The organism is Tateyamaria sp. GN1-10 (assembly GCF_055693845.1).
In genome coordinates this window covers 2,634,758-2,748,237 of record NZ_JBVFUR010000004.1, presented here as the reverse complement: position 1 = coordinate 2,748,237, position 113,480 = coordinate 2,634,758, and the positions used below count along the sequence as shown (strand labels likewise).

Genomic DNA, 113,480 nt, shown 5'->3' with positions numbered 1-113,480 from the left:
CTTGGGGCGCATTTCGTGGATCACGACTTGGACGCCCATGTTTGCCGCCTGCCAAGCAGCTTCGGACCCGGCCATGCCGCCGCCCACGATATGAAGGATTTTTGTCATGGGCGGGATGTAGGGCATGCGTGTCGGTCGCGCAATCCATGCTCAGTCCGCTTTGGCAATTGATAAGGATCAATGTGGCCGGTGTTGGCGGCCTCTATGCAGGGATCACAATTGTACAGGACAGGACTATGACACTACTCAGACTCGCTTTCGTGGTTTCAGCACTCTTCGCCTTGCAGGCGTGCGAGGAACCGGACCGTTATCCGATCAGCGGAGAGCCATGCAGCCCCGAGGATCCGGTGATTGTTGCGCCTCCTGGTGATTGCGGGCCGGTTACATAGGTAACGCACCCGTTCGCGGGCCCAGAAATTGTTCGATTTTGAAGGGAAATTTTTGGGGTCGCCGCTGCGGGGATGGTCGGTCAGAGAGAGGCTGACCTGGAGGGACCTTCCGCACTCGGCGACCCAAAAATGTCATTGGTTTGTTAACCCTGTCCAATTTGTGCCTCATTTGTGCCCAAATTGCTAGTGGTATATCGGAAATAGTCGGTCCACGATTTGGAAACAACCAAAACTCTTACGGGATTTTATCCGCTTTTGCCGGGTTATTGTGACCAGTTTGGTGGGCGTTTTTCTATAAACGCGTCAATGCCCTCGACCGTATCCGGATTCATCATATTCGCGACCATAACCTCTCCTGTATAAGTGTAGGCTTGGGCGATGGGCATCTGAAGCTGTTCATAGAATGCCTGCTTGCCGATCTTGACCGCGCTGCCCAGCTTGTCAGCGATCCGGTTGGCAAGGTCGCGGGCCGTTGCATCCAACTCTTCCATCGGCACGGCATGGTTAACAAGGCCCAGCTCAACCGCACGTGCTGCCTCGATAAACTCGCCCGTGGTCAACATTTCAAAGGCCTGTTTGCGTGGGATATTGCGGCTCAGCGCCACCATCGGCGTTGAGCAGAACAGGCCGATGTTTACACCATTGACCCCAAACCGTGTCCCATGTGCCGCGACAGCAAGGTCGCAGGTTGCTACCAGTTGGCACCCCGCGGCCGTCGCGATGCCGTGCACTTGTGCAATGACGGGTTGGGGCAGGGACTGAATGCGCGCCATCATTGCGGCGCAACGGTCGAACAAGTCTTTGAAATACGCTGTGCCGCCATCGGCTGATTGTCGTCCTGCCGTCATCTGTTTCAGGTCATGGCCCGCGCAAAAAGCCTTGCCCGCACCCGACAGCACCACGGCGCGCACAGAACTGTCATTCGCAACATCATCCAAAGCACCATGCAATTCGGCGATCATTTCACCCGATAGCGCGTTCAGGCGATCAGGTGAGTTCATGCGCAGATGAGCAACTGCCCCTGTGACCTCACGTTCCAGAATTGTCATCTTGCCCTCCAACATATTTGCGGCTCACCCTATGGCAGGGACAAGGGAAGGAAAAGCATGGCTGTTGTAATGACCGCGCCCGAGATGAACGCATTTCTACAAAAGGTGTTCTTGGAAGTTGCGGGTGAGTTCCATGTCGAGGAGGTGACGGAAGAGGGGGTTGTTCTGCGGCTTCTCGTGCAGGACCGGCATTTGCGCCCAGGGGGTACGGTTTCAGGGCCTGCGATGTTCGGGTTGGCGGACGTGACGGCGTACATGGTGACTTTGGCCCATATTGGGCCGCGAGCGCTGGCTGTGACGACAAACTGTTCCATCGACTTCATGCGTAAACCGAAGGCCGGGGTTGATCTGATCGCGCATGGTCGTTTGTTGAAGCTGGGCAAGCAATTGTCGGTGACGGATGCCTTATTGTTCTCGGAGGGTGATGACAAGCCTGTGGCGCGGGCCAGCCTGACCTACGCCATTCCACCCCAAGGTGTTGATCTGCAGAAATAAAAAACGGCCGGGTCAAGCCCGGCCGTAAGGAAGAGGTCTGGCAGGTGCCACGGGGATGTCACGCCCGCCAGAACACGCGCCAGGCTTCATATTCAGCCTCGGCGGGTGTCAGCCCCACGTCGCGCAGCAAGTGCGGATCCAAATGGCGCAAAGCCAGGCGGCTGCGTCGACGTTCGGCCCATTTTGACAGCATCACCGCAATGCGCAGCGCGACAACCGAGGTTGCCGGAATGCGGTTCTGCGCAGTCAGGTAAGCCAGGTGCGAGGCGGGCGTTTGCATGTAATGTGTCATGGGAAACTCCTAAATTGTATTGACACAATGTGGCGATATTGCCATGAATATGTGATACAATGCGAAATCAGATAACGCTACGGAAACATTGTAATGGATACAATTTGGTCGCCTGATCTGCTGGATGGACAAGGGCCGAAATACAAGGCGGTGATGCATGTCATCCGTCAGCGTATCTCGGACCATGATCTGACACCGGGGGACAAATTGCCTCCCGTGCGCGATCTGGCTTGGAGCCTTGGTATTACACCTGGCACTGTGGCGCGTGCGTATACGCTGTTGACGGATGATGGGACTCTGAAGGCAGAGGTGGGGCGTGGCACTTTCGTTGCGCAACCCGATGAAAAGGGGCCGCTTTTCTCAGACGCACCTATCGAGGTCGATAGTGTCACGCATAATTCCGGGGCGCAGACTTGGGACGTCAACCTGTTCTCTCCTCATTTGCCCAACGTTGGGCAGGCGACACTGATCCGTAAGCTTCTGGCGAAAGTTGCCCACGACCCGCCCTCAGGGGTGATGCACTATCCGACGCGGGCCGGAGGCGCGCAGGCGCGCACAGCCTCGGCGGCTTGGTTGGCCGGGGCGCCGATTGGATCTTTTGGACCAGATGACATCGTTTTAGCCAATGGCGGGCAGAACGCGATTCTCCTGATACTTCAGGCGCTTCTGAAAGGGCGACGCCCTGCTATTTTGGTTGAGGATCTCGCCTATCCGGGCTTTCGGCGTGCTGCCGAGTTGCTGCGCACTGACACGATCCCTGTCGAAATGGATGCACAAGGGGTCATACCGGAGGCATTGGACGCGGCGGCCAAGGCGCATGATGCGCAGATATTTTGCACCTCTCCCGAAGTGCATAATCCCACATGTGGCTTCACACCACGGGCCCGGCGCGAAGAGCTTGCCGACGTCGCGCGCCGTCATGATCTGCAGATCCTTGAAGATGATTGTTACAGGCTTGGACAGGCACAGGCCCCCAGTTATAGGATGATTGTACCAGAGCGTACTTGGTACATTTCCTCGATCTCCAAATCCATTACACCTGCCTTGCGGCTTGGAATTGCTGTTGCACCAAAAGGGCGGGCCAATGTCCTGCGGCGCACAGCCGAATATTCGTTCTTTGGTCTGGCCACACCGATGACCGACCTGTTCGCAGCCCTGCTGGTTCACCCCGAACTGCCTGATCTCATGGCAAGCGCGCGCAAGAGCATCGGCACGTATGTTCAACGTGCGGTAAATGTGCTGGGCGGCTATGACATCGCTTGGCGCAAGGATGTCCCATTCCTATGGCTGCGGTTGCCCGAAGGATGGCGGGCTGGCGCATTTGTGCAAGCAGCGTCAAAGCAAGGCGTCGGCATCCGTGCCGCTGAAGACTATGCTTGCCGAGATGCGCGTACACCGCATGCCGTGCGCATCGCTATCAATGCAGGGGTCAGCCTGCAGTCTTTCGAAGCTGCCATCGAAAGGTTGCGAGACCTGCTGGACAATCCGCCCGATCAGATCGGGGTTTAAAGCAGACCGCCAGCGCCCCAAGCGAGGCCAAAAGCTATTGTCAGGCCGGACAACACCGCCGCGTATCCCGTAAGTTTCGCCCATGAAAACGGGCGCTCGCCATAGGTGCGTCCTTGCATACCGCACACAACAACCTTCATCGCGTCGCCATTGTACTGATAGTGCAGGATCCAGACGGGCAGCAGGATGCGCCTGTACCGAACACCGGTGGTATCAGTGATATAGCGCACGTCATGCACGCCAGACTTGCCTACATGTCCCTTGATCCGGTTGCGGATCAGAAGGTCCTTGTCCTCTGCGTTTGCGGTCAGCCCTTCGGCCACCGATTGGTGGTGTCGTTCGGCCCCGAACCCGGCCAGGTAGCCGGGACGGTAGGGGCGCAGGCGGCGTGGTTCGAAATCGTGCAGGATGCCATCGCGTATGAGCGGTGTGATGTGGGGGGAGGCAGGAACCAGCAGATCGTCAAAACTGATGCGCAGTGCGCCCGAAGTTTTTCGCGTAACTGTCCGCTTGTTCCTGCGAACCTTGTACTTGGCCCAGTAATTCACGGCCTCTTCGCTGTCGAAAGTCCAGAACGGAACATAAAGGCCAGCCACCCGTGCCTTGGCGACAACGGCTTTCAGGTCAGACGGGGCGGCCCAACGCCGCGCCACCCAATCCACGGCTGCCACTTGTGCATCGCGTTCGGGCACGCGAAACGGGATGAGCGCCTTGGTCTGATACCCTGTGTCACTGGTCGCCAGCACCACCGGTCCATCGCAATAGGAACAGCGCTCGGACAGGGTTTGGCCGACAAACACGACGTCCCCGCCGCAGGTTTGGCAATGATGGACGCGGGTTTCGGTCAGTACGGGCGGGTCATCCTCTGGCGTATCCGGATCGAAATCAAACTCTTGTGCTGCCCGATGATTGTCCTGGGTTTCCAACCCATACCGCGTGGCGCAACTGGTGCAGACCAGCGCCTGTTGCGCCGGATCATAGATGCATTGCCCTGCGCAATTGGCGCATTGCAGTTCGGACTGTGCGGCGCTGATGTCATCCATCAATCGGACTCCATGATGGCCATTGCGATCTCAAGTAGGATGCGTAGGCGCAGCCAGCCACGATCAATCGCGGCCCCAAGGTCTCCATGCACGGCCCAGTCGCCAATGATGGTGGCGACGAACCACGTGCTCATCAGCCAGAACGCCACCATGGACCAACCGCGGATCGACCGCAGCCATCCGGCAGAGCCATGCCTTAGCTCATGTTTGGCTTCATAGACCGTGATCAGCTTGCGCATGGCAGGTGCGCCTACGATAGTTGCGCACACCAGGAGCGCTAAGGCTGCGAGGGCAGGTGGTGCGAATTCGAGTATCATAGCGGCGGGTATCCATGCTGCGAAATGGGGTATAATAATACCTTATTTTTAAGAGACTGATTTTGCTTGCTTAAAACTGGTTTCCTGCCGTTGACGCAGGTTTGCCCTGCTGTATAACCACGCAATCTGAAATTCCACCCTTCAAGGGATTCACTCATATGAAAACCTATACCGCAACACCTGCGGACATCGACAAGAAATGGATCCTGATCGACGCCGAGGGCGTTGTTCTGGGCCGCCTTGCCTCGATCGTCGCCATGCGTTTGCGTGGCAAGCACAAGCCGTCGTTCACACCCCACATGGACTGTGGCGACAACGTGATCATCATCAACGCGGACAAGATCCAGTTGACCGGCAACAAGCGCCAGGAACACCACTACTGGCACACTGGCCACCCCGGCGGGATCAAGTCGCGCACCAAGGAGCAGATCCTTGAGGGCGCACATCCCGAGCGCGTTGTGACCCTGGCCGTCAAGCGGATGCTGCCCGGCAACCGCCTGAGCCGTCAGATCATGACCAACCTGCGTGTCTATGCCGGGGCCGAGCACCCGCATGAAGCACAAAGCCCCGAAGTTCTGGACGTGAAGTCCATGAACAAGAAAAACACCCGGAGCGCATAAGCATGGCTGACGAAATCAACACACTCGAAGACCTGCAAGCCGTCGCTGGCGACGCTGCCCCGGTCGAAGTCGAAATGACCCCGCGCGAGCCCGTCCGTGACGAGTTCGGTCGTTCCTATGCTACCGGCAAACGGAAGGACGCGGTTGCCCGTGTCTGGATCAAGCCCGGTTCCGGCAAGGTCACCGTGAACGGCAAAGAGCTGAACACATATTTCGCACGCCCCGTGCTGCAGATGATTCTGCGCCAACCCTTCCAGGTTGCCGGTGTCGAAGATCAGTTTGACGTGACAGCCACCGTCAAGGGTGGTGGCCTGTCGGGGCAAGCCGGCGCAGTCAAGCACGGCATCTCGAAAGCCCTGCAGTTGTATGATCCTAGCCTGCGCGGCGCACTGAAAGCCGCCGGCTTCCTGACGCGCGACAGCCGTGTGGTTGAACGTAAGAAATACGGTAAGGCCAAAGCGCGTAAGAGCTTCCAGTTCTCCAAGCGTTAAGCTGTCTATCCGAGGATCGAAAGAACGAAAACGGCCGCAAAGTATTGCGGCCGTTTTTTCACTTGTTAAACAACAATCTAATCGTGTTCGATACGCCATTGACTGGGAGAGAGAGAGATGGGAATTAGACGCTTCTGGAAAAACCTGCCCCCGGTGAAGCGGACGGAACGTCGCGTTCTGCGCGAGGCTGAGCAGCGGCGGTTGGACAAAGTAAACTCGATCCCGGTGTACGACTTGGCGGCAAAGCACTGCGAAAATGCGCGAATTGTTCCGAACCGTGCGGCATTGCTGGAACGCATGCCGTCAAATGGAATTGTCGCGGAATTGGGCGCTGACGAAGGTGAGTTCAGTGCAACGATCTTGAAACTGAACACTCCTCGCAAGTTGCATATCGTAGATGTTTGGGGAAGTGACAGGTACAACGACGACAAGGCCAACGCGGTGGCTGATAGATTCAAGTCACAAATCGACGAAAACAAGGTCCAGATCACGCGCAAGCTGTCGACCGATGCGGTTGAAGACTTCCAAGACGGTTACTTCGATTGGATCTACATCGATAGCGATCATGGATACAGCGTGACGATTAGCGAATTGCACGCCTACGCCCGCAAGATTAAGCGCGGCGGGTTCATAGCGGGGCATGATTATACGATGGGTAATTGGGTCAAAGGCTTTAAGTACGGTGTCATCGAAGCCGTTGCCGAGTTCTGCGTGAAAGAAGACTGGACCATCGCGTACCTGACCGCGAATTACCATGAAGGCAACAGTTTTGCGTTAACCCGATTGTAGTGCATAGCACGCCAGTCTGGGTATTCGGCTGTGGGTTGCTGGTTTCGTGACCAACAGCATCGGCGTTGTCGAGGAAGCAATACGTATTGGGGCAAAAGCGCCCATCGGGTTCCAGTTCTCCAAGCATTTATTCTTGGTACATGCAGCGCAAAAGGGGCGGTCAATTGGGTCCCTTTCATTCGCGTCTTGGCGAGCGTCCACTGCTACACCTGGACACGCGTCGTGCCTGACTTGATTACGCCCAGTCCGCCGCGCGCGCGTATTATTCGGCGCCTGCTGGATCTGTCGAGGGGGTGCGAAAGTGCGTCAATGACGTCTTTGGTCCTGCCGTGGACATGGCCGCACGGCTTCAGGTCTTTGCCCGTCCGATGAAAATCGTGTCACCGATCAGCATGAAATTTGACGTGATCGACGGGTTCCAGTTGGACGATATCGGGGGCTATGCGATCAAGGTACTTGGCGATGTTGAGCGATTGAACGTCGACAACAATCTGACGAAAGCGCGCTGAGCCTGGCCTGAGTGCAAGCACGGCCCGTACCCGCAAAAGTCGGCCTACAACCCAGAATTGGTTTTGCGAACGGGTCACCCTGCCATAACCTGACCTAACGTCACCCAAAAACAACTGTGACCTTTAGGGAGGAAACACCATGGATCGAATGCGCTTTGGCATCTTTCTCGCCCCGTTTCATAAACCAGGGGTTAATCCGACTCTTGCTTTGGAACAGGACCTCGAACTCGTTCAATGGCTTGACCGCTGTGACTATGACGAGGTCTGGTTTGGCGAACACCACTCTGCCGGTTCCGAGATTTCAGCCAGCCCTGAGATTATGATCGCAACAGCCGCGCCACGCACGCGGCGGATCAAGCTGGGCACCGGTGTTGTATCGGTCAGCTATCACAATCCGCTTTGGGTGGCCGAAAAGATCGTGCAGCTTGATCACTTGACGCGGGGCCGGGCCATGTTGGGCCTTGGGCCCGGATCGCTGCCGACCGATGCCGCGATGATTGGGTTGAGCCAAAAAGACACGCGCGGCCTTCTTGCCGATGGGCTTGACGTGATCACGCGACTGCTGCGTTCGGACGAGCCGGTCAATTTTGAGAATGATCGGTGGGTGCTCAAGGATGCACGGCTGCATCTGCGACCCTATTCCAATTTTGACCTTGCGACGGCCGCGGTCGCCTCGCCGACAGGGCCGAAACTCGCTGGCAAATACGGTACCGGGTTGATCTCGATCGGGGCGACAACGGCTGCAGGGTTTGATGCGCTGGCGCTGCATTGGGACGTGATTGAAGAAGAGGCCAAACATCATGGTCACACGCCTGACCGTTCGAAATGGCGCCTTGTGGGCCTTTGTCATATTGCTGAAACAGCGGAACAGGCGCGGCGCGACGTGGAATATGGGATTGAACACTGGTTCAACTATTTCCAGGAAATTGCGGCGTTCCCGCAGATGTCGATGCCAGGACAGAACGCAAAGGAGATGATCGACTTCATCAACGACAGTGGATTTGGCGCTATCGGCACGCCGGACATGTGCAAAGCGCAAATTGATCGGCTCTGGAAGCAATCTAATGGTGGCTTTGGCGCGTACCTGATGCTTGCACACAATTGGGCCAACTTCGAAGCAACCAAGAAGTCCTACGAACTGATCGCGCGTGAAGTGTTCCCGCATTTCCAAGGGCAGCATTTGGCGACAATGAATGCGGCCGTGCGCGCGCAAAAACTGCGTCCGGAGCTGGCAGATATTCACATGAAAGCGGTTGAGACTGCACAAGCCAAATACGCGGCTGAGAAAGAGGCGCGGCACACAAGCGAGCCGGCTGAATAGGCCCGCGCGCATGCGTCGCTCGCGCAAACGCGTGGGCGACGCATCAGTCGTCGGGACGGATCAGGCCCAAACCACGCAAATAGATCCCGATCCCTGTCTCGAGCAAATCCTCGGGCGGGAAGGGCGATGTTGTGCCCGGTGAGTTGCGTGCAAATAACTCAACCACCCCGTGGACTCAGGGCCCATATATGGGCCGAGAACATTGAGGCTGGGGGGCGCTTGTCTTCAGGAATGTGCTGAGACAAATCCGCCGCTGCTTTTTCCAAGACAGCATTGGCACGTGTCACCACGTCAGCAAGCTCAGGCGTGCGGTTGGTCGAAATACCACTTTCGAACATTGCGATATAGTGGCCGGGAAAACGGCGGGCAAAGGCAAGATAGGCGCGTCCAGTGGCCTCGAAGGCGGCGAGCGCAGACGGTTGCCCGGATTGGTACGCGTGCTCCATCAAGTCGGCAAAGATGCCATAGCCCTGGCGTGCGCATTCCGCGATCAGGTCTTCGCGCCCTTCATAGTGACGATAGACCGCCGCAGGGGTCACACCTGCTTGCTTGGCCGCTTCGGACAGCGTGAACCCGGTGGGCCCCTTGTTTTCGATCAGCTGCAGGGCAGCTTCGATCAGGGCCTGACGCAGGTTACCGTGGTGGTACCCGCGTTTAGGCATCCCAGATATCCGGTCCGCCGCAAATACCTTTTTCTATCTTTCCAATGTTTTGCGGGTCTTTGTTTGTGTAGTCGAGCCCATGAAGAACCGTGCGGATCGCATTGAGCCGCGCGCGCCTCTTGTCATCGGATCGCACGACGGTCCAAGGCGCGTGGCTGGTGTGGGATCGGTCCAAAGTCTCGCGGATGGCATCGGTATAGAGATCCCATCGTTTCAATCCCTCTACGTCGATCCAGCTCAGTTTCCATTGCTTCAGCGGATCCCGCTCACGCGCGAGAATACGGCGCAACTGTTCGGCACGGCAGACGTTCAGCCAGAACTTGAAGACGTGAATACCTTCATCGACCAACATCTTTTCAAACGGATTGACCTGAACAAAGAAATGCTGGCGCTGCTTGGTGGTGCAAAAATCGAAAACCTTCTCGACCACTGCGCGGTTGTACCAGCTGCGGTCAAAGAATGTGATTTCCCCACCCGAGGGCAACCGCCGGATATAGCGCTGGAAATACCATTCAGAGGCTTCGGTTTCCGTGGGTTTGGACAGCGCTACAACATGGGCACCACGCGGGTTCAGGTTTTCGCGGAACCGCTTGATCGTGCCGCCCTTACCGGCGGCGTCCCGGCCTTCAAAGACACAGGTTACGCGTGCCCCGGTGTTCGACACCCAGTTCTGCATCTTGACCAGTTCGATCTGCAGGGCATCCATCTCGCGCTCGTAGGCCTTCCTGCTCATTCTTTCGTCGTGCGGGTAAGTGGGTGTCAGGATGTCGTCTTTGTCCGCTGTGCGAAGCTTGTCCCGAATGTCATCGGACGCACCGGTCTCGAAGAATTCGGTGATCGCGCCATCGAAGGGAAGGCTCATGGTTCGAGACCCCAAGTTACTGCTCTTAACATGTAATATGGGCGACACAGCCGTTTAACGCAAACCTGCACGGGTAGCGACGCGGTCAATTGCTGCAATTACATCGCTGGCGTGCGTGTGGTGCGGCATATGTCCCACATCTTGCAGGACTGTAAGGTTGGCGCCAGCAATCTGATCGGGCAGTTTGATGGAATGCACGTCCAGCGGCACAATTGTGTCCGCATCCCCATGCACGATTTCCACGGGTTCAGTGATCTCGTCGTAGCGCGCGGACAGGTTGACTACGTGCGGGCGCAGCCAGTTCACCTGTCGCGTATTGGCGCGCATGGTGTTGCGGCGCAGGGTCATGGCCGATCCGACGTGGTCCAGGTACCCGGCCGGGGCCTTCTGCGGTTCAAAGATACCTGCAACAATAGTGTCGACATAGGTTTGCGGCACGAACGCGGAAAGCAGAGGGATCACCAAAGCACCGCCCCAGGCAGTCCCGCCAACCGTATAGGTCCAGTCCAATGTGCCTGGCCAAGGGTTTGCGACACCAGCAACGGACACAATGCCAGCCAGATCATCGAACTCGACAGCCCAGGCAAGGGCAACGACGCCCCCAAAGGAATGGCCCAGAACAATCGGGTTTTCGACACCCAGCTTTTGTGTTGCTGCACGCAACAGACGCGCCTGCGTGATCGGATCCTCGTGTGCATTGGTCCAGATCCGCTCATATTGCGGCCCGGCACGGTCGCTCCACCCAAGCCCCGGGCGATCGAGGATCGTGATCCGGTACCGGTCCTTGAGCAGATCGGCAAAGGCAAAGGTGAAATCCCGCGTGTTCCCCGATGCTCCGTGGATCAGCACGAGGTCCGGACCTTTGCCCATTTGTTCCACATGCACAGCCATGCCGTCCACGTCGATCAACGTGCCTTGCGGCGGGTAGTGAACTGCCGCATTGCGTTCGCGCTTCTGCGCAAGGACTTGCACGGTTCCAACGCCGACAAGGGCCAGCACGACCAAAACAACCAACATCGTTTTCATGTCCTTACCCCCGCAGATCGGTGCGGTCCTGGCCGATCCGGTTCATGTCATACGGGGTGGTGAGATAAACCTCAGACAGCCAATTGCCATAGAGAAGATGCGCATGGCTGCGCCACCGATTGGTGGGCATGTGCGTCGGGTCATCGCCGGGGAAATAGTCGACCGGCAGGGCGATCTCGGCCCCTTCGACCTGAACATTGGCCAGATCGCGGTCATATTCCTGTTTTAGCGTGTCACTGTCGTATTCAAAATGGTTCAGGATGTAGAGGGCGCGGTGCGCTGGGTCCTCGATCAGGCACGGCCCGGCTACATCCGAGCCCAGCAAGACGGGCAGGCCAGCGGCTTCGACTTCCGCGGCGCGCACTTCGGTCCAGCGAGAGACAGGCACCACGCAGTCATCGGAAAAGCCCCGCAGATACGGTGATGCAGGCGCCAGATTCGCATGCCGATACGTGCCGAACAGTTTTGACCCAAGCAGGTGTTTGGGCACCCTGTGGAAATGATGCAGCATGGCCATCCCGCCCCAACACACACCAAATGTGGAGTGCACATTGGTCTGGGTCCAATCCATGACCTCTTCCAACTCTGCCCAGTAATCCACGTCCTCGAAATCAAGGTGTTCGATGGGAGCACCGGTAATGATCAACCCGTCAAACTTCTGCGCCTTCACCTCCTGAAAGGGGCGGTAAAAGCTCTCCATATGCGCGGCGGCCGTGTTCTTTGTCTCGTGGTCCGACATACGGATCAGCGTCAGCTCGATCTGCAAAGGCGTGGCCCCGATCAGGCGCGCAAACTGTGTTTCTGTCTGGATCTTCTTGGGCATCAGATTCAACAGCCCGATCTTCAGCGGGCGGATATCCTGATGACTTGCCAGCTCATCGTCCATCACCATCACGCCTTCGTTCGTCAGAACGTCATAGGCGGGCAGGGTGGATGGCAATTTGATAGGCATGATCGCAATCTTTCACAGTGGTCGCGATCAGATAGCGGTTGCTGGCCCGGGTTTCCAGATGTGTAGGCGTTGGTAAACAAACCTTGACAGGGGTGTGACGTCCAACCGATGGTTGACGATATTTTATAAAGTTCGATTTCAGGAGGTCTGCGATGGCACGTTTTTGCCTGATTGCCCTTTGTTTATTTGCACTATCTGCCTGCAACGCGCCGGATGCTGGCCCCGGCGTCAAGGCGTTCGGAGAAACAGTCGCTGCTGCATCCAAGTCTGCCGAACCGGAGATTGATAGGGCTGTTGCCGAGCAAACGCGCGCGGCCGTTGCAGCAGCTGCCCGCAGTGGGCGCGACATCTATGCCGCGCCACTAGGCTGTCAGGATGTGGCGCTGTCTCTGGATCTCAGCACAGTCCCAGATGATCAGGCGGTTGCGCCTTGTGATCTGACGCCAAAGGTCACCCTGTCGAAAAAGAGGGGCGACGCGAAGTTTGCGCAAGAGGGGCTACAAACCTTGCATGACTATGCAGCGACATTGTCCGCGATTTCCGGGTCTTCGGTGGCCGGTGACGTGACCACCAATTTCAATGCCTTCAACAAAAGCCTGACCGAGTTTGCTGCAACGGTGAATGTGGCGCCCAAGAACGCACCCCTAAATGCTGAACAATTTGGCGCATTGGGCAACCTGCTCGGAACGGCGGTTGAGGCACGTCGTCGCGCTATTCTGGAGCGCCTCGTCTCAACAGCGCATCCTGAAATCCGCATAATCGTCTACGAGTTGATCGCGCATTTCGAGATCAAGGGTGACGATGACATGCTGGACGCTTTCGACCGTTTGGATGCTGCCTATGGGCGCATGACGGACGCACAGGGTACATCCGGATATCTGTCCGCTGTGCGGGCGTATGAACAAGAGTTCAAGCGCTTTGAAAAGCAGAAGGCCAAGGCGCAGTCAGTCAAATTGCTGGCCATTTGGCGCCAACACCAACTTTTGTTGGAGCAGGTAAAGTCTCGACCGGATGCGGCCGAGATTGGCAAGCTGGTCAAACAGGTCCAGGCCCTCAAGGGCTGATTATTTGAATAGGTGATTTATGAAAAAAATGTCATTGGAATGGCAACTTATGAAGAGTTGTTGATTGTAGGACGTGCAGCCTCGGCCGAGTTGGAGGAGCGCGCGGATGAAGAACCTGATCTGAGCCAGAAAAAGGCGCTGCGGCGGACGGCCCGAGATATCCGGAGCGGCATGACCAAGCTGCGGCGCGCGCAGTATGTTGAGCTGACAACACCGCGCCCAGGCGAGCCATCCACTGCGGGCGCTCGTCTGCGTGCCGCGGTAAAGGCGGCCAAGGCGGACCTTCGTAAACTGGAAAAAGCGGCCAATGCGCTCAAGATTGCTGCGAACTGGCTGGATCGCGCGACGAAGCTGTTCCGGATCGTCGCCTAGCCGCTGCGCAGTTTAGAGGTCAGTGCGTCTGCGATCAGATCGTTAAAGTTGGCCTCGCCGTTCAGGGTGGCCACGTCGTCTGCGGTCACTGTCACACTCCAGCGTGACATCGATCTCGTATCGTGGTTGGCGGTGTGCCAGCGCGCGGGCGTAGGTCCAGCGGACAAAGGCATTGGGATCGACCTTGTCCTCGGCCTCACCCGTTTCGGCAAGGTATTCGGACCAGCAGTCCAGCAAAAAGTCAGGCTGATACGCCATGGGTTTCGGCGCTTTATCGAAGCGGGCGATCAGCGCGGCAGTGTGTGCTTCGTCCCCTTTGATCCAGATCGGAAGCGCAACAGAGCTTAGCGTGGTCATCAAGGGGTCATTGTCATCGTTGGGATCGACCCATTCGCAGATCGACCCGCCTGTGTCACAGATAAAATTGGGGTATCCATAAAGCTGCTGTGCCCGTTCAGCGAAATAGCCGGTGTCGTTAAGCGCGGCGATTTCTGACAGGCGGAACTGCTCTTGCCGACGGCGATACTCTGCGATTGGCAAGCCACCTTTGGCCGGGTCGCCTGGTTTTCCCAGGTATGTGGAAACAGGGCTCAGGTTATGGAAGGTGATGTTCGAGCCGATATAGATGCTGTCGGACATCAGAAGATCGCGCAGAAACGGCACCTTCATGGCTTCGGCCTTGGCGTTGTCGGTGATGCGTTCGCCCATGTAGCGCGTGCCGATCCGGTAATCGATCGAGTAATGGAACCAATTCCCGCTGTCGCGCAATGTCGTGGACATATGTGTTTTGCCCAAGCCGGACATGCCAAAAACAAGCACACGTTTCGACGGAGCGGCCCGCCAGCTGTCCGCATCGCGATAAAGCATTGTCGTCAAGGTCCCCGCGCCGTTTTCCGGTTTGGGCTGTCCTAGCCGCGAGGGGTGGGGCGGTCAACGCTCCTGCGTCGCAGAAGGGTGAGGATGCGACCATCGATGATGGCCAACCCAAGCGCCAGCAGGGCGAAACCAGCAAAGGCGTTTGGGTTCAGTACCTCGTCCCGCACAATTGAACCCAAGATGATTGCGACCGGTGGAATGACCAATGTTACCAGCATCAGATTGCCCGATCCGGCCATGGCCAGAACGCGATAGTAGAGAAGGTAGGCGCCTGCCGTCGCGATGATTGCATAGTAGGCAATGGCCAGAACCGTATCGGTTTGCAGGTTCAGACTGATTGGCCCATCGACCATCCAAGCCAACGGAACTGTTACCAGGCTGGACCCCGTCAACATGCCCGCCGCCGCGACCTGCGGGCGTAAACCACTCAGGAAGTGCCGCCCCCAAACGCCAGCCAGAGCGTAACTAACTGTGCCGGCCACAATTGCCACTTGGGCCAGGCTGCGCAGATCGAAGGATTTGAAGTTCTCAAGTCCGATCGCAGTCGCCACGCCGAAAAACCCAAGGACAACACCCACTGCCTTGCGGGCACTGATCCGCTCGTCCGCAAAAAAGAGTGCTGCTGCAATCACGCCAAAGATGGCCGTGGCCGCATTCAGGATCGAGGTGAGACCGGTTTCAATGTAAAGCTGCCCCCAAGCCATGAGACCGAAGGGGATAACGTTGTTCAGAACACCCATGCCCAGAAAAGCGACCCAGACGCGCGGATCGCGCGGCACTGGCAGGCGCATGGACCAGACTACGAGCCACAGGGCGCACATGGCCCAGAAGGTGCGATGTGCGATACTGGTGAGGGGGGCGATTTCATCCAGCGCAATGCGGATGGACAAGAATGAAGCGCCCCAGATGAGACCAAGAAGCAGTAGTTCGGACCATGCGCGTCCAGAGAGAGTTTTTGTGCTTTCATGGACGTACCCTGTCAGCCCGACTTATCTTCTGCCACCCGGAACCTGCGCAAAGAAAAACCCCGCCCAGAAGGGCGGGGTTTCTGAATTGTCCCCGCGGGGACAGAATCAGAACTGGTAGGCGAACTTGATGCCGACAGAGACCGCGTTGTTGCCGTCGAAGTCCGCGACTGCATTGCCGCCGGGAGCCGAAATTGCATCGCCAAGAATTGTGTAACGCACACCGCCAGAGATAGCGAACTGGTCGTTGACGTCATATTTGGCACCAACTGCGATGTGGCGCGAGCCGTTCGTCGGTGCCAGTGGCGAAACTAGATTGTCGTCACCTACTGTCGAAAAGCCGACAGCGACAGAGCCAGACCACTTTTCATTGAAGCGACGTCCAACGCCGATCTCGAAGTCGTAACCGTCTTCCAGATCTGTTAGAGCACGCCCACCAGTCAATGCGCTAAAGCCCGCGGGCCGCACTACTGTGTCGCTATACCGAGCGTAGCGAATGTTACCAAATAGCAATGTGTTTGCAGCGATACCTGTTTGGAAATCCAAATTGATCGTTTCCGGCGTGTCCACTTCTGTGGTTGTTACATCAGGTACAGCACCGCCGGTTGCTAGTGAAGTCGGAATACCGCGTACAGTTTCCGTTGTTCTCAACTGGTGCGTAGTGCCGGAATTATAGGTCAAAGCAACTCTAAGTGCGATACTTGGAATTTCGTAGGCTCCACCAAGGACAAAGCCCACATCGCCATCAGACTCAAAGACGCCGCTGTACCCATTGACCCCGTTCGGAGTGGGAGAGGGGCTTGCGTTAAAGGCTGCGCCGCCCAGTGTTACCCCGGCTGAAACCTCCTGATATCTGACACCCCCGTGGACAGACCAGTTGTCGTTGAACTTGTAACGAGCAAGTGCCGTCACAGCGTTGCTGTCTACTGTCGCGCCGGTGCCGCCCAGAACAGTTGAGGCTGATGAACCTGGATACAGAGTATCCGAACCATAGGGTTCGTCAGAGATGATCGCAAATGACAGCTTATCGTTGAAGTCGTACTTCAAACCCAGGTTCCAAATTAGGAAACTGTCGCCGACGTTGTCGATAGGCTGATCTGCAAGTGGCCCCAAAAGTGGATTGTCCTGCGAACGACCTTCAACGGACGGATCAGTATACCCAAAGCTCAGCTCAACACGGTTGCCTTCCTCGAACAGGATGCCAATGCGCTGGCCGGACCGGTCGAGGCCAACGGCGTGTGCGGATGCGGTGGACGCCAGCAGCGCCGCAACCGTCAAAAGACGGGTTTTCATACTATTTCCTCCCAAAACAGCGCACATGTGGATGTCGAGTGGGTGCGCTTTGGTGGACTATAAGCCGTTTTCAAGGGGTGTGCGTCAATATTGACGCTAGGGCAGATAAGCGCTCGTGACGGAGCGTCATAAGTTTGTGACATTCGGGTCACATCGCTTTGGATTGCCGCGATCTCGACCAGAATGTTCACGTAATTGCCCGCAAAGATCACGGCCGCGCCAACAAATACCCAAACATCAATGACTTCGCCATATACGAGCATCCCGATCACTGCGATGGTCGGTAGCCGAATAAAGTCTATTGGCACCACGACCGTTGCTGGTGCGATTGAGAGCGCGTTGGTTAGGCAATAATGCGCTAACAGACCAGCGCAGCCGATCAGGAATACCCAAGGCCCGGTTTGCAGGTCGGGCAGGGCGATGTCGCCATCATATCCCGCCATGGCGATTCCCATGACCAACTGCATGGATGTCAGCCAGAACAGGATGGATGTGATCCCTTCGTGCCGGGTTAACCGCTTGGTCAACATGATCGTGAGCGCAAAGAAGATGGCCGAGGACGCTGCGGTGATAACACCAGCGTTGATCCCGGCCATGTCGGGCCGCGCAACGATCAGGATGCCAACGAACCCCATAATCGCGGCCAGTGCGCGCACGCGGGTCAGCCGTTCACCCAATATCAGTGGACTCAAAACAATCACCCAGATAGGCGAGGTGAACTCTAGCGCAAAGACCTGCGCAAGTGGGATCACCGTGACCGCGTAGAACCAAAGGTTCTGGCCCGTGAAATGCGCGACGTTGCGGACCAGATGTGTACCAAGGCGATCCGTCTTGATGCTGCGCCAGGCACCGGTGGACAAGGCGAACGCACAGACGACCACGATGCCAACGACGCTCCGATACATCATGATCTCAAACGTATCGAGGCTGTCGGAAACCTCACGTCCAGCGACTGCCATGGTCGAAAAAGACGCGATGGACCCTGTCATCCAAAGCGCTGCCCTAAGGACTGGACTCATGGCATGCCCTTGATGGCGTAGTCGCGAGCAATACCTGCTGTTTCTTTTGCCCAGTCCGAGTTTGAGGCGCGAGACTGATGTGCATCAAAAGCTGCGGGATCAGTAAACTCTTCCGAGACAGTCCAAACCAACGGATCGTCTGTGGGCAACACATCGAATCGAATGCAGCCGGGTTCGGCCCGTGTCAGACGCACGTGCTCGGGCAGCGCTGCACGCACACGTGCTGCCTCTGCCTCTGACGCACAGCGCAGAAACCCATCCAGCGTTACTCCCATTCGATGGTGCCCGGAGGTTTCGACGTAATGTCATAGGTGACACGGTTAATCCCCGGAACTTCATTGATGATGCGTGTCGCCGTTTCACCAAGGAATTCATGGGTGAAAGGATAGTAATCTGCCGTCATCCCATCGACTGAAGTAACCGCGCGCAGCGCGCAGGCATAATCATAAGTCCGTCCGTCGCCCATCACGCCGACCGTGCGCACGGGAAGGATGGCACAGAAGGCCTGCCAGATCTCGTCATACAGCCCGTGTTTGCGAATCTGATCGATATAGACAGCATCCGCCTCGCGCAGAATATCCAGCTTGGCCCGCGTGATCTCTCCAGGACAGCGGATGGCAAGGCCAGGGCCGGGGAAGGGGTGGCGGCCGATGAAGTGATCGGGAAGGCCCAATTCGCGGCCCAAGGCGCGCACTTCGTCTTTGAACAACTCACGCAGCGGTTCGACCAGTTTCAGTCCCATCTTTTCCGGCAGACCGCCCACATTGTGGTGCGACTTGATCGTGACCGACGGACCACCCGAGAAGCTGACGCTTTCGATGACGTCCGGGTAGAGCGTGCCTTGGGCCAGAAACTCGGCACCTTCGATCTGGTCCGCGTATTTCTGGAACACGTCGATGAACAGGCGGCCTATGATCTTGCGCTTGGTCTCGGGATCGGACTGACCTTCAAGTTCACCCAGAAACAGCTCTGTCTCGTCTGCGTGGATGACTTGCAGGTTCATGTGGTCGCGGAACATGCCAACGACCTCTTCGGCCTCGTTCTTGCGCAGCAGGCCATGATCTACGAAGACACAGGTTAGCTGGTCCCCGACAGCCTCGTGGATCAAGGCCGCGGCGACGGAACTGTCGACACCGCCGGATAGGGCGCAGATGACATTTTTGTTGCCAACCTGATCGCGAATACGCTGCACTGCTTCCTCGCGGTAGGCGCCCATCGTCCAATCGCCGGCAAAACCCGCCAACCGCACGAAGTTTTCATAAAGTTTCGCGCCTTTGGGGGTGTGGTGCACCTCGGGGTGGAACTGAACGGCATAGAAGTTGCGCGTGGTGTCCGCGGTAATCGCATAAGGCGCGTTGGGCGAGGTGCCATAGACCTCGAACCCGGGGGCAAGCTTGGACACATGGTCGCCGTGGCTCATCCACACCTGTTCCTTGCCATCGCCGAACCAGCCGTCCAGCAGGTTAAGCTGTCCTTCTGGTGTAACAAACGCGCGACCAAACTCTGCCGTGCCACCACCGCCAGAGATTTTTCCACCTTCGACCAGGCCACCCAGCTGCTGCATCATCACCTGCTGGCCATAACAGATACCCAGAACTGGGATGCCCATATCGAACAAGGCGTCTGGCGCCCGGGGGAGCCGTCACGCGTCACACTGTCCGGTCCGCCGGACAGAATGACGGCCTTGGGCGCCATGTCCCGAATAAGGTCGGCATCGACGTTCTGATAGGGGTGGATTTCGCAATAGACATCCAGCTCGCGCAGGCGGCGCGCGATCAATTGCGTCACCTGGCTACCGAAGTCGATGATGAGAAGGCGGTCATGGATCTGGTCGGTCATGTGCGTGCAATAGGCATGTGTGTCAGGGGTGGCAAGCGTCGGACAGTGGCTCTGCCCCAGACCCCGTCGTATTTTTTGTCAGAAGAAGGGAGGATGTCGCTTTTTTCCCTTGATGGACGCTAACCGCGCGCCGTTGGTTTTGGGATAGGGTAATCACCTTGGCATCAATTCATGTGAAAAGGGGATGCGGCATGGAACAGGCACCGACACGCAGACGGGGACGCGGTGGCGGCGGCGCTGCACGGCGGGCCGAACGCAGTGCCGTGTCCTTCGAGACCGCGAAGTTCATCGAACGCAATATCCCGAATTTCGAGGTGTTGACGGAAGAGGCTCTCGAAATCATCGAAAACAACGCCGAGAAGGTGTTGGAAGAGATCGGGGTGAATTTCCCCGATAACCCGGCCGCGTTGCAGCGTTGGCGCGATGCGGGCGCAGATGTAGACGGTGAAAGGGTCCGGATCCCTCGTGGTCTTGCCCGTAAGCTGTGCGAAACGGCGCCGTCGTCCTACACCCAGCATGCGCGCAACCCCGCGCGTACGGTTGAGGTGGGTGGCAAGAGTCTTGTCCTCGCCCCCGTCTATGGCCCGCCTTTTGTTCGGGATGCCAGTGGCGGCCGGCGTTACGCGACGATGGAAGACTTCCGCAACTTCGTGAAGCTGGGTTACATGTCGAAATGGCTGCACCATTCAGGCGGCACCGTCTGTGAACCCACGGATGTAGCGGTGAACAAGCGGCACCTCGATATGCTGCACGCCCATATGACGTTGTCAGACAAGCCCTACATGGGATCTGTCACCGAACCCAGCCGTGCCCGCGATCTCGGTCGAGATGTCGGAAATTCTGTTCGGCAAAGACTTCGTGGCCGAGAACACCGTGATGACATCGCTCATCAACATCAACTCGCCCATGACCTTCGATGATGTGATGATGGGTGCGCTTGAGGTCTATGCGCAGGCAAATCAGGCCTGCATTATCTCGCCCTTCATCGTGGGTGGGGCCATGGCGCCCGTGTCTGTTGCGGGGACGCTCACACAAGTGCTGGCCGAGGTGCTGGCAGGCATCGCGTATTCCCAGCTGTGCAGGGCAGGGGCGCCGGTCATCATGGGGGCGTTTGTCACCTCGATCGATATGAATTCAGGTGCGCCCACCTTTGGCACGCCCGAGGCATCGCACATCACCTATGGCGCTGGGCAATTGGCGCGGCGGCTTGGGCTTCCGTTCCGGTCGGCCGGGTCATTCTGCGGCTCGAAGCTGCCTGATGCGCAGGCCGCCTATGAAACGGCCAATTCGCTCAATATGGGCCTTCTGTCGGGTGTAAACTTCATGCTGCACTCATGTGGTTGGCTTGAGGGCGGGCTGGTCAGCTCTTACGAGAAATTCGTCATGGATGCGGACCAGCTTGGAACGCTGCACCATCTGGCTGCCGGCGTGCAGGTGGACGAGAACGCGCAGGCGATGGACGCCATTCGAGAAGTGGGGCCGGGCGGGCACTACCTTGGATGCGCCCATACGCAAGCGAACTTCAAGTCAGCGTTCTGGAAGTCAGACCTTCTGGATTACAAGCCATTCGAAACTTGGGAAGACGAGGGCGCGCGGGATACGGCCGCGCTGGCCACGCTTCGGGTGCAAAAGCTTCTGTCGGACTACCAGCAACCCGCCATGGACCCTGCCACGTGCGAGGCGCTGGATGCCTACGTGGCCGAAAAGAAAGCGGCAGAGCCTGACAGTTTCATGTGATCAGATTGCGGGGTCGCTTTGTGCTGCCCGCAGCGTACGCGCCTCGCCTACAATCGCGATCAGGATGTCGATGTGGCGCAGCAGGCTGTAGGACGAATCGTCATTGACGCGCTGGGCATTCAGGTCGCCTTCGATTTCCATCAGGCGCATAAGTGCGGCACCGTGGCGGGGCAACTGTCCGTAGCCCAGAAGACGCGGCAGATGCGCGTTTCGGCGATAGTCTTCCGCTCCGATCTCGCGCGGCGCGCATCAGCAGGCGTGGACGACGAAGTGCGCTTAGCATTGTCAGAATATCTTGCATTTCCGGTCTCCTAAACTTGATGTCGACCCGATCCCCGTCGGGTGAGTGCAAGCAAACCATTGCACAACCTGAACGGGTGTTGCGCACGTCAAGCTGACCGCGCACGTTCGTTTAGCAACTGTTTATCTTTTGGAAACAATGCTGCGTATATCGATGAATGTTAACGATCCAGTAATCAATGCAGCTCTAGGTTGTGTGGATGTTTTTGTGGATAACCCGATGCGAACAAAGACATTCGGGGCCCAAAAAGGGAAGAAGGACGGAAAACAGCTATGCGCCACAGCGATGTACTCTGCTCGACGGACCTGAACCTGCCTGCCTGGGTTCCAGACGGGGCCGTACACTACCTTGCACACACCGAAGCCGGTTTGCCGATCCGCGAACTGGCGCGCAAGTCGGGCTGTCATGCCTCGACCGTACTGCGCCAAATCCGGCGGTTTGAAACCCGTCGCGACGATCCTTTGGTGGATGCAGTGCTGCGTAAATTGGGGAATTCTCTGGGTCGGAAACGTTCGTCGGCTGCACCTCAGCCCATGAAGGATGATCCGGAAATGCAAAATGCTCTTGCGCGGGACCACGGTCCAGACACCACCATGATGACACAGGATTCTGTCCGCATTCTGCGGCGGCTCTGTGAAACGAGGGCGGTTCTCGCGGTCGCGGTTGATATGGAAAAGGCGGTCGTCGTACGCGATGGCGTGACCGGCAGCAGCACGCGCACTGCCGTGGTTGATCGCAAGATTGCCGAAGCGATGGCGCTTCAGGATTGGATCAGCGCGGAAAGCGCGGGGCGCATTACGCGGTACCGCATCACGCCCGCGGGCCGTACGGCCCTTGCCGAGATGATGGGAGAGGTTGAAGACGCGCAGCCGGGCTTTGCCGAGGCTGCAACACCCTTCGCAGACCAGCACCGTCAATGGGGCGAGCGTACGGTGCGCGACACGGATACAGGCCAGCCACGCAAGGTACGCTACAACCTCGCTGAATCTCCGCTGACGGCATTGGCGCGCCGCCGTGACAAGGCGGGGCAACCGTTTCTTTCAGATGATCTTGTCACTGCAGGTGAACGCCTGCGCGAGGACTTTGAACTTGCCCAGATGGGTCCCCGCGTGGCCCAAAACTGGGACCGCTTCCTGACGGGCGGCGGGCGCGGTGGGTTTGCCATGGACAGCGGTGTCGGCAATGGGCCGGAAGGGGCCCGCACGCGTGTTGCGGCGGCCTTGCGGGATCTCGGTCCTGGCCTGTCGGATGTTGTTCTGCGCTGCTGTTGTTACCTGGAAGGGCTCGAGAGTGCTGAAAAGCAACTCGGCTGGTCCGCCCGGTCCGGCAAGATCGTGCTGCGCATCGCCCTGATGCGCCTGAAACAGCATTATGACGAGACGATGGGACCGGGCGGCGGCTTGATCGGCTGAAAACCGCGCCTGTTCCACCAAATGGCGCTGCGTCCTCCCCGCAGCGCCATTTTTTTGGTTTCTGTTCCTGTGTGACTCGCCTGCCCGCCGGTGCGGTTGGTCACAATCAACGGGCGGTGAAGCATGATGGCATCGTTAAAACTTTGAACGTACTTGCGGTGGAGGTTTTGGATGCATCAATCAGCGATAGCGCTGTGTGCGTACGCCCGTGTGATGATGGTGATTTTGCTTCTTTTTATGTGCAGCGTGTCTGCAACGCGCGCCGAGCGACAGATGTATTTTTCTGGGTTTGTCGGCACTATGACCGAAAACAGATGGCATGACGCCTTGCTCCCGGGGCAAGTTCAGTTTGCGGATCTCGCATCTCGTAGGCGGTGCGCTGGGATGGGATCGCCAAATTGGCGACAGCCGCTTTCGGTATGGATTCGAAGCGCAATTGGCGGTGCATTTCGGACGTCAGGATCTTCTTGAATTAACCGTGCCGGTTGTCCTGCGGTATGTTCCGGAACAGGAAACGGCGGTGCGTTCGATTGCCGCCGGTCTCGGATTGTCCTATGCCTCCGAAATTCCACAGGTCGAGATCGACCGCAATGGCGCGTCCCAGCGTCTGTTCGTCCATTGGATGGCCGAGCTTGAGTTCGGGCTATCTGACCCAAACAGATCCGCATTTGTGCGATTGCATCACCGCTCTGACGGATATGGTGTGTTCGAAGTTGATGCAGGATCGACGGGCTTTGTGTTGGGCGTTCGGCATCGCTTTTGAAGGGGGCAAGCAACGCTTTTTCCACACTCTGTGCATAGCGGCCATGCGCCACGTGGTATTCAGCGGGAAAGTCTTTATGTTAGAACAAGTTTAACGCTGAACCAATTGGCAGAGATCCATGCGCGACCTGAAAATCCCCGAGCAGCGGCACCCGGAAAAGGCGCGGCGACCTGATAATCCGCAGCCCAAGAAGCCGGATTGGATCCGGGTCAAGGCACCTGTCAGTGAAGGGTACAAAGACACACGCAAGATCATGCGTGACAACGGGCTTGTCACCGTGTGCGAAGAAGCCGGGTGCCCGAATGTGGGCGAGTGCTGGAGTCAGGGCCACGCCACCATGATGATCATGGGCGAGGTTTGTACCCGCGCCTGCACCTTCTGCAACATCGCAACGGGCAAGCCACCCGAAGCGCTGGATGCGTTCGAGCCCGGTCGCGTGGCACATGCGGTTGAAAAGCTGGGTCTAAACCACGTGGTCGTCACCTCCGTCGACCGTGACGACATCGAGGACGGTGGGGCGGATCACTTCGCCCAGACGATCCGCGCCATTCGGCACCGCAGCCCGGAGACAACAATCGAAATTCTGACGCCGGATTTTATCCGCTGCGACCCTTCTGTGCTTGAAGTGGTGGTCGAAGCGCGGCCCGACGTGTTCAATCACAACCTTGAAACAGTGCCCGGCCTGTACCCGGAGGTGCGCCCGGGCGCGCGTTACTTCCATAGCCTGCGTCTGCTGCAACGGGTCAAGGAACTGGACCCATCCATGTTCACCAAGTCAGGGATCATGGTGGGGCTGGGTGAAGATCGGCAATCGGTCATCCAGGTGATGGAAGACATGCGCGCCGCTGACATCGATTTCCTGACCATCGGCCAGTACCTGCAGCCGACACCGAAACACCACCGCGTGGACCGTTTTGTGCATCCGGACGAATTCGCGTCCTACGAAAAAGCAGCCTATGGCAAAGGGTTCCTGATGGTGTCAGCGACGCCATTGACGCGGTCATCCTATCACGCCGGTGATGACTTCGCTCGGTTGCGCGCAGCCCGACAGGCAAAACTCGCCTGACACTCGGCTCTGTGCGCACGAGGCGTATCGCGCAACAGTCAGTATGCATCAATTGTCTGTGGTGACAGGCTCACCTGTGCACTCAAGGAACTGCATTATTGTGCGCCTGTCCACGATTTCCATGCACTGTTCAGCGCTGCGGCGAAATAGAAATCGGAGGCGTGTCAATTTACCTTGACAGCTTTCGCGCTTGCTTCACATATCAAAAATGAACGACACACGTGGGAGTGCGCCCCATGACAGATTCAATGGGAACCATCCAAAAGCTGGAGGTGCTTATCGCCGGCTTGGACGCGCGTACCCAGGAAGTGGCAATCGCCCATTTGCATGACGCTATTGATGCGATTGCGGCTACGGCCCGCAATGAGCCGACACGCTACGCGCGGTCGGCTGACTTGAGGAACGGCACTGCGCAACGGAAGGGGGTCGTGCTGCTGTTCAAGTGAACCGGACCTTGCCGATATAGGGCAGGTTGCGATTGCGCTGCGCGTAGTCGATCCCGTACCCCACGACAAATTCATCCGGGATTTCGAAACCGGTCCAGTCTGCCTTGACCTCAACCTCGCGCTTGCTCGGCTTGTCGAGCAGGGCAATGGTGCGCAGTTTTGATGGCTTGCGCCCCTTCAGCAGCCGGATGACGTGCTGCATGGTATAGCCGGTGTCGACAATATCCTCGACGACCAGCACATCACGCCCTTCAATTGCGCCGCGTAAGTCCTTGAGAATGCGCACTTCTCGGCTGCTTTCCATCCCGTCGCCATAGGATGACGCTTCAAGGAAATCGACCTCGATGGGCAGGTCCAGTTCGCGCACCAGATCGGCAATGAACACAAATGATCCGCGCAAAAGCCCAACGACCACCAATTTGTCAGTGCCCGCAAACTCGTCCTGTATTTCGCCACAGAGCGACTCGATCCGGGCGGCAATCGCCTTGGCCGAGATCATTCTGTCTATGACATATGGCCGCTCTGACATGCGCTTCCCCTTGATTTTGCATGACAACCGCGACACATCCCTGCGCAACGCTTGTTCAAGGTCACCTTTACCGCAATGCCCACCCATTCCGAAACCCGCTTCCTGCCTTACACCGCACAACAGATGTACGATCTGGTGGCAGATGTGGGCGAATATCCTCAGTTCCTGCCGTGGTGTGCCGCAGCGCGCGTGCGTACAGTCACGCAGCAAGGGGACAGTCAGGTGATGGAGGCGGATCTTGTCATAAGTTTCAAAGTGTTCCGTGAACGGTTCGGTTCTCGCGTCGTGCTGCATCCCGCCGACAAAAAGATTGATACGGAATATCTTGATGGTCCCTTTCGCTACATGAAATCCAACTGGGCTTTCACGGATGCCGAAGGCGGATGCGACGTTTCCTTTTTCGTGGACTTCGAGTTCAGGAACGCCATTCTGCAAGGGATCATTGGAGTTGTATTCAACGAGGCGATGCAGCGCATTGTCAGGGCGTTCGAGAGGCGTGCGGCCGCGCTTTATGGATAGCACCGGCCCGGTTGAACCCGGCCCTTCGGGGAGGATTTTTTGAAACAGGGAAGTATGGACATTACCGCACAGCTTCTGGCCTACGCGCTGGCTGAACCGCAGGAGGATGTACGCGCGGTGATGCGTTTGTCCCTATTGGACTGGGCCGCCTGCGGTATGGCGGGGCATCGTGACGGAGCATTCGATACTTGGGCTGCGACGCTGGCCACGGGGGGACCGGCAACACGTTTTGACGGGCGCGGTGGCGCGTTGGCCGAGGCGGCGTTGGTCAATGGTACGCTATCCCATGCGCTGGACTACGATGACACGCATTTTGCCCATATTGGACACCCGTCCGTTGCGGTGATCCCGGCTGCGCTGGCGGTGACTCAGATGCGGGGTGCGTCAATGAGAGACATGGTTGATGCGGCGCTCGTGGGTGCGGAAGCGTCTGTTGCGGTCGGGTTATGGCTGGGCAGGGATCACTACCAGGTCGGTTTTCATCAGACCGCCACGGCGGGAGCCTTCGGTGCGACGATGGCAGCGGCGCGGCTTCTGGGCCTTGACGACGACAAGATGCGCCACGCGCTTGGTCTGTGTTCGACCATGGCCTCGGGGCTGAAGTCGCAATTCGGGACAATGGGCAAACCGTTGAATGCGGGGCTGGCCGCGCGCACCGGGGTAGAGGCGGCTTTGTGGGCGCAAGCAGGAATGACCGCGGCCCCTGATGGCCTCGCAGGCGCGCTTGGTTTCGGTGACACGCATCACGGGGCAGGGCGCGCGGTGTCGTTTGCTTGGCGCATGGGCGCTGTCAGCCACAAGTTCCATGCCTGTTGTCATGGGCTGCATGCCACCCTTGAAGCGGTTCGTGACGTTCCGCTGCGTGATGCGACGAGGGTTGAGGTGCATACCCATCCAAGGTGGATGACCGTCTGCAATCAAGCTGCGCCTGATACCGGTCTTGGGGCCAAATTTTCCTACGCCCATGTTCTGGCCATGACAGCGTATGGCATGGATACGGGCAACATCAGCGCTTTTACCGATGCCTGTGCGCAAGATCCTCAACTTGTGTCGTGGCGGGGGCGGGTGACCGTGTCGCCTGTCGATGACCTGACCGAAATGCAGGCGCGTGTGATCGTGGATGGGGCGGAGCGTTTCCATGACCTCGACACGCCTCTTCCGTTTGAGACCCGCGCCAACCGCATCCACGAAAAAGCCCGCGCGCTGGTGGGCGCACGGGCGGATCAGATTGCGCAGGCCATCAAAGACGATGACCTGCCAGCCTTTGCTCAGCTGCTAACGTCGTAAGCGCGCTCGCCATGTACGGCGAGGTCGAGGCCGTTGACCTCGGTCTCTTCATCCACGCGCAGCGGTGTGATGGCGCGCACGACAAAGATCAGCACGACCGTTACGACCAGCGTGAAGACACCGACAATGACCAGCGACCCGAGCTGCGCAGCCCAGCTGCCTACACCAAAGACAGCGATCATGATCGTGCCAAAGATGCCGCCAACACCGTGCACGGCGAACACGTCCAGCGTATCGTCGATCTTGACCACATTGCGGATCAGATTCACGGCTTCCTGACACAGAATGCCCGCGACAGCACCGATGATCATCGCCTCAACCGGACCAACGAAGCCGGACGCAGGCGTGATGGACGCAAGTCCTGCAATGGTCCCGGTGACCATACCAACAAGGGACGCCTTGCCGAACTTGATCCTTTCCCACAGCGCCCAGGTCAGCGATGCCATCGCGGCCGAGATGTGGGTTACGGTCAGAGCCATGGCGGCGCCACCGTCAGCGGCCAGTTGCGATCCGCCATTGAAGCCGAACCAACCGACCCACAGCAGGGCAGCGCCCATCATGACCATGCCGGGGTTGTGCGGCGGTGTGGTCTGGTTCTTGCGCGCGCCCAGGAAGACAGCAAGAACGAGGGCTGCAATGCCAGCGGTTTCGTGCACCACGATGCCACCGGCAAAATCCTTGACCCCAACGTCGCCAAAGATGCCGCCATCGGCCAGCATGCCGCCACCCCAGACCCAGTGCACGACCGGCGCATAGCACAACAGCATCCACAGGGCGGAGAACAACAGGACAAAGCCAAAGCCGATGCGCTCGACATATGCGCCCACGATCAGGGCGGGCGTGATGATGGCAAATGTCATCTGGAAGGCAAAGAACAGCACCTCGGGCAGGGTGCCCGACAGGCTCTCAGCATCCACACCGCTGAGCAGCAGCTTACCCAGGCCACCCCAGTATCCGGACCCGCCCTCGCCAAATGCGATGGAGTATCCAGCCACAAACCACAGAATGCTCATCAGGCAGGCAATGGCATAGCAGTGCATGAAAACGCTCAGCACATTACGGGCGCGCACCAGGCCCCCGTAGAATAGCGCAAGGCCCGGCAACGTCATCAGCAGCACCAGTGCGGTTGCCACGATGATCCAGGCGGTATCGGCTCCGTTCATTGTCCCCTCCGGAATTTTTATATGCGGGGTCGTCTGGCTGACAGCGCCTGCGGAAAAAAGAGGCGCGTGGGGTCAGGCGTGCTGATTTTAAGGGCATTTTTGTTAGTGCATCTATTTTGTGCGATTTTTTGAGGTATTCGCACAAAAATAGGGCAAGGAGAAAAGCGGCGCTTAGGCCGGCACTAACGCGGCTTTCAAAAGCCCAAGCGCATGATCCCGTGCTGCGATACGTACCTTGTCACGGCCCTGGGCGCCGAATTCTACCGTCTCCGTGCGGACGCCACTGGCATCGGCGATGCCGAAACACACGCGCCCTTCGGGTTTGAACTCTGATCCGCCCGGTCCTGCGATCCCAGTGATCGATACAGCCAGCTGAACGGGTGCATGTTTCAATGCACCCTCTGCCATCTCGGCCGCGACCTCTTCGCTGACAGCGCCGTGGGCTTCAAGGGTTGCTGCCGCCACACCCAACATGTCCATCTTTGCCTGATTGGTGTAGGTGACAAACGCACGCTCAACCACCGCGGACGATCCCGGAATGTCGGTCAATGCAGCCGATACCATGCCACCTGTGCAGCTCTCTGCCGTGGCAATCATGTCCCCACGATCTTTCGCAAATTCAAGGACTTCTGCGGCAAGGCTCATGACATCAGGACCCCGTGCGCCAGTGCGGCGAGGGCCAGCACGCCGATGGCCGCAAACACGCCAGCAATCACGTCATCCAGCATGACGCCAAGCGCATCGCCGCGCCGATCCGCCCAGCCGACAAGCCACGGCTTCCAGATGTCGAACAGGCGGAACAACACGAAGGCGGCAATCCAACCCGGCCACATCACAAGAATGTCCAAACCACGATCCCACGCCGCGTAGCTCAGCGGAAACAGGGCGATCCACTGGCCGACCACTTCGTCCGCCACGATCTCGGAAGGATCATGGTCGCCGCCGCCCGATGTCATCTGTGCAGTGGCCCACCAAGCGGCGACAAAATAGATGGCCGTTGCGGCAGCGAGCAATGGGAAGCCACCCAGTTGATGCAGGGCCCAGCCCCACGGCAACGCAATCAACGAGCCCCACGTGCCCGGGGCGGGCCTCATGTAGCCCACAAAACAAGCGGTGCCCAAAATCCGTGCAATCATGACTTGATCAACGCTGCTGTGGCGATGCAGGCAATGCCTTCACCGCGCCCGGTAAAGCCCAAACGTTCGGACGTGGTCGCCTTGACCGACACGCGATCAATGTCCAGTTCCATGATCTCGGACATAACGGCCCGCATCTTTGCAGCATGTGGCCCGATCTTCGGCTCTTCGCAGATCAAGGTGCAGTCGACATTCGATATCTCGAATCCCATCTCGCGTGCCAAACCCACCGCATGGCGCAGGAAAATGTCGCTCGCGGCCCCTTTCCACTGCGGATCAGAGGGCGGAAAGTGCTGTCCGATATCGCCACGTGCCAAGGCGCCATAAATTGCATCGGTCACCGTGTGCATGCCGACATCGGCATCGGAATGGCCGACAAGACCCCGATCATGCGGGACCTGCACGCCACACAGTGTCACATGATCGCCAGGGCCAAAGGCATGCACGTCGAATCCGTTGCCCAGTCTAATGTCCATCGCGCCCTCGCAAGATCCGTTCCGCCCGCTCAAAATCCGACGGGTGTGTGATTTTCAGATTGTCTTCATCACCCGGGACAATGGCAACTGCCAAACCATGGGCACGGGCAACCTCAACGTCATCCGCAGCGCCGCCGGGATGGGCCGCGTGCGCCGCGCGGATGGCCTCAAGGTGAAAGCCCTGCGGAGTCTGCGCCCGGTATAAGCCGTCGCGGCTCCGCGTGCCGGTCACGCGACCATCGGCACCCGTCCACAGCGCATCGGTCACCGACAGGGCCGGCGCAGCACCGGCAGTCTTCACAAGTGCATCCAAAACGGCCGATATGGTCCGGGTCGTGACCATCGGGCGTGCCACGTCGTGGATCAAAACAAATTCGGCGTCCTGCACTGATGCCAGCCCGTTCTTTACAGACGCAGCACGGTCCGCACCGCCATGAACAATCGTCACGTCCGCAGGTGCCAAATTGGATGCGCGCGTGTCGTCATCAGGATGCACAACCAGTACCACCTGAGAGATACCGTCATGTTTGGCAAAGGCCGCCAGCGTATATGACACAACTGGCCGCCCAGCGAGGTCTTGCCATTGCTTGGGCACGTCCCCCCCGGCGCGCGTACCGCGCCCCGCAGCGACAATCACGGCGGCGGCCCGCTTCATTCTTGGGTTTTCCAACTCATTCTTGATCTCTAGGCGGAGATGTGCGGCCTGTCCATGACCAGAAGTTATGCCTAAATTTTAGGCAACACGTCAGCCTTGAGTGCGGAAACAGCGTTGCAGTGATTGAGAAAACCCCGCACGTGCAATACCAGACAGTATCGCACAAGGATTAGGCAAACCGTATGGCCACTGGTCCCCTCGACATGACAGCCCCTGTGATGCTGGCCCCGATGGCCGGAATCACCGATCTTCCATTTCGGTCCCTCGTGGCCCGGTTTGGGGCCGGTATGGTCGTGTCTGAAATGGTGGCCAGCCACGATATGCTCAACGCGCGCCCCGGAAGCCGCGAAAAGGCTGAGTTGGGATTGGGGGCTGATGGCACAGCAGTGCAATTGGCCGGACGAGAAGCGGCACCGATGGCCGAAGCGGCCAAGATGGTCGCCGGGCAGGGCGCGCGAGTCATCGACATCAATATGGGATGTCCTGCCAAGAAAGTGGTGAACGGGTATTCCGGATCTGCCCTGATGCGCGACCCGGATCACGCGTTGACGCTGATCGAGGCAGTGGTGAATGCGGTCGATATTCCGGTGACCCTCAAAACCCGTTTGGGATGGGACGACGCCTTGATGAATGCGCCCGAGATTGCCGCGCGGGCCGAAGCTGCGGGCATCCGGCAAATCGTGATCCATGGCCGCACGCGGTGCCAGTTCTACAAGGGCAACGCCAACTGGGTTGCGATCCGCGCGGTGGTTGATGCGGTGAACATCCCGGTGATTGCCAATGGAGACATCGTGGACGCCGCCACGGCAAAGCAAGCGTTGGATCAGTCTGGCGCACATGGAGTGATGATCGGACGGGGTGCACAGGGCAAACCGTGGCTATTGGCCGAGGTTGCGCACGCGCTGTACGGCACGCCCGCACCGAACGTGCCCACGGGGGATGCCTTTGCCGAAATGGTAATGGCCCACTATGACGGGATGTTGCGCTTTTATGGCGAACTGCTGGGTCTAAGGGTGGCGCGCAAGCACCTAAGCTGGTTCATGGACACCGCATGCACACCCGCCGACCTGCGTCGTGCCGTCCTGACGGCCAAGACGCCCAAGGCCACGATGGATTTGCTGCCCCGTGCCCTGTGCCCCGAAACCGGGGTGGCAGCAGCATGACCGGTGCAGGGGATCTTTGGGCCTCGCTGCCCGTGCCGGTCATCATCATCGGGCCACATGATGATATCGTCGATATCAACTCGGCGGCCGAGGGCTTTTTTAACGCGTCCGCCAAGACAATGAAGGGCCTGCCGCTGTGGGATGAACTGGCCGTGGATGCGCCTCTGGAAGAAAGCCTCGCGCGGGCGCGCAAGAACGGTACGCCTCTCTTTGTGAATGACGTGGATGTGGGCCACGGTGGGCGCGCGCCCCTGCAATGCGCGCTGCAAATCGCCCCCCTGATCGGTGCGGCAGATCACATGGTGCTGATGATCTCGCCCCGCGAGCTGTCTGGGCGTATGACGCAGAACCATTCGGTCAAGTCTGCCGCCAAATCCGCCATCGGCATGGCCGAGATGCTGGCTCACGAAATCAAGAACCCGCTCGCAGGTATCACGGGTGCGGCGCAACTGCTCAGCATGAACCTCAAACCCGAGGATCTGGAACTGACCGACCTGATTGTTGAAGAGGGGCGGCGCATCGTAAAACTGCTCGAACAAGTCGAGCAGTTTGGCAATCTCTCGCCTCCCGACCTAAAGCCGGTGAACATCCACGACGTGCTGGATCGCGCGCGGCGCTCCGCTTTGCTGGGGTTCGGGGCCGAGATGAAGATTATCGAGGATTACGACCCCTCGCTGCCTTTAGCCTACGGCGACCCGGACAAACTGCTGCAAGTTGTGCTCAACCTGCTCAAGAATGCGTCGGAGGCCGCGGGCAAAGGCGGTGGCACCATTCGCCTGCATAGCTACTTTGAGCATTCCTTCCGCCTGCGCCGCGCCGATGGCGCCGGTCAATCCTTGCCCCTGCAGGTCGAGATCATCGATGACGGCCCGGGGCTGCCGGACGCCATTGCTGCCGACATCTTCGACCCTTTCGTGTCGGGTAAGGAAAACGGCACCGGCCTTGGCCTTGCCCTCGTGTCCAAGATCATCTCCGACCACGGCGGCTGGATTTCAGTCACCTCCGTGCCCGGCAAGACGGTGTTTCGCCTGTCCCTGCCGCGCGCCCCCAAATCTGCCCAACCGGGCCCTGACCAAACAAAGGACTAGCATATGGATGGCACCGTTCTTGTCGCTGATGACGACCGCACGATCCGCACCGTTCTGACCCAGGCGCTGACCCGCGCCGGGTGCAAGGTGCACGCGACCTCCAGCCTGACCACGCTGATGCGCTGGGTGGGCGAGGGCAAGGGCGACGTTGTGATCTCGGACGTGATGATGCCGGACGGCAATGGCCTCGAAATGCTGCCCAAGATCAGCGAGGATCGCCCAGGCCTGCCCGTTATCGTGATCAGCGCGCAGAACACCATCATGACAGCGATCCAAGCCGCCGAAGCCGAAGCCTACGATTACCTGCCCAAGCCCTTCGACCTGCCGGACCTGATGAAACGCACGGCAAAGGCGCTTGAGCAAAAGGCCCATGCGCCCGCAAGGGAAGAGAACAGCGACCGTCCGGATGAACTGCCTCTCGTCGGACGCACGGCCATCATGCAGGCGCTCTACCGTGTCGTGGCACGGGTGATGAACACCGACCTTCCGGTGCTGATCTGGGGCGAAAGCGGTACGGGCAAATCCCTGATTGCACGGGCCATCCACGACTTCTCCGATCGGCGTACGCTTCCGTTTGTCACTGTCACGGCAGCCGAGCTGCAAGACCTCGAAGGCCCTGCGCGGGTGCTGGCACGGGTCAAGGGCGGCACACTTCTGATCGACGAAATCGGTGACATCCCCGAGGAAATCCAGGCCCGCATCGTGCGGATGATGGACACGCCGGGCGAATATGTCCCACGCTTCCTTGCCACCTCGCAAACGGACCTGACCGCCGCGATGGAAGCGGGGCAGGTGCGCAAGGATCTGTACTACCGTCTGTCCGGGGCCACGCTGAACGTCCCGGCACTGCGCGAACGGGTCGATGACATCCCGCTTCTGGCAGAGCACTTCCTGGTCAGGGGGAAAAGACCGGCCAGCCGCGCCGAGCACTTTCAGACGCCGCAGCCGAGATTTTCCGCACTTATTCCTGGCCCGGCAATGTCCGCCAACTGGAAAACGCAGTCCGCCGTCTCGGGCTCACCAGCCGCGCTCTTGAAATCTCAGCCTCCGAGGTAGAGCAGGTGCTGGGCAGCCAACCCGAGCTGGAACCGATCCGCAGTGCGGGCGATACAGAAAAGCTGGGGGCCTCAGTAGGGCGCCACCTCAAACGGTATTTCGACCTGCACGGCAACATGCTGCCGCCTCCGGGCCTCTACCAACGCATCCTGCGCGAGGTTGAGGCGCCGCTGATCGAGATTGCCCTCGATGCGACAGGTGGGAACCAGGCGAAATGCGCGGACCTGCTCGGCATCAACCGCAATACGTTGCGCAAGAAAATTACAGATTTGGATATTGAGGTGACACGCCGCCGTAAGTTGATGTAATACTGCCACACAACCCGTGGCCGATGGGGCGCACTTGTCCCCCGGATCACTGGATATGGCGGTACGGCACCGAAGGTGCCACATCATCGAGGTCGGGCCACGTGGCATCCGGAACACGCACCAGCTGGTGGTTGACGCTCGGCCGTCTGCGGCGACGCAGACGGGTGCGCAATGCGGCGACCTTGGGCCTTGTGCTTCTCGGCCCCGTCCTCGCCCTTGCTACATTCCTTGTTCTTGGACCGCTCGATCAGGGTGCAAACGCCCTGTCTTTGCGGCTCGTTCTGCTTGCTGACCTTGTCTATGTCCTTGTTCTGGGCGCTTTGGTGCTGTCGCAGATTGCCCGTCTCATTGCGGCGCGGCGGGCGAAATCAGCGGGCTCACGGCTGCACCTCCGGCTTGCTGGCGTCTTCGCGCTGCTGGCTCTGATTCCAACCGTGACCGTCGCGGTGTTTGCAGGGCTGACGGTAAACATCGGGCTTGAAGGGTGGTTCTCTGATCGCGTCAGCCGCGTGGTCGGAGCATCGCTTGCCGCGGCCGAAGCATACGAATCGGAACAGCGGACCGACCTGATCACAGATGCGCGGGCGCTTGGACGCTACATCGATACGGTGCGCGGGGCGCAGGTGGTCGGTGACCGCGAAGTGCTAAGCGAAGGGCAGGTGCAGGTGCAACGCGGTCTGCGCGAAGCGTTCCTGGTTGATGGCACGGGCGAACTACGTGCCCGAGGCGACCGCTCTTACCTCTTCAATTTTGAACGACCCTCCACGGATCAAATCTCGCAATCCCTCGATACGGGCGGGTTGGTGATTCAGGATTGGACCAACAATGAATTCCGCGCGCTTGTTCCCTTGGCCAGCTACGTGGATCGCTTCCTCTATGTCAGCCGCGAGGTCGACGGTGAAATCCTGTCTCTGCTGGACGAGACAAAGGAAACGGTGCGGCTGTATCAGCAGCTTGAAAGCGAACGGGGTACGGTGCTGTTCCAATTCGGCCTTTTGTATCTGGGCTTTGCGGTCATCCTGATCCTTGCAGCCATCTGGTTGGGTTTGTGGTTCGCCGAGCGTCTTTCAGGCCCGGTTGGCCGCCTGACAGGTGCGGCGCAGCGGGTTGGGGCCGGAGACCTCGATGTGCAGGTGCGCGAGGAAGAAGGCGACGACGAAATCGCCATGCTGGGCCGCTATTTCAACCAGATGACCCGGCAGCTCAAAGGTCAGCGTCACACTTTGCTCGCCAACACCGAGCAGATCGAACGGCGGCGGCGCTTGTTCGATTCAGTGCTCAGCTCTGTGACGTCCGGGGTGGTTGGTGTGGATGCCAGTGGACGGGTGACCTTTGTAAACCGCTCCGGTGCTCAGCTTCTGAACTGGCAAGAAGGGCGCGAGGCTGTGCCACTTGCCGTCGCAGTCCCTGAATTCGCGGCGCTTTTTGCGCTGCTCAAGGCCGGTCCACAAGAGGTGGCAACAGGTGAGGTCAAGGTGACGCGCAGCGGTCATCTCGAAAACCTGCTGGTCCGAATGGCGACACGTCGCAGTATCGAGGGGCAGCTCGAAGGCTACGTGGTTGCCTTTGACGACGTGACTGACCTGGTGTCGGCGCAACGCATGGCGGCGTGGGGCGATGTTGCCCGCCGCATCGCACACGAGATCAAGAACCCGCTCACCCCCATTCAGCTCAGCGCCGAGCGGATCAAGCGCAAGTTCAGCCCCAGGGTGGGCGAGGACAGCGACAGCCTCGAACAGATGACCGATGTGATCGTACGTCAAACGGGCGATCTGCGGCGCATCGTCGACGAGTTTTCAAAATTCGCCCGCATGCCCGAACCGGATCGCAAAAGCCATGACCTGACCAAACTGGTACAGGATGCCGTGGTTCTGCAGCAATCCGGTCAACCAGGGGTAAATATCGTGGCCGATCTGCCCGATATGGCCATCTACGCCGAAGTGGATGCGACCATGATTTCGCAAGCCCTTACAAACCTTGTAAAGAACGGCGGGGAAGCTATTGAAAGTTTAGGGAAAAATGGATTTCCGAATGGGCATTCACCTCGTATCGAAGTTGCCATGCAGACCGGTCCAACCGGTGCTGTGATCGCAATTTCGGACAATGGTATCGGTCTGCCTGAAGATCGGGCGAGCTTGTTTGAACCTTACGTGACCACCCGGGACGAAGGCACCGGCCTTGGCCTGCCAATCGTCAAAAAGATCATCGAAGAACACGGGGGCACCCTGACCCTCGAAGATGCGGCCCTGTTCGAGGGCCAAACCCATTGCGGAGCCATGGCTGTGATCACGCTGCCCGTCATGGCATCCGCACCAGCAGTTGAGGAAGAGGAAGCAGTATGAGTGACATTCTGATCGTGGACGACGAACGGGATATCCGGGAGTTGATCTCGGATATCCTCAAGGACGAAGGGTTTACGACCCGGCTTGCAGGCAACTCCGATGATGCCATGGCCGAGATTGAGGCTGAGGAGCCTGCGCTGATGATCTTGGACATCTGGCTCAAGGACAGCCGGATGGACGGGATCGACATTCTCAAGGCGGTCAAGCGGGACAACCCTGGTGTTCCCGTGGTCATCATTTCGGGCCATGGCAATATCGAGATCGCGGTGGCAGCCATCAAGCAGGGCGCCTACGACTTTATCGAAAAACCCTTTAATATAGACCAGTTGCTGGTTGTCATTCGCCGCGCCATGGAAACCTCGCGTTTGCGTCGCGAGAACCAGAGCCTGCGTCGCCCCGAGGTGGCCCAGGCGAAGATGATTGGCGCGTCGGCCAGTTTCCGTGCGCTGATCTCACAACTCGACAAGGTCACGAAGTCCAATGGTCGCGTGATGCTGACGGGTCCTGCCGGGTCGGGCAAGGAAGTGGCCGCGCGTTACATCCACGCCAATTCGAACCGATCCGACGCGCCATTTGTCACCGTGAATTGCGCGGGCGTCGCGCCTGAGACCATGGAAGAGGTTCTGTTCGGCAAAGAGGGCGGCGAGCGTGGTGTTGAGCCCGGCCTGCTGGAGCAGGCGCATGGGGGCGTGATCTATTTCGATGAGGTGGCGGACATGCCCATCGGCACACAATCCAAGATCCTGCGCGTGCTTGTGGACCAGCAATTCCTGCGGGTGGGTGGCAATGACAAGGTGCGTGTGGATTTGCGCGTTATCTCGTCCACCAACCGCGATCTGGAAGAGGCCATCGCAGCCGAGACGTTCCGGCAGGAACTGTATCACCGTCTGAACGTGGTGCCGATTGCGGTGCCAAGCCTTGAAGAGCGGCGCGAGGACATCCCGGTTCTGGCAGAGCATTTCATCGACGAATGCAACGCGGCACAGGGTCTGCCCAAGCGTGATCTGAGTGAAGATGCAGCGGCGTTGATGCAGACGATGATATGGCCCGGCAACGTGCGGCAGCTCAAGAATATGGTTGAGCGGGTTTTGATCCTTGGCGACGGAACCGGTCCGATTGATGCGAAGGAATTGCCTGGCTCGGAGGAGCCTACCGGAGAAGAGGGCCGCGTGGTTCTGTCCGGTGCCCTTGCGACCTTGCCACTGCGCGAGGCGCGCGAGGCGTTTGAACGGGAGTATCTGCTGACGCAGATCAATCGCTTTGGCGGGAATATCAGCAGGACGGCGAACTTCGTTGGCATGGAACGGTCTGCCCTGCATCGCAAGTTGAAGTCTTTGGGGGTTGTAACCTCGTCCAAGGCTGGTGCGCGCGTGGCGCATCTGGATGAGGAAGAGGCGCAGGCAAGCTAAGCGCAACCGAAGCTCAAAATCTGTCCCCGCGGGGACAGATTTGCAAAATCATTTGAAATCAGGTGGTTGAGAATCGCAAAGGTTAAATCGCGTTAACCTTTGCGCACATCCAGTTGCGCCAGCACATCCAGCCCTTGCATGTTCAGGAAGTGCAGGATGTCGATGAACACCCAGTTCTCTGCCAGCTTGTCCCCGTCACGGCGATAGAAATCGACAACCCGCATGTCCGCCTTCCTGCCAGACGGTGGCAGGCCCAGATACGGGCCGGTGCATTCCATCGTGAGGTTCGGCCAGCCGAAGAAACCACCGTAGTTCCCCTCGGCCATACGGCAGATATGCCCGTTGAATGTGCGATCGCCAAGTTGCGTGCGGAACGGGCGTTGGTGTTGTTCGATATAGCGGTCAATCGTGTAGGTGGCCCCGATGCCCGTCGGCCCCCACCATATCATGTCATCGTGCCAATCCCGGGCCAGTTCTTCCTGCGGGAGGGGCGGATCCTCGGTCGTGTTGGCCCGCGTGATCGCGTCCATCATTGCATGAATACGGTCGAGCGTGGCCTGACCTATGGCCGGGTCCTGATTGTCGAACAGCAAGCCGTCATGTGTCATCGGTCCGGGCTGAACCAGCTGCGCGCCCGTCATGCCGGGCAGGGGGTACTGACCCGCTTGTGCCATCAGATGCAAGAGATCGACAAACAAAGCCTGTTCGACAATCCGATCATTTTCGACCCGCGAAAACTCTGCATAGCGGACCATGGCGATCTTGCGCGTGGGCTGAATACCAAGGAAGGGCGCATCGAACAGGCCCATGAGATGGCCCATGGATGCGACCCATGTGCCGCCGCCTTCATCCAGATGGTTGTGCCCGGCAAAGAAGATGTCCTGGCGCCGCTGCACACGTGACATGGCCGTCAGGAAGGGGGACCAGAACGTGTCAGCGACCGCTTGGGGACCGTGCTGTTCATGGAATGGGTGCATACCGCGCCACAGTGTGTCGGGCAGGAAATGTTGCGAAAGTGTGGTTGCGCAGCATCCGGGTTCGGCGCGCCCGAGGGCGGCGTGATGGGCCAGCACGACGGCTTTGGCCCGGGCGAGATCTGTGGTCATGATTGTCCTTGGGTAACGATGCGGAACCGGCCATCGCCGGTCCGAATGGCGCAACTGCGGGCATTGAGCCGGGGCAGGATGGTTGATGGACCGGGTGGGGCGGCACTTGCAACCCCTTCGGTACATGCAGGTATTTCGACGGGCCGGTAGCCAAGATCACCCATACACTGGCCCTTGACCCGTGCACGCAGATTGGCGTTGACGTCAACAGTGTAGACATCACCGGGTATCCAGTAGCCACGGCTGTAGCAATGCCCGTCCTTGTTGCAGACCCGGCGTGGAACGTAGATCGGTGCCCCCTGACGAACCTGGTTTGCAACAGGTGCATCGCGCACAGCACGCACGTCGCAATTGGTGTTGTCCCGTTCGAACTGGGCAAAACTGACGCCTTCCGCATAGTAAGTCGACAGCGGCAGGCAGCCGGAAAGCACCAGAGGTGCGAGAAGGGTGACGATGGCGCGCATGGTCCAATCTTGCCCAAGCTTGCCAGATTTGACAATTCACGAATGACCCTTCGGCAGGTTTTGCGCAAACGTTGACCCCCTGCGCCCTCTCTGTCATGCAAAGAGGCTGAATGTGCCGCGTTGCGGCACGTCAAAACGGGGACATGGATGAAGGTCATCATCTGCGGGGCTGGCCAGGTGGGGTGGCAGATTGCACGCCACCTTTCGGGCGAGCGCAACGATGTCACGGTGGTCGACAATGACCCCGATCTGGTGCGTCGTGCCACGGACACGCTGGATGTGCAGGGCGTGGCGGGCTTTGCCAGCTATCCGGACGTTCTGGAACGTGCCGGCGCCCGGGATGCCGACATGGTCATTGCTGCGACTTATTCAGATGAAGTGAACATGGTCACCTGCCAGGTGGCGCATTCCGTTTTCGGGGTAAACCGCAAGATCGCACGTCTGCGCAGCCAGTCCTATCTGACCGCCATCTATTCCGACCTGTATCGCCGGGATCACATGCCCATCGACGTGGTGATTTCGCCGGAGCGCGAGGTGGCCGCTGCGGCCTTGCAACGTCTGAGCGCGCCCGCCGCATTCGACACCGAGCTTTTCATTGATGGGCAGGCCCAGCTTCTGGGCATTGCATTGGATGCAGATTGCCCGGTTTTGAATACACCTTTGCGCCAGCTGACCGACCTGTTTTCGACCTTGCGCGTTGTCGTCGTTGGCGTGCGGCGGGACGGGGTGCTGTTTGCCCCTGACGCCTCGGACCAGTTGTTTGCGGGGGACGAAGCCTATGTCTTTGCCCATGTGGATGACGTGCCGCGCACCATGGAAGTGTTTGGCAAGACCATGCGCAAGCAAGAGCGTGTGGTTCTTGTGGGTGGGGGCAATGTCGGCTTGACCGTCGCCCGCGCGCTTGAACAGCGGGCGAGCCGCGTGCGCGCCAAGGTGATTGAGCGTAACCGGCGTTGCGCGGAACTGGCCGCCGAGGCGCTGGAGCGCACCATCGTACTGAACGGGGACGGTCTGGACGTGACCCTGTTGGCTGAAGCGGGCGTGTCGCGGGCTGACGCCATGTTGGCTGTGACCGATGATGACAAGACCAACATGCTGGCCGCCGTGCGTGCCAAGGCCGAGGGCTGTCCCTATGCCATTGCCTTGATCAACGACCCTACGCTGGTGCCGATGATGGGCCCCCTTGGCATTGACGCGTATATCAATCCGCGCGCCACAACCGTGTCGTCCATCCTGCGTCACATCCGGCATGGGCGCGTCCGGTCCGTCTATTCCATCGGGGATGCCGATGCCGAAGTGATCGAGGCCGAGGTGTTGTCGACTTCACCTCTTGCCGGTCAGAAGATCAACGAGATCGACTTCCCCGAGGGGGTTCTGGTCGGGGCGGTCCGCAAGGGTGATGACGTGATCCGACCCGTGGGCAGCACCCGCATCGACGAGGGCGACGTGATCGCCATCTTTGCGCTGGCCACCGACGTGCCAGAGGTGGAGCGCCTGATGCAGGTGTCCATCGACTTTTTTCTGATGCAGGGACGCACGCAGCCGCGGCAACCGTTCTGGGCCTCCGTTCTGCGGTTGCCGCTGTTTCTGCTGCTGATTGGCGTGTTTTCGGCGGCCATGCTGGTGCCCGCAGTCTACGGCGGTATCGTGCGCGATCTAGTGGCGGCGCGGGCCTTTCTGTATGCTGGTCTCCTGGGGCTGGTGACCTTTGCACTGATCGGTCTGGCGCATGCGGGCCGCGATCCGCGCCATGGCACCCTGGGTCCGCTGTTGTCGCTTATGAGCGCTTTTACCATTCTGCCGGTCATCCTTGCCGTTCCCTTCTACGAGGGGCTGCGCACCACCACGTTTCTGAATGCCTATGTCGAGATGGTGAGCGCTATCACAACGACCGGTGCGACCATGTTCGACAATCCGGACCGGTTGAATGGCACCTTGCATCTTTGGCGGTCGATTGTCGGCTGGTTGGGTGGGTTGATGATGTGGGTGGCGGCATCTGCCATTCTCGCCCCGCTGAACCTTGGGGGGTTCGAGGTGACGGCGCGGGCCGAACCAGGTCGCAGCGCCAGCCGTGATATCGGCATGACGGCCCCCGAAGTGCGGGAGCGTTTGGCCAAGGTGTCTGCTGTCCTGATCCCGATCTATGCCGGGTTGACCATGTTGCTTTGGGTGCTTCTGGCGGCGGGCGGAGATGCCGGACTTGTTGCCTTGTGCCACGCGATGGCGATCCTGGCGACGTCCGGCATTTCGCCGGTTGGCGGGCTGGGTGGCGGCGGCTCGGGCATGGCGGGAGAGGCGGTGATGCTGCTGTTCATGCTGTTTGCTCTGTCGCGTCTGACCTTTTCAACGGACACGACCACGGCGGAGTCCGGTGGGCTTGTGCAGGACCCGGAGTTTCGCATCGGTGTGGCCGTTGTCATCGCGGTGCCGGTTTTCCTGTTTCTCCGCCATTTCCTTGGGGCTTTTGACGTTGCTGCCGAAAGTGATGTGGCTGACGCGGCGCGGGCGCTTTGGGGCAGTGCATTCACCGTGCTGTCTTTCTTGACAACGACCGGCTTTGCCTCGGCCAATTGGGTGGATGCACAGGCGTGGTCTGGGTTGGAGACCCCGGGTTTGTTGCTGATGGGGCTGGCGCTGATCGGTGGGGGCGTCGCCACCACCGCCGGAGGCGTCAAGCTGCTGCGTGTTTTTGCACTTTATCGCAATGGCGTGCGCGAGATGGAGCGGCTGGTGCATCCGTCGTCTGTCAGCAGCGCGGGGCCGCGCGCGCGACGGCTGCAAAAGGATGGGGCGTTCATTGCGTGGATCTTCTTCATGCTCTTTGCGCTCACCCTGGCGTTGATCACCATCTTGCTGACCCTGACGGGCGTTGCTTTTGACACCGCCCTTGTCCTTGCGGTGTCGGGGCTGTCGACCACGGGACCACTTTTGGGGGTGGCTACGGACGCACCGATCGCATTGATCGAGTTGAACAATGCAGCCAAGGCGATCTTTACCGCGGCCATGGTGTTGGGACGCTTGGAGACGCTTGCGATCATCGCCCTTTTCACACCCGATTTGTGGCGCGGGTAGGCGGGCCTTTGCGGTAGGTCCGTAACGGACTGTTTTTTGGGCTGGAATCTTCCCAAGCCCCAATACATACTCCGTCCGGAGGGACGGTCTGATCCGCAGGCCTAGCAAGAAAAAAGGGTTAACCGACATGGCTTCGGACCGACAGAATTTACAAGATGCATTTCTGAATCACGTGCGCAAGACGAAGGTGCCCGTGACCATCTTCCTGATCAATGGTGTGAAATTGCAGGGGGTTATCACGTGGTTCGACAACTTCTGCGTCCTGTTGCGCCGGGATGGACAAAGCCAGCTTGTCTATAAACACGCCATCTCGACCATCATGCCAAGCCAGCCGATCAGCCTCTATGAGGGCGAAGACGCTTCTTGATGGGTGAGTTGCCGGAGTTTACCCGCGCCTGGGTGCTCCACCCCGATATCAAATCCGATCCTAACCGGCGCGAAGCGAAATTCGCGCTGGCCGAAGCCATTTCTTTGGCCCATGCGCTGCCCGAGCTTGAGGTGGTGGGCAGCGAGATTGTGCCGCTGCCGCGCGTCCGCGCTGGCCTGCTGTTCGGATCCGGCAAGATCGAGGAACTGGCCGAGCGCATCAAAGAGGCCGACGTTGAGCTTGTGTTGATCGACGGGCCGGTTACGCCCGTGCAGCAGCGCAATCTTGAAAAGGCGTGGAAGGTCAAGCTGCTCGACCGGACCAGCCTTATCCTGGAGATTTTCAGTGACCGCGCCGCCACCCGTGAGGGTGTGTTGCAAGTGGAGATGGCGGCGCTGAGCTATCAACGCACGCGCCTTGTCCGCGCCTGGACTCACCTGGAACGCCAAAGGGGTGGTCTGGGGTTTGTCGGTGGTCCCGGTGAGACGCAGATCGAGGCCGACCGCCGCGCCATTGATACTCAACTTGTTCGCTTGCGGCGGCAGCTGGACAAGGTGGTCAAGACGCGCACACTGCACCGCGCCGCGCGGGCCAAGGTGCCGTATCCGATTGTGGCGTTGGTGGGATATACAAACGCCGGAAAATCCACGCTTTTCAACCGCCTGACCGGTGCAGATGTGATGGCGAAAGATATGCTTTTTGCCACGTTGGACCCGACCATGCGGCGTGTCGAGCTGGAGGATGGCCCCGAGGTGATCCTGTCGGACACTGTGGGCTTTATCTCGGACCTTCCCACTGAACTGGTGGCGTCATTCCGCGCGACGCTGGAAGAGGTTCTGGCGGCCGATATCATTCTGCACGTCCGTGACATCTCGCATCCGGAAACTGAGGCACAAGCGGAAGATGTTCGCACCATCCTAACGGATCTCGGTGTCGGTGAAGGGCGCGAGATGGTCGAGGTCTGGAACAAGATTGATCTGTTGCCTGATGACGAGGCCGATGCAGTGCGTGCGCGTGCGGATCGTGACGAGGACGTGTTCGCCATGTCGGCGATCACGGGCGAGGGCATTGATGCGCTGCTGGCGGATGTGGCTGACACGTTGCAGGGCGCCGTCACCGAAGAGACGCTGGTGCTGCCCTATGCCGAGGGCCGCAAACGCGCGTGGCTGTTCGAGCAGGACGTGGTGCAGGCCGAGCGTCAGGGTGAGGACGGTTTCGAGTTTGACGTGCGCTGGACGGCGATCCAGAAGGCGCGGTTCGACGGGCTTTGACCGCCCCGGCGTACGCTGTGTTAACCTGGGCAGTCCGTGGTGAATTGCGTGGTCGCACGCCAAAGCAACCATGCCAAACTGCATATTTTGCCTAAGAAACTGCGATGTTTCGGAGGCCCGAAAACCATCCCAAATCGGCTGAATTCTGGAGTCTGCGCGTTTTGCGCCCCAAATTGCGTATTTTGCCTGCAACGGTCGCAAATGGTTAACAGAAAGGGTTAACACACCGCTTTCACATAAGAATTTTCAATGTGAACGGCCGGGCAAGGAATACGGTCTTGGGCCGTCGAACAGACGCCGTGGTGTCGCGCCGACCCTCACTGTTTTGCGCCGCCGCTTCCACATCCGAAGGCGCTGTGCGGCGGCATCAGCCATCGGGCGCCACGCAGGGGCTGGGCTTGCCGCGACGATCGAGCGCCATCGGGGTGACCGAGGCCACATCCCCCGGGTACACGCACAGCGAAATCCGGGAGATGTCAGCCATTCCGGTCGGCAGGTCGTCGGCCCATGCCCATGCCCCGGTCAGGTTCGTGCCCGATGCATCAACATCGGTGAGATCCGCGCCAGTCAACTGCGTGTCGATGAGATCCGCCTGAAACAGATCCGCACCTTGCAGGTTCGCATCCGTCAGGTCGGCGTTGCGCAGGTTCGCCTTGGACAGGTTGACCTCTTTCAAGGAGGCGAGATTGAGCGAAGCATCGGAAAAGTTGGCGCCGGACAGAAAGGTGCGGTCGAGCTGTGCAAAGAACAGCACGGCATCTTCGAAATTGGCCGCGCGCAGATTTGACGAGATGATCTTGACGTTGCCGAGGATGGCGCCGCGGAAGTCGGCGTTGGACAGGCTGGCGCCAGAGAGATCAGCGGCACTCAGATCGGCGCCGTCCAGTTGCGCCCATGAGAAGTCCAGACCTGCCAGTGCCACGTTGGCGCTGACAAGCGCCTGAAGCATCTGGCCCCGTTCCGGGCTGACCGTCGGAAAGTCGAATTGATCGCGCAGGGGCGCGTCAAAGTCGATATCGGCCCCTTTGGACCGCGCCAGAAGATATGGCGTGTTGCGGACGAGGAAACGTGAAACGCGTTCCCTGAGAGGGTCAGGAAGCCGGAGGGTCCGACGCGCGCCGCGGGGGCGTTTTCGTTGGCAATGATCCAGCAGGGAGATCGCTGTGATTCAAGGCAATTCGGATGGTTGTTTGCCGGATCGGTCACGTCTCGGATATCGGCCAGCAACTCTGTGAGGTCGCCAGCAAGCGCGGCGCGGCGTGCGCCTTCGATCAGGAGGCTTTGGGTGATGTTGGCGTCTGTCTGCAGGGTGATCCGTTCGTTCTGGATGTCGAATTTCTGGTTCTGTTCGTAGAGCAGGAACAGCGTTGCCGCCCCCACCAGCCCACCCACCACTGTCACGGTTGCGTTGAAGGAAAATTGCACGGCTTCGCGCCGGGCGAGCCACAGTCCGAGATTGACCATGGCGGCGTGACGCCGATCCTGGGGTGTCGGGTTGTCGATGCCGTCGGGTGTGGTGAAGTGGTCGATGAGGCCCGTGACCATTTCCGTTTCTGTCATGTGCTCTTGCGCGCCCAGCGTCTTGCGCACCCAGCGTCCGGCAAGCCGATAGCCTGTCCAGATCGCGATCAGGACGAGGATCAAACCCGCAAGCAGCATTGCGGCGACCATTGGCGCGAGGTCGCGTGTCGCTTGGACGAGCGCTGCGTTCTGGAACGTGGCGCTGAGACCAAAGCCCAGAGCCAGGCAGAGCAGGCACAAAAGGAGCAGAGGCAGGCGTTTCATAATGGCATCATGTGCAATGCGTGAAGCAATGCCGTGAGCCTATGCGCGAATGTCCCGTGCGGGCAAGCGTGTTAGCGCAGGGCGCGCCACTGACCCGGTTGCAGGTCATCAAGGTGCCAATCGCCGATTTGCACCCGGATCAGCCGAAGGGTGGGAAAGCCGACATGTGCCGTCATCCGCCGCACCTGGCGGTTGCGCCCTTCGGTGAGTGTCAGCTCGAGCCAGCTGTCGGGCACGGACTTGCGCACCCGGATGGGTGGATCGCGATCCCAGATGGTCGGAGCGGGAATGGCGCGGGCTTTGGCGGGTTTCGTGGGGCCGTCCTTGAGCGTGATCCCTTGGCGCAGCAGCGCGAGGGCATCGTTGGTGATCGTGCCTTCGACCTGTGCCCAGTAGGTCTTGGGGGCCTTGTATTTCGGGTGTGCGATCTTGGCCTGTAGTCTGCCGTCGCTGGTCAGCACCATCAGCCCTTCGCTGTCCCGGTCCAGTCGCCCCGCCGCGTAGACGCCCGGCACATCGATATAGTTGGAGAGCGTGGGGCGGGGGGAGCCTTCTGTCCCCTTGTCGGTGAACTGTGACAGGACGCCGAAGGGTTTGTTGAACAGGATCGTTGTCATTGCAGCGGTTCAAGTCGGGTGACCCCGACGGCTGCCGCCCGTGCGAGCCCTTCGTCGAGCGACATGGGGATGTATTCACCGCGTCGCCAGAGTTGGGCCAGATCGTCGTAGTGCCGGGACAGGAAGTGGCCGGATTGGCCCGTTGAGATGACGAAGACCGAGGAGTTCGGGTCGGCAAAGTCGTAGACGCCGCGATAGCCCGCGCCGTGTACGTTTTGGAACGGGTCGGGGCCGGTCCCCCTGGTCAGACCGCGCAGAAGCGTGTTGTCCCCACCCGATGTCGATTGCCGGATGTTGACGAAGTAGCGCAGGATCGGCACGTCACCCAGCACCTGATGGTCGTGGGTGGCCTGGTGCGCGTCACCCCAGCGCAGGCTTTCCAACTGGCTGCCGTAGGTTTCGTTGATTTCAAGCAGGGCGTCGTCAAGCGCGAGGCGGGCCATGTCGGGGCAGGTTTCCACCGGCGCAGATTGGCGTACGTCGCACCAGACGCCCGCGCCCTCCACGTTGCGGAACACCCGTTCGATGAAGAGCGGTTCGACATGCGTCAGCGTGTCGGCCATCGGCCCCAGTTCATCGCGGATCAGCCTGTCCTGCAGCTTGCGCAGCCAGGCGGTGTAGATCAGTGGTTCGGGCCAGTGTTCGTTCATCTCACCGTTCCATTCGGCGAGCAGGGCGAGGGCGCGTTGGCGCTGGCGTTCGGGCGTGCCTTCGGGGGCGGCTTCGCCCGTGAACCACAATTCCGCACCGATCAGGGGCAGCAGCGAGCGTGCCGTGAAGCTAACGGTGTCGAGCTGTGCTTCGATAAAGCTGTCGCGCGTGTGGACCTCGCGCGCCTGCATCAGGCGGCGCCAGCGTTGGACGCGCTGGGTGTCGCCCCAGACAAAGCTGATGTGGTTGGGGAAGGGGCGGTCGACCGTCTTGTTGTTGGTGTTGCCGAGGATGCCGCCCACGGGTGAGACGAAGCCGGGGTTGGAGGTGTAGGCCATGCGCCCCTGCCAGCGGTTCTCGGCCAGCCAACCGAGGCTGGGCAGGCGCCCCTGGCTTTGGTGGTTTGCGTCACGCTTGGGCACGGCGCCGATGGTTTTCATCGCGATCGATCCGCGATCGACCAGCGTGATGTTCTGGGCGGGCGCGATGTAGCTTTCACCTGCGGTGATTGCCTCCGCCACGGTTTGCGATTTCATGATGCCCATGGCGGCGGTCAGGGATGTGTCACGAGGGCTGAGGACTGTCCAACTGAGGGCTGCCACGTGGCCCGGCGGCGTGACCGTGCGCAGGTTGCGGAAGCTGCCCGGCAGGACCGGGCCATTGTCGGTCCAGCGCAGGGTGAGCGTGACCGGATCCTCGTCCGCGATCTGCAGGATGGAGTCGCGGGATTCGAAGTCTTTCCAGCCTGTGGGTGTGCGATACTGCGACGGGTTTTCGGGGTTCAGTTCCTCGATGAACACATCCTGATCATCGACGTAAGCCGTGGTCAGGCCCCAGCCAAGGCGGTCAGACCGTCCCGTGAGCACCGCGGGCACGCCGGGGATTGTACCGCCGATCACACCACCGGAGTCCAGTTCCATCCGTGCAAGGTACCAGATCGCGGGGGCGGAAAAGCCAAGATGCGGGTCGTTGGCCAGCAATGTGCCGCCTGACGCGGAACGCGCTGTAGCGGCGGCCCAGGCGTTGGAGGCCCCGGCAAAGCCGCGTGGTCTGAAGGGGGACAGGGGGTGCGGTTCCGCCTCGGCGGCGGCGTAGTCGTTTTCCACGCCGGGCACGAGGGATGCGTATTCGGGCAGGCTGGCGATGCCTTCGCCCGGGACATCGGGCAGAATATCCGCCAGCCGGGCAGGGTCTTCGAGCGCCAGTGACATGCGGGCGCGTAGCACTTCTTCGCTGAGGTGCCCGGAAAGCTGCAAGCCCATGAGCTTGGCCACGGCGATGCTGTCGGCGGGCCGCCAAGGGGCGAGGGGCGTGTTGAAGAGGAACATCTCGGGTGCGCCGCGTCCCAACGCCTCGGCATTGATCTGATCCAGCCGCGCATTCACGCCCGATGCGTAGGCTTCGAGCGCGGCGCGTGTTGCCGGATCCTGTGCCTCGACCGACTGGACGGACAGGCGGTAGAGATCGAGGCGGCGGACAAAGCTGTCGATGTCGACCGTTGTGGTGCCAAAAAGCTCGCTCAGCCGACCTTGGGCCGTGCGGCGGAGCATCATCATTTGCCACAGCCGATCCTGCGCATGGGCAAAGCCAAGGCCGTGGAACACATCCGTGTCTGTTTCACCAAAGATATGCGGCACATTGGCGTTGTCGCGCACGATCTCGACCGGGGCGGAGATGACGGGCACGCGCACGCGCGCATCGTAGTTCGGTAGGGAACGTGCGGCGAGGTAGTAGACCATGCCAACGCCCAGAACGACGAGCACGATCACCCCCGCGGTCAGGCGGACCAACCATTGAAACACCACTGCCATGCCGTCTGTGATCCTTGCCTTCGATGCGTTGACGCTTGGGCCACGACTGTTAGGTAGGCAAGCGAAGAAGCGCAAGCCAAAGGGCTGCGCAAAATGGCGAGGTATCACGGATGGCAAAGCTGGCATTTCTGGGCATGGGTGTGATGGGTGCTCCGATGGCGGGACATCTGCAAAAGGCGGGTCACGAGGTGACGGTGTACAATCGTACCGCGTCCCGGGCGCAGGACTGGGTGAATGCCTATGGTGGTGCCATGGCGACCACGCCGCGCGCTGCGGCCGAAGGCGCTGATTTCGTGATGGCCTGCGTGGGCAATGACGACGATCTGCGATCTGTGTGTCTTGAGGACGACGGTGCCTTTGCCGGGATGGGCAGCGGCACCGTCTTTGTCGATCACACAACCGTGTCGGCCAAGGTGACGGCGGAATTGTATGCGGCTGCCGACGCGAGGCAGGTCAGTTTTGTCGATGCGCCCATATCCGGCGGGCAAGCGGGGGCCGAAAACGGCCAGCTGTCTATCATGTGTGGTGGGGATCAGGGCGCCTATGACCGGGTCGAGCCGATCATGCAGGCCTATGCCAAGCTGTGCCGCCGTATTGGGGACAGCGGTGCGGGGCAGATGACGAAGATGTGCAACCAGATTGCCATTGCTGGCGTCGTGCAGGGACTGTCCGAGGCGCTGCATTTTGCCGAAAAGGCGGGGCTGGATGGCCGTGCGGTGGTCGAAGTGATTTCGCAAGGGGCTGCCGGGTCGTGGCAGATGTCAGAATCGGTATGAGACGATGCTGGACGATCACTTCGAGCATGGCTTTGCGACCGACTGGATGCGCAAGGATCTTGGGATTTGCCTTGATACGGCGAATGAGAACGGCGCGAGCCTGCCGGTAACGGCGCTGGTCGACCAGTTCTACAAGGATGTTCAAAAGATGGGGGGCGGGCGTTGGGACACGTCGAGCCTGTTCAAGCGGCTGCGCAATATTGGGTGAAACCCGGTCCGCGTAAGCGGCAAACGCTCAGGTGAGCGCGTTTGAGGGTAGAACGGGCGAAGCCCTGTGTTTTGTCGATGGGCGGCACTGTTTGCTGCGCAAATGCGCCCGCCCACCGACCCATGATTTAAGGAATGATCCGTGTGTATTTGGTGCCTTCGAGCGTGGCACCGATGCGCAAACCTGCACGGGCAAAGACGGCCGCCAAAACGGGGGACAGAGCCGTTGTTGTGTCTGCGGCCACACTGTCGCCCTGGTCGGATACCACGTATTCAAGATCCGCACCTGCGGCCCAACCTGGGCTGCGGCGGAAGTCTGTAAGGGCCTCGGGCGTCATGAAGAAGAGCACATGCGCGAATTGCTGTGCCCCGATCTGCAGGCCGCCGGACCCTTTGACCATCGAGTAATAATCGACCGTTACGTTATCAACGCGCAGTGCGCCCCGTCCGTAGGCGCCACCAAAGCCGAGGCCAGCCTCGGTCACCAGTGGCATCACCAGCATGCCATTGGCTTTTTGCGCCAGGTCCACCGTGTTCGGGTAGCTGCGGTACATTTCCTGCAGCGTGACATCCACGCGGCTGTCAATCAGCGCACTGCCGCGGCTGCCGACACCGTTTCCACATGCTGCCAACACGCCTGTGCTGGCCAGCGCCCCTGCGGCGAAGGCACGCCGCGAGATCCCATTCGTATTCATTTTGAACCGCCTGTATAGCTCTTGGTTTTGCGCGGTTTGGCCGCGCTTATGCGCAAATATACGCCGATTGCATGTGCGTGTCACTACGTGGTGATGCGTGCGCGGCTTTCTGCCGTGCTTTTTGGGGCTCTGCCCCCGGCCCTTGGCCTCCCCGGGATTTTAAAAACGAGGAAGGATGTGTTCAGGTATTGCGCTGTGTGAGCAGGTGCCAGGCTGCGGCGCCAAAGAAGAGGGCGAAGGTGGTTTCGAACAGGCGCCTGAGCTTGAGGTAGGTGCGGGTGGCAACAGCGCTGGAGAACAGAAGCGCGTAGCTGGTCATCAGCGTGAGGGAGATTGCGATGCAAAGACCGACAAGAGCGGCCACACCGCTGGCATCTGCACCGGGTTTCAGGCCGATGGCCATGATCGACCCCCAGAACATGATCGCCTTCGGATTGGTCAGGTGGATGAGTGCGCCCTGGATCCAGCAGCGCAGGTAGGATGCAGTGCCAATGTCCCGCGGTGCGAGAGGGCGGTCATGCAGGGCCGCGCCGGCGGATTTGAGGCCGAGCCAGGCGAGATAGGCGGCGCCAGCATAGCGCACCGTTTCCAAGATCCACTGGTTTGCCAGCAGGAGCGCGCCAAAGCCAAGCGCTGCTGCTGCGGCCCAGATCACTGATCCGCTGGACACGCCCCATGCAAGCGCGAGCCCGACGGCGCGCCCCCGGGCCATGGATGTGCCTGCGATAGCGAGGGTCGCGGGGCCGGGGGTCAAGCCACCGAGCAGCGCAGCGCCCACGATGATCCAGAGGTTGAGTTGGTCAAACACATGTCAGCCTTTTGCCAATAGCCGCGCGGCCGCTGGTGCGAAATAGGTCAGGATGCCATCGCAGCCCGCCCGTTTGAAGGCCATCAGGCTTTCCATCATGACCCGGTCATGATCGACCCAGCCATTGGCGCTGGCCGCTTCGATCATCGCGTATTCGCCCGACACCTGGTAGGCGAAGGTGGGCGCGCCGAAGCTGTCTTTGACCCGGCGGCAGATGTCGAGATAGGGCAGGCCGGGTTTGACCATGACCATGTCGGCGCCTTCTTTCAGGTCTCGTTCGATCAGTCGCAGTGCTTCGTCCGAGTTTCCGGGGTCCATCTGGTAGGTTTTTTTGTCGCCTGTCAGCGCGCCGGATGCCCCAACCGCGTCGCGGAACGGGCCGTAGAAGGCGGAAGCATATTTGGCGGCGTAGCTGAGGATCATCACGTTCTGATGGCCTGCGCCTTCAAGCGCCTGCCGGATCGCGCCGATACGTCCGTCCATCATGTCGGAGGGGCCGATGATGTCGGCGCCGGCCTCGGCCTGGCTGAGCGCCATTTTCACCAGTGCCTCGACCGAGCGGTCGTTCACGATCCCGCCGTTTTCGACAAAGCCGTCATGGCCGTTGATGTTGTAGGTATCAAGCGCCACGTCCGTCATGATCGCGATGTCCGGCACGGCCTTTTTGATGGCGCGGATAGCGCGGTTGGCGTGGTTTTCGGGGTCCCAGGCGCCTGCACAATCCTCGGTCCGTTCTTCGAGCCCGGTATAGGGGAAGATGCAGATGGCGGGGATGCCCAGGTCGGCAGCTTCCCGCGCAGCTTCGACCACCTTGTCGACCGACCGGCGCACGACACCCGGCATGGAGGGAATGGGCTCTTCGATGCCTTCGCCGCTGCGGACGAAGACGGGCCAGATGAAGTCCTCGACCGTCAACGTATTCTGCCGCACGAGCCCGCGGATTGCAGGGCTTTGACGGGTGCGGCGCAGGCGGGTGGCGGGATAGGGGGCTTGGGTGGGGCGCATGGAAAGTGTCCGGTTTCGGTGACAGTGCATGGGTGGCATGGATTTTTGCGCTTGCCAAGTCTAGGCACCACGCCGCGCCCGCGCTAAGAGGGGCGTCAACCAAGGCAAGAAGGCCCGGCACACGGGACAACGGGACAGCGCGTGGACTGGTACGACACAATCTTTGAATTGATCGACATGCGCTCGTTCTCGAACCTGTGGTTCTGGATTGCGCTGGCGGTCGTGTGGTCAACAGCAAGCCATTGGGTGCTGGGCGTGCCATATGACATGGTGGCGCGGGCGCGTCGCCATGGTGGACAGGCGGCCGAGGATCTTGAGGATTTGGTCCGTATCAACACAAATCGTCTGCTGTTCATCGGTGGCGTATCTGGGCTGTGGTTGCTTGGGCTGGCCTGTTTCCTGCTCACCGGTCTTGCGCTGCTGGGATTCGTGTATCGGGTCGAGTTTGCACAGGCCCTGTTTCTGCTGGGCTTTCCCATGAGCATTGTGGGTGCATTGAACCTGTCGACAGCACGGTTGATTCAGGATGAACGGGCGACCGGCGAAGCGCTTTGGCGGCGCCTGACCCGTCATCGGACCATCGTCCAGGCCATCGGCATGGTGTCGATTTTCATCACTGCCCTTTGGGGCATGTATCAGAACCTGTCGATTGGCCCTTTCGGCGGTTGACAGTTTGGTTGAAAGACCCAATTGAAGGCCCCTTGATCCCGTTCCCTGCCGAGTGAATTGCCGCCCATGCCCGAGCAGACCCATATCACCGTGTCTGGCGCACCCGAGGGGTTTGACGCCAAGCTGATCCTTCAGGAAGTGTCCAAGGGCACGCCGGTCATGCACGTGGCCCGCGATGACAAGCGGCTGGCAGCAATGCAGGCCGCGTTGCGGTTCTTTGCGCCCGACATGCCCGTGCTGATCTTTCCCGGGTGGGATTGTCTGCCTTATGATCGCGTGTCGCCGAATGCAGACATCTCGGCCCAGCGGATGGCGACGCTTGCGGCCCTTGTGCACGGTATGCCTGCGCAGTTTGTCCTGCTGACCACGTTGAACGCCGCGACCCAGCGTGTGCCTGCGCGGGATTTGCTGCGCGAGGCGGCGTTTTCGGCCACGGTCGGCAACCGGGTGGATGAAAGCGCGCTGCGCAATTTCCTTGTGCGCATGGGGTTTGTGCAAAGCCCCACGGTTATGGAGCCGGGCGACTACGCCATTCGCGGTGGCATCATTGACATCTATCCGCCCGGTGATCTGGGGCCTGTGCGGCTGGACCTGTTTGGCGATGTGCTGGATGGTGCGCGCCGTTTTGATCCAGCCACGCAGCGGACCACTGAAAAGCTGGACGTGGTGGAACTGGCGCCTGTGTCCGAGGTCATTCTGGATGAGGCAGCCGTTACGCGGTTTCGGCAGAATTACCGGTTGGAGTTTGGTGCCGCTGGCACCGACGATCCGCTGTATGAAGCGGTGAGCGCGGGGCGTAAGCATCAGGGGGCTGAGCATTGGTTGTCCTTGTTCCATGATGGATTGGACACGCTCTTTGATTATGTTCCCGGGGCCGCGATCACGCTGGATGATCAGGTGACGCCGGCGCGGCTGGCGCGGTGGGAGAGTATCGAGGACCAGTACGAGACGCGGCGGCTGGCGATGGAAAACCGGTCCAAGATGGATTCCGTTTACAAGCCTGCTGCACCGGCGGGTCTCTACCTCGATGATGCTGCATGGGAGGCCGCGGTTGCAGGCTTTCGCGTGTTGTCCTTTGCCCAGCTTCCCCAAGCGACGGGTCCGGGTGTCACGGATTCAGGCGGGCGGATCGGGCGCAATTTCTCACCTGAGCGGCAACGGAATCTATCAGCCTTTTCGGAGCTTTGGCATCTCATATTAAAGCAAAAATGGCGGATGGTCCCGTTGTCATTGCCAGTTACTCGGAAGGTGCGCGTGAACGTCTAACGGGCCTGATCGAGGACGAAGGGCTGGCCGAAGTTGTTCCGATCCCGAACGCGACGCGCATCGGCAAGCGTGGGCTACACTTGGTGGTCTGGGCGCTGGAACATGGGTTTGAAGCGCCCGGACTGACCGTCATTTCCGAGCAGGATGTTCTGGGGGATCGTCTGATCCGCCAGCCCAAGAAAAAACGCCGGGCCGAGAATTTCCTGACCGAGACGCAGTCGCTGTCGCCCGGTGACCTGGTGGTCCATGTGGACCACGGGATCGGTCGCTATATGGGCATGGAAGTGGTGACTGCCGCGGGTGCTGCCCATGAATGCCTGCTGCTGGAATATGCCGAGCGGTCCAAACTGTATCTGCCGGTCGAGAATATCGAGCTGTTGTCGAAATACGGCCATGAAGAGGGGTTGCTGGACCGCTTGGGCGGCGGCGCGTGGCAGGCCAAGAAGGCCAAGCTGAAAGAGCGCATTCGCGAAATGGCGGATCGGTTGATCCGTATTGCCGCGGAACGCGCGCTGCGCAAAGCGCCCATTCTGGAGCCACCGCCGGGGATGTGGGACGCCTTTGCTGCGCGTTTCCCGTATCAGGAAACAGATGATCAGCTGACGGCCATTGCCGCCGTGATGGACGACCTGAATGCGGGTCAGCCGATGGACCGTCTGATTTGTGGCGATGTGGGCTTTGGTAAGACCGAAGTGGCGATGCGCGCGGCCTTTGTCGCGGCCATGTCCGGTGTGCAGGTTGCGGTGATTGCACCCACGACGCTGTTGGCGCGGCAACATTACAAGAGCTTTGCCGAGCGGTTTCGTGGTTTTCCGATCGAGGTCCGGCAGCTGTCCCGTTTTGTCAGCGCCAAGGAGGCGTCGGCGACGCGCGACGGTATGGGCAAGGGCACGGCAGATATTGTCATTGGCACCCATGCGCTGCTGGCCAAGGGTGTACGGTTCAACAATCTCGGCCTGTTGGTCATTGATGAAGAACAGAAATTTGGTGTCGGCCATAAAGAGCGGCTGAAGCAGATGCGATCGGATGTGCACGTGTTGACCCTGACGGCCACGCCCATTCCACGCACCTTGCAACTGTCGCTGACCGGCGTGCGTGATCTATCGATCATCGGCACACCGCCCGTCGACCGGCTTGCGATCCGCACTTACGTGTCCGAGTTCGATGCCGTGACGATCCGCGAGGCGCTGCTGCGCGAGCATTATCGTGGTGGGCAGAGTTTCTATGTCGTGCCGCGCATCAGTGATCTGCCCGAGATCGAGGAGTTCCTGAAAGAGCAGTTGCCCGAGCTGACCTATGTCGTGGCGCACGGTCAGATGGCTGCGGGCGAGCTGGATGACCGCATGAACGCCTTCTATGACGGCAAGTTCGATGTGCTTTTGGCGACGACAATTGTGGAGTCGGGCCTGGATATTCCGACGGCCAACACGATGGTGGTTCACCGGGCCGACATGTTCGGGCTGGCGCAATTGTATCAGATTCGGGGCCGGGTGGGGCGGTCGAAGACGCGGGCCTATGCCTATCTCACCACAAAGCCGCGTGCCAAGCTGACGGCGACGGCTGAGAAACGGCTGCGGGTGCTTGGGTCGCTCGACACGCTGGGGGCCGGGTTTACGCTGGCGTCTCAGGACCTTGATATTCGCGGGGCCGGGAACCTGCTGGGCGAGGAGCAGTCGGGCCAGATGCGCGACGTGGGCTTTGAGCTTTACCAATCCATGCTCGAAGAGGCGATTGGCAAGATCAAGGCCGGCGAGATGGAGGGCATGGTCGATGATGACGGCCAATGGGCGCCGCAGATCAATCTGGGTGTGCCCGTGCTGATCCCCGAGCAATATGTGCCTGATCTTGACGTGCGCCTCGGCCTCTATCGCCGTCTGTCTGAATTGACCACGAAGGTGGAGCTTGAAGGCTTTGCTGCCGAGCTGATCGACCGTTTTGGCAAGTTGCCCAAGGAAGTGAATACTTTGATGTTGGTCGTGCGCATCAAGGCCATGTGCAAGCGGGCCGGGATTGCCAAGCTGGATGGCGGACCGAAGGGGGCCACAATCCAGTTCCACAATGACAAGTTCGCCTCACCCCAGGGGCTTGTGGACTTCATTCAGGATCAGCGTGGGCTGGCGAAGGTCAAGGACAACAAGATTGTCGTGCGCCGGGACTGGAAGAAGGACAGCGACAAGATCAAGGGCGCGTTTGCCATTGCCTGCGATCTGGCGGAAAAGGTCATGCAGCAGAAGAAGGCGAAAGCCTAGGCGATCGCCTGCTCGGCCCGGCGCATCATTTGCATCAGGATTGAGGCGACGAGGCAGGCGATTAGGACGGTCGCCACCAAGGGCATCGGCGTGCCGTCAAACATCAACCCGACCGGCGACGCAAAAGCGGCACCGAGTACGGTCGATATTGAGCCAATCACCGACGCTGCCATTCCCGCGATATGGCCCATCGGCTCCATGGCGATGGCGTTCAAGTTTGCGACGGTCAACCCACCCTGAAACAACACGCCCCATTGCCAGAAAATGTAGAACCAGAACAAGCCGGGCATGTCCGCCATCATCCACAGGACAAAGACGGTTGAGACAATGACCTGGGCCGTCAGGGCCCATGTCACCAGTTTGCGCATGCCGAACCGGCCCACGATGGCCGCGTTGAGTAGGCTTGAAACACCCGAGGCAAGTGCAATCGCTCCGAACCAGAGCGGGAAGCTGTCCGCCCGATCAAAGGACGTCTCAAAGATTGGTTGCACCATGGTGAGGATCGAAAAGAGGATCATCAGCATCAGCGTCTGTACGTAGATCGACAAACGTACGGTGCGGTGTGCAAACATCTGTCGCACTGCATCTTTCATCAACGGCCAGCGCAGGGGACGGCGGTTGGCCCGTGGCAGTGTTTCGTTGACGCGCGTGCCGAACCAGACAAGCAGCAGTACTGCAAAGATCAGGAATGCCGGGAAGATCGCCCGCCATCCGGCAGCGTCCATGATGATTTTGCCCAAAAGTGGAGCAATTGCAGGCACCAGAAGGAACACCATCATGGTCAGTGACAGGATGCTGGCCATGGCGCGCCCCGAATAGAGGTCGCGAATGATGGCTGCGGACACAACACGCGGACCCGCCGCACCCAAACCCTGTAGAATTCGTGCTGCAAGCATCAGCTCAAGCGTGGGGGCGATCCAGCTGAGAACCGCGCCCAAGGCATAAACGGCAAGCCCCAGATACACGATGGGTTTGCGCCCGATGGCATCCGATAAAGGGCCCGTGACAAAGGTGCCAAGTCCCATGCCAATCACGAAAAAAGTCATCACCAGAGCGGCTTGTGCAACCCCGCCGGGGGCGATTTCGTCGGCGATCGAGGGCAGGGCGGGCAGCATTGCATCGATGGAAAACGCAATGGTCGCGAACATCATCGCCATCAAGGTGATGAATTCGATTTTGCCCAGTTGTTGTCCCTCGGGTTTCGTCAAGGTTAATGCGGCCCTTCTCGGCTTCTGGTGACGCGATTGCGCGCCACATTGACCATCTAAACCGAGAATGGCAACGACTTAAGGTTGAAAATCTATCAAATGGTAAAATTGTGATCGATTGGGCAGATCAGGCTGCGCCTTCGCGCAATTCCGAGATCACTTTTGCCCAAAGTTCAGGCGGTTGTGCACCCGGTACCGCATGTTGATTGGCCACGATAAAAGTCGGTACCGACTGGATGCCCATCTGGCGGCTGTGCGCGTCCCGTGTGGAGATATCCTCGCGGTCTGCATCAGAGGCCAGAAGACGCCGCACAACGCTTGCGTCCATGTCGATACTGTCGGCGATATCGGCCAGAACATCGTGATCCCCGATGTCCCGTGTTTCGACGAAATAGGCTTTGAACAGGGACGACACTGCTGCTGTCTGCTTGCCTTCGATCCCGGCCCAGTGGATCAGGCGGTGGGCATCGAGCGTGTTGGGCGTGCGTTTCATGCCCTCGAAATCGATCTTGAGGCCTGCCTTTTCCGCATGTTCGACAACCGGTGCATAGGCCCGCACCGCGCCGTCCTTGCCGCCGAACTTGCCTTCCAGATATGCGCGTCGGTCCATGCCCTCGGCGGGCATGTCGGGGTTCAGTTGAAAGGGATGCCATTCGATCACGAATGGGTGGTCCGGGTGCGCTTCGAGCGCGCGATCCAGGTGGGCTTTGCCGATATAGCACCACGGGCAGATCGGGTCGGACATGATATCGAGCTTGATCGAATCGGGCATCAGGTGGCTTTCGTCGTTTTGGGCCAGAACAAGGGCAGCCGCCGCCGAACCAGCTTGCCATTTGCGCCGGTGGGCAGCATTGGCAGGTGAACATAGGCGCGGGGTTGTTTGTATCGCGCCAGCTTGGTGTCGACATAGGCGCGCAAGCTGTCCTCGTCCAGTGGTGCGGCTGCGGTGTAGAACGCGGCGATGATGAAGACGCCGGGCTTCACCTCGATCTGCGCAGCGCCAACGCCGGTCAGACCGGGCGCGTCCGCCAACGCCGCCTCGACCTCAAGCGGGGATACGCGATACCCGCCTGCGTTCATCATGTCATCGTTACGGCCCAGATAGGTGATCTGCCCGTCCTCATCCATGGCGCCCATATCGCCAGTGAGAAACCAGCCTCCGTCAAAGCGGGCGGCGGTGTCGTCAGGGGCGTGCAGGTATTCCAGCATCAGGCCGGGATCGGATCGATGCACGGCGATGGTGCCGGGTGTGTCCCGCGGAACCGGACCGTCGTCGCCGAGGATTGCAACATGCCGTCCTGCCTGTGGTTGGCCGAGCGTTCCTGTCTTGGCAGGATGTGCCGGGCTGGCCGAGATGAAGGTTGAGCATTCGGACATGCCGTAGGCTTCGAACAGGTCAGTGCCGGTTGTGTCCCGCCATCTGTCCAGCGTGGTTTGCGGCAGCTTTTCCCCGGCGCTCAGGCCGTGGCGCAGATCTGGCAACGCGGGCGGCGCGGCGCGATCCAGCATCTGGCGGTAGACGCCTGGTGCGGCAGCAAAGATCGTGGCCTTGTGCGTGGCGAGAAGCGGGCCAAGCGCCTCGGGCGGTGTGCCCGCGGCAGGAATGAGCGCCGTTGCCCCAGCGGTCCACGGGTCCATCAGCCCGGTTCCCAGCGTATAGGTCCAATTGAAGGCGCCAGCGTGCATCAGAGTGTCGTCGGCGCGCAGCCCATACCACCCATCATGCATCAATTGCCGCGCCCAGATGGCGCGATGCGCGTGTGCCACAGCGCGGGGTTGGCCTGATGTGCCGGAGGTATAGATGATGTAGCCCAACCGTTCAGGATCACCCATGTGCCAATCGGCTGGCGCATGGTTGCGCAAGGCCTGCAACGTGGCCAGGCCAATCTCTGGCGCACCGGGGGCTGTTGTCACGTCGGGATCCCGTAGGATCAGGCGGGGGCGCAGCTCGGACACGATCCGCGCGACCTCTGGTCTGGTCAGCGCGGCAGATGTCGGGACGGGGACAAGACCCACGGCCAGTGCCCCCAGATATGCGATGGGAAAGTCGATTGTGTTCCCAAGGCGCAGCAGCACGATATCGCCGGGCGCACTTCCTACCGCCAGAAACCCGCCGCCCGTGCCTAGCACAGCGCGCTTCAGGGTTTCGTATGTCATGGATGTCGCTTGGTCGCCGTTCACGACGGACAACGCGACTTTTTGTGGTTGGGTGTCGGCGCGGCCCAAGACGTGAGCGGCCATGTTGAACGGGAACGGGCAGGGCGGCATTGGGCCGCTGTTGACTACGCTCAGCATGGGCGGCGTTGCAAGCCTTGGGCCTGCGTCCTATAGAAGTCGTCATGCAAGGAAAAGATCCCAAGACACTGATCCAGATCGCCCGCTCTACGGGCCACGATGAAACAGCCGAGCCGCTGGATCTGGGCGCACGTGTGCGCGAGTTGCGCAAGGCGCGCGACTGGACGCTGGAACAGGCGGCGAACCAGGCCGGATTGGCCCGGTCGACCCTGTCCAAGATCGAAAACGGTCAGATGTCGCCCACTTACGAGGCGCTCAAGAAGCTGGCCATTGGTCTTGAGATCAGTGTGCCGCAGCTGTTCACGCCGCCGGAAAAGGGCCAGATCAACGGCCGCATGGTTGTCACGCAGTCGGGGCAGGGCAACGCTCAGGCCACGGTGACCTATGAGCACGAGTTGCTGGCCGAGACGCTGACCAAGAAGCAGATGCTGCCCTATCGTGCGCGTGTACGGGCGCGGTCGATGGATGAATTCGATGGTTGGGTGCGGCACGATGGCGAAGAATTCCTGTATGTGCTGACCGGAGTCATCCGCCTGTATACCGAGTTTTATGAACCCGTCGATATGCGGCGGGGCGATAGCGCGTATTACGATGCCACGATGGGCCACAATGTGGTGTCCGTCAGCGACGAGGATGCTTTGATCTTGTGGGTAACGTCACTCGCCTGAGCGCGATCACGCGGTATGCAGAGCCTGGGCGCGCTGCGACAGGAAGGCGTCAAATGCGTCCTGCGCTTCTTTCAATGACATGTCGTGGGTTGCGGCGAGGTAGCTTTCAAAGCGGTCTTGATCTGCCTTGAGAAAGGGCATCGCGCTTGCTTCGAGTTTGGGAAATTCCTGGCACAGCGCGTGGTAGCTGTCCGCCCAATTGCGGGTCAGATCATTCCAGTTCATGTATACCCCCGATTACCTTTGGTTTACCACGTGCGGTGCTTGCACGTGGCGGCCAGCAGGTCCCACTGCAGGCCAGACATCCACCCTGCGCCAGACAATATTGCAAATTCGTGACAGTTCAACCTTTGATCAAAAGCAGTTTGCGCAGGATCGGATGCGCGATCAGAGCGGTCAGAAGTTGCACGCCGACGAAGGCCGCAACATGCCCCGGGTAAATGCCTGCAAACGTGTCGGAAAATCCGCGTGCAATGGTAACTGCCGGATTGGCAAAGCTGGTTGAGGCCGTGAACCAGTACGCCCCGGTGATGTAGAGTGCGACCAAAGTCGGTACCGCCTCGGGGCGCGAACGCAGGCCACCGAAGATCACGAAGAGCAATCCAAAGGTGGCTACGCCCTCGGACCACCATTGCGCGAGACCGGTCCGATGCAAGGTTGTGGAACTCTGCAAGACGGGCAAATCGAACATGAGGTGCGTGGCCCAGACGCCCAGAATGCCTCCCGCAACCTGCACAGCCCCATAACCAAGGGCAGGGCGCGTGGCGATGTCGCCGCGCAACCAAAAGGCCAGCGTGACTGCCGGATTGAAATGCGCGCCGGAGATCGGGCCAAGCACGGTGATAATCACGTAGAGCATGCAGCCGGTCGCGATAGCATTGGCCAGCAGGGCGATGGCGACGTTTCCGCCTGCAAGCGCCTCGCCCATGATGCCGGAGCCGACCACGCCGATAAGAAGCAGCGCGGTGCCCAGACCTTCGGCCCAGAGTTTCTGTGTCATGTCAGTGGCCGAAGATCAGTTCGCGTCCCACCACCAGAATTGAGGCATCCAGTCCGGCCCGTCCCCATAGAGCGGTATCACCTCAGGGTGTTTCATTTCTGAGACATGAGCGATGCGGCCGGTCGTGAATTGCCAGAACGGCACGACGTAACGCCCGGCGATCAGCAACCGGTCGAGCGCGCGTGTGGCTGCAATGCTGTCCTCACGCGTTGTGGCGGTCAGCATGGCGGTGATCATGGCGTCGATGGCCGGGTCCTGCACACCCATCAGGTTGCCGGAGCCGTCCTCGACCGCGGCATCGGTTCCCCAATAGAACCACTGTTCATTGCCGGGGCTCAGCGACAGGGCACGACGGATATAGGTCATGTCGAAGTCGAAACTGTCTTCGCGTGCCGTGAACTGAGCGCCGTCCACAAGGTCAACGGTGACGTCAATGCCAAGCTGCTCCAATGCCTGGATGTAGAGGTTGGCAATCGCCCGGTCCTCGGTCCGTTGCTGGTCCAGCAGGATAGTAAAACGCATCGCCTGACCGTCAGCGTTGCGCAACTTGCCTTCCTGTGTTGTCCAGCCGGCCTCTTCCAGCAGGCCGATGGCGCGTCGCAAGGCCCTGCGGTTGCGCAAGGTGCCGTCGCTTTCGGGCAGGGCGTAGCCTTCCATGACGCCGGGCAGCAGTTTGCCGTTGAACGGCGCAAGAAGCTCTGCGACGCGGCCCTTGGCGGCGCCCGGGTCCATCGCCAGCAGCGAGTTCGAGAAGTAGGAGGTGATGCGGGGCTGTGCGCCGCCGGTCAGCGTGTCGTTGATATATTCGAAGTTGAAGGCGGTGATCAGGGCCTCGCGCACCCGCCAGTCATCAAAGGGTGCGCGGCGGGTGTTCATGACAAAGCCGGTGATGCCTGACGGCTTCTGGTGGGCGATCTCGGTCTTGATGACATCACCGGATTGGACGCGCGGGAAGTCATACTCGCTGTTCCAGGTTTCGGCATTGAACTCACGCCATGCAGAAATCTCACCTGCCTTGAAGGCCTCCAGCACCACATCGCCATCGCCGTAGAAATCAATTTTGATCTCATCAAAGTTGAATGTGCCACGGCGGAAGTTCAGGTCGTTGCCCCAGTAGTCCGGGTTGCGGGTCAGCGTGACATAGCGCGACCCCTCATAACCGCTGACCACATAGGGGCCGGAGCCGATCGGCACATCGTTGATCGTTGAATTGGCAAAATCCTTGCCTTCCCACTGCGCCTTTTGAAGGATCGGACGCATACCGGCGAGCAGGGCCAGTTCCCGATTTTCCGTGTTGAAGGTGAAGCGGATGCTGCGCGGGCCAGTTTGTTCAAGGTTTTCGACCTGCGTCCACAGGCTGCGATAGCGACCGTGCCCTTCGGTGCCCAGCTTTTCATAGGACCACAGCACATCCTCGACCGTCACGGGGCTGCCGTCCGAAAATTGCGCCTCTTCGCGCAGGGTGAATTCGACCCAGGACCGGTCCTCGTCCGTCTCAATCGATTCGGCGAGCAACCCGTAAAGCGCAAAGGGTTCCTTCCGGCTGCGACCCATCAGGCTTTCATGGGTCAGAAAGCGCAACTGCCAGGGCGCGTTGCCCTTCTGGATGTAGGGATTGAGCAGATCAAAGCTGCCTGTGTTGGCGAGCGTGATGGCACCACCCTTGATTGCATCGGGATTTGCGTGCGGAAGGGCCACAAAATCCGGTGGAAGGGCAGGGTCGCCATACATAGCTATGCCATGGCTTGGCTCTGCTTGTGCTGTTGACGCCAGCGATACTAGGCCCGCAAGAATCAAACCCGTTGCATGGATTTTTGCGCGTCCAATTTGGAAAAAATGCCTGCTCATTTTGTAAACAATCCTTGATCGCCCTTGTTTTGTTAACAATAGCGGCCATCGGACATTTACGCATTATCAAACTTTTAGCTTGGACTCTTCGGGCGGGTTTGCGTATAACGAAGTCACTGCTCGATAGGTTTCTTGCCTGTATGAAACCTGCCTCAATAACTTAACGCCAGCTTCGTGCTGGCGTTTTTTTGTGCGGAACGCAGCCTGACAGGCCGCGTGGCCATTCCTTTCGCAAGTGCAGCATGACAGGATGTGCACAGCACTGATGAAAGGATCCCGCCCATGGCTTTTGAAATTTCCCTGACCGGCAAGACGGCCATCATCACCGGATCGAATTCGGGGATTGGTCTGGGTATGGCCTGGGAACTGGCGCGCGCCGGGGCGGACGTTGTCCTGAACTCGTTTACCGACCGTGCCGAAGACCATGCACTGGCCACGAAGATCGCGGACGAGACCGAGACAAACGCCCGCTACATTCAGGCCGACATGTCCAAGGGGGATCAATGCCGTGCCCTGATCGAAAAGGCGGGCGCATGTGATATCTTGATCAACAACGCCGGTATTCAGCACGTGGCAGGCATTCCTGATTTTCCGGTTGAGAAATGGGACGCCATCATTGCCATCAACCTCAGTTCGGCCTTCCACACCACCGCCGCGGCCCTGCCCATGATGCGCGCCGCCGGATGGGGCCGGGTCATCAATGTCAGCTCGGCCCACGGGTTGACTGCGTCGCCGTACAAGTCGGCTTACATCGCCGCCAAACACGGTGTTGTCGGCTTGACCAAGACCACGGCACTGGAAACGGCCGAAGAGCCGATCACCGCCAATGCCATTTGCCCGGGCTATGTGCTGACGCCTCTGGTCGAAAGCCAGATTCCTGACACGATGAAGGAATACGACATGGGGCGCGAAGAGGTGATCAAGAACGTGATGCTCAAGCGCCAGCCGTCCAAGGAGTTCGCGACCACGGAACAGATGGGTGGCACCGCCGTCTTCCTTTGTTCGCCTGCGGCGGACCAGATCACCGGCACAACCATCAGCGTTGACGGCGGTTGGACAGCGCTGTGATCCATCTTCATCTTGCCAAGTAAACTTCCGCCGGAGGCTCCCGCACTCTCCACCAGATCAAAGGGTTGATCCATGACGCGCAAGAAAATCAACGTGGCACTGCAAGGGGGCGGAGCACATGGCGCGTTCACATGGGGGGCGCTGGACGTTCTGCTGGCCGATGATCGGATCGAGGTGGCGGGGATTTCGGGCACATCTGCCGGTGCCCTGAACGGTGCGGCCGTCAAGGCCGGACTGGCGATCGGCGGCGAAGACGACGCGCGCGAGAACCTTGATTGGCTTTGGGGGCAGGTGGCTGGCGTGCAGGACATGCGCATGGCGCAATGGATGGCGCCGTTTGGCCCAGCACAGGTGTCCCAGGCGCTTGAAAATTCTATACCTTATGCTGTGGGCGATGCGGTCGGGCGGATGCTGTCGCCATATCTATATGGTCCGTTCTATCGCAATCCGCTGACCGACATCGTGTCAAAGTTCAACATGGAGAAAGTCTGTTGCGACGACGGTCCGCAATTGTTCATCAACGCGACGCGCGTGCGCAACGGCAAGCTGCGGGTTTTCAAACAGGCAGAGGTCACGCCGGATGCCATCATGGCCTCGGCCTGCCTGCCGACGCTGTTTCAGGCCGTCACCGTCTATGACAGTGAAACCGGTCAGGATGAGGAGTTCTGGGACGGCGGCTACACCGGTAACCCCGCGCTGTTCCCGCTATTTGACGCGTCACTGCCAGACGACATCGTTGTCATCAACATCAATCCGCTGGAGCGTGAGCAATTGCCACGGTCGCCGCAGCAGATCCAGAACCGGATCAACGAGATCAGCTTCAATTCGTCCCTGCTGCGCGAGATGCGCGCCATTTCATTTGTGAAGCGGTTGATTGACGAGGGGACGATTGAGCGCGGCAATATGCGCCGGGTCAACATGCACATGATTGCTGACGATGCGTTGATGAACGACCTGAGTGTTGCGACCAAGATTGTCCCGAATGGCTTTGTTATGGGGCGGTTGCGGGATGCGGGCGCGCGCGCAGCAGAGGAATTTCTGGCAGCGCATTTCGACCGGATCGGCAATGGTGACAGCGTGAATATGCCCGAAATGTTCAGTTGAACTTCTGTGGTCCCTGTCACTTCGGCGGTTTGGTAGGATCCTTGCCATTGGGATAGACCAGCCCGGCGGAAATCACCAACTTTGCAGCGTCCTCAACGGACATGTCCAATTCGATCACGTCTTCGGCTGGCAGAAACAGCAGAAAGCCCGATGTCGGGTTTGGTGTGGTGGGCACAAAGATACTGAGCAGAGCGCCGGTGTTGCCGGCCCTTTCGCTGACCTCGCCCTTGGCGGTGGTCGAGATAAAGCCGATGGCCCAGATGCCCTTGCGCGGATACTCGATCAGGCATGCGTTTTCGAATGACCGCTCGGATTGGGCAAATATGGTCTCGGAGATCTGCTTGATCCCGGAATAGATCGACCGCACGACCGGGGTACGTCCCACAAGGCTTTCGGCGTACCGGATCAGCGAATTGCCGATGTAGCCCTTGGCGATCCAGCCGACGAAGATCGTGAACAGAAGGAAGACGATCACGCCCACGCCGCGGACGTTCACATGAATCCAATCCGGGTTCGGAACAACAGCGCCGTTGCGCTCGATGAAACGTGGATTGTTCAGCCAATAGTTGACGATCAGATCCGGCTGCCAAACCGTGGGCACCAGCGGCCAGACGAACCCGTCGACCCAGCCGATGACAGTCCAGATCAGCCAGATGGTCAGGCCAACAGGCGCAATAACCACAAGACCGGTCAGAAAAGAGGCGCGCAAGCCGGAAAACAGGCCAGGCTGCCTGGGCTCTTTGGGGTCAAAAGGAGTGGTCATCAGGATCCCGGCGCAAGTTCACGGAAGAAGTAAGTCAACGTGTCCGGCACTACAATGGTTTCCGCCCTTTATTCAGGCATTTGGCCCCATTGCGCCCAATTCGGTTGCAATGGCGGCTGCCAGCCGCGCATTGTTGCGCACCAAAGCGATGTTTGCCGTCAACGAACGCCCGTCCGTCAACTCAAAGATGCGTTGCAACAGATACGGCGTCACCCCTTTGCCGGTGATGCCGTGTGCATCCGCGTCCCGTGCGGCCTGTGCGATGATGGGGGCAAGTGTTGCCCGGTCAATCTCGTCCGTTTCGGGGATCGGGTTTGCAATCAGTTGGCCGCCCGGAATGCCCATGACGGCGCGTTGCGTGTGGGCCGCGGCGATCGATGCGGCGCTGTCCATGCGCAGGGGTGCGGCAACACCTGCGCTGCGTGACCAGAAGGCGGGCATGTCGTCCTGCCCATAGGCAATGACGGGCACGCCTTGGGTTTCCAAGACCTCCAGCGTTTTGGGAATGTCCAGGATAGCCTTGGCGCCAGCTGCAACGACCGTCACAGGGGTCTGCGCCAGTTCCAGAAGGTCGGCAGAGATATCAAAGCTGTTTTCAGCGCCCTTGTGCACGCCGCCGATCCCGCCGGTGGCGAAGACTGAGATACCCGCGATCCGGGCCGCGATCATCGTTGCAGCCACTGTTGTCGCGCCGGTGCCGCCATTGGCGATGCAGGCTGCCATGTCCGCACGGCTCAGCTTGGCCACGTTCCTGGACTGCGCCAGTGTTTCAAGCTGCGCCTCTGTGAGGCCAACATGCAATGTGCCGTTGATGACGGCCATGGTCGCGGGCACCGCTCCGGTCGCGCGGATGTCAGCCTCGACCTGGCGCGCGACCTCAAGGTTCTGCGGATAGGGCATGCCGTGCGTGATGATCGTGCTTTCCAGCGCGACAACGGGCGCGCCTGTGGCCAATGCATCTGCGACTTCGGGTGAGGGGGTGAACAGGGTCATGTGGGCGTCTTTCCTGAAACATAGATCGCGGCGGCTTCCAACGCGGCATGCAGCGCTTCGGGGCGATCTGCCCCCCGGACTTCCGCCGCGATATGGGCTGCCATGAATGTGTCACCGGCGCCGGTGATCCGGGTGACCAGCACTTGCGGGGGCGTTTCGCTGACCAGTCCGTCAGCTGATCCTTCGGTGGCCGTGTTGCCGCCATCTGTCACAAGAACACGGGCCGCGCCGCGGTCCAGCAACCCCTCGGCCGCGTCCATGGATGTTTCGAAACCGCGTTGGCAGAGCAGGCCCGCTTCTTCGAGGTTCACGTAGAGCGTGCCGCGGCTGTGCGTCAAAAACGGACCCAACCGTTCGGCCTTGCCGGGGGAGGCCGGGGCGACGCGCAGGTCTGCATTTGCAAGAACCGGGCTGGTCGCAATTTCGTTCAGCAGGTCCAGTGTCAGGTTGCCATCAAGGGCTGCAAGGCCGGTGTAGGGCGCGCGATCTGTTGCGATGGTGCCATCGGTCAGCGGGCGCAAGATCTTGGCTCCGGCGCTTTCCAGCGAATGCGCGTCTGCGATGGCTGCGATCAGGCCATTGGCACCTTCGACGGCCATGTACTGGTCGGTTGGCAAGTCTTCGGAGCGATAGACGGTGTCCGTGATCATGCCGCGCGCGGTGCAGGCGGCAATCAACTCGTCCCCTTCAGCATCGCGGCCAATGGCCGTCAGCAAGGCTGGTGTCAGGCCGAAACGGGCCAATGTCATGGCGATGTTCATGGCAACACCGCCGGGTAGGCGGGTGATCCTGCCCGGCACGTCTGATCCTTGGCGCATTGCCAGCGGCGCGCGGCCGATCACGTCCCAGAGGACGGAACCGATGCAGAGAATGTCATGTGAGCGCGTCATGCCCGCCTTGTGCCGTCCACTGCGGGAAGAGGCAAGGGGATGTGGTCACCGGGTCGGGACGGCGAATGTCAAAGCGGCCCAGAACGTGTCCCATACGGCGTCGCCGCCATCTGTTATCGGCGCAATCGATACGGCATCGAACAGATAGGCGTGACCAGGTTCCACCGGAACGGATGCGATGCCCGCGTCGTCCGTGCGATGCAGGGTGACGGCAACATTTCCATCAGGAGCACGATCAAACACCTCGACCTGTACGTCTGGCCGCACAGCACCGTCGAGATTGACTTGCACCCGCATGGTGCCATCGAACGCTGGCGCGTAGGGGTTGGTCAACGCGATGAATTCGGTTTTCAGACCCAGTGCCCGATCCGCGCCTTGACCATCTCCAACAGCGATCAGGGACTTAGCGTGGCGGGTGTAGCGTTCTTTGAAAGGTGGCTCAGGGAAGCCATTGCTGGCGTGCCGGGCTTCGATGTTCGGGAAATCCTTGTGATCGGCAAATTTCTGAAACTTTGCCCAGTCTTTATACGTTAACAAAGACGATGTCGTTTCATGCACAACCACGACAAGCCCACCGACAGGTGCGGGCACATCAAGGGCCGGATTGTCACCCATTCGCGCTTCGACCGGGCGTATGGTGTCACCGACCACCACGTCGAACCGTTCGATGCGACGTTCGAAATAGGCCAGGTTCACGCCTTCGAAGTTCTCACCATTCTTCAGTCGTGCCACGATTTTACCCGATGGCTCCACTTGATACGTCTCTGGTTCAATCCAGAATTCATGAGCGGTTGCGCTTGTCGTCAGGATGGCGCACCAAAGAGCAAATAGAAGACGGACGATATACATGCAGGCTGCCTTTGTTCGAGTGCCTTTGAAGCTGCGGCTTTGGGCGGTGTTGTCAACTCTTTGCTGGGCGATTTGGTCCAATGTGGCTGTGGCTCACGAAGTTGTGCCGACGATTGCGGACCTGACCGTTGTGGATGGTGTGGTGCGGCTTGAGGTGCGCGTGAATGTCGAGGCGCAGTTGTCGGGCATCGATCTGGATGTTGTGGCAGATACGGATAATGCCGAGAATGCGGGCGATTATGACGCCTTGCGCGCATTGAGTGGCGCAGAGGTCGAGGCGCGTGTTTCTACGCTGGTGACGACATGGAACAGTTTGCCGTTGCTGATCGCCAATGGTGAGCCCGTTGCACTCAGCCTTGAAAATGTGACCGTGCCCGAGGTGCCAAATGAAGAGCTTGCGCGCATTTCCGACGTGGCGCTGACCGGATCTGTCCCCGCGGGGACAAACGTTTTGCAGGTGGCCTGGCCTGACGGTGCGGGGGATCTGATCCTGCGCCAGCAAGGGGTAGAGGCGCCCTATACCGGGCTGATTGGTGGTGGCGAGAACAGTGGCCCGATTGCGGTTGCCGGTGGGGATGAGGCGTCTGGCTGGCAGACTTTTGGTGCCTACGTCCCGGTTGGCTTTGACCATATCCTGCCTAAGGGGTTGGATCACATCCTGTTCGTTCTTGGTCTTTTCTTCCTGTCGACCCGTTTGGGTCCACTTCTGTGGCAGGTCACGGCCTTTACGTTGGCGCACACGGTCACGCTGGCGCTTGGCGCGCTGGGGCTGGTGAACCTGCCCGGCAGTATCGTTGAGCCGTTGATTGCGGCCTCGATCGTCTATGTCGCGGTCGAGAACATCTTTGCCCGTGGTCTTAACCGGTGGCGGCCCATGATTGTGTTTGGCTTTGGTTTGTTGCACGGCCTTGGCTTTGCGTCCGTGCTAGGGGAGTTCGGTCTGCCAGAGGGTCAATTCATCCCGGCCCTGATCGGGTTCAATGTCGGGGTTGAGCTGGGTCAGTTGACCGTCATTGCCTTGGCGGCGTTCGCGCTGTGGCTGGGCGTACGTGCCGCGCGCATCTCTGACCTTGAGGGGCAGGAGGAGACGATCACCGATTACAACGTGATGTTCCGGGCGTGGTCGATGACCGGATCGCTGATCATCGCGGTTGTGGCGATCTATTGGGTGATCGAGCGGACGCTTCTTTAACCCAGAGGGTCCATCAGGCGGGCAAGGGCAGCGGCGGGATCCTCGTCGCCCCAAATCTCTTCGCCGACGCCGAAGAAATCGGTGATGGGGGCGAGCCGCTTGACGATGTCGAGGGTCAACCCACCCTCGGCCACGATTGGCACCTCGATCATCTCGGACCACCAGGCGAACAGGTCGTGCTCTGCCGTGGCTTCATCTCCGACCCCGGTGAGCGGGCCGAAGGCGACATAGTCGGCACCGGCTTCGCCTGCTGTCATGCCGTCATGGCGGGATGTGCCGCAGAAGCTGCCAACAATTGCATCCGGGCCAAGCGCCTTGCGCGCATCGCGGACCGATTTCGAGGCATCGGACAGATGTACGCCATCCAGACCCAGCCGTTCGGCCAGTTGCGTGTGATCGTTCACCACGATGGCGACGTCATGGGCGTGCGCCACTTCGCGGCAGGCGTCGGCGGCGCGGGAAATCCGATCTTCGTCCCGGGTGGCAAGCGCAAGGCGGATGCAGGCCACGTCATGGGCATCGAGGACCGAGGCCAGTTGATCGGGGAACACGGACAGTTCGAACACGGGCGGGGTCAGAAGGTAGATCTGCGGCTGCTCGGGGGCACTCATTGGCGTGGTCCTTTTGTTCTGGTTGTCGCTCTAGCCGGAAAACACATGGGATGAAAAGATTTATGCCTCCGGCGGGAGTTTATTTTGCAAAGTGAAAGGGATTGTCGGGTGTGTCGTCACGGGGTAGATGGCGCGCCATGACACCGACATTTGTGCTGACACGCCCCCAGATGGGCGAGAACATCGGGGCTGCGGCCCGGGCGATGCTGAACTTTGGCGTGGACCGGATGCGCATCATTGATCCGCGCGATGGATGGCCGAACCCGGCAGCGGTGGCCATGGCCAGCGGGGCAGGCCGTGTGCTGGATGCGGCCACGGTGCATCCGGATGTCGCGGCCAGCCTGTCGGATTGCACCTACGTCTACGCCACCACGGCGCGGATGCGCGACATGACCAAGCAGATCTTCAGCCCCGAGGCGGCTATGCACGATGCGGCCCGGCGAATTGCCGAAGGTCAGCACGTGGCGGTCATGTTTGGCCCGGAACGGGCGGGGCTGGAGAACGAGGATCTGGCGCAGGCCAATGCGCTGATCACCGTTCCGGTGAACCCGGAATTTCCATCCCTGAACCTCGCCCAATGTGTCTTGCTTGTTGGGTATGAGTGGGTGCGCGCCAGTACGGAGATTGAGCATCGCGTGGCAGAAATGGCGGGTACCGACTGGGCCGATGTGCATGAGATCGATCATCTTGCCCGACATTTCGAGGAACGGCTCGAAGAGGCCGGGTTCTTTTTCCCGAGCACAAGGCGCCCAGCATGAAGATGAACCTGCGCAATCTGTGGAGCCGGATGCCGCTGACACGTGCCGACGTACAGACCCTGCATGGCATGCTGCGTCAGATGGTCCGCTGGGCGTCGCGTCAGTGACGCTGGACCTTGGGTACGGGCAGGCCTAGGTTGCGCGTCAACACAGAAACCCGAGGCTGAAATGGCAAAGAACCGCAGCATTTTCGAAGAGGTTGGCACCACTGAAAAACAGGTGGTTGAAACCGGGGTCATCGACAAGGGCAGGGGCGGTGCGCGCGGTGCCATCCGGGTCTGGCTGATGATCCTTTTCGCCCTCGTGGTCGTGATGATCGCGGTGGGTGGGTTGACTCGTTTGACCGATAGCGGCCTGTCCATCACGGAATGGCGTCCCTTTACCGGGGCCATTCCGCCACTGAACGAAGCGGATTGGCAGGCGGAGTTTGCCCTGTACCAGCAGATTGATGAGTTTCGTATCCAGAACCAGTGGATGACGCTTGCCGATTTCAAGGTCATATACTGGTGGGAATGGGGGCACCGGCAGTTGGGTCGGGTCATTGGTCTGGTCTGGGCCATCGGGTTTTTCTGGTTCCTGATCCGCCGCCAGATACCCACGGGTTGGACGCCGCGATTGTTGGGGCTGGGTGTTCTGGGTGGCCTGCAAGGGGCCATTGGCTGGTGGATGGTTGCCAGCGGTGTGACGCAGGGCGAGGGCATGGTGGATGTGGCCAGCTACCGGCTTGCCACGCATCTGGGCCTTGCCTTTGTCATTCTGGGTTTCATTTCATGGTATACCTACCTGCTTGGTCGGTCCGAGCGGGATCTGATGCAGGCGCGCCGGTCGAAAGAGGCCAAGCTGTTTTCGATGTCGACGGGCCTGATGCACTTTGCCTTTCTGCAAATCCTGATTGGGGCGCTTGTGGCTGGCATTGATGCCGGGCGGTCCTATACCGATTGGCCGCTGATGGGCGGGCAGGTGTTCCCGGCCAGTGCCTTTGTGTTTGAACCCTTCTGGCGGAATTTCTTTGAAAGCCCGGGGCTGGTCCAGTTTATCCACCGCGTGACCGGCTATCTGCTGTTTGCCTTTGCCGTGGTGGTCTGGTTGCGCGGACGCAGATCGGCGCATGAGAACACGCGCTTTGCTTTCAATGCCGTCTTTGCAGCGATGAGCCTGCAGATCGTACTGGGCATCGCGACCGTGCTTTATGGGGCACCTTGGCAAGTGGCGATCCTGCACCAATTCCTGGCTGTGGTGCTGTGGGCGCTGATCCTGCGCGCCCGTTTCCTGTCGGCCTATCCCATTGCCACATCCATTCGAGGAACTTCCTGATGAAAGCGTTTGACGACCTTTTGGCCTTTGACCACACGACACAGGCCTTGGGGCAGGTTGCGGGGCGTCTGGGCTGGGACCAGGAGACGATGATGCCGCGCGGCGCTGCTGCTCAACGGAGCGAGGAAATGGCGGCGATGGAAAGCGTTCTGCATGCCCGTCGGACTGATCCGCAGGTGGGTGAGTGGTTGGCCGCCATTGAAGGGGGCGTGCTGGACCAGGTGGGTGCGGCGAAGCTGCGCGAGATCAAGCGCAGCTATGACCGGGCGTCGAAGGTGCCGGCCGATCTTGCGGCCCAGATCGCGCGGGTGACGTCGACGGCACAAGGCAAATGGGCCGAGGCGCGCGAAGCGGATGATTACAAGGCGTTCGCGCCTGTGCTGGAGGAGGTTGTCACCCTCAAACGCGAAGAAGGTGCGGCGCTGGCCAATGGCGGCGATCTGTATGATGCGATGCTTGAGGATTACGAGCCGGGCACCACGGGCGCGGATCTGGAAGTGATGTTTGGGGCGCTGCGGCCCGCCCTGACATCCCTGCGCGCGGCCATTCTGGAGCGCCCTGCGCCCGATGGAGTCACCGGGACATTTGACGACGTGGTGCAGCTTCGGCTGAGCACGCTGTTGGCCAAGACATTCGGCTATGACATGGGCCATGGGCGGATCGACAAGGCGGTACACCCGTTCTCATCCGGGTCGGGCACAGACGTGCGGATCACGACGCGCACCAACCCCGAAGACCCGTTTAATTGCTTCTACTCGACCATCCACGAGGTCGGGCACGCCTGCTATGAGCAGAACATCGACGATGCCTATCTGATGACCGCGCTTGGGCGCGGGGTGTCGATGGGGGTGCATGAGAGCCAAAGCCGCATCTACGAGAACCAGTTGGGCCGCAGCCGTGCCTTTACCGGGTGGCTTTACGGTCAGATGCGGGATGCGTTCGGGGATTTCGGGATCGAGGGGGAGGATGCGTTCTTTGCTGCGGTGAATATGGTCTCGAACGGCTATATTCGGACCGAAGCGGACGAGGTGCAGTACAATCTGCATGTGCTTTTGCGCTTTGATCTGGAGCGGGCGCTGATGTCTGGGAACCTGAGCGTCAATGACTTGGAAGCCGCTTGGAATGATCGGTTCGAGGCTGATTTCGGATATGCCGTCGATAAGCCGTCAAACGGTGTGTTGCAGGATGTGCATTGGTCTGTTGGATTGTTCGGGTATTTCCCGACCTACTCCTTGGGCAATGTATATGCCGGGTGTCTGCACGAGGCTTTGCGTGCCGCCGTGCCGGACCTTGATGCGCAGCTGGCACAAGGGGATACATCGGCGGCGACGGCGTGGCTGCGCGACAATTTGCAAACCCATGGCAGCCTGTATGAGCCGCGCGAGGTGATCGAACGTGCCAGCGGGCGCAGCCCCGGCCCAGAGCCTCTGGTCGCATATCTTCGGAACAAGTTCGCGGGCATCTACAGGCTGTAGAACTGTTCTGCGCCACAGCATCGCCCAAGTGTGGGCCCAGCTGAGTCGCAATCGGCCACGATACTACTCTTGACAGTATTGAGAGGTGGCTGTGATGCGCGCAATTCTGGCGTTGGTTTTGATGGTCTTTGGCTTTGCAGCAAGTGCAGAGCCATCGCTTGATCGACAGCTTTTTGACAAGGTTCAGGACGGTGACTTCATCGCCGTTCAGGCATTGATCAAAGACGCACAACAGCGCTTTGAACGGGATGATCTGAGCGCGGATGACATGCGCGATTTGTTTATCGTATTGTCGCGCAGCCACCCGAAAACAACCACCTTTGTGAAGGAGTGGTTGAACCGGGACACCGGCAATCATTACGCGCGGATTGCCCGAGCCTGGAGCCTTTGGAATGCTGCAGGCGCCATCGCGTCAAGCCGCAACGGTTGGAGCTATGATGTCGCGCGCAAGATGCGGGACCAAGGCGTGCTGCATGCCCGGTTTGCCTATGCCGCGGCACCCGGTCTGATCCCGGCCTCTGATGCTGTGATTGTCATGTATGGCTATGACAAACAGGTTGGTGATCCTGTCGCCGCTGTGAATCGTGTCATGGACAGTCATCCGAATTGGGGCACCTTGCAACGTGCATATGATTTTGTTGGGCGCTACGGAGTGGAGGCGATAGCCACCTTTTGCCAGGAATATGCCACTCGGATCTCGGACGAGGCGCGGACCTTGTGCCTGATGTACGGGCAGACGGTTTATGGCGACGTAAGAAACCAGGACATCGCTGAGTGGCCGGACTACAACCCCGACAATCCGGACATGGTAACGGTCAGATTGCTAAACATGATGAACAATTTTGGCTATGACGCGGTGTCCGAAGCTCAATTGGACTGGATCGAAAGTGCGTTCGTGAGCATGGAACCAGATCTGTATGAACTGATGGATCTGGACAGGTGGGCGAGCACGTTCCAAAACCGCTTCGGCCTCTACCACAAGCGCCGCAACATGAAAAACAAGATGCGACGGGCTCATCTTGAGCGCAGTCTTGCGTTCCTTGAAATGGACCCGCTCAATCTTCGCCTTTTGGACATGGTTGAGGATGTTCAATTCGAACTGCCGTGGATCACCGTTTTTAACGCAGATGGCAGCGCGACGACACGGCGCGTGAACAGCGATGAAAGCGAGGTGGACAAGGCGGAGCGGCTTGAGGCGCTGGCCAAACAGAAGCGCGACTTTTCAGTTCGCAGGCTTCATGCTGCACCGTACTCAAGCGACTTTTGGCACAGATATGCGAGCGCGCATATCCAAAGCGATTTCAGTCAGTACTACGCTTACGAAGACGCCGAAATAAACGCGCTTGTCTATGAAAGTGACATTGTTCGAGGGCTCGATTTGTATCTTTTGTCAAAAACCCGGCAAGTACAGACCTACTATGACGCCCAAAAGGATGGTGCGACACCGCAGTGGGTCAAGGCCGCTGAAAGCGTAGATTTTGAACGAGATATCTTGTGCCCATTTGTACGCGCAGAGCGGCTGCGGGCGCACATTTGCGAGCACGACGTGGATGTGTACCCAAGTTGCGCCGAACACATTCCGTTAATGGAAGAGAGCTATGCCATCGTCGTGGACATGGCGCGTGACACACCGCACTGCGGTGCCGTGCGCGAGGCCGAGATCGACACGCTGTGGTACACGCCGATCCCGTTACAAGATGTTCTGCCGCCGCTGAACTGAAGATCAGCCTTCGCCGCCTTCTTCCTCTTCGTCGCCCTGATCAGCGATCCATGCGACGCTGACGACTTCTTCGCCCTTGCCGGTGTTGAAGACGCGTACGCCTCCAGCGTTGCGCGAGCGGAAGCTGATGCCATCCACGGGCACGCGGATTGACTGACCCTTGGATGTGGCGAGCATGATCTGGTCATCCAAGTCGACGGGGAAGGATGCCACGATGTCGCCGCCGCGCATGGCCTTGTCCATCGCCGCCACGCCCAAACCGCCGCGTCCACGGACAGGATAGTCATGGCTGCTGCTGAGCTTGCCCGATCCTTGCGCCGTGATCGTCAGGATCAGGTTTTCGGCCGCAGACATTTCTGCATAGCGTTCCTGGCTGATGGTTGCGTTGGCGTTGGTTTCTTCCTCGTCGGATGCTTCGCCATCGTCGGCAAGCCCGGCAACGGCGCGGCGCATCTTGAGGTAGGCAGAACGTTCATCGCTGGTTGCATCGAAGTGGCGTATGATCGACATGGATACGACGTTGTCCGACCCGCTAAGCTTGACACCACGCACGCCCACCGAGTTCCTGCTGTTGAACACGCGCACGTCGGTTGCCGGGAAACGGATCGCACGGCCCGAATTTGTCACCAGCATCACATCATCATCATTTGATGCGATGCGTGCGTTGATCAGGGTTGTCTCGGCGTGTTCATCCTCGAACTTCATGGCGATCTTGCCGTTGCGCATGACGTTGGTGAAGTCAGACAGCTTGTTGCGGCGCACGGTCCCGGCAGAGGTGGCAAACACGACCTGCAGGTCGTCCCATTCTTTTTCATCCCGGTCGACTGGCATGATGGCGGCAATGCTAACCCCTTGGGGAATAGGCAGAATGTTGACGATGGCCTTGCCCTTGGACGTGCGGCCGCCCTGCGGCAAGCGCCATGTCTTGAGCTTGTAGACCATCCCGTCGGTCGTGAAGAACAGAAGCTGCGTGTGGGTATTGGCGACGAAGAGGGTGGTGATCACATCCTCTTCCTTGGTCTGCATGCCCGACACACCTTTGCCACCGCGCTTCTGGCTGCGGAAATCGGCAAGCGGGGTGCGCTTGATATAACCGCCGGAGGTCACGGTCACGACCATGTCCTCGCGCTCGATCAGGTCCTCGTCTTCCATGTCGCCAGACCAATCGACGATTTCGGTGCGGCGGGGCACGGCGAAGAGCTCCTTCACCTCGGTTAGCTCGTTCGAGATGATGCCCATGATCTGCTCGCGGCTTCCAAGAATATCGAGGTATTCTTTGATCTTAGCTGCCAGTTCTTCAAGTTCGTCAGTGACTTCCTTGACCCCGATCTGGGTCAGGCGCTGCAGGCGCAGATCGAGGATCGCGCGGGCCTGGATTTCGGTCAGGTTATAGGTGCCATCATCGTGCATCTTCGACAATGGGTCGTCGATGAGACGGAGGTAGCTTTCGATCTCTGCTGCGGGCCAGCGGCGTTCCATCAGCTTGGCGCGCGCCTCTGCGGCGTCGGCGGAGGAACGGATAGTGGCAACAACTTCGTCCACGTTTGAGACCGCCACTGCGAGACCACACAGGATGTGTGAGCGGTCGCGAGCCTTGCGCAGATCGAAGGCAGTACGGCGGATCACCACTTCTTCGCGGAAGTCGAGGAAGGAGGTCAGGAAGCGCCGGAGCGTGAGTTGTTCGGGGCGTCCGCCGTTCAGCGCCAGCATGTTGCAGCCGAAGGAGGTTTGCATTGGTGTGAATCTCAAACAGCTGATTCAAAACGACTTCTGCGGTCGCATCCCGTTTCAGTTCGACCACCACGCGGACGCCGTTGCGGTCGGATTCGTCCTGAACGTGGGAAATCCCCTCGATCCGTTTGTCGCGAGCGGCCTCGGCGATGCGTTCGATCATCGTGGCCTTGTTCACCTGATACGGGATCTCGTCGATGACGATGGCGTAGCGGTCTTTGCGCAGCTCTTCGACACGGGTCTTGGAACGAACGATGACGCTGCCGCGCCCTTCGAGATAGGCTTTGCGCGCGCCGGAGCGGCCCAGCATGATGCCGCCCGTCGGGAAGTCGGGACCAGGCACGTAGTCGATCAAGGCTTCGGACGACAGGTCCGGGTCTTCGATCAGGGCAAGGCAGGCGTCGACCACTTCACCCAGATTGTGGGGTGGGATATTGGTCGCCATGCCGACGGCGATGCCGCCCGCACCGTTGACGAGCATGTTGGGGAAGCGCGATGGCAGGACCGTTGGTTCGCGGTCTTTGCCATCATAATTGTCTTGAAAATCAACGGTGTCCTTGTCGATGTCGGCCAGAACAAAGGCGGCGGGTTTGTCCATCCGCACTTCAGTGTAGCGCATGGCCGCGGGGTTGTCGCCGTCCATGGAGCCGAAGTTGCCTTGCCCGTCGAGGAGCGGCAGGGACATCGAAAAGTCCTGTGCCATGCGCACCAAGGCGTCATAGATCGCGCTGTCGCCATGGGGGTGGTATTTACCCATGACATCACCCACGGGGCGCGCGGATTTGCGGTAGGATTTGTCGTGCGTGTTGCCGGTTTCGTGCATCGCGTAAAGGATGCGGCGGTGCACTGGTTTCAAGCCGTCGCGCAGATCGGGGATCGCACGAGACACGATGACAGACATGGCATAGTCCAGATAGGACGTGCGCATTTCGTCTTCGATCGAGACCGAGGGGCCATCATAGGCTGGCCGTTCGGGCATCATTTCATCATCGTTTTCAGGAGGTTGGGGCGTGTCGTTCACGTTGATCTGCTCGTTCTGTCGCGTGCGCTATATATTGCGGTGCAGTCTATCAGAAAGCGCAGATAGGGTGCAATGGTGCGGAGGCGATGGTTGTTAGCAGTCTGCCGTGTCTGGTGCCAAGATACTGTTTTTATTGAAAATTAATACTCGATCCGTTCTGCTAGACCAACAAGGCAAAAAACGGAGGCGAAACATGGCAGATACCGAAACGGAACTGATGTTGAAAGGATATGGCCTGACAACGGCCGAAATGATCTACCACATGCCGGATTACACGCACGTGTTGAACACCTTTGTCTGGCAGGACTATGACCTCGCGCCGGACCATCCGCGCTTGTTCAAATTCATCGACTTCTGGAAGACCGAGATTGAGGGAGCACTGCATTCCGTGCGCTTCACCCATCGCAAGATGATCGCGCCTAGGGAGTGGCGGAATGTGACGGGTGAATTCACGGTGCACTGAGAGGTTAATGGAGCGCGCGTTGCGGTGCGACGGGCGGTTGATCGACCAGACTGCGTGTTTTGAGACGCAAACTGCGTATTTTGTGGGGTCGTTTTTGACCTGATTTCGGTATCAATTTTCGAAACTCCACATTTTGGCGGGAAAACAGCGTCTTTTGGATGCGCGGGGCCCATTAGCCCATTGGTAAGGTGTGTGCCGACGTTAACCTTTGTCGGTTTTGGTCCGTCGCGTGCACTCTTTGCTTGCGCAAATTCGCCCACCCGCCGGACCCGGGATGCGTCGCGCTCAGGCGGAACAGGAGGCGCCGCCGAGAACGCAGAACTTGGCGCAATGTGGGTGGTTCAGGGAGACGTCCGCCTCGGCCTGCGCGAGCGTTTCGCCCATCTCGAATTGCGGGTCGTAGGGCAGGAGGGTGCAGGCCAGCACCGCGGGGGCTGCGGCCCCTTTGCGTTTGACCACCATCCGGGATGAAGAACACATCACCGCGTCGGGATGTTTGTTCAGGATGCCCCAGCAGGCGGTCGTGATTTCGGGCACTTCGACATTGGCGTCCATTTCGGGGAAGAGGACCGTCATGCCGGGGTCCTGGGCGTCGATGTCCCAGCCGTGTTTGGCAAAGAGCGCGGCATATCCGGCGCGTGCCTCATTTTCGTCTTCTGCCATTTCGATCCGGCCCGCGACAGCCAGTCGAGCCCCGATGGACGACAGCCAATCCACGCCGCGCAGGGTTTTGGCGAAGGTGCCGACACCGCGTTCCGTGTCGTGGACAGCGGCTGCGTGGTGGTCGAGCGAGATGCGGAAGGTCAGCTTGTCACCATAGGTTTCGACCAAGGGCACGATGCCGGCCTTGACCTTTGGGCGCATCATTGGGGCCATGGCGTTTGTCAGGATCAGAACATCGTATCCGCGATCCAGCGACCGTTCGACCATGTCGAGGAAGGCGGGGTTCATGAACGGTTCGCCACCGGTAAAGCCAATCTCGCGCACGTTCCAATTGCGGTCTTCAAGCTGGTCGAGATAGCTGGAGACTTCATCGGCCGTCATATATTCCAGCGCATCATTGGTGGGCGAGCTTTCGATGTAGCAGTTGGCACAGGCGATGTTGCACAGCGTGCCGGTGTTGAACCAAAGGGTTTCGGGATGGGTCAGCGCAACCGTTGCCCGCGCTTCGCCCTTGGCCGTTACATGGGGGTCCTGGAACTTGTCCAGATTTGCCAAGTCTTTCATATCGCCTGTTTCCGTCTTTTTCTGTGCGGTCCGAGGGTAGAGTTATGTCGCGCGGGGGCAAGGTGAAAGCGGACTGTGTCCCATTGACGGCTTTGTGATAGAAATATGTGACCGTGTGATGCAGGTGCAGCATCGGGCGTTGAGTATCTGTTTGAATCTGCTAGTGGTAGCGCAAACATTTTCTAGGCATGCAAGAGGGAGCCTTGCCATGGTATCGCGCGTTATCCCGGTCGATCCGTTTGATCTGGTGATCTTTGGCGGCACAGGAGACCTTGCACGCCGCAAGATTCTGCCGGGTCTGTTCCGCCGTTTTTGTGCAGGGCAAATGCCCAAGGGGGCCCGTGTGATCGGTGCTGCACGCGGTGATATGGACAGCGCGGCCTATCGCGACTTCGTGGCCGAGGCGATTGCAGAGTTTGGTGGGATCCACAGCTGTGAAGAAGGCACGCTGGCCGGTTTCCTGGAGCGGATGGAATTTGTCACGATCGACGCCCGAGGCGACAAGGGCTGGGACGAGCTGGCGAAACTGGTCCGCCCGGATGTGGTGCGTGCGTATTACTTCTCTGTCGGTCCAAGCCTGTTTGCGGATCTGGCCCACCGGTTGAACGCGCATGGGCTGACCGATGCGGACAGCCGGATCGTGGTGGAAAAACCTTTTGGCCGCGATCTGCCCTCGGCAAAGGCGCTGAACCGCGACCTGGCCATGCATTTCGACGAAAGCCAGATTTACCGGATCGATCACTATCTTGGCAAAGAGACGGTGCAGAACCTGATGGCGGTCCGCTTTGGCAACATGCTGTTCGAGCCGTTGTGGAATTCGCAATATGTCGACCACATCCAGATCACCGTGGCCGAGACGGTCGGCGTGGGTGGTCGGGGTGAATATTACGACAAGTCAGGCGCGATGCGGGACATGGTGCAGAACCACCTGATGCAGCTTTTGTGCCTGATTGCGATGGAGCCGCCATCCAAATTCGATCCTGATGCGGTGCGCGATGAAAAGTTGAAGGTGATCAGGGCGCTGGATGATGTCGAGCCGTATCACATCGTGCGCGGTCAATATGAAGCGTCCGAGAGCGAGCCCGGCTATCGCGAGGCGGTGGGGGACCCGCGCACGCGCACCGAAAGCTACATTGCCATGAAGGTGGGCATTTCCAACTGGCGGTGGGCGGGGACGCCGTTTTACCTGCGCACAGGCAAGATGCTGAAAGCCCGGTCCAGCGAGATCACCGTGGTGTTCAAGGAGTTGAATCACTCGATCTTTGGTGAGCAATCGGATCATCGCAATGTCCTGTCGATCCGGTTGCAGCCGAACGAGGGGATTACGCTGGGCGTGACAATCAAGGAACCCGGTCCCGGGGGGATGCGGTTGGTGGATGTGCCGCTGGATATGTCCTTTGCCGAGGCGTTGGGGGCGGATGGCGCGGATCAGACCGATGCGTATGAGCGTTTGATCATGGATGTGATCCGTGGCAACCAGACCCTGTTCATGCGTGGCGATGAGGTCGAGGCGGCTTGGGCCTGGACCGATCCGATCATAAATGGATGGGAAGCGCGTGGGGAAGTGCCGAAGACCTATGATGCGGGCAGCGAAGGGCCAGTGGATGCCGTTCAGCTTCTGGCCCGCGACACCAGAGTGTGGAGAAAGGTGGCCCCATGAATATCGTTGAGTATCCTGACCGTGACCTGCTGGCCATGGGACTGGCCGATGCGCTGGCGAGCGAGTTGAAGAACTGCCTGCTGGTGCATCCCTCAGCCTCTTTTGTTGTGCCGGGCGGGACGACGCCGGGCCCGATCTTTGACAGTCTGTGTGCGGCTGATCTGGACTGGTCGCGCGTCAATGTCATGCTGAGCGATGAGCGCTGGGTGCCGGAGGATCACGACAGGTCGAACGCGAAGCTGCTGAAGGATCGGTTGTTCCAGAGCCGTGCGGCGCAGGCCAAGTTCGTGCCGTTCTACAGGGACGGGCAAACGCCTGAACAGGCCTCTCCGGCTCTGTCCGAGCAATTGGCGGACCAGATGCCAATCTCGCTTTTGTTGCTGGGGATGGGTGCGGATATGCATACGGCGTCCCTTTTTCCGGGGGCTGTGGGGCTGGACACGATGCTGGCCGATAACGCGCCTTTGGTTGTGCCGGTGTCGGTTGCGGGGCAGGAGCCTCGGATCTCGTTCTCAGGTCCGGCCCTTGCGGGGGCGATGGCAAAGCATCTCGTGATCTATGGCTCCGAGAAGCGGGCGGCGTTGGAGCGCGCAGAGGGCCTCGACCCGGTTGAGGCGCCCATCAAAGCTGTTATGAGCGGCCTGACGGTGCACTGGGCGGAGTAAGAGACATGTGGAACGCTTTGAAGGCCAAGGCGGAGGCCGTGTCCGGTCGCGCCCTTCTGGACCTGTTCGATGATGCGCGTGCGGATGTGTTCGCGGTTCAGACGCAGCACATGCTGTTCGATTATTCCAAGACCAACATAGACACTGAAACACGTGATATGCTGCTGGACCTGGCCGAGACATCGGGCGTTGCGGCACGGCGTGATGCGATGTTCTCCGGTGAAAAGATCAACGAGACCGAGGGGCGGGCCGTTCTGCACACGGCCTTGCGGAACCTGGATGGTGGTCCGGTTCTGGTCGATGGCGAGGATGTCATGCCGGGCGTTCTGGAAACGCTTGGCCGGATGGAGGCTTATGCAGGCGAGATCCGCGGCAGTGCCATCACCGATGTGATCAATATCGGGATCGGCGGGTCGGACCTTGGGCCTGCCATGGCTGTTCAGGCGCTGACGCCTTATCACGACGGGCCACGCTGCCATTTCGTGTCGAACGTAGATGGCGCGCACATTGCGGACACGCTGTGCGGGCTGGATGCGAAGACGACATTGGTGATCGTCGCGTCCAAGACATTCACCACGATCGAGACCATGACGAATGCGCGCACGGCGCGGGCGTGGATGCTGGATCATGGTGGCGATCCGGCGGCGCAATTTGCGGCCCTGTCGACCAACCTTGAGAAAACATCCGAGTTCGGGATTCCGGCGGAGCGTGTGTTTGGTTTCGAGGATTGGGTCGGGGGCCGCTATTCGATGTGGGGGCCGATTGGCCTGAGCCTGATGATGGCCGTGGGGCCGGATGGGTTCCGTGCCTTCCTGCGCGGCGGACAGGATATGGACACGCATTTCAGGGCTGCTGAGGGCGTCGAAAACATGCCTTTGATGCTGGCCCTTGTTGGCATCTGGCATCGGCAGGTGCTGGGGCACGCGTCACGCGCCGTTCTGCCTTATGATCAGCGGCTGGGGCAGTTGCCTGCCTATTTCCAACAGCTTGAGATGGAATCGAACGGCAAGTCGGTGACGATGGATGGAGGTGGTGTTCCGGTTGAGAGTGGTCCCGTTGTCTGGGGTGCACCTGGCACGAACGGACAGCATGCGTTTTATCAGCTGATCCATCAGGGCACGTCAGTCATTCCCTGCGAGTTCATGGTGGCCTGTGCGGGGCATGAGCCGGAATTGAGCCATCATCATGACCTGCTGGTCGCCAATTGTTTGGCGCAGTCCGAGGCGTTGATGCGCGGGCGCACGCTGGATGAGGCGCGCGCGAAGATTGCCGGCAAGTTCGAGGGAGACGAGTTGGAGCGTCAGGCGGCGCATCGGGTTTTTGCCGGCAACCGGCCGTCTACCACGCTGATTTATCCCACGCTTGATCCGTTCACCCTGGGTCAGATCGTGGCGCTGTACGAGCATCGGGTGTTTGTCGAGGGCGTCATTCTGGGCATCAACTCTTACGACCAATGGGGCGTTGAGTTGGGCAAGGAACTTGCAACGGCGTTGCAGCCCATTGTCGAGGGGGCGGCGCCTGCAGATGGCAAGGACGGCTCCACCCAAGCGCTGGTCAAATATCTGCATGCGCACCGCTAAAAGCAGCTGTCGAATGGTCTGAACGGCGCCCCACGCGATCCATTTCTATGGAGACGGGGTGTTTTTTAGTTCAATTCAGGATTGTATCCTTGCGAAAAAACTGAGTTATTTGGCCTTTGGTGAGCGGTTATTCGCCCAAACTTGTGGCGGTCAGGAATGCCTGACCTGACCCGGTGCTGTGTCCGGATGTAATAATGTTGCGCAGGGCGCGCCATATTTTGCGCTCTGTTTCTTTAACATGCACCGGAGGCCAATATTATGGCTGGCACACAACACGGGCTGACACGGCTCGATCAACTTTTCAAAACGTGTATTCATGGCAAGGGACCCTCAAGGCCCTTTGCGCAGACACTGGGGCGGGTCTTGTCCGCGAACCCTGTTCACATCAAGAACATCAACCATGCAGATGTCATTGCGGCGCTGGATGAGCTTGCCCAATCCATGGGTGTGACCGAGAACGAGGACGGACATGCGGATGCTGGCATGACCTTTCTTGGCCAATTCGTGGATCACGACATTACGCTGGATGCGACATCTGCCCTTGGCTCCCGTATCGATCCTTCGACCATCCCGAATGTGCGGACGCCGAGCCTTGATCTGGACTGTGTCTATGGGGCGGGGCCGGAGGCGTCACCGCATCTTTATGGTGAGGGCGAGGCAGAGCAGTTTCTTGTCTTTGGTCGCAAAGACAATCCGCGTGACCTGGCCCGGACCTGTGCGGGCAAGGCGCTGATTGGCGATCCGCGCAATGACGAGAACATCCTCGTGGCGCAGGTGCAGGCGATTTTCATCGAGCTGCACAACATCCTGATGAGCAAGCGGGTTGAAGATGGCGATGATGCGAAGGACATCAAGACCTGCGCCCATGAGGGCCTGCCGAAACATGTCTGGCATGATCATGTCAGCCCAAAGCTGACCAACTTTGAGGAGGTCCGTCGTTTCATCCGGCTGCATTACCAATGGATCGTGTGGTGCGAATTGCTGCCTGCCTTTGTCCAGCAGGAATGTCTGGATTGGGCGCTGGACAACCATGCGTTCGGTTGGGATGCACCCGTCATGCCGGTCGAGTTCACCGGTGCCGGGTATCGCTTTGGTCATGCCACCACCCAATTCGAGTACGCGTTGACGGAAGGCGCCGATCCGAAGGGGCTGTTTGCAACCCTTGGCTTTGGACGCAGGCCAACAAGCGGGAACATCGATTATGCCAAGTTCTTTGGCATGAATGGGGCGGTCGCCTCGCAAAAGGCGCGGCCGGTGGGGCCGAAACTGGGTATGCCGCTTTTGAACCTGCCCTTTGTCCATGCGCCGATTGAACTGGCGGATATCGAGGAAACGCTGACCTTGGATCAGTCCCGCAACCTGGCCCTGCGCAACATGGTGCGCGACCGCTATACCTATCAGCTGGCCAGCGGTCAGCATATGGCGGCGCATCTTGGCACGCATGCCATCGATCCGCCCGCGATCCTCAAGGCCAAGGGCATCACCAAGACGCCGCTGTGGTTCTATTGCCTGCAAGAGGCAAAGGAGAAGGGTGATGGCAAGCTGACCGGGGCCGGGGGCCGTCTGGTGGCGTCGGTCTTTGCCAACCTGCTCAAGCGTGACCCGACCACGTTCCTGCATGTGCCGCATTTCAAGCCGTGGCATGGGTTCAAGGGGCAGCCGAGTGTGTTGGCCGGTATGATCGCCTATGTCGAGGCGCATCGCGGTCACATTCAGCACGCCAAGGCGCTGCAATGCGGCTGATCTGAGCCTGAGGCGTTCGAACGAGGGGCTGGCCGGTGGCTGGCCCCTTGTCTTTGCGTCATCCCGTGCACGCCACGCTTGCATGGGCCGTCGCCCCTTGGCAGGGTTGACCCAAGGGAGGAACGCGCGGGGCCGGGGAGGGCCGTGCAGGCAAGGCGTTGCTCTGACAGGAAAAACGGGAGGCGCCGATGCTTGGCCAAATGATGAACTACCCCCTGACCATTTCTTCACTGGTCGACCACGCGGCGCGGTATCATGGTGAGACAGCCATTACGTCTGTGAACACAGGTGGCGGCGTGGAAGAGACGACATGGGGGCAGGTTGGGGCCAATGCCCATCGGCTGGGCGACGCGTTGCTCAAGCTGGGTCTTGAACCGCATGCCCGCTGCGCCACTATTGCGTGGAACAACCGGCGGCACCTTGAGATTTACTTCGGTGTCTCAGGCGCCGGTCTGGTCTGCCACACGATCAATCCGCGCCTGTTTCCCGAACAGCTGATCTATATCATCAACCATGCCGAGGACCGGGTGCTGTTTATCGACCGCACCTTTGTCCCGCTTGTGAAAGCCATCCGCGACAAGATCCCGGGTGTGAAACATGTGGTGCTGATGGAAGGCCGCGACGAGGCGGCCGCGGCGGAGATCGAGGGGCTGGAGTTCTATGACGATTTGATCGCCACCGGATCACCTGATTTCGCGTGGCCGGAATTCGACGAGAATACCGCGTCGTCGCTTTGCTATACGTCGGGAACGACGGGAAACCCCAAGGGTGTTCTGTATTCCCACCGGTCCACCGTGCTGCATGCCTTTGCGTCGAACACGCCTGATTGCATTGGCTTTTCGGCCCGCGACGTTGTGCTGCCCGTGGTGCCGATGTTCCATGTGAATGCGTGGGGCACACCTTATGCCTGTGCGCAGGTGGGCGCGCGGATGGTGTTGCCGGGCCCGGGACTGGATGGGCCGTCGCTGGTAAAGCTGATTGACGGGTGCAAGGTGTCTATTGCCCTGGGTGTGCCGACGATTTGGCTGGGGCTTTTGGGTGAGGCTGAGAAATCCGGGTCGCAACTGACATCGCTCAAACGGACCGTGGTTGGTGGGTCTGCCTGTCCGCCATCGATGATTGCCGCCTTCCGCGAGACATATGAGGTGGAGCTGATCCACGCCTGGGGCATGACAGAGATGTCGCCGCTTGGCTCGTCCAACCAGCCGTTGGCCAAACACGCCGACTTGCCGATCGAGGCGCAACACAAGCTGCGCGAGAACCAGGGCCGTCCGCCGTGGGGTGTAGAGCTGGAAATCATGGATGATGACGGCAACCCATTGTCCCATGACGGAGAGGCACAGGGCGCGCTGATGGTGCGGGGGCACTGGATCCTGGACAGCTATTTCCAGAAGACCGTAGACGAAACACTGACCGGCGGCTGGTTTGACACCGGTGATGTGGCGACGCTGGACCCGGATGGGTATTTGTCGATCAAGGACCGGTCCAAGGACATCATCAAGTCGGGGGGCGAGTGGATTTCGTCCGTGGATCTGGAAAACATTGCCATCGCGCATCCGGCCTTGGCCGATGCTGCGGTGATTGGTGCGTGGCATGAGAAATGGGACGAGCGGCCTGTTCTGGTCGCCGTTGTGGCTGAGGGGCAGGCGCCCAGTGAAGCTGAGATTTTGGCTGTTTTCGAAGGCAAGATCGCCAAGTGGCAGGTGCCGGACAAGGTGGTGTTCACCGACGTGCTGCCGCGCAATGCGACCGGCAAGGTGCTCAAGCGGAACCTGCGGGAGGAATTTGGCGAGGTGTTGATCGGCTAGAGGCCGTATCAGTCAGCGATTGCGCCGGGTCCAACCCGTCTTGGTCACGGCACCGTTTTCGAAATGCTGATAGTCTCGGTCGAGCGCCACGCCGTATTGGTCGATGCAGACCGTGCCTTTCTCAAACAAAGTGCCTGGTGATACCCGGTCTTCATGCTTGGTGTAGTGCCTGGTGCCGCCTTTAAATGTGACGGTAGAGACAACATTGCGCCTGCCATAGCGGGAATGGGATTCTGTGTACTGACAGGTGCCCGGCGTCATGCTGCAATCATGTGGGGTGAAGGTGACCGTGCCGCTCGGAACGCGTGCCTTGACCGTGTCGCCGGCACGGTCCGACCAGGAGGTGACCTTGACGGGCTGGCCCTGGCTGGCGTCGCGGGTGTAGCGGAATTTGAAGAGTGGGCCGTTCTGGCCCAGGTACTTGACCGTGGCATTGCCGTTGTCCGCGTGCCACGTGAACGTTGCGCCCTTGGGAAGGGCACCCATGTCGTAGGCTGGTTGCGCAATGACGGGGTGCGCAACGAGCGCGCTGATTGCCAACGTGGCAAAGCAGAAGCGACGATGCATTGGATCAGTCCTTGAGGTGGGTCTGGCGGGCTGGGCCGCGATACTTTTGTGTCAGTTTTTCATCGACTTCCGTGCCGTCCTTGAGGTGGATCAGGATGCCTTTGCCGTTTGAAGCGCCGCGCATTGCCTTGATCTGGTCTTCGGACCGTGTGGTGCGTTGCGACATGCGCAGGCTCCAGTCATGGAGATGCGTGAGCAAGCGGGCTTCGATGGCAACGTGGGCGTCGGTCTTGGCAAGGTCGATCAACTCGTCCGGATCCGTTTCGAGATCGAACAGCATGTTGCGCAGGCCGGGGGCCGCGCAGTGCATCAGCTTATACCGCCCGTCGAACACCATGAAGAGGCGGCAGTCGCGCGGCTCCAGCCCCAACTTCACCGCGACGGGTTGAGCCGAGAAGTCGTATTCGGAAATCACGTAGTCGCGCCAGTCGGGCGTCTCACCTTGCAGCCACGGCAGCAGGCTGCGTCCTTCGATGATGTGGTCGGGCACGGTGCCACCTGCGGCCTCAACGAAGGTGGCGGCGAGGTCGATGGATTCGACCAGTGCATCGCATGTGGTGCCGCGGGTGCTGTTCGCAGCCTCGCGCGGGTCATAGATGATCATGGGCACCTTGACGGAAGGGTCGTGGAACAGGTTTTTCTCACCCAGCCAGTGATCGCCCAAATAGTCGCCGTGGTCCGAGGTCAGCACGATCATGGTGCTGCCCATCTGGCCCGTCGCTTCCAGGTGATCGAGCAGGCGGCCCAACTGGTCGTCGCATTGCTTGATCAGGCCCATATAGGCGGGGATCACCTTGGCCCGCACCTCTTCATCCTGAAAGGCGCGTCCTACGGGGCCGTTCATGAAGGTGTCAAAGACCGGGTGCGCATTGATCCGTTCGCCGTCGGCGCGGGTGGCGGCGGGCACGTGGTTGGGGCCATACATGTCGTGGTAGGGTGCGGGAACGATGTAGGGCCAGTGCGGTTTGATGTAGCTAAGATGCGCGCACCATGGGCCGGTCGCCTGATCGATGAAACGGATCGCTTCCGAGGTGAGCCACGGCGTTTCGCTGTCCTCCTCGCGGATGTTGGCGGGCAGGTCGGTGTTGTCGAAGAACCAGCCGGATGCGATTTGTCCGTCCTTAACACTGGCGTTGGCGTAGTCGGCCCATGGGTTGCTGCCGTCATACCCTTTTGACTTGAGGTATTCGTTGTAAGGGCTTCGCCTTTCATCATAAAAACCGTCTGGACCTTCGGCCCAGAGCCCGTCGTCACGCACCCATGGGTCGAACCCGCATTCCGAGGTGCGCACGCCGATCACGCTATCTGCGTCTAACCCCAGCCGTTCCATCCCTTCGGCATCGACCGTCATATGCGTCTTGCCGATCAGGTGGCAGGACATGCCGATCTTGCGCAGGTGATCGCCCAACGTGTGTTCCCCCACACGTAAGGGAAACCCATTCCAGTGGGCGCCATGAGATGCAGCGTAGCGTCCGGTATAGAAACACATCCGCGATCCGCCGCAGATCGGGGATTGGACATAGGCGTTGGTGAAACGCACGCCCATTGCCGCCACCCGGTCGAAATTCGGCGTATGCAGATGCGGATGCCCGGCACAGCTGAGGTAGTCGAACCGCAGCTGGTCATACATCACAAACAGGATGTTCAAAGTGGATCAGTCCCCGAGGTTTTGCAGCCGCTCCCGTACGGCCATGACCGAAGAGTAGGTGGAGACGGAGTAGGGCACAAGGAAGGTCAGCGCGCATTTCAGCCACGCACTGGCGTCCATCTGGCCCGCAGCCATCCGATCGCCGTGGTTGATCACCGCGATGACGATGCCGACGACAAGAGCAATCTTGGTCGCGCGCCTCATCACCGTGCGGTCGGTTGCGATTTGCCATGTGTTGACGTGTGGCACGGTGCACATCTCCTTTTGGGCAAAAGTGGACCAAACGGTTCCTAAATCAAGGCCACACCTGCATGCGCACGCGATAGTGATCTGTAGCGGTGGCAGGCGGGTCGACCGCCTGCCATCTCTTTCAACCTTGGTGGTACAGGAAGGCGGCATTTGTCCCGCCGTTCTGACCCGCAGCTATCGCGATGTTCAAATGCGCCATCGCCCCAAGGTGCTGGCTGATCTACAACGGGCCGGTCACCACCGGGGTGAGCCCCATGCGCGCAGTCAGCGATTTGACAGTGTCCACGGCGTCTGCGTCATTTTCCGCGATGAAAGCCGTCGCGGCCCTGCCATCCCGGTTCAAGCCTCACTTTGTCATGATGTCCCCGAAGATGGTGTTGAAGGCTTTGACCACCCGCGCCTGAGGCAGCCAATCCGGCACATTTTCACCCGCCGAGGTGGACTCGCCAAGCTGCAGCGGGCTCCAGTCATCATTTAGCGGATTGGTCGCATCAACAACGATCTTGTTGCCAATAGCAGCTGCGAGTGGAACCAGTGTGTCCCGCGCTGCGGTATAGGGTATGGCGAGGATCACCATGTCGCTGTCGGCGCAGGCACTTGCCAGACTGACCTGTTCTTTGACCGGGCGGGGTACGACTGTCCAGCAAAATGGTATGCCCGGCTTCGATGCCGAGCTTTGCCAAGGCCTGCCCATCGCGGCAGTTCTTTGCCTGATTGGCAGAGAAATGGACCTTGTTGGTGATTGTTGCCCTGGCCGATGGGCCTGAACGCTTTTGCGCTCTACGGCGGCGTTTGGATGGTGTGACGCAGAAAATGCTGACCCAAACTTTGCGCAAATTGGAAGCCGACGGCCTGGTCCATCGGAAGCCGTTCGACGAAATGCCGCTGCGCGTTGAGTATAGCCTGACAGACCGCAGTGCGGACCTGTTACCCCATATCCGGGCACTCAAGGTATGGGCGGAAGTCAACTATCCTGAAGGGTAAGGTTGTGGAGCGGGTAACGGGAATCGAACCCGTAACTAAAGCTTGGGAAGCTGCCGTGATACCTTTTCACCATACCCGCGCTCGGGGCTTGGGATAGGCGTGGGGGCGGCTGGCGTCAAGCGGGTTTGCGTGCGCTGTAGATGTGGATGCAGGCCGGAATGCGCAGCCCGTCATCGGTGTCGAATTGCGCGATGGCGTCGGCCACGGCGGATTGCACCTGTTGGGCGGCTTCGGCGTCCACGCCGTGGTGGCGCACGGCCGCTTCTGCCGGTCCGATCTGCATCATCAACGCCGCGGTCTCGGCTACATCGCCCACCGATGTCAGGTCGACCGAGACTGTTTCAACGTCCGTGTTCTTCAGCCCGGCCTGTGCCATTTGCGCCAGTATCCGCGTGCTGTCCTCGAACGCGAAGGGGCCGGGCAGCGTGCGGTCCGTCTTGGGCATGGGCCCCAGCACGCTGGCGGCCGCCTTGGCCGGTACCATGAAATAGGGGTTCTGCGGCGCGGGCCCCCATGCCGCGAAGGTCATCCGCCCATTCGGGGCAAGGGCCGCATTCAGGTTGGAGAGTGCCGCCACCGTGTCGTCAAAGAACATGACGCCAAAGCGGGAGATCATCGCGTCGAAAGGTTTATCAAACCGGTGTGTCTGAGCGTCCGCTTTCAAAAGTGCCGCGTTCGTCATGTCCGGCAGTCGTGCCGCCGCCAGGTCCAACATCGTTTCCGAGATATCAAGCCCGGTCACATGGCCCTGGCTGCCCACCGCGCGTGCTGCGGCCACGACACTGACACCCGTACCGCAGCCGATATCCAGCACCCGGTCACCGGGCCGAAGGGCGGCTTGGTCCAGAACCAGGTCGAGCACTGGGGCCAGAAGCGTGTCCATCTGCGTCTGCTGCGTGACCCATTTCGGACCGGCGGCATCGGTCCAGAACTCTTCCTGCTCCGCATTGCTCATGCGCGTCTCCGGCGACGGCGCCCACCACCTGCGGTGTCGCCGCCGGTGTTGAAGCTGACATTGGGCAGGTCGACGATCCCGTTCAGGATCGGGAATGGATCGGCGGAGTTGGGGATGGCGGAGGCGTTTACGAGAATGCTCCTGGAAGCGCGGTTCGATGGCGGTTTCGACTTTGTGGATACGGCGGACCGTCTCTTCGATCTCGCCCCGGGCGTCGCGGTTCAGGAGCGCGATGCGCGCGCCGGTTCCGGCGGCGTTGCCCGCCGAGGTTACCTTGTCCAGCGGGGCGTCGGGGATCATGCCCAGCACCATGGCGTGTTTGGACGAGATATGCGCGCCGAATGCGCCCGCCAGCACGACCCGGTCGACCTGATCCACGCCAAACTTGTCCATCAGCAGTCGCGCGCCAGAGTAAAGCGCGGCCTTCGCCATCTGGATGGCGCGGATGTCAGGGTTGGTGACGGTGATCTTTGGCCCGCCGATGGCGGTGCCGTCATGCAGGACATAGGCTTGGGTGCGCCCGTCGGGCACGCAGCGATCCGACCCGGTCTGCGCCGCGCTGCCGATCAGGCCCGAGGCGTCGAGCAGTCCGGCCAGCCGCATTTCGGCAATGGCTTCGATGATGCCAGAGCCGCAGATGCCGGTGATCCCGGTGCCCGCGGCGGCGGCCTCGAACCCGTCTTCGTCGGACCACAGATCAACCCCGATGATGCGAAAGCGCGGTTCCTTGGTGACCGGATCAATCTCGACCCGTTCAATTGCGCCGGGGGCGGCGCGCTGGCCTGCGCTGATCTGCGCCCCTTCAAAAGCGGGTCCGGTGGGGGAGGAACAGGCGAGTACCTTGTCCTTGTTTCCCAGCAGGATTTCAGCGTTGGTGCCCACATCGACCACCAGAACCAGGTCTTCTGACTTGTCCGGTGCCTCGCTGAGTGCCACGGCAGCGGCATCTGCGCCCACATGGCCCGCGATACAGGGCAGCAGGTAAATCCGAGCGGAGGGGTGGATGTTCAGGTCAAGGTCATCGGCCCGCAGGCGCAGCGCGTTCGATGTGGCAAGGGCAAAGGGGGCCTGACCCAGCTCGAACGGATCGATGCCCAGCAACAGGTGGTGCATGACCGGGTTGCAGACAAAGACAGCGTCCACGATCAGGCCCTTGTCAATCTCGGCCTCGGTCGCGATCTGGGTGAAAAGGGCGTTCATTCCCTCGCGCACAGCTGCCGTCATTTCACCCGCGCCGCCGGTGTTCATCATGCCGTAGCTGACGCGGCTCATCAGATCCTCACCAAACCGGATCTGCGGGTTCATGATACCCGAGGAGGCCACGACCTCTCCGCTTGTCAGATCACACAAGTGCGCGGCGATGGTGGTGGACCCTAGATCGACAGCAAGGCCATAGACCGCGCCTTCGTAATAGCCGGGCCATATATGCATGATCCGCGGCGCGTTTTCGTCATCGCCGAGGTGGATGGCGACGGTGACTTTCCACGCGCCCTTGCGCAGCACCGGTTGCAGGTCCTGAAGGATGTGCAGATCGGCGTGGATGTTCTTGATGCCCCAATCGGCCTCGATGGCGCCGACCAGCCGCTCCAGATCGCCCGAGGGGTCGTGCATGTCTGGTTCGGCCACCTCGACATAGTAAAGCTTGGTCGAGGGGTTCATGACGATGTCGCGCGCCTCGGCCCGTTTGCGCACCACCTGTTTGTGCACCTGGCTTTCCGGGGGCACGTCAATGACCACGTCGCCCTGCACCGTGGCCTGACATCCCAGGCGGCGGCCATCGATCAACCCGCGCTTGGATTTGTAACGCTCTTCGACCTTGTTCCATTCCGACAGGGCATCGTCGGCCACGGTCACACCGTGCTTGGGAAACTCGCCATAGCTCGGCGTGATCTGGCACTTGGAACAAATCCCGCGCCCGCCACAGACGGAATCAAGGTCGACGCCAAGCTGGCGGGCGGCAGTCAGTATCGGCGTGCCGACAGGAAAACGCCCGCGCTTGCCGGACGGGGTAAATACGACGAGTGGATCAGTGCTCATAAACGCCTCGGTGACCTTGCCTTTCCCTACAATAGTCAGCCCGACCGCGGGGGAAAGGTGTCAAACGACATGGCCCGGTTCCAGGGCGGCAGATTGCGCCTTCTTCTGGCGGAAAATACCTCGGGGGTGAGGCGCTATGCGCTGAGGGGGCTGGCCCCCTTGCACGCTAGTGAGACGCGCGGGCGTGAAAGATGAAGCCCAACAGGTTCATCAAAACCTGTGCGGCCAGAATGGCGGTTGAGCCCGTTGGGTCGTAGTCGGGCGCCACTTCAACCAGATCAATTCCCACGATGTCGTGCCGTTTCGCCGCCGCTTGTAGCATCTCCAGCACGTCATAGTACAAAAACCCGCCATGGCTTGGCGTGCCGGTGCCGGGCGCAATCGAGGGGCAGAAGGCATCGATGTCGATGGTGACGTAGAGCCGCGCGCCCTCGGGGATGCGGTCAATCACTGTTTTGGGCCCAAGCACGCGCGCCTGACGGACCGAGAGGATGTCCGAGCCCATCGCGCGCGCATCATCGTAGCCTTCCTTGGCGGTCGAGCTGACATTGCGGATGCCGACCTGCGTCAGCCCGGTCACGTAGTCACACTCTGCCGCGCGTCGCATGGGGTTGCCGTGGCCATGCCGCACGCCGTGGCGTTCATCGACAAAATCCAGGTGTGCATCGATCTGAAGAATGTGGATGTCACCCTGACCGTCAAAGGCCCGGATGCAGGGGATGTTGACCGAATGATCACCGCCAATGGTGACGGGCATGGCACCTGCGGCCAAGGCGGCCCGCACACCGGCTTCAATGTTGGCGTGGCTGCCTTCCGTATCCGTGTGGATGATGTCCGCGTCGCCCATATCCACGATCCGCACGGTTTCGGGCAGGTAGGTCGCGTCATCCTCGTGATCGTAGGCCCCGGCATGGCCAAAGCTGAACAGCGTGGACGCCTCGCGCACCGCCCGCGGGCCGAACCGGGCGCCCGAACGCCATTGCGTTCCGGCATCAAAGGGCGCGCCCAGGATTGCCACATCCGCATTGAGCGCTGTCCAATCCTCGGCATAGGGGCGTTTGCCGAAGGTCGATATGCCGACAAATGGCAGGTTCAGTCGGCCGGTATCATATGTATTTGTCATGGGGCTGGACCATGCCCGCGCTTTCGGTGCCGCTGCAAGCCCCGTTCTGCACGCGGGTGAGGCCGGGGCGATCCGGTTCGTCACCGGGTGTTTTGACGTTCCATACCAAACCAAAGGTCTCGAGCGTGGAGATAAGCCAGAACCCCGGGTCGATCTGACCTTTTTCGACGCCGAGGCGGGCGGAATAAGGGAAAGCGTGGTGATTGCCGTGCCAATTCTCTCCAAAGGTCACAAGGCCCCAGCCGGGTACGTTGAAACCCTGTACCGGCAGTCCTGCAATGACCCAACCCTGGTGTCCGCGTCGATGGGCGACATGGCCGATCCACCAATGGCCAACGAGAGAGGCAACAATACGCAGGCTGACGCCCCACAGCACCCAAGCCCATCCCCCAAAGGCAAAGAGCAATAGAGCGATAGGCAGGTTCTGCAGCCACCATATGCGCTCCATCCAGACATAGATGGGATCTTGGGCCACGCGCTGCTCGAGCACAAAGCGTGGGGGGCAGGCGAGGTCATAGCGACAGCAAAGTTGCCACCATGCGTCTTTCAGAAATCCGGCGCGATGCGCTGGATGTGCCGGACATGTGCGCTGACGTTGATGCCAGTCGCGCATGTCGTGGGTCCGGATCATGCCGATCGGACCGGCCATCCCGACACATGTGCCCAACCAGACCAAAATGTATTCGATCAGACGATGCGTCTCGAAGCTGCGGTGGATCAGCAAACGGTGCATGCCCACGGAGTGGCCCGCGCAGACGGTGAGTGCGGTCAGCAGCAGAAAGACCACCGCCGCGTCCCACTGCGGAAATACCAGAATACCCACTATCCCCAAGACGCCATGGCCGGTGATCCACAGGGTTTTCGGCAGATCAGTGCGGATCGTTCCACGCATGTTGCACGTGCCCGGCTCCGAGACGATGCGCTCGGTATCGCAAAGGGTGGGCATGTGGGACAGTTTTTCAGTGTGCATGAAGGGCAGCGTGGCGCGTTGAAATCTTGCGCGCAATAGGGCTTCCCATTTTTGCAGGTCCATGAAATAGGGAGGCGTCAAACGAACCCTCCCAAGGAGACCCCCATGGAGATTCGCGAGGCGCTCACCTTCGATGATGTTCTTCTGGTTCCGGCCGCGTCCAGCGTGCTGCCCACGACCGCTGACACCCGCACGCGGGTCACCCGCAGCATTGATCTGAATATCCCGCTGCTCAGCTCGGCCATGGACACAGTGACCGAGGGGCGCATGGCCATCGCCATGGCGCAAGCTGGCGGCATGGGGGTCGTGCACCGCAATCTGGATATCGCGGCACAGGCGCAGGAGGTCCGCCGGGTGAAGCGGTTCGAAAGCGGGATCGTCTATAACCCCATCACGCTTAACGCCAATCAGACCCTCGCTGACGCGCGCGAGTTGTCCGAACGCTATGGGTTCTCGGGCTTCCCCGTCGTGGATGAAAATCGGCGCGTTGTCGGGATCGTGACCAATCGCGACATGCGCTTTGCCGAGAATGACAAGACGCCTGTATCGGTCATGATGACCACGAAAGATCTTGCCATCCTGCACGAACCTGCGGACCGGGACGAGGCGATCAGCCTGATGAAGGCGCGACGGATCGAAAAGCTGCTGGTGACAGATGCCGAGGGCAAGCTGACGGGTCTGTTGACCCTTAAGGACACCGAAAAGGCCGTGTTGAACCCGACCGCCTGCAAGGACGATTTGGGGCGTTTGCGTGTGGCGGCGGCTTCGACCGTTGGGGACGCTGGCTTTGAACGGTCGCAAGCCCTGGTCGATGCCGGTGTCGACATGATCGTGATCGACACAGCCCACGGGCATTCCGAAGGTGTCGCCGAGGCGGTGCGCCGGGCCAAGAACCTGTCGAACGAGGTGCAAATCGTCGCTGGCAACGTCGCCACGGGCGAGGCCACACGCGCTCTGATTGATGCGGGTGCGGATGCGGTCAAGGTGGGCATTGGACCCGGGTCGATCTGCACCACGCGGATGGTGGCGGGCGTGGGTGTACCCCAGCTGACTGCTATTATGGATTGTGCCGCTGCGGCGGGCGATGTGCCGGTTATTGCGGATGGCGGAATCAAGTTCTCAGGCGATTTCGCCAAGGCCATCGCGGCGGGCGCATCCTGCGCAATGGTGGGCAGCATGATCGCGGGGACAGACGAATCTCCGGGTGAGGTCATTCTGTACCAGGGCCGCAGCTTCAAATCCTATCGCGGCATGGGCAGCCTTGGCGCGATGGCGCGCGGGTCTGCCGACCGGTATTTCCAGAAGGACGCGGCCAGTGACAAGCTGGTGCCCGAAGGGATCGAGGGGCAGGTGCCTTACAAGGGATCGGCGGGTGCCGTCATCCATCAGTTGGTGGGTGGTTTGAGGGCTGCAATGGGCTACACCGGTTGCGCGACCGTCGATGAGATGCGGAAAAACTGCAACTTCGTGAAGATCACTGGCGCGGGCCTCAAGGAGAGCCATGTGCATGACGTACAGATCACGCGCGAGTCGCCGAACTATCGGGCTATGTGAGGAAACAAGGTGTTACGGTGTGAACTTCACGTGAGTTTGGCGCAATGACACCCGGTGCACGCGTCGCTGCGGCCATCGAAGTACTTGACGCCATCGACGCTGGACAACCGGCCGAAAAGGCACTGACCCGCTGGGCGCGTGCCAGTCGGTTTGCCGGTTCCAAGGATCGTGCGGCCATCCGTGATCACGTTTTTGATGTGCTGCGACACTGGCGTAGCGATGCTGCGCGCGGTGGCGCGGACAGCGGGCGCGCACGCATGATTGGGCGATTGCGCGACCAAGGCATTGACCCTGACACATTGTTTGATGGTCGAGGGTATGCGCCCGCACCTTTGTCCGATTTGGAGCGTGAAAGAAGCAAACCGCTTGATCCTCAGGGTGTCGCTTGGGATCTACCGGATTGGCTGGTTCCAATCTTTGAAAACAGTCTTGGAGACGATGCCGAACAGACCGCACGCGCCTTGACTGGACGTGCGCCCGTAACCCTCAGGGTCAACATGTCCAAATCCAGCGTTGCCGACGCTCAATTGGCGTTGAAAGAGGACGGTATTGAAACCATTGCCAATCCGCGTGCGGCAACGGCCTTGACAGTTATCGAAGGCGCGCGCCGTGTTCGGCACGCGCTGGCCTACATAAACGGTCTTGTGGAGATACAGGATGCGTCAAGCCAAGCTGCAGTCGCTGGTCTTGGCACTCCCGGCAAGGCGCTGGACATCTGCGCGGGCGGTGGTGGCAAGGCGTTGGCTATGGCTGCGCGTGGCTGGTCTGTGACTGCCAGTGATGTTGATGCGTCCCGGATGAGCGACCTGCCTGCACGGGCTGCGCGCGGGGGGCATGATATCAAGATTTGTCCGTCCGGAGGTCTGGCATCCAGTCCGCCGTTTGATCTGGTGTTTGTCGACGCCCCTTGCTCGGGGTCTGGGACATGGCGGCGCGCGCCTGATGCGAAATGGGCACTGACCCAGGACCGTCTGGATGATCTGACACGTATTCAAAGCGAGATACTGGCCCAAGCTGCAGCGCTTGTCGTGCCGGGTGGAACGCTTCTGTATGCAACTTGTTCCGTGTTGCGTGAGGAAAACGAAGAGCAGGTGCAAAACTTCGTCGATGGGGCCGCAGACTTCAGCATAGATGCGACACAGCGTTGGGCTGTTGACGAGTGGGGCGATGGTTTCTTTGCTACCCACTTGACACGCGCTGGTTGAGAAGGGCTTACTCAACCTCAGGTTTATCGTGCTGGGATGTTTCGCCTTTGGCGTCACTTTCTGGATGCGCAGAAACGGACAGGGCTTAAGAGGCAGTTAACCGTTTTGGTCGCAGAAAGGCACAACGAATCGAGAGAGACGAGGTGCCTGGTGCCCGACAGTGTGGGATCGCCATTCAATTTGACACGGCCCGACAAGGACGGCTCGCATCGGGCCATCAGCCTTCTGGGCGCGGCTGTATTGCTTGGCGTGATGGGCGTTCTTGCACCCGATCGTTTGATACAGATGGGCCTGTTGGCGGCTTCGCTGGCCGTAATGGGCCTTGGCTTTGCAGTCACGTTGCAGGCCCGAAAATCCCGATCGCGCCACGAAAGCACGATATCTTCCATCGCCGCCTTTATTGAAAAAGACGCGTCGCCCAGCTTTGTGTGCACAAGTGACGGCGAGGTGTTGCAAGCCAATGCGGCGGCGCGACAGACCTATGCCACCCGTAAGGGTGAGACGATGGCAGGCACGTTGCGCAATACCTTTGCGAACCCGGGTGGTATTTTGTTCCGGCTGAGGAAGCAGGCCGAGATTGATGGGGCCGCACGCGAGGATATCGTGACACGCAAAGGGCACATGCGCATTGCTGTACACGAAATGGAAGACGACACGCTGCTTTGGCGGCTTGAGGCTGCGCCGGATACAGGACAAGGGCGCGGTGCCGACGGCCCTGGTTTGCCGATGCTGATGGTCGGTCGCACAGGTGCCGTTCTCTATATGAACGAAAGTGCCCGCAAACTTGTCGGTGGGCGGATCAAAACACTTGAAGCCGTTATCGAACAGGTTCCAGTGAAATTGGGATATGTGAACCCTTTGACGACGCCGGATGGTCCGGTTGACGTTCTTGTCACGCAGGTCGATGCGGGTGCGGGGCGCCGGGCCTATTATCTTCTGCCGCCGCCAACCGAAGGCGACGATGAGAAATCAGGCAGTTGGGCATCGCTTGAGGATTTGCCCGTGCCGCTGGTCCGGTTTTCGCCCGCCGGTGATGTGCGTGGCTTTAATCGCTGCGCATCCGAGTTGATTGGAGACGCGCTGGCGGAAGATAAACACATTTCCGATCTGATGGCTGGTCTGGGGCGTCCGATCAGCGATTGGCTCGAAGAAACGGTGTCGGGGCGGGCGGTTCAGCAATCGGAATTCCTGAGGTTAACGCGTTCGGACAAGGAAATGTTTGTTCAGGTCGCGCTCAATCGGATGAATGAAGATGGTGAAGTGTCCGTAATCGCTGTCCTTGCTGATGCGACCGAACTCAAGACACTTGAAGCGCAGTTCGTGCAGAGCCAGAAAATGCAGGCAATTGGTCAGCTGGCGGGCGGTGTTGCCCATGATTTCAACAATCTGCTCACCGCGATTTCGGGCCATTGTGATCTGCTGTTGCTGCGTCATGACCAAGGCGACCCGGACTATAGCGACCTTGTGCAGATCAATCAGAATGCCAATCGCGCCGCTGCTCTTGTGGGCCAGTTGCTTGCGTTCTCTCGCAAGCAAACGCTGCGCCCGGAAGAGTTGGATCTGCGCGACACGATGTCGGATCTCACACATCTGCTGAACCGTTTGGTGGGAGAAAAGGTCACGCTGAACCTGTCCCACGATCCAGTTTTGAAGCCCATCCGCGCCGACAAGCGACAATTGGAGCAGGTTTTGATGAACCTCGTCGTCAACGCGCGTGACGCCATGCCGGATGGCGGCGAAATACAGATCGAGACCGAGTGTATGACCTTGTCCGAACCACTGGAACGCGATCGGGTGAGTGTACCCGTTGGCGATTATGTGTGTCTGCGCGTCGTTGATCAGGGCGTGGGCATCTCTGCCGACAAGCTGCAAAAAGTGTTCGAACCGTTCTACACGACAAAGAAAACCGGGGAGGGCACCGGCTTGGGTCTTTCCACCGCCTACGGGATCGTAAAGCAGACAGGCGGGTTCATCTTTGTCGACAGCACGCCGGGGCAGGGCACTTGCTTTTCAATCATGTTCCCGGTCCTTGAAGTGACAACGACGAAAGCGCCTGCTGCGAAGGTGCCAACGCAGATGGCAGAGCCGAAACATGGCGATGGGGTGATTTTGCTGGTCGAGGACGAAGCACCGGTCCGCGCTTTCGCCAGTCGCGCCTTGCGGCTGCGCGGGTATACGGTGCTTGAGGCCGACTCGGCCGAGGCAGCCCTCAAGACATTGGAGGATGCGTCTCTGAACGTTGATCTTTTTGTGACGGATGTCGTCATGCCCGGAAAAGATGGCCCCTCCTGGGTACGAGAAGCGCTTCAGGAACGTCCGGATGTGCGCGTCGTCTTTGTCTCGGGTTACGCCGAAGATCGTCTGACGGATCAGCAGCGGGAGATTCCAAATTCGGTTTTCCTGCCGAAACCGTTTTCACTGAACGATCTCGCAGAGACGGTACACCAGCAGCTGCATTGAACGCGTCAGGTTGTCGGAATGCTCTCATAAAGGGCGAACTCTTCGGCAAATTTTCGGCGAAACCGTTTTTCCACGTCAGGTGACAACTCCAGCGCGCGTGCGGGCGAGACGTTTTCCTGTCCCAACTCAAAAGTCACGCCAAGCCGTTCCGTCAGGAACGTTTGCAATCGCTGTTGGTCCTCGTATCGAAACAGATGTGTTACACCTGTTCCGTTCGGCTGGCGTTCAAGAAATTTGTATTGGCTTCCGACGTCTGCGAACGGTGGTTTGTTGCCTTTCATATATGCCAGCACAAAATCGTCAAAGCTGATGTCGTGGGTGGCATTTGGTTTGCCTGCCATAAACGGACGTTGCCGATATCTCCACCAACTGCCCAACCAACTTATCGGGTCTCGCATAACGGCCATGACATCCAGGTCGACATCGCAGACATTGAGAAACATGGGGCGGATGAATCGGTTGTAACGGTAAACCGGCGCATGTTTCAGCGCGGGAGGCTCGGAAATGATCAGGTCCGCATGCGGCGCCAGCGCGGCTTCATAGGCCGACGTGCCCGTTTTGGGCACGGCTAGAAACGCCAGCTTTGCCTTGTAAAACACCAGCATTTCCTGCCCCGTTCTGCTTTTCTTCATCTTTGCCTTGGCGCGTAAACTACTCCTTAACCCGTGCCGGCAAAAGGTAGTTACGTAGAAATTTATTGAAATGTTCCCGATTTGATCTCATAAGGAACACAAGGAGAACATCGAAGCAGCCTCGGCAGTGATTGCCGCCCCCGGGCGGGTATGACACAAAGGACCAAAGCAATGGCAACGGCAGACCTTTTGACAATGACAGACAAGAAATCGGCAGACAAACAAAAGGCGCTCGACAGCGCACTGGCCCAGATCGAACGTCAGTTCGGCAAGGGGTCGATCATGAAGCTGGGTGACGAGAACGCCATTCAGGACATCAAGGCCAGCTCGACCGGCTCGCTTGGCCTCGACATCGCGCTTGGCATAGGCGGCTTGCCCATGGGGCGCATCGTCGAGATCTATGGCCCTGAATCGTCAGGTAAAACCACGCTGACCCTGCATTGCGTGGCTGAACAGCAAAAACAGGGCGGTGTCTGTGCCTTTGTCGATGCTGAACACGCGCTGGACCCGCAATATGCCAAGAAGTTGGGCGTAAACATTGATGAGCTGCTGATCTCGCAGCCGGACACCGGTGAACAAGCGCTTGAGATCACTGATACGCTGGTGCGTTCCGGCGCCGTGAACATGGTGGTTGTTGATTCTGTTGCTGCTCTGACGCCGAAGTCAGAACTCGAGGGCGACATGGGTGACAGCAGCGTTGGCGTGCAAGCCCGCCTGATGAGCCAGGCGATGCGCAAGCTGACCGGGTCGATCAGCCGTTCCAACTGCATGGTGATCTTCATCAACCAGATCCGCATGAAAATCGGCGTCATGTTCGGCTCGCCCGAAACGACGACGGGCGGCAATGCGCTGAAATTCTACTCCTCCGTCCGGCTCGATATCCGTCGTATCGGCGCGCTTAAGGATCGTGATGAGGTTGTCGGCAACGCGACGCGCGTCAAGGTTGTTAAGAACAAGGTGGCACCGCCCTTCAAGCAGGTGGAATTCGACATCATGTATGGCGAAGGCATCTCGAAAATGGGCGAACTGCTCGACCTTGGAGTGAAGGCTGGCGTGGTCGAGAAATCGGGCTCCTGGTTCAGCTATGGGGACGAACGGATCGGGCAGGGGCGTGAGAACGCCAAGACCTTCCTGAAGGAAAACGGCCGCATCGCCTATGACATCGAAGACAAAATCCGAGCGGCGCATGGGCTCGACTTCGATATGCCCAAGCATGAGCAGGTCGAGGACGACGATATCCTCGAGGCCTGATCGGTCGGGCACAGGGGACCGGGCCCAGAACGTCCCCGGCGCGCCAGACGTGGTGCGGACAATATCCGGAACGGGGTGTCGCGACGGCGGCGCCCCGTTTCGTTTGTGGACACTGTCCGCCCTCGGGGCTATGTCAGGGCAACTGATCTGACGCCCCGGGACCATGCCCATGCCATCGCTCAATGACATCCGTTCGACCTTTCTGAATTACTTTGAAAAACAAGGGCATGCCGTTGTGCCTTCCAGCCCGCTGGTGCCGCGCAACGATCCTACGTTGATGTTCGTGAACTCGGGCATGGTGCAGTTCAAGAACCTGTTCACCGGGCTTGAGCGTCGCGACTATACTAGGGCAACAACAGCGCAGAAATGTGTGCGCGCCGGGGGCAAGCACAACGACCTGGACAATGTGGGCTATACCGCCCGCCACCACACGTTCTTCGAGATGCTGGGGAACTTCAGTTTCGGCGATTATTTCAAGCACGAAGCGATCCCCTTCGCATGGAACCTGATCACGGGCGAGTTCGGAATTCCCAAGGAACGGCTTTATGTCACCGTGTATCACACCGATGATGAAGCGTTCGAAATCTGGAAGAAGGTTGGCGTGCCCGAGGACCGGATCATCCGCATCGCGACCTCCGACAACTTCTGGCAGATGGGGCCGACCGGTCCCTGCGGTCCGTGTACCGAGATTTTCTATGATCACGGCGACCACATCTGGGGCGGCCCGCCCGGCAGCCCGGAGGAGGATGGCGACCGCTTTATCGAGATCTGGAACATCGTTTTCATGCAGAACGAGCAGTTCGAAGATGGGTCAATGGTCGATCTGGAGATGCAGTCCATCGATACCGGTATGGGGCTGGAGCGCATTGGGGCGTTGCTTCAAGGCAGTCACGACAACTACGACACAGACCTGTTCAAGTCGCTGATCGAAGCCTCCGCAGATGTGACGGGCGTTGATCCCTATGGCGACCAGAACGTGCATCACCGGGTGATTGCAGATCACCTGCGCTCGACCTCGTTCCTGATTGCGGACGGCGTGATGCCGTCGAATGACGGGCGCGGATACGTGCTGCGCCGGATCATGCGCCGCGCGATGCGGCATGCGCACCTTTTGGGGGCCAAGGACCCGGTCATGTACCGGCTGGTGCCTGCCCTGGTGCAGCAGATGGGCGCGGCTTATCCGGAATTGGGTCAGGCGCAGGCGTTGATCACGGAAACGCTTCAAGCCGAGGAAACCCGGTTCAAGCAAACACTCGACCGAGGGCTGAAGCTGCTGGATGATGAGGTCGCCGGGCTGGCCGATGATGCTGATCTGCCCGGAGCCGCAGCGTTCAAACTCTATGACACCTATGGTTTCCCGCTTGATCTGACGCAGGATGCCTTGCGTGAAAAGGGGCGTGGGGTGGACACGGAAGGCTTTGATGCCGCCATGGCCGAGCAAAAGGCCAAGGCACGTGCCGCGTGGTCGGGATCTGGCGAAGCTGCCGATGCGACCGTCTGGTTCGATTTGGCAGATAGTCACGCCGCCACCGATTTCTTGGGCTATGACACCGAAATCGCTGAAGGGGTGGTGCTTGCCATTGTCAGCGAGGGTGCTGAAGTCCCATCACTGGATGTCGACGGAGGCGGTGCCTGGGTCGTCTTCAATCAGACCCCGTTTTACGCGGAATCGGGTGGGCAGGTTGCCGACCATGGGCATGTGCGGATCGTCGAAGGAAGCCAGGAAGAATACGAGACTCGATTTTCCGGACATGTAAGCGACGTGCAAAAGCGGGCTGGCGGGCTTTATGCTCACTACGTCACGGTGGACAGCGGTCAACTGGCTGTTGGTGATCCCGTTCGGCTCGAGGTTGATCACGCGCAGCGCACGACAATCCGTGCAAACCACTCGGCCACGCACCTGCTGCATGAAGCGCTCCGGAATGCACTTGGGGATCACGTGGCGCAGCGCGGCTCGCTCAATGCGCCGGATCGCCTGCGTTTCGACTTTAGCCATGGCAAGGCGATGAGCCTTGAAGAATTGAACACGGTCGAGGCTGAGGTAAACGCCTATATCCGCCAGAACGCACCGGTCGAGACTCGGATCATGACGCCCGATGATGCGCGTGACCTGGGAGCGCAAGCGCTGTTCGGCGAAAAGTACGGTGATGAGGTGCGTGTGGTGTCCATGGGCACCGAAGCCGGATCGGGCAAAGGCATCAGCGGCGATACCTATTCGCTTGAATTGTGCGGCGGCACGCATGTGCGCCAAACGGGCGATATCGGGGCTTTCGTCACGTTGGGTGACAGCGCGTCCAGCGCCGGTGTGCGCCGGATCGAGGCGCTGACGGGGCAGGCCGCGATGAAACACTTGCGTGATCAAGAAGGTCTCTTGGCTCGAACGGCCACCGAACTGAAAGCGCAGGCCCAGGATGTGCCGGCCCGCGTCAAGGCGCTCATGGACGAACGCAAGGCGCTGGCTGCCGAAGTGGCGCAGCTGCGCCGTGATCTCGCGATGGCGGGTGGCGGGCAAGCCGCGCCCGAAGCTGAGGATGTGAACGGAACACCGTTCCTCGCGCAGGTGCTGAGCGGTGTGACAGGCCGTGATCTGCCTGCACTGATTGACGAGCACAAAAGCCGCATGGGCACCGGCGCGATCCTTTTGATCGCGGATGCAGATGGCAAAGTGGCCGTGGCTGCGGGTGTCACTCAGGACAAGACTGACAGCGTGAACGCTGTGGATCTGGTCAAGGCTGCCGTGGTGGAGCTGGGTGGCAAGGGCGGTGGTGGTCGCCCGGACATGGCCCAGGGCGGGGCCAAGGATGCAGCAAATGCCGACGCGGCCATCGCAGCTGCCAAGGCGGTCATGGGAGGATAAGATGCCAGCACTCTGGATTGCACATGTCACGGTGACGGACGAAGAGGCATACAAGAAATATGCAGCAGGCGCGACGGTCGCTATCGCCAACCATGGCGGCACCTTCATCGCCCGGGGCGGGCGTTACGTGCAGCTGGAAGGCAAGGACCGGCCCCGCAATGTCGTGGCCCGGTTCCCCGATGTCGAAACGGCCGAGCGGTGCTACCATTCCGACGCGTATCAAGCCGCACTTGAACATGCGCGCGGCGCATCGGAACGCGAACTCTTGATTGTCGAAACGACTGAGTAGCCGTTTGTCGGCGTGCACCATCGTTTCCAACGTCTGACAGAAATCCCGAAAGGCGAGTTTTTCGACTCACGCTTGTGTGATATAGTGCATCTCACGGCGCAATTGTCGCGTCGTTGATCGTTGGGACGGGGGTTGTGCCCCGCGCGACATCTCGCCCCTGAATTCAAACATGCACTTCTTTTGCGCCCCACGGGGCGTTTGTGCCCATTTCTGGGAGGAATTCTTTATGTCTTTGGCAAATCTAAACGTTTGGGTGACCGCCCTTGATGATCCATGCAAGATCAGCAGCCGCACCTGGTACATCAACATCTACAACTGCGATGGATCGATCCTGCGCTGGTGCGACCGGGAATATGCCGTCATTCCCGCGCCTTGTGGCCATCGCAGCATTCGCGTGCCCCCAGGGTGCTATCGGATCAACGCGGTCTGGAGTTTCCGCATCGGTGATGGATTTTACTACGTCAATCATTTCACCGACAGCGCGGTGGTTCAGGCGTGCTGTGACAAACATCAATGCGTCACGCTGTTCAACCCAAGCGCACATCGGTGCGGGCGCATCTTTTTGGCTGCGGTTCAGGACGCCGTACAACAAGAGGCGATTCCGAACGACGCGGCACAATTGGCAGAGGACGGGATCGAACAGGTGCTCAAACACATTCCGCGTCCGGCACGGCCGTTCGAGTTGGGTCATCTGGACGAGATCGAGAAGCGCGTGCGTGCTGCCGAAGAGAAAGGTGGCGATAAAGACGACACCGGCGTTTTCCCGTTTGACGACTGATCACCGACTAAGGGAGGGCGGTGTGTCCGCCTTCCTGATCAGCTGGCCCTCGCCATCCGCTTGCGTTCGTGGGGGTCCAGATACCGCTTGCGCAACCGCACGGCATTCGGCGTGACTTCGACCAGTTCATCGTCGTCGATGTAAGCGATTGCTTCTTCCAGTGACATGGTGATCGGTGTCGTCAGGCGCACTGCTTCGTCCGTGCCCGAGGCGCGCACGTTGGTCAGCTTCTTGCCCTTCAGCGGGTTCACTTCCAGATCGTTGTCGCGGCTGTGTTCACCAATGATCATGCCTGTATAGACATCGGCCTGCGCCCCTATGAACATGCGGCCCCGCTCTTCTAGGTTCCAGAGGGCGAAAGCGACGGATTGGCCATTTTCCATGGAGATCAAGACGCCAGCGCGACGGCCCGGGATCGGTCCCTTGTGGGGCGCCCATTCATGGAACACGCGGTTCAGCACGCCGGTGCCGCGCGTGTCGGTGAGGAATTCGCCGTGATAGCCGATCAACCCGCGCGACGGCACATGGGCCACGATGCGGGTCTTGCCGGCCCCGGCCGGTTTCATCTCGACCAGATTGCCCTTGCGCACGCCGGTCAGCTTTTCGATGACCGCGCCTGAGTATTCATCATCCACGTCAATCGTGGCTTCTTCGATGGGTTCGTGCCGGACGCCGTCGATCTCTTGAAACAGAACCTGCGGGCGCGAAATGCTGAGTTCAAATCCCTCGCGGCGCATGTTCTCGATCAGAACACCCATCTGCAATTCGCCGCGGCCTGCCACTTCGAAGGCGTCGCCGCCCGCGGTGTCGGTGATCTTGATTGCAACGTTCGATTCCGCTTCTTTCATCAGGCGGTCACGGATCACACGTGATTGCACCTTCTTGCCGTCACGACCCGCCATGGGCGAGTCGTTGATGCCAAAGGTGACGGTGATGGTTGGTGGATCGATGGGTTGTGCGGGCAGGGCCTCGCTCACGGATGTCGCAACGATACTGTCGGCCACGGTCGCCTTTGACATGCCAGCAAGCGTGACGATATCGCCCGCTTCGGCCAGATCGATGGGCTGCTGGCCCAGCCCGCGGAAGGCGAGGATCTTGGTGCAGCGGAAGTTTTCGATCAGGGTGCCATCGCGGCTGAGCGCCTTGACGGTTTCGCCCGCTTTCAAGGTTCCGGATTCGACACGGCCCGTCAGGATACGGCCAATGAACGGGTCCGATCCCAAAGTGGTCGCCAGCATGCGGAAGGGTTCGTCCTTGGCTGCGACTTGTGCCGGGGCAGGGACGTGATCCACGATCAGATCAAACAGCGCCGAAAGGTCCTTGCGCGGGCCATCTAGCTCCATGTCTGCCCAACCTGAGCGGCCCGAAGCGTACATCGCCGGGAAATCAAGCTGGTCATCATCCGCACCAAGGTTGGCAAAGAGGTCAAAGCATTCGTCAAGCGCGCGGTCCGGCTCTCCATCGGGTTTGTCGACCTTGTTCAGAACGACAATGGGGCGCAGGCCCAGCGCCAAGGCCTTGGAGGTTACGAACTTGGTCTGCGGCATCGGCCCTTCGGCCGCATCCACCAGCAGGACAACACCGTCGACCATGGACAGGATACGCTCGACCTCGCCGCCGAAATCGGCGTGGCCGGGCGTGTCTACGATGTTGATGCGCGTGCCCTTCCACTCGACGGATGTCGCCTTGGCCAGGATGGTGATCCCGCGCTCGCGTTCCAGGTCATTGCTGTCCATGGCCCGTTCGGTCGTGGCCTGGTTGTCGCGGTATGTGCCGGACTGTTTCAGCAATTCGTCCACAAGCGTGGTCTTGCCGTGGTCGACGTGGGCGATGATGGCGATGTTGCGCAGATCCATGGACGGGCCTCATGAGTTGTTGCCCGGCCCATATAGCGCCGCAATGCAGAATGAAAGGGTCAAAGACCCCTAGTGTGTCGCCGTTGTAGAGAAGAGCTGAATCACCACAATCCCTGTGATGATCAATCCCAGTCCAAGCACGGCAGCCAGATCAAGGACCTGCCCAAACACCGCAAAGCCGATCAAAGCGATCAGAACGATCCCCAGCCCAGACCAGAGGGCATAGGCAATACCGACGGGGATGTATTTCAGCGCAATGCCCAGAAAGTAAAACGCCACCCCATAGGCCAGAACGACCAGCAGCGTTGGACCCATCCGCGTGAACTGGTTGCTGGCTTGCAGGGCGGTGGTACCGATCGTCTCGGCGGCGACGGCCAGAACAAGGTAAACATAGTGAAGGGGCATTGGCGTGTCTTTCAGATGGGCAGTGCTGTGCTGTCCTTGATCTCTTCCATAACGAAGCTGGCAGACACGTCTGCAATGGGCACGTGGTGGATCAGCTGTTGGTACAGGTCATCGTAACCCGCCATGTCTGATACGCGCGCCCGGATCAAATAGTCCAGATCACCGGTCATCCGGTAAACGCTCAGAATGCCGGGAATCGTCTGGACAGCCCTGTTGAACCGCTGTTGCCAGTCGGGGTCGTGGCTTTGTGTGCGGATTTGCATGAACACCATCAGGCTCAGACCGACGGCTGTCGGGTCCAGCAATGCCACCCGTCCCTTCACCGCGCCACTGTCTTCAAGCGCGCGCACCCGTCGCCAGCATGCATTCCGGCTGAGGCCAACCCGTTCCCCGAGCGTTTCAAGTGAAACACCCGCGTCCTGCTGCAACTCGCGCAGGATTCGCATGTCGATGTCATCAAATGTCTTCATAACCCTTATGTTGGTGGGATCATGTCACAACACAAGGGGCCGGACGGGGTCAAATTGGGAAAAAAGGATGCCTGCACCGGCATAGGATGATCGAAACCAATTCAGGAGTTTCAGATGCTGACCCGTGTGTTTCTGTCCCATCCCCGTAGCGTGGATGAAAGCTATGCCCAACATGCCGTTTTCGCGGGCGGATTTGCTGCCCGTTTGCTTCTGGCCAGTGGTGCGGCGCTGATCCACGCTGTGATCCCCTGCCTGTTCGAAAAAACAGCGAGCAACATGATCGCTGGGATGTATGCCAAGACCCACAATCGCGGTCGTTGATCCATGTGCAGATGGGCGGCTTACACGGGCGCACCCTTGTTCCTGTCAGACATGATTGCAGAGCCAAAGCATTCGCTGGTCAATCAATCCTTGTCGGCCGAGGAGTGCAAGACAGCCGTCAATGCGGATGGGTTTGGTTTGGCATGGTATGCCCATAGGCCGGAACCGGGGCTGTTTCGTGATGTCTATCCGGCATGGTCGGATCCCAACCTGCAATCCATCGCCCGTCAGGTGAAATCTGGCATGTTTCTGGTGCATGTGCGGGCGTCGACAGAGACGGCAACCAGTCGCAACAATTGTCACCCATTTGCCCTTGGACGCTGGTCCTTCATGCATAACGGTCAGGTCGGTGGATTCGGTTCGTTTCGCAAGAAGGCGGATATGCTGATCACGGATGCGTTGTATGAGCATCGCAAAGGTGCCACGGATTCTGAAACCCTGTTCCTGTTGGCGGCGGGTGCCGGGCTGGACACTGACCCTCAGCGGGCGTTGGAACACGCGGTGCACCAGCTTGAAACTCTGTCGATGCGCCACGGGACGGCCCCGCATATGCGGCTTAGCGTTGCCTTTTCCGATGGTAAAACGCTCTACGCAGCGCGTTATGCATCTGACGACAAGTCGCCGTCGCTCTATTATCGATGGAAGGAAAACTGGCAGGGATGGGCCATCGTGTCCGAGCCGTTTGACGATCAACATGACGGATGGACCGCAGTTCCACCGGGCACTTTTTGCAGTTTCGGCCCCGATGGCGTGCGCACGGCTTCGTTTCAGCCGCGGCGCTTTGGCGACCCCACGTATAGTGCAGCAGGGTCGCCAGACAGTCTGGAGCTGGTTTAACCAGCCAGCGCCTTGTTGAGGTTTTCGTCGATCTTCTCAAGGAAGCCCATGGTGGTCAGCCAACCCTGATCGGGACCGACAAGCAGCGCCAAATCCTTGGTCATGTGGCCGGACTCAACGGTGTCCACAATCACCTTTTCCAATGTCTCGGCAAAGCGCTTGAGCTGCGCGTTTTCATCAAGCTTCGCCCGGTGCTTCAGGCCGCCTGTCCAAGCATAGATGGACGCGATGGAGTTGGTCGAGGTCTGCTCGCCCGCCTGATGCTGGCGGTAGTGGCGGGTGACGGTGCCGTGCGCGGCCTCGGCCTCGACGATCTTGCCATCGGGTGTCATCAACTGGCTGGTCATCATGCCAAGCGAGCCGAAGCCTTGGGCCACAACATCTGACTGCACATCGCCATCATAGTTCTTGCAGGCCCAGACAAATCCACCATTCCACTTGATGGCGCAGGCCACCATGTCGTCGATCAGGCGGTGTTCGTACCAGATTTTCTTCGCTTCGAATTTTTCCTTGAATTCGGCGTCATAGACCTCTTGGAAGATTTCAAGGAACCGCCCGTCATATTGCTTAAGGATCGTGTTCTTGGTCGACAGGTAGACCGGCCAACCAAGGTTCAGGCCGTAGTTGAAGGACGCACGTGCAAAGTCGTAGATCGACTTGTCGACGTTATACATGGACATGAACACGCCCGCGCTGTCGGCCTTGTACACTTCGTGCTCGATCTCGGTGCCGTCTTCGCCAACGAACTTCATGGTCAGCGTGCCTGCACCGGGGAATTTCATGTCCGTGGCTTTGTACTGGTCTCCAAAGGCATGACGACCCACCACGATGGGGCGTGTCCAGCCGGGGACCAAGCGGGGCACGTTGCGGCAGATGATCGGCTGGCGAAAGATCACGCCGCCCAAGATGTTGCGGATGGTGCCGTTGGGGCTGCGCCACATCTTCTTGA

96 protein-coding genes, 1 tRNA gene and 14 pseudogenes (2 of these 111 running past the window's edge) are annotated in these 113,480 nt (G+C 59.7%); 52 read left to right on the top strand and 59 right to left on the bottom strand.

Annotated features, from left to right (window positions below; genetic code table 11):
- Both trmFO and ACZ1HN_RS15520 read right to left on the bottom strand, forming a co-directional pair.
- Positions 1–108: pseudogene (gene trmFO, locus ACZ1HN_RS15525) on the bottom strand (methylenetetrahydrofolate--tRNA-(uracil(54)-C(5))-methyltransferase (FADH(2)-oxidizing) TrmFO); it reaches 1,244 nt to the left of the window's first position.
- Between the two features lie 544 nt (positions 109–652).
- Positions 653–1,438: an enoyl-CoA hydratase gene (locus ACZ1HN_RS15520; protein ID WP_472728150.1), complete on the bottom strand. Its 786-nt coding sequence runs from the start codon at positions 1,436–1,438 to the stop codon at positions 653–655.
- Positions 1,439–1,495: 57 nt separating this feature from the next.
- Between ACZ1HN_RS15520 and ACZ1HN_RS15515 the strand changes: the two genes are divergently transcribed.
- A complete protein-coding gene (locus ACZ1HN_RS15515) occupies positions 1,496–1,933 on the top strand; it encodes a PaaI family thioesterase (protein WP_299199529.1) in 438 nt (145 codons plus the stop codon).
- Between the two features lie 58 nt (positions 1,934–1,991).
- Here the strand turns inward: ACZ1HN_RS15515 and ACZ1HN_RS15510 are convergent, their stop codons facing one another.
- Positions 1,992–2,225, bottom strand: a complete 234-nt coding sequence (locus ACZ1HN_RS15510; protein ID WP_472728149.1) for a DUF1127 domain-containing protein — start codon at positions 2,223–2,225, stop codon at positions 1,992–1,994.
- Between the two features lie 93 nt (positions 2,226–2,318).
- Between ACZ1HN_RS15510 and ACZ1HN_RS15505 the strand changes: the two genes are divergently transcribed.
- Positions 2,319–3,734, top strand: coding sequence for an aminotransferase-like domain-containing protein (locus ACZ1HN_RS15505; RefSeq protein WP_472728148.1), 1,416 nt, complete (start codon positions 2,319–2,321; stop codon positions 3,732–3,734).
- On the opposite strand, the gene ACZ1HN_RS15500 is transcribed toward ACZ1HN_RS15505, so the two are convergent.
- Both ACZ1HN_RS15500 and ACZ1HN_RS15495 read right to left on the bottom strand, forming a co-directional pair.
- The gene (locus ACZ1HN_RS15500; protein WP_472728147.1) at positions 3,731–4,777 is read right to left on the bottom strand and encodes a hypothetical protein; all 1,047 of its coding nucleotides are present in this window, start codon (positions 4,775–4,777) and stop codon (positions 3,731–3,733) included. The genes ACZ1HN_RS15505 and ACZ1HN_RS15500 overlap by 4 nt on opposite strands.
- Positions 4,777–5,016: a hypothetical protein gene (locus ACZ1HN_RS15495; protein WP_472728146.1), complete on the bottom strand. Its 240-nt coding sequence runs from the start codon at positions 5,014–5,016 to the stop codon at positions 4,777–4,779. Before ACZ1HN_RS15495 ends, ACZ1HN_RS15500 begins: the two co-directional genes overlap by 1 nt.
- A 236-nt stretch (positions 5,017–5,252) precedes the next feature.
- On the opposite strand from ACZ1HN_RS15495, the gene rplM reads away from it, so the two are divergent.
- The 5 genes from rplM to ACZ1HN_RS15470 all read left to right on the top strand — a co-directional run bounded on the left by rplM (position 5,253) and on the right by ACZ1HN_RS15470 (position 8,824).
- The gene (rplM, locus tag ACZ1HN_RS15490; protein ID WP_189370545.1) at positions 5,253–5,714 is read left to right on the top strand and encodes a 50S ribosomal protein L13; all 462 of its coding nucleotides are present in this window, start codon (positions 5,253–5,255) and stop codon (positions 5,712–5,714) included.
- A gap of 2 nt (positions 5,715–5,716) precedes the next feature.
- Positions 5,717–6,205, top strand: a complete 489-nt coding sequence (gene rpsI, locus ACZ1HN_RS15485) for a 30S ribosomal protein S9 (RefSeq protein ID WP_189370546.1) — start codon at positions 5,717–5,719, stop codon at positions 6,203–6,205.
- Positions 6,206–6,358: 153 nt separating this feature from the next.
- A complete protein-coding gene (locus ACZ1HN_RS15480) occupies positions 6,359–6,994 on the top strand; it encodes a class I SAM-dependent methyltransferase (protein WP_472728145.1) in 636 nt (211 codons plus the stop codon).
- Between the two features lie 335 nt (positions 6,995–7,329).
- Positions 7,330–7,503, top strand: coding sequence for a hypothetical protein (locus tag ACZ1HN_RS15475; RefSeq protein WP_472728144.1), 174 nt, complete (start codon positions 7,330–7,332; stop codon positions 7,501–7,503).
- A gap of 139 nt (positions 7,504–7,642) precedes the next feature.
- Complete coding sequence (locus ACZ1HN_RS15470) at positions 7,643–8,824, top strand: LLM class flavin-dependent oxidoreductase (RefSeq protein WP_472728143.1); 1,182 nt, start codon at positions 7,643–7,645, stop codon at positions 8,822–8,824.
- A 43-nt stretch (positions 8,825–8,867) separates the two neighbouring features.
- Here the strand turns inward: ACZ1HN_RS15470 and ACZ1HN_RS15465 are convergent.
- The 4 genes and pseudogenes from ACZ1HN_RS15465 to ACZ1HN_RS15450 form a co-directional block, all read right to left on the bottom strand.
- Positions 8,868–9,486 (bottom strand): annotated as a pseudogene (locus ACZ1HN_RS15465) (TetR/AcrR family transcriptional regulator).
- Positions 9,479–10,348: a polyphosphate kinase 2 gene (ppk2, locus tag ACZ1HN_RS15460; protein WP_472728142.1), complete on the bottom strand. Its 870-nt coding sequence runs from the start codon at positions 10,346–10,348 to the stop codon at positions 9,479–9,481. Before ppk2 ends, ACZ1HN_RS15465 begins: the two are co-directional and overlap by 8 nt.
- Positions 10,349–10,402: 54 nt before the next feature.
- Entirely contained in the window at positions 10,403–11,374 is a 972-nt protein-coding gene (locus ACZ1HN_RS15455) for an alpha/beta fold hydrolase (RefSeq protein ID WP_472728141.1), read from the bottom strand.
- Positions 11,375–11,378: 4 nt separating this feature from the next.
- The gene (locus tag ACZ1HN_RS15450) at positions 11,379–12,326 is read right to left on the bottom strand and encodes a homoserine O-succinyltransferase (protein WP_472728140.1); all 948 of its coding nucleotides are present in this window, start codon (positions 12,324–12,326) and stop codon (positions 11,379–11,381) included.
- A 152-nt stretch (positions 12,327–12,478) separates the two neighbouring features.
- Here ACZ1HN_RS15450 and ACZ1HN_RS15445 point away from each other — a divergent pair, with 152 nt between their 5' ends.
- A complete protein-coding gene (locus tag ACZ1HN_RS15445; RefSeq protein WP_472728139.1) occupies positions 12,479–13,390 on the top strand; it encodes a hypothetical protein in 912 nt (303 codons plus the stop codon).
- A gap of 39 nt (positions 13,391–13,429) precedes the next feature.
- The gene (locus ACZ1HN_RS15440) at positions 13,430–13,762 is read left to right on the top strand and encodes a hypothetical protein (protein ID WP_299597012.1); all 333 of its coding nucleotides are present in this window, start codon (positions 13,430–13,432) and stop codon (positions 13,760–13,762) included.
- Here ACZ1HN_RS15440 and ACZ1HN_RS15435 read toward each other — a convergent pair.
- The 6 genes and pseudogenes from ACZ1HN_RS15435 to guaA all read right to left on the bottom strand — a co-directional run bounded on the left by ACZ1HN_RS15435 (position 13,759) and on the right by guaA (position 19,754).
- Positions 13,759–14,629 (bottom strand): annotated as a pseudogene (locus tag ACZ1HN_RS15435) (ATPase). The gene ACZ1HN_RS15440 and the pseudogene ACZ1HN_RS15435 overlap by 4 nt on opposite strands.
- Before the next feature lie 41 nt (positions 14,630–14,670).
- Positions 14,671–15,621: a DMT family transporter gene (locus ACZ1HN_RS15430; protein ID WP_472729334.1), complete on the bottom strand. Its 951-nt coding sequence runs from the start codon at positions 15,619–15,621 to the stop codon at positions 14,671–14,673.
- Positions 15,622–15,711: 90 nt separating this feature from the next.
- On the bottom strand, positions 15,712–16,896 hold the full coding sequence (locus ACZ1HN_RS15425; protein WP_472728138.1) for an OmpP1/FadL family transporter: 1,185 nt from the start codon (positions 16,894–16,896) through the stop codon (positions 15,712–15,714).
- Positions 16,897–17,069: 173 nt separating this feature from the next.
- Positions 17,070–17,915 (bottom strand): annotated as a pseudogene (locus tag ACZ1HN_RS15420) (DMT family transporter); the annotation flags it as partial.
- Entirely contained in the window at positions 17,912–18,190 is a 279-nt protein-coding gene (locus ACZ1HN_RS15415; protein WP_472728137.1) for a putative quinol monooxygenase, read from the bottom strand. The pseudogene ACZ1HN_RS15420 and the gene ACZ1HN_RS15415, both read right to left, overlap by 4 nt.
- A pseudogene (gene guaA, locus ACZ1HN_RS15410) lies at positions 18,181–19,754 on the bottom strand (glutamine-hydrolyzing GMP synthase). Before guaA ends, ACZ1HN_RS15415 begins: the two are co-directional and overlap by 10 nt.
- Positions 19,755–19,945: 191 nt before the next feature.
- Between guaA and ACZ1HN_RS15405 the strand changes: the two are divergent.
- A pseudogene (locus ACZ1HN_RS15405) lies at positions 19,946–21,491 on the top strand (trimethylamine methyltransferase family protein).
- On the opposite strand, the gene ACZ1HN_RS15400 reads toward ACZ1HN_RS15405, so the two are convergent.
- Positions 21,492–21,665, bottom strand: a complete 174-nt coding sequence (locus ACZ1HN_RS15400) for a DUF6477 family protein (RefSeq protein WP_472728136.1) — start codon at positions 21,663–21,665, stop codon at positions 21,492–21,494.
- The gene (locus ACZ1HN_RS15395) at positions 21,592–21,774 is read right to left on the bottom strand and encodes a hypothetical protein (protein WP_472729333.1); all 183 of its coding nucleotides are present in this window, start codon (positions 21,772–21,774) and stop codon (positions 21,592–21,594) included. Before ACZ1HN_RS15395 ends, ACZ1HN_RS15400 begins: the two co-directional genes overlap by 74 nt.
- Before the next feature lie 290 nt (positions 21,775–22,064).
- Between ACZ1HN_RS15395 and ACZ1HN_RS15390 the strand changes: the two genes are divergently transcribed.
- From ACZ1HN_RS15390 to ACZ1HN_RS15375, 4 genes are all read left to right on the top strand, one after another.
- The gene (locus tag ACZ1HN_RS15390) at positions 22,065–23,204 is read left to right on the top strand and encodes a DUF6456 domain-containing protein (protein ID WP_472728135.1); all 1,140 of its coding nucleotides are present in this window, start codon (positions 22,065–22,067) and stop codon (positions 23,202–23,204) included.
- A 319-nt stretch (positions 23,205–23,523) separates the two neighbouring features.
- Entirely contained in the window at positions 23,524–23,967 is a 444-nt protein-coding gene (locus ACZ1HN_RS15385) for a hypothetical protein (protein WP_472728134.1), read from the top strand.
- 118 nt (positions 23,968–24,085) lie between these two features.
- Entirely contained in the window at positions 24,086–25,033 is a 948-nt protein-coding gene (gene lipA / locus ACZ1HN_RS15380; RefSeq protein WP_299596980.1) for a lipoyl synthase, read from the top strand.
- Between the two features lie 236 nt (positions 25,034–25,269).
- Positions 25,270–25,479 carry a hypothetical protein gene (locus tag ACZ1HN_RS15375; RefSeq protein ID WP_472728133.1) on the top strand — a complete coding sequence of 70 codons (210 nt, stop codon included), beginning with the start codon at positions 25,270–25,272 and terminating at the stop codon, positions 25,477–25,479.
- On the opposite strand, the gene hpt is transcribed toward ACZ1HN_RS15375, so the two are convergent.
- On the bottom strand, positions 25,472–26,008 hold the full coding sequence (hpt, locus tag ACZ1HN_RS15370) for a hypoxanthine phosphoribosyltransferase (RefSeq protein ID WP_299699580.1): 537 nt from the start codon (positions 26,006–26,008) through the stop codon (positions 25,472–25,474). The genes ACZ1HN_RS15375 and hpt overlap by 8 nt on opposite strands.
- 75 nt (positions 26,009–26,083) lie before the next feature.
- On the opposite strand from hpt, the gene ACZ1HN_RS15365 reads away from it, so the two are divergent.
- Together ACZ1HN_RS15365 and ACZ1HN_RS15360 are read left to right on the top strand one after the other, a co-directional pair.
- Positions 26,084–26,527 carry a type II toxin-antitoxin system RatA family toxin gene (locus tag ACZ1HN_RS15365; protein ID WP_299744077.1) on the top strand — a complete coding sequence of 148 codons (444 nt, stop codon included), beginning with the start codon at positions 26,084–26,086 and terminating at the stop codon, positions 26,525–26,527.
- A gap of 54 nt (positions 26,528–26,581) precedes the next feature.
- On the top strand, positions 26,582–27,814 hold the full coding sequence (locus ACZ1HN_RS15360) for an MmgE/PrpD family protein (protein WP_472728132.1): 1,233 nt from the start codon (positions 26,582–26,584) through the stop codon (positions 27,812–27,814).
- On the opposite strand, the gene ACZ1HN_RS15355 is transcribed toward ACZ1HN_RS15360, so the two are convergent.
- From ACZ1HN_RS15355 to ispD, 5 genes are all read right to left on the bottom strand, one after another.
- Positions 27,796–28,977, bottom strand: coding sequence for an ammonium transporter (locus ACZ1HN_RS15355; protein ID WP_472728131.1), 1,182 nt, complete (start codon positions 28,975–28,977; stop codon positions 27,796–27,798). The genes ACZ1HN_RS15360 and ACZ1HN_RS15355 overlap by 19 nt on opposite strands.
- A gap of 171 nt (positions 28,978–29,148) precedes the next feature.
- Positions 29,149–29,622 carry a CinA family protein gene (locus tag ACZ1HN_RS15350; RefSeq protein WP_472728130.1) on the bottom strand — a complete coding sequence of 158 codons (474 nt, stop codon included), beginning with the start codon at positions 29,620–29,622 and terminating at the stop codon, positions 29,149–29,151.
- The gene (locus ACZ1HN_RS15345) at positions 29,619–30,113 is read right to left on the bottom strand and encodes a phosphatidylglycerophosphatase A family protein (RefSeq protein WP_472728129.1); all 495 of its coding nucleotides are present in this window, start codon (positions 30,111–30,113) and stop codon (positions 29,619–29,621) included. Before ACZ1HN_RS15345 ends, ACZ1HN_RS15350 begins: the two co-directional genes overlap by 4 nt.
- Positions 30,110–30,589, bottom strand: a complete 480-nt coding sequence (gene ispF, locus ACZ1HN_RS15340) for a 2-C-methyl-D-erythritol 2,4-cyclodiphosphate synthase (protein ID WP_299699594.1) — start codon at positions 30,587–30,589, stop codon at positions 30,110–30,112. Before ispF ends, ACZ1HN_RS15345 begins: the two co-directional genes overlap by 4 nt.
- A complete protein-coding gene (gene ispD, locus ACZ1HN_RS15335; protein ID WP_472728128.1) occupies positions 30,579–31,244 on the bottom strand; it encodes a 2-C-methyl-D-erythritol 4-phosphate cytidylyltransferase in 666 nt (221 codons plus the stop codon). Before ispD ends, ispF begins: the two co-directional genes overlap by 11 nt.
- Before the next feature lie 182 nt (positions 31,245–31,426).
- On the opposite strand from ispD, the gene dusB reads away from it, so the two are divergent.
- The 5 genes and pseudogenes from dusB (at position 31,427) to ntrX (ending at position 38,610) form a co-directional block, all read left to right on the top strand.
- Complete coding sequence (gene dusB / locus ACZ1HN_RS15330; protein ID WP_472728127.1) at positions 31,427–32,407, top strand: tRNA dihydrouridine synthase DusB; 981 nt, start codon at positions 31,427–31,429, stop codon at positions 32,405–32,407.
- Positions 32,404–33,495: a two-component system sensor histidine kinase NtrB gene (locus ACZ1HN_RS15325; RefSeq protein WP_299199091.1), complete on the top strand. Its 1,092-nt coding sequence runs from the start codon at positions 32,404–32,406 to the stop codon at positions 33,493–33,495. The genes dusB and ACZ1HN_RS15325 overlap by 4 nt, the downstream gene beginning before the upstream one ends.
- A 3-nt stretch (positions 33,496–33,498) precedes the next feature.
- Positions 33,499–34,859 (top strand): annotated as a pseudogene (locus ACZ1HN_RS15320) (response regulator).
- Between the two features lie 101 nt (positions 34,860–34,960).
- The gene (locus tag ACZ1HN_RS15315; protein ID WP_472728126.1) at positions 34,961–37,201 is read left to right on the top strand and encodes a sensor histidine kinase NtrY-like; all 2,241 of its coding nucleotides are present in this window, start codon (positions 34,961–34,963) and stop codon (positions 37,199–37,201) included.
- Positions 37,198–38,610, top strand: coding sequence for a nitrogen assimilation response regulator NtrX (gene ntrX / locus ACZ1HN_RS15310; RefSeq protein WP_299699608.1), 1,413 nt, complete (start codon positions 37,198–37,200; stop codon positions 38,608–38,610). The genes ACZ1HN_RS15315 and ntrX overlap by 4 nt, the downstream gene beginning before the upstream one ends.
- A gap of 92 nt (positions 38,611–38,702) precedes the next feature.
- Here ntrX and ACZ1HN_RS15305 read toward each other — a convergent pair whose 3' ends face one another.
- Both ACZ1HN_RS15305 and ACZ1HN_RS15300 read right to left on the bottom strand, forming a co-directional pair.
- On the bottom strand, positions 38,703–39,716 hold the full coding sequence (locus ACZ1HN_RS15305) for an ester cyclase (protein ID WP_472728125.1): 1,014 nt from the start codon (positions 39,714–39,716) through the stop codon (positions 38,703–38,705).
- On the bottom strand, positions 39,713–40,180 hold the full coding sequence (locus ACZ1HN_RS15300; RefSeq protein ID WP_472728124.1) for a hypothetical protein: 468 nt from the start codon (positions 40,178–40,180) through the stop codon (positions 39,713–39,715). The genes ACZ1HN_RS15305 and ACZ1HN_RS15300 overlap by 4 nt, the downstream gene beginning before the upstream one ends.
- 147 nt (positions 40,181–40,327) lie before the next feature.
- Here ACZ1HN_RS15300 and trkA point away from each other — a divergent pair.
- From trkA to hflX, 4 genes and pseudogenes are all read left to right on the top strand, one after another.
- Positions 40,328–41,701: pseudogene (gene trkA / locus ACZ1HN_RS15295) on the top strand (Trk system potassium transporter TrkA); the annotation flags it as partial.
- 3 nt (positions 41,702–41,704) lie between these two features.
- On the top strand, positions 41,705–43,252 hold the full coding sequence (locus tag ACZ1HN_RS15290; protein ID WP_299741688.1) for a TrkH family potassium uptake protein: 1,548 nt from the start codon (positions 41,705–41,707) through the stop codon (positions 43,250–43,252).
- Positions 43,253–43,379: 127 nt separating this feature from the next.
- Positions 43,380–43,619: an RNA chaperone Hfq gene (gene hfq / locus ACZ1HN_RS15285; RefSeq protein WP_007119530.1), complete on the top strand. Its 240-nt coding sequence runs from the start codon at positions 43,380–43,382 to the stop codon at positions 43,617–43,619.
- Positions 43,619–44,890 carry a GTPase HflX gene (gene hflX, locus ACZ1HN_RS15280; RefSeq protein ID WP_472728123.1) on the top strand — a complete coding sequence of 424 codons (1,272 nt, stop codon included), beginning with the start codon at positions 43,619–43,621 and terminating at the stop codon, positions 44,888–44,890. The genes hfq and hflX overlap by 1 nt, the downstream gene beginning before the upstream one ends.
- A 367-nt stretch (positions 44,891–45,257) precedes the next feature.
- Here the strand turns inward: hflX and ACZ1HN_RS15275 are convergent, their stop codons facing one another.
- The 4 genes from ACZ1HN_RS15275 to ACZ1HN_RS15260 all read right to left on the bottom strand — a co-directional run bounded on the left by ACZ1HN_RS15275 (position 45,258) and on the right by ACZ1HN_RS15260 (position 49,754).
- Complete coding sequence (locus ACZ1HN_RS15275) at positions 45,258–45,839, bottom strand: pentapeptide repeat-containing protein (protein ID WP_472728122.1); 582 nt, start codon at positions 45,837–45,839, stop codon at positions 45,258–45,260.
- Complete coding sequence (locus ACZ1HN_RS15270) at positions 45,758–46,675, bottom strand: hypothetical protein (RefSeq protein WP_472728121.1); 918 nt, start codon at positions 46,673–46,675, stop codon at positions 45,758–45,760. The genes ACZ1HN_RS15275 and ACZ1HN_RS15270 overlap by 82 nt, the downstream gene beginning before the upstream one ends.
- A 71-nt stretch (positions 46,676–46,746) precedes the next feature.
- Positions 46,747–47,292 carry an rRNA large subunit pseudouridine synthase E gene (locus tag ACZ1HN_RS15265; protein ID WP_472728120.1) on the bottom strand — a complete coding sequence of 182 codons (546 nt, stop codon included), beginning with the start codon at positions 47,290–47,292 and terminating at the stop codon, positions 46,747–46,749.
- On the bottom strand, positions 47,289–49,754 hold the full coding sequence (locus ACZ1HN_RS15260) for a penicillin acylase family protein (protein ID WP_472728119.1): 2,466 nt from the start codon (positions 49,752–49,754) through the stop codon (positions 47,289–47,291). The genes ACZ1HN_RS15265 and ACZ1HN_RS15260 overlap by 4 nt, the downstream gene beginning before the upstream one ends.
- Before the next feature lie 110 nt (positions 49,755–49,864).
- Between ACZ1HN_RS15260 and ACZ1HN_RS15255 the strand changes: the two are divergent.
- Positions 49,865–50,738, top strand: a pseudogene (locus ACZ1HN_RS15255) (NAD(P)-dependent oxidoreductase).
- Between the two features lie 127 nt (positions 50,739–50,865).
- Here ACZ1HN_RS15255 and ACZ1HN_RS15250 read toward each other — a convergent pair.
- From ACZ1HN_RS15250 to hemB, 3 genes are all read right to left on the bottom strand, one after another.
- The gene (locus tag ACZ1HN_RS15250) at positions 50,866–51,432 is read right to left on the bottom strand and encodes a lipid-binding SYLF domain-containing protein (protein WP_299198927.1); all 567 of its coding nucleotides are present in this window, start codon (positions 51,430–51,432) and stop codon (positions 50,866–50,868) included.
- A 181-nt stretch (positions 51,433–51,613) separates the two neighbouring features.
- A complete protein-coding gene (locus ACZ1HN_RS15245) occupies positions 51,614–52,240 on the bottom strand; it encodes a LysE family translocator (RefSeq protein ID WP_472728118.1) in 627 nt (208 codons plus the stop codon).
- 3 nt (positions 52,241–52,243) lie between these two features.
- A complete protein-coding gene (gene hemB / locus ACZ1HN_RS15240; RefSeq protein ID WP_472728117.1) occupies positions 52,244–53,245 on the bottom strand; it encodes a porphobilinogen synthase in 1,002 nt (333 codons plus the stop codon).
- Between the two features lie 141 nt (positions 53,246–53,386).
- Between hemB and ACZ1HN_RS15235 the strand changes: the two genes are divergently transcribed.
- Together ACZ1HN_RS15235 and mfd are read left to right on the top strand one after the other, a co-directional pair.
- Positions 53,387–53,914 (top strand): component of SufBCD complex, encoded by a 528-nt coding sequence (locus ACZ1HN_RS15235; protein WP_299198908.1) that lies wholly within the window; start codon positions 53,387–53,389, stop codon positions 53,912–53,914.
- 66 nt (positions 53,915–53,980) lie between these two features.
- A pseudogene (gene mfd, locus ACZ1HN_RS15230) lies at positions 53,981–57,429 on the top strand (transcription-repair coupling factor).
- Here the strand turns inward: mfd and ACZ1HN_RS15225 are convergent.
- The 3 genes from ACZ1HN_RS15225 to ACZ1HN_RS15215 form a co-directional block, all read right to left on the bottom strand.
- Positions 57,426–58,637 carry a multidrug effflux MFS transporter gene (locus tag ACZ1HN_RS15225; RefSeq protein WP_472728116.1) on the bottom strand — a complete coding sequence of 404 codons (1,212 nt, stop codon included), beginning with the start codon at positions 58,635–58,637 and terminating at the stop codon, positions 57,426–57,428. The pseudogene mfd and the gene ACZ1HN_RS15225 overlap by 4 nt on opposite strands.
- A 127-nt stretch (positions 58,638–58,764) precedes the next feature.
- Positions 58,765–59,409 (bottom strand): DsbA family oxidoreductase, encoded by a 645-nt coding sequence (locus tag ACZ1HN_RS15220; protein WP_472728115.1) that lies wholly within the window; start codon positions 59,407–59,409, stop codon positions 58,765–58,767.
- A complete protein-coding gene (locus ACZ1HN_RS15215; RefSeq protein WP_472728114.1) occupies positions 59,409–60,932 on the bottom strand; it encodes a class I adenylate-forming enzyme family protein in 1,524 nt (507 codons plus the stop codon). The genes ACZ1HN_RS15220 and ACZ1HN_RS15215 overlap by 1 nt, the downstream gene beginning before the upstream one ends.
- Before the next feature lie 44 nt (positions 60,933–60,976).
- Between ACZ1HN_RS15215 and ACZ1HN_RS15210 the strand changes: the two genes are divergently transcribed.
- Positions 60,977–61,600 carry a helix-turn-helix domain-containing protein gene (locus tag ACZ1HN_RS15210; RefSeq protein ID WP_299198883.1) on the top strand — a complete coding sequence of 208 codons (624 nt, stop codon included), beginning with the start codon at positions 60,977–60,979 and terminating at the stop codon, positions 61,598–61,600.
- 6 nt (positions 61,601–61,606) lie between these two features.
- Here ACZ1HN_RS15210 and ACZ1HN_RS15205 read toward each other — a convergent pair whose 3' ends face one another.
- The 3 genes from ACZ1HN_RS15205 to ACZ1HN_RS15195 form a co-directional block, all read right to left on the bottom strand.
- Positions 61,607–61,825, bottom strand: coding sequence for a hypothetical protein (locus ACZ1HN_RS15205; RefSeq protein WP_299596863.1), 219 nt, complete (start codon positions 61,823–61,825; stop codon positions 61,607–61,609).
- Positions 61,826–61,943: 118 nt separating this feature from the next.
- The gene (locus ACZ1HN_RS15200; RefSeq protein WP_299198838.1) at positions 61,944–62,600 is read right to left on the bottom strand and encodes an aquaporin; all 657 of its coding nucleotides are present in this window, start codon (positions 62,598–62,600) and stop codon (positions 61,944–61,946) included.
- A gap of 15 nt (positions 62,601–62,615) precedes the next feature.
- Complete coding sequence (locus ACZ1HN_RS15195; RefSeq protein WP_472728113.1) at positions 62,616–64,331, bottom strand: extracellular solute-binding protein; 1,716 nt, start codon at positions 64,329–64,331, stop codon at positions 62,616–62,618.
- 399 nt (positions 64,332–64,730) lie between these two features.
- Here ACZ1HN_RS15195 and ACZ1HN_RS15190 point away from each other — a divergent pair, with 399 nt between their 5' ends.
- Entirely contained in the window at positions 64,731–65,516 is a 786-nt protein-coding gene (locus ACZ1HN_RS15190) for a 3-hydroxybutyrate dehydrogenase (protein WP_299596853.1), read from the top strand.
- A gap of 72 nt (positions 65,517–65,588) precedes the next feature.
- Positions 65,589–66,620, top strand: a complete 1,032-nt coding sequence (locus ACZ1HN_RS15185) for a patatin-like phospholipase family protein (protein ID WP_472728112.1) — start codon at positions 65,589–65,591, stop codon at positions 66,618–66,620.
- 16 nt (positions 66,621–66,636) lie between these two features.
- Here the strand turns inward: ACZ1HN_RS15185 and ACZ1HN_RS15180 are convergent, their stop codons facing one another.
- The 4 genes from ACZ1HN_RS15180 to ACZ1HN_RS15165 form a co-directional block, all read right to left on the bottom strand.
- The gene (locus tag ACZ1HN_RS15180; protein ID WP_472728111.1) at positions 66,637–67,383 is read right to left on the bottom strand and encodes a DUF502 domain-containing protein; all 747 of its coding nucleotides are present in this window, start codon (positions 67,381–67,383) and stop codon (positions 66,637–66,639) included.
- 72 nt (positions 67,384–67,455) lie between these two features.
- Positions 67,456–68,376, bottom strand: a complete 921-nt coding sequence (locus ACZ1HN_RS15175; protein ID WP_472728110.1) for a pseudouridine-5'-phosphate glycosidase — start codon at positions 68,374–68,376, stop codon at positions 67,456–67,458.
- Positions 68,373–69,266, bottom strand: coding sequence for a PfkB family carbohydrate kinase (locus tag ACZ1HN_RS15170; protein WP_472728109.1), 894 nt, complete (start codon positions 69,264–69,266; stop codon positions 68,373–68,375). Before ACZ1HN_RS15170 ends, ACZ1HN_RS15175 begins: the two co-directional genes overlap by 4 nt.
- A gap of 45 nt (positions 69,267–69,311) precedes the next feature.
- Positions 69,312–70,115, bottom strand: coding sequence for a DUF4198 domain-containing protein (locus tag ACZ1HN_RS15165; RefSeq protein ID WP_472728108.1), 804 nt, complete (start codon positions 70,113–70,115; stop codon positions 69,312–69,314).
- Between ACZ1HN_RS15165 and ACZ1HN_RS15160 the strand changes: the two genes are divergently transcribed.
- Positions 70,114–71,307 (top strand): HupE/UreJ family protein, encoded by a 1,194-nt coding sequence (locus ACZ1HN_RS15160; protein ID WP_472728107.1) that lies wholly within the window; start codon positions 70,114–70,116, stop codon positions 71,305–71,307. The genes ACZ1HN_RS15165 and ACZ1HN_RS15160 overlap by 2 nt on opposite strands.
- Here the strand turns inward: ACZ1HN_RS15160 and ACZ1HN_RS15155 are convergent.
- On the bottom strand, positions 71,304–71,918 hold the full coding sequence (locus ACZ1HN_RS15155) for a thiamine phosphate synthase (RefSeq protein ID WP_472728106.1): 615 nt from the start codon (positions 71,916–71,918) through the stop codon (positions 71,304–71,306). The two genes, ACZ1HN_RS15160 and ACZ1HN_RS15155, sit on opposite strands and share 4 nt — an antisense overlap.
- A 137-nt stretch (positions 71,919–72,055) precedes the next feature.
- On the opposite strand from ACZ1HN_RS15155, the pseudogene ACZ1HN_RS15150 reads away from it, so the two are divergent.
- From ACZ1HN_RS15150 to ACZ1HN_RS15135, 4 genes and pseudogenes are all read left to right on the top strand, one after another.
- Positions 72,056–72,783 (top strand): annotated as a pseudogene (locus ACZ1HN_RS15150) (RNA methyltransferase).
- A gap of 61 nt (positions 72,784–72,844) precedes the next feature.
- A complete protein-coding gene (ctaA, locus tag ACZ1HN_RS15145; RefSeq protein ID WP_299768174.1) occupies positions 72,845–73,990 on the top strand; it encodes a heme A synthase in 1,146 nt (381 codons plus the stop codon).
- Entirely contained in the window at positions 73,990–75,465 is a 1,476-nt protein-coding gene (locus ACZ1HN_RS15140; protein WP_472728105.1) for a carboxypeptidase M32, read from the top strand. Before ctaA ends, ACZ1HN_RS15140 begins: the two co-directional genes overlap by 1 nt.
- Before the next feature lie 94 nt (positions 75,466–75,559).
- Positions 75,560–77,185: a hypothetical protein gene (locus ACZ1HN_RS15135; protein ID WP_472728104.1), complete on the top strand. Its 1,626-nt coding sequence runs from the start codon at positions 75,560–75,562 to the stop codon at positions 77,183–77,185.
- Between the two features lie 3 nt (positions 77,186–77,188).
- On the opposite strand, the pseudogene gyrA reads toward ACZ1HN_RS15135, so the two are convergent.
- A pseudogene (gene gyrA, locus ACZ1HN_RS15130) lies at positions 77,189–79,937 on the bottom strand (DNA gyrase subunit A).
- 193 nt (positions 79,938–80,130) lie between these two features.
- On the opposite strand from gyrA, the gene ACZ1HN_RS15125 reads away from it, so the two are divergent.
- A complete protein-coding gene (locus ACZ1HN_RS15125) occupies positions 80,131–80,400 on the top strand; it encodes an usg protein (protein ID WP_472728103.1) in 270 nt (89 codons plus the stop codon).
- Between the two features lie 285 nt (positions 80,401–80,685).
- Here ACZ1HN_RS15125 and ACZ1HN_RS15120 read toward each other — a convergent pair whose 3' ends face one another.
- Positions 80,686–81,627: a radical SAM protein gene (locus ACZ1HN_RS15120; protein ID WP_472728102.1), complete on the bottom strand. Its 942-nt coding sequence runs from the start codon at positions 81,625–81,627 to the stop codon at positions 80,686–80,688.
- 208 nt (positions 81,628–81,835) lie between these two features.
- On the opposite strand from ACZ1HN_RS15120, the gene zwf reads away from it, so the two are divergent.
- From zwf to ACZ1HN_RS15095, 5 genes are all read left to right on the top strand, one after another.
- Entirely contained in the window at positions 81,836–83,287 is a 1,452-nt protein-coding gene (zwf, locus tag ACZ1HN_RS15115; protein WP_472728101.1) for a glucose-6-phosphate dehydrogenase, read from the top strand.
- A complete protein-coding gene (gene pgl, locus ACZ1HN_RS15110) occupies positions 83,284–83,952 on the top strand; it encodes a 6-phosphogluconolactonase (protein WP_299596816.1) in 669 nt (222 codons plus the stop codon). Before zwf ends, pgl begins: the two co-directional genes overlap by 4 nt.
- A 5-nt stretch (positions 83,953–83,957) precedes the next feature.
- Entirely contained in the window at positions 83,958–85,532 is a 1,575-nt protein-coding gene (pgi, locus tag ACZ1HN_RS15105; protein WP_472728100.1) for a glucose-6-phosphate isomerase, read from the top strand.
- Positions 85,533–85,790: 258 nt separating this feature from the next.
- Positions 85,791–87,275, top strand: a complete 1,485-nt coding sequence (locus ACZ1HN_RS15100) for a peroxidase family protein (RefSeq protein WP_472728099.1) — start codon at positions 85,791–85,793, stop codon at positions 87,273–87,275.
- 188 nt (positions 87,276–87,463) lie between these two features.
- Positions 87,464–89,083 (top strand): long-chain fatty acid--CoA ligase, encoded by a 1,620-nt coding sequence (locus tag ACZ1HN_RS15095; RefSeq protein ID WP_472728098.1) that lies wholly within the window; start codon positions 87,464–87,466, stop codon positions 89,081–89,083.
- Positions 89,084–89,095: 12 nt separating this feature from the next.
- Here the strand turns inward: ACZ1HN_RS15095 and ACZ1HN_RS15090 are convergent, their stop codons facing one another.
- The 4 genes from ACZ1HN_RS15090 to ACZ1HN_RS15075 form a co-directional block, all read right to left on the bottom strand.
- Positions 89,096–89,650: a hypothetical protein gene (locus ACZ1HN_RS15090; protein WP_472728097.1), complete on the bottom strand. Its 555-nt coding sequence runs from the start codon at positions 89,648–89,650 to the stop codon at positions 89,096–89,098.
- 4 nt (positions 89,651–89,654) lie between these two features.
- The gene (locus tag ACZ1HN_RS15085) at positions 89,655–91,298 is read right to left on the bottom strand and encodes a sulfatase-like hydrolase/transferase (RefSeq protein WP_472728096.1); all 1,644 of its coding nucleotides are present in this window, start codon (positions 91,296–91,298) and stop codon (positions 89,655–89,657) included.
- Between the two features lie 6 nt (positions 91,299–91,304).
- A complete protein-coding gene (gene nrtS / locus ACZ1HN_RS15080; protein ID WP_472728095.1) occupies positions 91,305–91,547 on the bottom strand; it encodes a nitrate/nitrite transporter NrtS in 243 nt (80 codons plus the stop codon).
- 346 nt (positions 91,548–91,893) lie between these two features.
- Positions 91,894–92,241: an NADPH-dependent F420 reductase gene (locus ACZ1HN_RS15075; RefSeq protein ID WP_472728094.1), complete on the bottom strand. Its 348-nt coding sequence runs from the start codon at positions 92,239–92,241 to the stop codon at positions 91,894–91,896.
- 20 nt (positions 92,242–92,261) lie between these two features.
- Here ACZ1HN_RS15075 and ACZ1HN_RS15070 point away from each other — a divergent pair, with 20 nt between their 5' ends.
- A complete protein-coding gene (locus tag ACZ1HN_RS15070) occupies positions 92,262–92,531 on the top strand; it encodes a winged helix-turn-helix transcriptional regulator (protein ID WP_472728093.1) in 270 nt (89 codons plus the stop codon).
- A 5-nt stretch (positions 92,532–92,536) separates the two neighbouring features.
- On the opposite strand, the gene ACZ1HN_RS15065 is transcribed toward ACZ1HN_RS15070, so the two are convergent.
- The 5 genes and pseudogenes from ACZ1HN_RS15065 to ACZ1HN_RS15045 all read right to left on the bottom strand — a co-directional run bounded on the left by ACZ1HN_RS15065 (position 92,537) and on the right by ACZ1HN_RS15045 (position 97,616).
- Positions 92,537–92,610, bottom strand: a tRNA-Gly gene (locus tag ACZ1HN_RS15065).
- A gap of 36 nt (positions 92,611–92,646) precedes the next feature.
- A pseudogene (locus tag ACZ1HN_RS15060) lies at positions 92,647–93,399 on the bottom strand (class I SAM-dependent methyltransferase); the annotation flags it as partial.
- 83 nt (positions 93,400–93,482) lie between these two features.
- Positions 93,483–95,523, bottom strand: a pseudogene (locus ACZ1HN_RS15055) (ASKHA domain-containing protein).
- A gap of 166 nt (positions 95,524–95,689) precedes the next feature.
- A complete protein-coding gene (gene speB / locus ACZ1HN_RS15050) occupies positions 95,690–96,646 on the bottom strand; it encodes an agmatinase (protein ID WP_472728092.1) in 957 nt (318 codons plus the stop codon).
- The gene (locus ACZ1HN_RS15045) at positions 96,630–97,616 is read right to left on the bottom strand and encodes an acyl-CoA desaturase (protein WP_472728091.1); all 987 of its coding nucleotides are present in this window, start codon (positions 97,614–97,616) and stop codon (positions 96,630–96,632) included. The genes speB and ACZ1HN_RS15045 overlap by 17 nt, the downstream gene beginning before the upstream one ends.
- 105 nt (positions 97,617–97,721) lie before the next feature.
- Between ACZ1HN_RS15045 and guaB the strand changes: the two genes are divergently transcribed.
- The 3 genes from guaB to ACZ1HN_RS15030 all read left to right on the top strand — a co-directional run bounded on the left by guaB (position 97,722) and on the right by ACZ1HN_RS15030 (position 102,835).
- Positions 97,722–99,170 (top strand): IMP dehydrogenase, encoded by a 1,449-nt coding sequence (gene guaB / locus ACZ1HN_RS15040; RefSeq protein ID WP_299198531.1) that lies wholly within the window; start codon positions 97,722–97,724, stop codon positions 99,168–99,170.
- 44 nt (positions 99,171–99,214) lie between these two features.
- On the top strand, positions 99,215–100,375 hold the full coding sequence (locus ACZ1HN_RS15035; protein WP_472728090.1) for an RsmB/NOP family class I SAM-dependent RNA methyltransferase: 1,161 nt from the start codon (positions 99,215–99,217) through the stop codon (positions 100,373–100,375).
- 252 nt (positions 100,376–100,627) lie between these two features.
- Positions 100,628–102,835: an ATP-binding protein gene (locus ACZ1HN_RS15030; protein WP_472729332.1), complete on the top strand. Its 2,208-nt coding sequence runs from the start codon at positions 100,628–100,630 to the stop codon at positions 102,833–102,835.
- Between the two features lie 5 nt (positions 102,836–102,840).
- Here the strand turns inward: ACZ1HN_RS15030 and ACZ1HN_RS15025 are convergent, their stop codons facing one another.
- A complete protein-coding gene (locus ACZ1HN_RS15025; protein WP_299201090.1) occupies positions 102,841–103,440 on the bottom strand; it encodes a gamma-glutamyl kinase in 600 nt (199 codons plus the stop codon).
- A 198-nt stretch (positions 103,441–103,638) separates the two neighbouring features.
- Between ACZ1HN_RS15025 and recA the strand changes: the two genes are divergently transcribed.
- From recA to ACZ1HN_RS15005, 4 genes are all read left to right on the top strand, one after another.
- Complete coding sequence (gene recA / locus ACZ1HN_RS15020; protein ID WP_299198488.1) at positions 103,639–104,718, top strand: recombinase RecA; 1,080 nt, start codon at positions 103,639–103,641, stop codon at positions 104,716–104,718.
- Between the two features lie 169 nt (positions 104,719–104,887).
- On the top strand, positions 104,888–107,575 hold the full coding sequence (gene alaS / locus ACZ1HN_RS15015) for an alanine--tRNA ligase (protein ID WP_472728089.1): 2,688 nt from the start codon (positions 104,888–104,890) through the stop codon (positions 107,573–107,575).
- A gap of 1 nt (position 107,576) precedes the next feature.
- Positions 107,577–107,864, top strand: coding sequence for a DUF1330 domain-containing protein (locus ACZ1HN_RS15010; RefSeq protein ID WP_299198442.1), 288 nt, complete (start codon positions 107,577–107,579; stop codon positions 107,862–107,864).
- A 226-nt stretch (positions 107,865–108,090) separates the two neighbouring features.
- Positions 108,091–108,642, top strand: a complete 552-nt coding sequence (locus ACZ1HN_RS15005) for a hypothetical protein (RefSeq protein WP_472728088.1) — start codon at positions 108,091–108,093, stop codon at positions 108,640–108,642.
- 38 nt (positions 108,643–108,680) lie between these two features.
- Here the strand turns inward: ACZ1HN_RS15005 and typA are convergent, their stop codons facing one another.
- The 3 genes from typA to ACZ1HN_RS14990 form a co-directional block, all read right to left on the bottom strand.
- On the bottom strand, positions 108,681–110,498 hold the full coding sequence (typA, locus tag ACZ1HN_RS15000) for a translational GTPase TypA (RefSeq protein ID WP_299201087.1): 1,818 nt from the start codon (positions 110,496–110,498) through the stop codon (positions 108,681–108,683).
- Positions 110,499–110,567: 69 nt separating this feature from the next.
- Positions 110,568–110,903 (bottom strand): DMT family transporter, encoded by a 336-nt coding sequence (locus ACZ1HN_RS14995; protein ID WP_299198416.1) that lies wholly within the window; start codon positions 110,901–110,903, stop codon positions 110,568–110,570.
- 11 nt (positions 110,904–110,914) lie between these two features.
- The gene (locus ACZ1HN_RS14990) at positions 110,915–111,373 is read right to left on the bottom strand and encodes an Lrp/AsnC family transcriptional regulator (RefSeq protein ID WP_472728087.1); all 459 of its coding nucleotides are present in this window, start codon (positions 111,371–111,373) and stop codon (positions 110,915–110,917) included.
- 114 nt (positions 111,374–111,487) lie between these two features.
- Here ACZ1HN_RS14990 and ACZ1HN_RS14985 point away from each other — a divergent pair, with 114 nt between their 5' ends.
- Positions 111,488–111,694 (top strand): DUF6356 family protein, encoded by a 207-nt coding sequence (locus ACZ1HN_RS14985; protein ID WP_472728086.1) that lies wholly within the window; start codon positions 111,488–111,490, stop codon positions 111,692–111,694.
- A gap of 3 nt (positions 111,695–111,697) precedes the next feature.
- Complete coding sequence (locus ACZ1HN_RS14980) at positions 111,698–112,531, top strand: class II glutamine amidotransferase (RefSeq protein ID WP_472728085.1); 834 nt, start codon at positions 111,698–111,700, stop codon at positions 112,529–112,531.
- Here ACZ1HN_RS14980 and ACZ1HN_RS14975 read toward each other — a convergent pair.
- On the bottom strand, positions 112,528–113,480 hold the 3' portion of the coding sequence (locus ACZ1HN_RS14975) for an NADP-dependent isocitrate dehydrogenase (RefSeq protein ID WP_472728084.1). It continues 262 nt past the right edge of the window; 953 of the gene's 1,215 nt are visible here — the last part of the coding sequence; its start codon lies beyond the right edge, outside the window; it ends in the stop codon at positions 112,528–112,530. The two genes, ACZ1HN_RS14980 and ACZ1HN_RS14975, sit on opposite strands and share 4 nt — an antisense overlap.

Excerpts from the sequence above, each read along its gene's own strand:
- ACZ1HN_RS15520 (WP_472728150.1), bottom strand. The coding sequence starts at position 1,438 with ATGACAATTCTGGAACGTGAGGTCACAGGGGCAGTTGCTCATCTGCGC.
- ACZ1HN_RS15515 (WP_299199529.1), top strand. The coding sequence starts at position 1,496 with ATGGCTGTTGTAATGACCGCGCCCGAGATGAACGCATTTCTACAAAAG.
- ACZ1HN_RS15510 (WP_472728149.1), bottom strand. The coding sequence starts at position 2,225 with ATGACACATTACATGCAAACGCCCGCCTCGCACCTGGCTTACCTGACT.
- ACZ1HN_RS15505 (WP_472728148.1), top strand. The coding sequence starts at position 2,319 with ATGGATACAATTTGGTCGCCTGATCTGCTGGATGGACAAGGGCCGAAA.
- ACZ1HN_RS15500 (WP_472728147.1), bottom strand. The coding sequence starts at position 4,777 with ATGGATGACATCAGCGCCGCACAGTCCGAACTGCAATGCGCCAATTGC.
- ACZ1HN_RS15495 (WP_472728146.1), bottom strand. The coding sequence starts at position 5,016 with ATGCGCAAGCTGATCACGGTCTATGAAGCCAAACATGAGCTAAGGCAT.
- rplM (WP_189370545.1), top strand. The coding sequence starts at position 5,253 with ATGAAAACCTATACCGCAACACCTGCGGACATCGACAAGAAATGGATC.
- rpsI (WP_189370546.1), top strand. The coding sequence starts at position 5,717 with ATGGCTGACGAAATCAACACACTCGAAGACCTGCAAGCCGTCGCTGGC.
- ACZ1HN_RS15475 (WP_472728144.1), top strand. The coding sequence starts at position 7,330 with ATGGCCGCACGGCTTCAGGTCTTTGCCCGTCCGATGAAAATCGTGTCA.
- ACZ1HN_RS15470 (WP_472728143.1), top strand. The coding sequence starts at position 7,643 with ATGGATCGAATGCGCTTTGGCATCTTTCTCGCCCCGTTTCATAAACCA.
- ppk2 (WP_472728142.1), bottom strand. The coding sequence starts at position 10,348 with ATGAGCCTTCCCTTCGATGGCGCGATCACCGAATTCTTCGAGACCGGT.
- ACZ1HN_RS15455 (WP_472728141.1), bottom strand. The coding sequence starts at position 11,374 with ATGAAAACGATGTTGGTTGTTTTGGTCGTGCTGGCCCTTGTCGGCGTT.
- ACZ1HN_RS15450 (WP_472728140.1), bottom strand. The coding sequence starts at position 12,326 with ATGCCTATCAAATTGCCATCCACCCTGCCCGCCTATGACGTTCTGACG.
- ACZ1HN_RS15445 (WP_472728139.1), top strand. The coding sequence starts at position 12,479 with ATGGCACGTTTTTGCCTGATTGCCCTTTGTTTATTTGCACTATCTGCC.
- ACZ1HN_RS15440 (WP_299597012.1), top strand. The coding sequence starts at position 13,430 with ATGGCAACTTATGAAGAGTTGTTGATTGTAGGACGTGCAGCCTCGGCC.
- ACZ1HN_RS15425 (WP_472728138.1), bottom strand. The coding sequence starts at position 16,896 with ATGAAAACCCGTCTTTTGACGGTTGCGGCGCTGCTGGCGTCCACCGCA.
- ACZ1HN_RS15415 (WP_472728137.1), bottom strand. The coding sequence starts at position 18,190 with ATGGGAGTAACGCTGGATGGGTTTCTGCGCTGTGCGTCAGAGGCAGAG.
- ACZ1HN_RS15395 (WP_472729333.1), bottom strand. The coding sequence starts at position 21,774 with ATGCTAAGCGCACTTCGTCGTCCACGCCTGCTGATGCGCGCCGCGCGA.
- ACZ1HN_RS15390 (WP_472728135.1), top strand. The coding sequence starts at position 22,065 with ATGCGCCACAGCGATGTACTCTGCTCGACGGACCTGAACCTGCCTGCC.
- ACZ1HN_RS15385 (WP_472728134.1), top strand. The coding sequence starts at position 23,524 with ATGACGCCTTGCTCCCGGGGCAAGTTCAGTTTGCGGATCTCGCATCTC.
- lipA (WP_299596980.1), top strand. The coding sequence starts at position 24,086 with ATGCGCGACCTGAAAATCCCCGAGCAGCGGCACCCGGAAAAGGCGCGG.
- ACZ1HN_RS15375 (WP_472728133.1), top strand. The coding sequence starts at position 25,270 with ATGACAGATTCAATGGGAACCATCCAAAAGCTGGAGGTGCTTATCGCC.
- hpt (WP_299699580.1), bottom strand. The coding sequence starts at position 26,008 with ATGTCAGAGCGGCCATATGTCATAGACAGAATGATCTCGGCCAAGGCG.
- ACZ1HN_RS15365 (WP_299744077.1), top strand. The coding sequence starts at position 26,084 with ATGCCCACCCATTCCGAAACCCGCTTCCTGCCTTACACCGCACAACAG.
- ACZ1HN_RS15360 (WP_472728132.1), top strand. The coding sequence starts at position 26,582 with ATGGACATTACCGCACAGCTTCTGGCCTACGCGCTGGCTGAACCGCAG.
- ACZ1HN_RS15355 (WP_472728131.1), bottom strand. The coding sequence starts at position 28,977 with ATGAACGGAGCCGATACCGCCTGGATCATCGTGGCAACCGCACTGGTG.
- ACZ1HN_RS15350 (WP_472728130.1), bottom strand. The coding sequence starts at position 29,622 with ATGAGCCTTGCCGCAGAAGTCCTTGAATTTGCGAAAGATCGTGGGGAC.
- ACZ1HN_RS15345 (WP_472728129.1), bottom strand. The coding sequence starts at position 30,113 with ATGATTGCACGGATTTTGGGCACCGCTTGTTTTGTGGGCTACATGAGG.
- ispF (WP_299699594.1), bottom strand. The coding sequence starts at position 30,589 with ATGGACATTAGACTGGGCAACGGATTCGACGTGCATGCCTTTGGCCCT.
- ispD (WP_472728128.1), bottom strand. The coding sequence starts at position 31,244 with ATGAAGCGGGCCGCCGCCGTGATTGTCGCTGCGGGGCGCGGTACGCGC.
- dusB (WP_472728127.1), top strand. The coding sequence starts at position 31,427 with ATGGCCACTGGTCCCCTCGACATGACAGCCCCTGTGATGCTGGCCCCG.
- ACZ1HN_RS15325 (WP_299199091.1), top strand. The coding sequence starts at position 32,404 with ATGACCGGTGCAGGGGATCTTTGGGCCTCGCTGCCCGTGCCGGTCATC.
- ntrX (WP_299699608.1), top strand. The coding sequence starts at position 37,198 with ATGAGTGACATTCTGATCGTGGACGACGAACGGGATATCCGGGAGTTG.
- ACZ1HN_RS15305 (WP_472728125.1), bottom strand. The coding sequence starts at position 39,716 with ATGACCACAGATCTCGCCCGGGCCAAAGCCGTCGTGCTGGCCCATCAC.
- ACZ1HN_RS15300 (WP_472728124.1), bottom strand. The coding sequence starts at position 40,180 with ATGCGCGCCATCGTCACCCTTCTCGCACCTCTGGTGCTTTCCGGCTGC.
- ACZ1HN_RS15290 (WP_299741688.1), top strand. The coding sequence starts at position 41,705 with ATGCAGGGACGCACGCAGCCGCGGCAACCGTTCTGGGCCTCCGTTCTG.
- hfq (WP_007119530.1), top strand. The coding sequence starts at position 43,380 with ATGGCTTCGGACCGACAGAATTTACAAGATGCATTTCTGAATCACGTG.
- hflX (WP_472728123.1), top strand. The coding sequence starts at position 43,619 with ATGGGTGAGTTGCCGGAGTTTACCCGCGCCTGGGTGCTCCACCCCGAT.
- ACZ1HN_RS15275 (WP_472728122.1), bottom strand. The coding sequence starts at position 45,839 with ATGCTTCAGGCGCTTGTCAGCGCCAACGTGGCACTGGCAGGTCTGGAC.
- ACZ1HN_RS15270 (WP_472728121.1), bottom strand. The coding sequence starts at position 46,675 with ATGAAACGCCTGCCTCTGCTCCTTTTGTGCCTGCTCTGCCTGGCTCTG.
- ACZ1HN_RS15265 (WP_472728120.1), bottom strand. The coding sequence starts at position 47,292 with ATGACAACGATCCTGTTCAACAAACCCTTCGGCGTCCTGTCACAGTTC.
- ACZ1HN_RS15260 (WP_472728119.1), bottom strand. The coding sequence starts at position 49,754 with ATGGCAGTGGTGTTTCAATGGTTGGTCCGCCTGACCGCGGGGGTGATC.
- ACZ1HN_RS15250 (WP_299198927.1), bottom strand. The coding sequence starts at position 51,432 with ATGAATACGAATGGGATCTCGCGGCGTGCCTTCGCCGCAGGGGCGCTG.
- hemB (WP_472728117.1), bottom strand. The coding sequence starts at position 53,245 with ATGCGCCCCACCCAAGCCCCCTATCCCGCCACCCGCCTGCGCCGCACC.
- ACZ1HN_RS15220 (WP_472728115.1), bottom strand. The coding sequence starts at position 59,409 with ATGCCCGATTCGATCAAGCTCGATATCATGTCCGACCCGATCTGCCCG.
- ACZ1HN_RS15215 (WP_472728114.1), bottom strand. The coding sequence starts at position 60,932 with ATGCTGAGCGTAGTCAACAGCGGCCCAATGCCGCCCTGCCCGTTCCCG.
- ACZ1HN_RS15210 (WP_299198883.1), top strand. The coding sequence starts at position 60,977 with ATGCAAGGAAAAGATCCCAAGACACTGATCCAGATCGCCCGCTCTACG.
- ACZ1HN_RS15205 (WP_299596863.1), bottom strand. The coding sequence starts at position 61,825 with ATGAACTGGAATGATCTGACCCGCAATTGGGCGGACAGCTACCACGCG.
- ACZ1HN_RS15200 (WP_299198838.1), bottom strand. The coding sequence starts at position 62,600 with ATGACACAGAAACTCTGGGCCGAAGGTCTGGGCACCGCGCTGCTTCTT.
- ACZ1HN_RS15195 (WP_472728113.1), bottom strand. The coding sequence starts at position 64,331 with ATGTATGGCGACCCTGCCCTTCCACCGGATTTTGTGGCCCTTCCGCAC.
- ACZ1HN_RS15190 (WP_299596853.1), top strand. The coding sequence starts at position 64,731 with ATGGCTTTTGAAATTTCCCTGACCGGCAAGACGGCCATCATCACCGGA.
- ACZ1HN_RS15185 (WP_472728112.1), top strand. The coding sequence starts at position 65,589 with ATGACGCGCAAGAAAATCAACGTGGCACTGCAAGGGGGCGGAGCACAT.
- ACZ1HN_RS15180 (WP_472728111.1), bottom strand. The coding sequence starts at position 67,383 with ATGACCACTCCTTTTGACCCCAAAGAGCCCAGGCAGCCTGGCCTGTTT.
- ACZ1HN_RS15175 (WP_472728110.1), bottom strand. The coding sequence starts at position 68,376 with ATGACCCTGTTCACCCCCTCACCCGAAGTCGCAGATGCATTGGCCACA.
- ACZ1HN_RS15170 (WP_472728109.1), bottom strand. The coding sequence starts at position 69,266 with ATGACGCGCTCACATGACATTCTCTGCATCGGTTCCGTCCTCTGGGAC.
- ACZ1HN_RS15160 (WP_472728107.1), top strand. The coding sequence starts at position 70,114 with ATGCAGGCTGCCTTTGTTCGAGTGCCTTTGAAGCTGCGGCTTTGGGCG.
- ACZ1HN_RS15165 (WP_472728108.1), bottom strand. The coding sequence starts at position 70,115 with ATGTATATCGTCCGTCTTCTATTTGCTCTTTGGTGCGCCATCCTGACG.
- ACZ1HN_RS15155 (WP_472728106.1), bottom strand. The coding sequence starts at position 71,918 with ATGAGTGCCCCCGAGCAGCCGCAGATCTACCTTCTGACCCCGCCCGTG.
- ctaA (WP_299768174.1), top strand. The coding sequence starts at position 72,845 with ATGGCAAAGAACCGCAGCATTTTCGAAGAGGTTGGCACCACTGAAAAA.
- ACZ1HN_RS15140 (WP_472728105.1), top strand. The coding sequence starts at position 73,990 with ATGAAAGCGTTTGACGACCTTTTGGCCTTTGACCACACGACACAGGCC.
- ACZ1HN_RS15135 (WP_472728104.1), top strand. The coding sequence starts at position 75,560 with ATGCGCGCAATTCTGGCGTTGGTTTTGATGGTCTTTGGCTTTGCAGCA.
- ACZ1HN_RS15125 (WP_472728103.1), top strand. The coding sequence starts at position 80,131 with ATGGCAGATACCGAAACGGAACTGATGTTGAAAGGATATGGCCTGACA.
- ACZ1HN_RS15120 (WP_472728102.1), bottom strand. The coding sequence starts at position 81,627 with ATGAAAGACTTGGCAAATCTGGACAAGTTCCAGGACCCCCATGTAACG.
- zwf (WP_472728101.1), top strand. The coding sequence starts at position 81,836 with ATGGTATCGCGCGTTATCCCGGTCGATCCGTTTGATCTGGTGATCTTT.
- pgl (WP_299596816.1), top strand. The coding sequence starts at position 83,284 with ATGAATATCGTTGAGTATCCTGACCGTGACCTGCTGGCCATGGGACTG.
- pgi (WP_472728100.1), top strand. The coding sequence starts at position 83,958 with ATGTGGAACGCTTTGAAGGCCAAGGCGGAGGCCGTGTCCGGTCGCGCC.
- ACZ1HN_RS15100 (WP_472728099.1), top strand. The coding sequence starts at position 85,791 with ATGGCTGGCACACAACACGGGCTGACACGGCTCGATCAACTTTTCAAA.
- ACZ1HN_RS15095 (WP_472728098.1), top strand. The coding sequence starts at position 87,464 with ATGCTTGGCCAAATGATGAACTACCCCCTGACCATTTCTTCACTGGTC.
- ACZ1HN_RS15090 (WP_472728097.1), bottom strand. The coding sequence starts at position 89,650 with ATGCATCGTCGCTTCTGCTTTGCCACGTTGGCAATCAGCGCGCTCGTT.
- ACZ1HN_RS15075 (WP_472728094.1), bottom strand. The coding sequence starts at position 92,241 with ATGGGCAGGCCTTGGCAAAGCTCGGCATCGAAGCCGGGCATACCATTT.
- speB (WP_472728092.1), bottom strand. The coding sequence starts at position 96,646 with ATGACAAATACATATGATACCGGCCGACTGAACCTGCCATTTGTCGGC.
- ACZ1HN_RS15045 (WP_472728091.1), bottom strand. The coding sequence starts at position 97,616 with ATGCACACTGAAAAACTGTCCCACATGCCCACCCTTTGCGATACCGAG.
- guaB (WP_299198531.1), top strand. The coding sequence starts at position 97,722 with ATGGAGATTCGCGAGGCGCTCACCTTCGATGATGTTCTTCTGGTTCCG.
- ACZ1HN_RS15035 (WP_472728090.1), top strand. The coding sequence starts at position 99,215 with ATGACACCCGGTGCACGCGTCGCTGCGGCCATCGAAGTACTTGACGCC.
- ACZ1HN_RS15030 (WP_472729332.1), top strand. The coding sequence starts at position 100,628 with ATGGGCGTTCTTGCACCCGATCGTTTGATACAGATGGGCCTGTTGGCG.
- ACZ1HN_RS15025 (WP_299201090.1), bottom strand. The coding sequence starts at position 103,440 with ATGCTGGTGTTTTACAAGGCAAAGCTGGCGTTTCTAGCCGTGCCCAAA.
- recA (WP_299198488.1), top strand. The coding sequence starts at position 103,639 with ATGGCAACGGCAGACCTTTTGACAATGACAGACAAGAAATCGGCAGAC.
- alaS (WP_472728089.1), top strand. The coding sequence starts at position 104,888 with ATGCCATCGCTCAATGACATCCGTTCGACCTTTCTGAATTACTTTGAA.
- ACZ1HN_RS15010 (WP_299198442.1), top strand. The coding sequence starts at position 107,577 with ATGCCAGCACTCTGGATTGCACATGTCACGGTGACGGACGAAGAGGCA.
- ACZ1HN_RS15005 (WP_472728088.1), top strand. The coding sequence starts at position 108,091 with ATGTCTTTGGCAAATCTAAACGTTTGGGTGACCGCCCTTGATGATCCA.
- typA (WP_299201087.1), bottom strand. The coding sequence starts at position 110,498 with ATGGATCTGCGCAACATCGCCATCATCGCCCACGTCGACCACGGCAAG.
- ACZ1HN_RS14995 (WP_299198416.1), bottom strand. The coding sequence starts at position 110,903 with ATGCCCCTTCACTATGTTTACCTTGTTCTGGCCGTCGCCGCCGAGACG.
- ACZ1HN_RS14990 (WP_472728087.1), bottom strand. The coding sequence starts at position 111,373 with ATGAAGACATTTGATGACATCGACATGCGAATCCTGCGCGAGTTGCAG.
- ACZ1HN_RS14985 (WP_472728086.1), top strand. The coding sequence starts at position 111,488 with ATGCTGACCCGTGTGTTTCTGTCCCATCCCCGTAGCGTGGATGAAAGC.
- ACZ1HN_RS14980 (WP_472728085.1), top strand. The coding sequence starts at position 111,698 with ATGTGCAGATGGGCGGCTTACACGGGCGCACCCTTGTTCCTGTCAGAC.